This is a genomic window from Pantoea sp. EKM10T, assembly GCF_011800685.1.
Taxonomy (GTDB): Bacteria; Pseudomonadota; Gammaproteobacteria; order Enterobacterales; family Enterobacteriaceae; genus Pantoea; species Pantoea agglomerans.
In genome coordinates this window covers 1-114651 of the sequence record NZ_JAALEU010000003.1, presented here as the reverse complement: position 1 = coordinate 114651, position 114651 = coordinate 1, and the positions used below count along the sequence as shown (strand labels likewise).

The 114651-nt window shown below is 50.8% G+C and carries 113 protein-coding genes and 3 pseudogenes (1 of these 116 only partly in view); 60 read left to right on the top strand and 56 right to left on the bottom strand.

Going from position 1 to position 114651, the window contains the following annotated elements:
- Positions 1-27, bottom strand: partial view of an IclR family transcriptional regulator gene (locus tag HFD95_RS07030; protein ID WP_167430007.1) — the 5' portion only. The gene continues 684 nt to the left of window position 1, outside the view; only the first 27 of its 711 coding nucleotides appear in the window; its start codon is at positions 25-27; the stop codon falls past the left edge of the window.
- Positions 28-199: 172 nt separating this feature from the next.
- On the opposite strand from HFD95_RS07030, the gene HFD95_RS07025 reads away from it, so the two are divergent.
- From HFD95_RS07025 to HFD95_RS07010, 4 genes are all read left to right on the top strand, one after another.
- The gene (locus HFD95_RS07025; protein WP_010247523.1) at positions 200-892 is read left to right on the top strand and encodes an RraA family protein; all 693 of its coding nucleotides are present in this window, start codon (positions 200-202) and stop codon (positions 890-892) included.
- Positions 892-1842, top strand: coding sequence for an NAD(P)-dependent oxidoreductase (locus HFD95_RS07020; RefSeq protein ID WP_167430006.1), 951 nt, complete (start codon positions 892-894; stop codon positions 1840-1842). The genes HFD95_RS07025 and HFD95_RS07020 overlap by 1 nt, the downstream gene beginning before the upstream one ends.
- 376 nt (positions 1843-2218) lie before the next feature.
- Positions 2219-2617, top strand: a complete 399-nt coding sequence (locus tag HFD95_RS07015; protein ID WP_231113934.1) for a TonB family protein — start codon at positions 2219-2221, stop codon at positions 2615-2617.
- 228 nt (positions 2618-2845) lie between these two features.
- Positions 2846-3442 (top strand): glutathione S-transferase family protein, encoded by a 597-nt coding sequence (locus tag HFD95_RS07010; RefSeq protein ID WP_010261183.1) that lies wholly within the window; start codon positions 2846-2848, stop codon positions 3440-3442.
- 137 nt (positions 3443-3579) lie between these two features.
- Here the strand turns inward: HFD95_RS07010 and HFD95_RS07005 are convergent, their stop codons facing one another.
- Entirely contained in the window at positions 3580-4374 is a 795-nt protein-coding gene (locus HFD95_RS07005) for a helix-turn-helix domain-containing protein (protein WP_010259082.1), read from the bottom strand.
- An 87-nt stretch (positions 4375-4461) separates the two neighbouring features.
- Between HFD95_RS07005 and HFD95_RS07000 the strand changes: the two genes are divergently transcribed.
- Entirely contained in the window at positions 4462-5652 is a 1191-nt protein-coding gene (locus HFD95_RS07000) for an MFS transporter (RefSeq protein ID WP_029519302.1), read from the top strand.
- 94 nt (positions 5653-5746) lie between these two features.
- On the opposite strand, the gene HFD95_RS06995 is transcribed toward HFD95_RS07000, so the two are convergent.
- On the bottom strand, positions 5747-6664 hold the full coding sequence (locus tag HFD95_RS06995; protein WP_010259086.1) for a LysR family transcriptional regulator: 918 nt from the start codon (positions 6662-6664) through the stop codon (positions 5747-5749).
- Between the two features lie 130 nt (positions 6665-6794).
- Here HFD95_RS06995 and HFD95_RS06990 point away from each other — a divergent pair, with 130 nt between their 5' ends.
- From HFD95_RS06990 to HFD95_RS06980, 3 genes are read left to right on the top strand one after another with little or no spacing between them, the layout of a single operon-like run.
- Positions 6795-8192, top strand: coding sequence for an amidohydrolase family protein (locus HFD95_RS06990; RefSeq protein WP_010259087.1), 1398 nt, complete (start codon positions 6795-6797; stop codon positions 8190-8192).
- 14 nt (positions 8193-8206) lie between these two features.
- A complete protein-coding gene (locus HFD95_RS06985; RefSeq protein WP_022624469.1) occupies positions 8207-8674 on the top strand; it encodes a DMT family transporter in 468 nt (155 codons plus the stop codon).
- A gap of 57 nt (positions 8675-8731) precedes the next feature.
- A complete protein-coding gene (locus tag HFD95_RS06980; protein ID WP_061703254.1) occupies positions 8732-9592 on the top strand; it encodes an SMP-30/gluconolactonase/LRE family protein in 861 nt (286 codons plus the stop codon).
- Between the two features lie 131 nt (positions 9593-9723).
- Here the strand turns inward: HFD95_RS06980 and HFD95_RS06975 are convergent, their stop codons facing one another.
- Entirely contained in the window at positions 9724-11364 is a 1641-nt protein-coding gene (locus HFD95_RS06975; RefSeq protein WP_033773742.1) for a methyl-accepting chemotaxis protein, read from the bottom strand.
- 699 nt (positions 11365-12063) lie between these two features.
- On the opposite strand from HFD95_RS06975, the gene HFD95_RS06970 reads away from it, so the two are divergent.
- Positions 12064-12669 (top strand): hypothetical protein, encoded by a 606-nt coding sequence (locus HFD95_RS06970; protein WP_010670695.1) that lies wholly within the window; start codon positions 12064-12066, stop codon positions 12667-12669.
- Positions 12670-12810: 141 nt separating this feature from the next.
- Here HFD95_RS06970 and HFD95_RS06965 read toward each other — a convergent pair whose 3' ends face one another.
- Positions 12811-13527, bottom strand: a complete 717-nt coding sequence (locus HFD95_RS06965) for a YafY family protein (protein ID WP_167430005.1) — start codon at positions 13525-13527, stop codon at positions 12811-12813.
- Between the two features lie 57 nt (positions 13528-13584).
- Between HFD95_RS06965 and HFD95_RS06960 the strand changes: the two genes are divergently transcribed.
- Positions 13585-13950, top strand: a complete 366-nt coding sequence (locus tag HFD95_RS06960; RefSeq protein WP_029518932.1) for a VOC family protein — start codon at positions 13585-13587, stop codon at positions 13948-13950.
- A 78-nt stretch (positions 13951-14028) separates the two neighbouring features.
- Here HFD95_RS06960 and HFD95_RS06955 read toward each other — a convergent pair whose 3' ends face one another.
- Positions 14029-14631, bottom strand: a complete 603-nt coding sequence (locus HFD95_RS06955) for a site-specific integrase (RefSeq protein WP_010669698.1) — start codon at positions 14629-14631, stop codon at positions 14029-14031.
- Positions 14632-14806: 175 nt separating this feature from the next.
- On the opposite strand from HFD95_RS06955, the gene HFD95_RS06950 reads away from it, so the two are divergent.
- Positions 14807-15250: an NUDIX hydrolase gene (locus HFD95_RS06950; RefSeq protein ID WP_031292560.1), complete on the top strand. Its 444-nt coding sequence runs from the start codon at positions 14807-14809 to the stop codon at positions 15248-15250.
- Positions 15251-15410: 160 nt separating this feature from the next.
- Here HFD95_RS06950 and HFD95_RS06945 read toward each other — a convergent pair whose 3' ends face one another.
- Positions 15411-15713: a putative quinol monooxygenase gene (locus HFD95_RS06945; RefSeq protein WP_010670690.1), complete on the bottom strand. Its 303-nt coding sequence runs from the start codon at positions 15711-15713 to the stop codon at positions 15411-15413.
- A 63-nt stretch (positions 15714-15776) separates the two neighbouring features.
- Entirely contained in the window at positions 15777-16793 is a 1017-nt protein-coding gene (locus HFD95_RS06940) for an NADP-dependent oxidoreductase (protein ID WP_167430004.1), read from the bottom strand.
- A gap of 89 nt (positions 16794-16882) precedes the next feature.
- Here HFD95_RS06940 and HFD95_RS06935 point away from each other — a divergent pair, with 89 nt between their 5' ends.
- Positions 16883-17794 carry a LysR family transcriptional regulator gene (locus HFD95_RS06935; protein ID WP_167430146.1) on the top strand — a complete coding sequence of 304 codons (912 nt, stop codon included), beginning with the start codon at positions 16883-16885 and terminating at the stop codon, positions 17792-17794.
- Between the two features lie 180 nt (positions 17795-17974).
- Here the strand turns inward: HFD95_RS06935 and HFD95_RS06930 are convergent, their stop codons facing one another.
- A complete protein-coding gene (locus HFD95_RS06930) occupies positions 17975-19315 on the bottom strand; it encodes an MFS transporter (protein WP_167430003.1) in 1341 nt (446 codons plus the stop codon).
- 476 nt (positions 19316-19791) lie between these two features.
- Between HFD95_RS06930 and HFD95_RS06925 the strand changes: the two genes are divergently transcribed.
- On the top strand, positions 19792-20262 hold the full coding sequence (locus HFD95_RS06925) for a DUF1203 domain-containing protein (protein ID WP_167430002.1): 471 nt from the start codon (positions 19792-19794) through the stop codon (positions 20260-20262).
- A 153-nt stretch (positions 20263-20415) separates the two neighbouring features.
- On the opposite strand, the gene HFD95_RS06920 is transcribed toward HFD95_RS06925, so the two are convergent.
- A complete protein-coding gene (locus HFD95_RS06920; protein ID WP_061902266.1) occupies positions 20416-21291 on the bottom strand; it encodes a LysR family transcriptional regulator in 876 nt (291 codons plus the stop codon).
- Positions 21292-21391: 100 nt separating this feature from the next.
- Between HFD95_RS06920 and HFD95_RS06915 the strand changes: the two genes are divergently transcribed.
- Positions 21392-22366: a nitrilase family protein gene (locus HFD95_RS06915; protein WP_167430001.1), complete on the top strand. Its 975-nt coding sequence runs from the start codon at positions 21392-21394 to the stop codon at positions 22364-22366.
- A gap of 490 nt (positions 22367-22856) precedes the next feature.
- On the opposite strand, the gene HFD95_RS06910 is transcribed toward HFD95_RS06915, so the two are convergent.
- On the bottom strand, positions 22857-23330 hold the full coding sequence (locus HFD95_RS06910) for an Lrp/AsnC family transcriptional regulator (protein ID WP_122890074.1): 474 nt from the start codon (positions 23328-23330) through the stop codon (positions 22857-22859).
- Between the two features lie 472 nt (positions 23331-23802).
- Here HFD95_RS06910 and HFD95_RS06905 point away from each other — a divergent pair, with 472 nt between their 5' ends.
- Both HFD95_RS06905 and HFD95_RS06900 read left to right on the top strand, forming a co-directional pair.
- Complete coding sequence (locus HFD95_RS06905) at positions 23803-24429, top strand: LysE family translocator (RefSeq protein ID WP_060678999.1); 627 nt, start codon at positions 23803-23805, stop codon at positions 24427-24429.
- Positions 24430-24862: 433 nt separating this feature from the next.
- Positions 24863-25663, top strand: a complete 801-nt coding sequence (locus tag HFD95_RS06900; protein WP_122890073.1) for an SDR family oxidoreductase — start codon at positions 24863-24865, stop codon at positions 25661-25663.
- 180 nt (positions 25664-25843) lie between these two features.
- Here the strand turns inward: HFD95_RS06900 and HFD95_RS06895 are convergent, their stop codons facing one another.
- Positions 25844-26392 carry a TetR/AcrR family transcriptional regulator gene (locus tag HFD95_RS06895; RefSeq protein ID WP_061902267.1) on the bottom strand — a complete coding sequence of 183 codons (549 nt, stop codon included), beginning with the start codon at positions 26390-26392 and terminating at the stop codon, positions 25844-25846.
- 127 nt (positions 26393-26519) lie between these two features.
- On the opposite strand from HFD95_RS06895, the gene HFD95_RS06890 reads away from it, so the two are divergent.
- From HFD95_RS06890 to HFD95_RS06875, 4 genes are all read left to right on the top strand, one after another.
- The gene (locus tag HFD95_RS06890) at positions 26520-27608 is read left to right on the top strand and encodes an alkene reductase (RefSeq protein ID WP_167430000.1); all 1089 of its coding nucleotides are present in this window, start codon (positions 26520-26522) and stop codon (positions 27606-27608) included.
- A 75-nt stretch (positions 27609-27683) separates the two neighbouring features.
- The gene (locus tag HFD95_RS06885) at positions 27684-28466 is read left to right on the top strand and encodes an SDR family oxidoreductase (RefSeq protein WP_167429999.1); all 783 of its coding nucleotides are present in this window, start codon (positions 27684-27686) and stop codon (positions 28464-28466) included.
- Positions 28467-28667: 201 nt separating this feature from the next.
- A complete protein-coding gene (locus HFD95_RS06880) occupies positions 28668-29690 on the top strand; it encodes an NADP-dependent oxidoreductase (RefSeq protein WP_167429998.1) in 1023 nt (340 codons plus the stop codon).
- A 160-nt stretch (positions 29691-29850) separates the two neighbouring features.
- Complete coding sequence (locus HFD95_RS06875) at positions 29851-30327, top strand: glutathione peroxidase (RefSeq protein WP_033773751.1); 477 nt, start codon at positions 29851-29853, stop codon at positions 30325-30327.
- A 116-nt stretch (positions 30328-30443) separates the two neighbouring features.
- Here the strand turns inward: HFD95_RS06875 and HFD95_RS06870 are convergent, their stop codons facing one another.
- Positions 30444-31631 carry an MFS transporter gene (locus HFD95_RS06870; RefSeq protein WP_167429997.1) on the bottom strand — a complete coding sequence of 396 codons (1188 nt, stop codon included), beginning with the start codon at positions 31629-31631 and terminating at the stop codon, positions 30444-30446.
- Positions 31632-31803: 172 nt separating this feature from the next.
- On the bottom strand, positions 31804-32733 hold the full coding sequence (locus HFD95_RS06865; RefSeq protein WP_167429996.1) for a LysR family transcriptional regulator: 930 nt from the start codon (positions 32731-32733) through the stop codon (positions 31804-31806).
- Between the two features lie 127 nt (positions 32734-32860).
- Between HFD95_RS06865 and HFD95_RS06860 the strand changes: the two genes are divergently transcribed.
- Both HFD95_RS06860 and HFD95_RS06855 read left to right on the top strand, forming a co-directional pair.
- Entirely contained in the window at positions 32861-33427 is a 567-nt protein-coding gene (locus HFD95_RS06860) for an NADPH-dependent FMN reductase (RefSeq protein WP_050679444.1), read from the top strand.
- Positions 33428-33470: 43 nt separating this feature from the next.
- The gene (locus HFD95_RS06855) at positions 33471-33995 is read left to right on the top strand and encodes a VOC family protein (protein ID WP_167429995.1); all 525 of its coding nucleotides are present in this window, start codon (positions 33471-33473) and stop codon (positions 33993-33995) included.
- 257 nt (positions 33996-34252) lie between these two features.
- On the opposite strand, the gene hemH is transcribed toward HFD95_RS06855, so the two are convergent.
- From hemH to HFD95_RS06830, 5 genes and pseudogenes are all read right to left on the bottom strand, one after another.
- Positions 34253-35224, bottom strand: a complete 972-nt coding sequence (gene hemH / locus HFD95_RS06850; protein ID WP_033760042.1) for a ferrochelatase — start codon at positions 35222-35224, stop codon at positions 34253-34255.
- A 630-nt stretch (positions 35225-35854) separates the two neighbouring features.
- On the bottom strand, positions 35855-36145 hold the full coding sequence (locus HFD95_RS06845; RefSeq protein ID WP_010259114.1) for a Bor family protein: 291 nt from the start codon (positions 36143-36145) through the stop codon (positions 35855-35857).
- A gap of 199 nt (positions 36146-36344) precedes the next feature.
- Positions 36345-36479: pseudogene (locus tag HFD95_RS06840) on the bottom strand (molecular chaperone DnaJ); the annotation flags it as partial.
- A gap of 66 nt (positions 36480-36545) precedes the next feature.
- Positions 36546-36998: a GNAT family N-acetyltransferase gene (locus tag HFD95_RS06835; protein WP_022624663.1), complete on the bottom strand. Its 453-nt coding sequence runs from the start codon at positions 36996-36998 to the stop codon at positions 36546-36548.
- Positions 36999-37337: 339 nt separating this feature from the next.
- The gene (locus HFD95_RS06830; RefSeq protein ID WP_010670674.1) at positions 37338-38435 is read right to left on the bottom strand and encodes an alkene reductase; all 1098 of its coding nucleotides are present in this window, start codon (positions 38433-38435) and stop codon (positions 37338-37340) included.
- Positions 38436-38554: 119 nt separating this feature from the next.
- Here HFD95_RS06830 and HFD95_RS06825 point away from each other — a divergent pair, with 119 nt between their 5' ends.
- Positions 38555-39484: a LysR family transcriptional regulator gene (locus tag HFD95_RS06825; RefSeq protein ID WP_022624662.1), complete on the top strand. Its 930-nt coding sequence runs from the start codon at positions 38555-38557 to the stop codon at positions 39482-39484.
- On the opposite strand, the gene HFD95_RS06820 is transcribed toward HFD95_RS06825, so the two are convergent.
- From HFD95_RS06820 to HFD95_RS06810, 3 genes are read right to left on the bottom strand one after another with little or no spacing between them, the layout of a single operon-like run.
- Positions 39467-40438 (bottom strand): nuclear transport factor 2 family protein, encoded by a 972-nt coding sequence (locus HFD95_RS06820; RefSeq protein WP_080571089.1) that lies wholly within the window; start codon positions 40436-40438, stop codon positions 39467-39469. The genes HFD95_RS06825 and HFD95_RS06820 overlap by 18 nt on opposite strands.
- Positions 40439-40452: 14 nt before the next feature.
- Positions 40453-41433, bottom strand: coding sequence for a TIGR03571 family LLM class oxidoreductase (locus HFD95_RS06815; RefSeq protein WP_167429994.1), 981 nt, complete (start codon positions 41431-41433; stop codon positions 40453-40455).
- Positions 41434-41489: 56 nt separating this feature from the next.
- Entirely contained in the window at positions 41490-42419 is a 930-nt protein-coding gene (locus tag HFD95_RS06810) for an alpha/beta hydrolase (RefSeq protein ID WP_010670669.1), read from the bottom strand.
- 121 nt (positions 42420-42540) lie between these two features.
- On the opposite strand from HFD95_RS06810, the gene HFD95_RS06805 reads away from it, so the two are divergent.
- The gene (locus HFD95_RS06805) at positions 42541-43449 is read left to right on the top strand and encodes a LysR family transcriptional regulator (RefSeq protein WP_010670668.1); all 909 of its coding nucleotides are present in this window, start codon (positions 42541-42543) and stop codon (positions 43447-43449) included.
- A 1163-nt stretch (positions 43450-44612) separates the two neighbouring features.
- On the opposite strand, the gene HFD95_RS06800 is transcribed toward HFD95_RS06805, so the two are convergent.
- Positions 44613-45449, bottom strand: a complete 837-nt coding sequence (locus HFD95_RS06800) for a MipA/OmpV family protein (protein ID WP_010259842.1) — start codon at positions 45447-45449, stop codon at positions 44613-44615.
- A gap of 206 nt (positions 45450-45655) precedes the next feature.
- Between HFD95_RS06800 and HFD95_RS06795 the strand changes: the two genes are divergently transcribed.
- The 4 genes from HFD95_RS06795 to HFD95_RS06780 all read left to right on the top strand — a co-directional run bounded on the left by HFD95_RS06795 (position 45656) and on the right by HFD95_RS06780 (position 49257).
- Entirely contained in the window at positions 45656-46333 is a 678-nt protein-coding gene (locus tag HFD95_RS06795; RefSeq protein WP_010259845.1) for a response regulator transcription factor, read from the top strand.
- The gene (locus HFD95_RS06790) at positions 46333-47721 is read left to right on the top strand and encodes a HAMP domain-containing sensor histidine kinase (protein WP_029519286.1); all 1389 of its coding nucleotides are present in this window, start codon (positions 46333-46335) and stop codon (positions 47719-47721) included. Before HFD95_RS06795 ends, HFD95_RS06790 begins: the two co-directional genes overlap by 1 nt.
- 49 nt (positions 47722-47770) lie before the next feature.
- The gene (locus HFD95_RS06785) at positions 47771-48208 is read left to right on the top strand and encodes a hypothetical protein (protein WP_364109860.1); all 438 of its coding nucleotides are present in this window, start codon (positions 47771-47773) and stop codon (positions 48206-48208) included.
- Positions 48209-48525: 317 nt separating this feature from the next.
- Positions 48526-49257, top strand: coding sequence for an aspartate/glutamate racemase family protein (locus HFD95_RS06780; protein WP_022624658.1), 732 nt, complete (start codon positions 48526-48528; stop codon positions 49255-49257).
- 158 nt (positions 49258-49415) lie between these two features.
- On the opposite strand, the gene HFD95_RS06775 is transcribed toward HFD95_RS06780, so the two are convergent.
- Entirely contained in the window at positions 49416-50126 is a 711-nt protein-coding gene (locus tag HFD95_RS06775) for a YnfC family lipoprotein (RefSeq protein ID WP_033773736.1), read from the bottom strand.
- A 717-nt stretch (positions 50127-50843) separates the two neighbouring features.
- On the opposite strand from HFD95_RS06775, the gene HFD95_RS06765 reads away from it, so the two are divergent.
- Positions 50844-51230 (top strand): hypothetical protein, encoded by a 387-nt coding sequence (locus tag HFD95_RS06765; protein ID WP_052271244.1) that lies wholly within the window; start codon positions 50844-50846, stop codon positions 51228-51230.
- 198 nt (positions 51231-51428) lie between these two features.
- On the top strand, positions 51429-51680 hold the full coding sequence (locus tag HFD95_RS06760) for a hypothetical protein (protein ID WP_242640426.1): 252 nt from the start codon (positions 51429-51431) through the stop codon (positions 51678-51680).
- 290 nt (positions 51681-51970) lie between these two features.
- Here HFD95_RS06760 and HFD95_RS06755 read toward each other — a convergent pair whose 3' ends face one another.
- A complete protein-coding gene (locus tag HFD95_RS06755) occupies positions 51971-53218 on the bottom strand; it encodes a sensor domain-containing diguanylate cyclase (RefSeq protein WP_033780070.1) in 1248 nt (415 codons plus the stop codon).
- Between the two features lie 433 nt (positions 53219-53651).
- A complete protein-coding gene (locus tag HFD95_RS06750) occupies positions 53652-54035 on the bottom strand; it encodes a nuclear transport factor 2 family protein (RefSeq protein ID WP_010670660.1) in 384 nt (127 codons plus the stop codon).
- Positions 54036-54268: 233 nt separating this feature from the next.
- Between HFD95_RS06750 and HFD95_RS06745 the strand changes: the two genes are divergently transcribed.
- The 5 genes from HFD95_RS06745 (at position 54269) to HFD95_RS06725 (ending at position 58687) form a co-directional block, all read left to right on the top strand.
- Positions 54269-54910 (top strand): TetR/AcrR family transcriptional regulator, encoded by a 642-nt coding sequence (locus tag HFD95_RS06745; RefSeq protein ID WP_060678978.1) that lies wholly within the window; start codon positions 54269-54271, stop codon positions 54908-54910.
- 60 nt (positions 54911-54970) lie between these two features.
- Entirely contained in the window at positions 54971-55552 is a 582-nt protein-coding gene (locus HFD95_RS06740) for a TetR/AcrR family transcriptional regulator (protein WP_029519282.1), read from the top strand.
- Positions 55553-55605: 53 nt separating this feature from the next.
- Positions 55606-56709, top strand: coding sequence for an alkene reductase (locus HFD95_RS06735; protein WP_167429992.1), 1104 nt, complete (start codon positions 55606-55608; stop codon positions 56707-56709).
- Positions 56710-56763: 54 nt separating this feature from the next.
- Positions 56764-57507, top strand: a complete 744-nt coding sequence (locus HFD95_RS06730; protein ID WP_167429991.1) for an SDR family oxidoreductase — start codon at positions 56764-56766, stop codon at positions 57505-57507.
- Between the two features lie 406 nt (positions 57508-57913).
- Positions 57914-58687, top strand: a complete 774-nt coding sequence (locus HFD95_RS06725; RefSeq protein ID WP_122459900.1) for a hypothetical protein — start codon at positions 57914-57916, stop codon at positions 58685-58687.
- 103 nt (positions 58688-58790) lie between these two features.
- Here the strand turns inward: HFD95_RS06725 and HFD95_RS06720 are convergent, their stop codons facing one another.
- Both HFD95_RS06720 and HFD95_RS06715 read right to left on the bottom strand, forming a co-directional pair.
- Entirely contained in the window at positions 58791-59117 is a 327-nt protein-coding gene (locus HFD95_RS06720) for a hypothetical protein (protein ID WP_010670656.1), read from the bottom strand.
- A 184-nt stretch (positions 59118-59301) separates the two neighbouring features.
- Complete coding sequence (locus HFD95_RS06715) at positions 59302-60372, bottom strand: LacI family DNA-binding transcriptional regulator (protein ID WP_167429990.1); 1071 nt, start codon at positions 60370-60372, stop codon at positions 59302-59304.
- Positions 60373-60637: 265 nt separating this feature from the next.
- Here HFD95_RS06715 and HFD95_RS06710 point away from each other — a divergent pair, with 265 nt between their 5' ends.
- The gene (locus HFD95_RS06710) at positions 60638-61900 is read left to right on the top strand and encodes a maltoporin (RefSeq protein ID WP_022624645.1); all 1263 of its coding nucleotides are present in this window, start codon (positions 60638-60640) and stop codon (positions 61898-61900) included.
- Between the two features lie 83 nt (positions 61901-61983).
- Here the strand turns inward: HFD95_RS06710 and HFD95_RS06705 are convergent, their stop codons facing one another.
- The 6 genes from HFD95_RS06705 to HFD95_RS06680 all read right to left on the bottom strand — a co-directional run bounded on the left by HFD95_RS06705 (position 61984) and on the right by HFD95_RS06680 (position 69395).
- Entirely contained in the window at positions 61984-62307 is a 324-nt protein-coding gene (locus tag HFD95_RS06705) for a glucose PTS transporter subunit EIIB (protein WP_010259145.1), read from the bottom strand.
- A gap of 342 nt (positions 62308-62649) precedes the next feature.
- On the bottom strand, positions 62650-64725 hold the full coding sequence (locus HFD95_RS06700) for a beta-galactosidase (protein ID WP_167429989.1): 2076 nt from the start codon (positions 64723-64725) through the stop codon (positions 62650-62652).
- Positions 64726-64766: 41 nt separating this feature from the next.
- Positions 64767-65960: a glycosyl hydrolase 53 family protein gene (locus HFD95_RS06695; RefSeq protein WP_167429988.1), complete on the bottom strand. Its 1194-nt coding sequence runs from the start codon at positions 65958-65960 to the stop codon at positions 64767-64769.
- Positions 65961-65963: 3 nt separating this feature from the next.
- Entirely contained in the window at positions 65964-66815 is an 852-nt protein-coding gene (locus HFD95_RS06690) for a sugar ABC transporter permease (protein WP_010259151.1), read from the bottom strand.
- Between the two features lie 10 nt (positions 66816-66825).
- Positions 66826-68133 carry a carbohydrate ABC transporter permease gene (locus tag HFD95_RS06685; protein ID WP_029519279.1) on the bottom strand — a complete coding sequence of 436 codons (1308 nt, stop codon included), beginning with the start codon at positions 68131-68133 and terminating at the stop codon, positions 66826-66828.
- Positions 68134-68174: 41 nt separating this feature from the next.
- Complete coding sequence (locus tag HFD95_RS06680; protein WP_010670651.1) at positions 68175-69395, bottom strand: extracellular solute-binding protein; 1221 nt, start codon at positions 69393-69395, stop codon at positions 68175-68177.
- Between the two features lie 313 nt (positions 69396-69708).
- On the opposite strand from HFD95_RS06680, the gene HFD95_RS06675 reads away from it, so the two are divergent.
- Positions 69709-70839, top strand: coding sequence for an ABC transporter ATP-binding protein (locus HFD95_RS06675; RefSeq protein ID WP_371815227.1), 1131 nt, complete (start codon positions 69709-69711; stop codon positions 70837-70839).
- A 244-nt stretch (positions 70840-71083) separates the two neighbouring features.
- On the opposite strand, the gene HFD95_RS06670 is transcribed toward HFD95_RS06675, so the two are convergent.
- Both HFD95_RS06670 and HFD95_RS06665 read right to left on the bottom strand, forming a co-directional pair.
- Complete coding sequence (locus tag HFD95_RS06670) at positions 71084-71683, bottom strand: hypothetical protein (RefSeq protein ID WP_010259156.1); 600 nt, start codon at positions 71681-71683, stop codon at positions 71084-71086.
- A 30-nt stretch (positions 71684-71713) separates the two neighbouring features.
- Positions 71714-72055 (bottom strand): hypothetical protein, encoded by a 342-nt coding sequence (locus HFD95_RS06665; RefSeq protein ID WP_010670649.1) that lies wholly within the window; start codon positions 72053-72055, stop codon positions 71714-71716.
- Between the two features lie 401 nt (positions 72056-72456).
- Between HFD95_RS06665 and HFD95_RS06660 the strand changes: the two genes are divergently transcribed.
- The 4 genes from HFD95_RS06660 (at position 72457) to HFD95_RS06645 (ending at position 77981) form a co-directional block, all read left to right on the top strand.
- Positions 72457-72894: a DUF2628 domain-containing protein gene (locus tag HFD95_RS06660; RefSeq protein WP_010670648.1), complete on the top strand. Its 438-nt coding sequence runs from the start codon at positions 72457-72459 to the stop codon at positions 72892-72894.
- Between the two features lie 358 nt (positions 72895-73252).
- Positions 73253-75130, top strand: a complete 1878-nt coding sequence (locus HFD95_RS06655) for a M48 family metallopeptidase (protein ID WP_132498899.1) — start codon at positions 73253-73255, stop codon at positions 75128-75130.
- 135 nt (positions 75131-75265) lie between these two features.
- Complete coding sequence (locus HFD95_RS06650; protein ID WP_167429986.1) at positions 75266-76234, top strand: YiiG family protein; 969 nt, start codon at positions 75266-75268, stop codon at positions 76232-76234.
- A gap of 229 nt (positions 76235-76463) precedes the next feature.
- Positions 76464-77981 carry a hypothetical protein gene (locus HFD95_RS06645; protein WP_167429985.1) on the top strand — a complete coding sequence of 506 codons (1518 nt, stop codon included), beginning with the start codon at positions 76464-76466 and terminating at the stop codon, positions 77979-77981.
- A 196-nt stretch (positions 77982-78177) separates the two neighbouring features.
- On the opposite strand, the gene HFD95_RS06640 is transcribed toward HFD95_RS06645, so the two are convergent.
- Positions 78178-79068 carry a LysR family transcriptional regulator gene (locus HFD95_RS06640; RefSeq protein ID WP_181955257.1) on the bottom strand — a complete coding sequence of 297 codons (891 nt, stop codon included), beginning with the start codon at positions 79066-79068 and terminating at the stop codon, positions 78178-78180.
- 129 nt (positions 79069-79197) lie between these two features.
- Here HFD95_RS06640 and gstA point away from each other — a divergent pair, with 129 nt between their 5' ends.
- Both gstA and HFD95_RS06630 read left to right on the top strand, forming a co-directional pair.
- The gene (gene gstA / locus HFD95_RS06635; RefSeq protein ID WP_163641467.1) at positions 79198-79803 is read left to right on the top strand and encodes a glutathione transferase GstA; all 606 of its coding nucleotides are present in this window, start codon (positions 79198-79200) and stop codon (positions 79801-79803) included.
- Positions 79804-79974: 171 nt separating this feature from the next.
- Positions 79975-80718: an alpha/beta fold hydrolase gene (locus tag HFD95_RS06630; protein ID WP_167429984.1), complete on the top strand. Its 744-nt coding sequence runs from the start codon at positions 79975-79977 to the stop codon at positions 80716-80718.
- On the opposite strand, the gene HFD95_RS06625 is transcribed toward HFD95_RS06630, so the two are convergent.
- On the bottom strand, positions 80715-81026 hold the full coding sequence (locus HFD95_RS06625) for a cupin (RefSeq protein WP_010259799.1): 312 nt from the start codon (positions 81024-81026) through the stop codon (positions 80715-80717). The two genes, HFD95_RS06630 and HFD95_RS06625, sit on opposite strands and share 4 nt — an antisense overlap.
- 435 nt (positions 81027-81461) lie before the next feature.
- Here HFD95_RS06625 and HFD95_RS06620 point away from each other — a divergent pair, with 435 nt between their 5' ends.
- A complete protein-coding gene (locus HFD95_RS06620) occupies positions 81462-82283 on the top strand; it encodes a DUF4225 domain-containing protein (RefSeq protein WP_167429983.1) in 822 nt (273 codons plus the stop codon).
- Here the strand turns inward: HFD95_RS06620 and HFD95_RS06615 are convergent.
- Entirely contained in the window at positions 82255-82584 is a 330-nt protein-coding gene (locus HFD95_RS06615; protein WP_022624631.1) for a hypothetical protein, read from the bottom strand. The two genes, HFD95_RS06620 and HFD95_RS06615, sit on opposite strands and share 29 nt — an antisense overlap.
- A 631-nt stretch (positions 82585-83215) precedes the next feature.
- On the opposite strand from HFD95_RS06615, the gene HFD95_RS06610 reads away from it, so the two are divergent.
- Positions 83216-83899 carry a hypothetical protein gene (locus HFD95_RS06610; RefSeq protein WP_167429982.1) on the top strand — a complete coding sequence of 228 codons (684 nt, stop codon included), beginning with the start codon at positions 83216-83218 and terminating at the stop codon, positions 83897-83899.
- 328 nt (positions 83900-84227) lie between these two features.
- Positions 84228-84848 (top strand): protein phosphatase CheZ, encoded by a 621-nt coding sequence (locus tag HFD95_RS06605; protein WP_010259809.1) that lies wholly within the window; start codon positions 84228-84230, stop codon positions 84846-84848.
- A 152-nt stretch (positions 84849-85000) separates the two neighbouring features.
- On the opposite strand, the gene HFD95_RS06600 is transcribed toward HFD95_RS06605, so the two are convergent.
- Entirely contained in the window at positions 85001-85441 is a 441-nt protein-coding gene (locus HFD95_RS06600) for a GNAT family N-acetyltransferase (RefSeq protein WP_061902291.1), read from the bottom strand.
- Positions 85442-85649: 208 nt separating this feature from the next.
- Positions 85650-86642 (bottom strand): threonine/serine dehydratase, encoded by a 993-nt coding sequence (locus HFD95_RS06595; protein ID WP_181955256.1) that lies wholly within the window; start codon positions 86640-86642, stop codon positions 85650-85652.
- 51 nt (positions 86643-86693) lie between these two features.
- Here HFD95_RS06595 and HFD95_RS06590 point away from each other — a divergent pair, with 51 nt between their 5' ends.
- Entirely contained in the window at positions 86694-87041 is a 348-nt protein-coding gene (locus tag HFD95_RS06590; RefSeq protein WP_061902292.1) for a helix-turn-helix transcriptional regulator, read from the top strand.
- A 408-nt stretch (positions 87042-87449) separates the two neighbouring features.
- On the opposite strand, the gene HFD95_RS06585 is transcribed toward HFD95_RS06590, so the two are convergent.
- The gene (locus HFD95_RS06585) at positions 87450-88037 is read right to left on the bottom strand and encodes an SDR family NAD(P)-dependent oxidoreductase (RefSeq protein WP_242462813.1); all 588 of its coding nucleotides are present in this window, start codon (positions 88035-88037) and stop codon (positions 87450-87452) included.
- A 406-nt stretch (positions 88038-88443) separates the two neighbouring features.
- Between HFD95_RS06585 and HFD95_RS22055 the strand changes: the two genes are divergently transcribed.
- Together HFD95_RS22055 and HFD95_RS06580 are read left to right on the top strand one after the other, a co-directional pair.
- A complete protein-coding gene (locus tag HFD95_RS22055) occupies positions 88444-88653 on the top strand; it encodes a DUF6434 domain-containing protein (protein ID WP_045139936.1) in 210 nt (69 codons plus the stop codon).
- Between the two features lie 452 nt (positions 88654-89105).
- On the top strand, positions 89106-89714 hold the full coding sequence (locus HFD95_RS06580; RefSeq protein WP_243208622.1) for an arginase family protein: 609 nt from the start codon (positions 89106-89108) through the stop codon (positions 89712-89714).
- Between the two features lie 140 nt (positions 89715-89854).
- Here HFD95_RS06580 and HFD95_RS06575 read toward each other — a convergent pair whose 3' ends face one another.
- On the bottom strand, positions 89855-90451 hold the full coding sequence (locus HFD95_RS06575) for a glutathione S-transferase family protein (protein WP_167429981.1): 597 nt from the start codon (positions 90449-90451) through the stop codon (positions 89855-89857).
- A 178-nt stretch (positions 90452-90629) separates the two neighbouring features.
- Here HFD95_RS06575 and HFD95_RS06570 point away from each other — a divergent pair, with 178 nt between their 5' ends.
- Positions 90630-91088: a GNAT family N-acetyltransferase gene (locus HFD95_RS06570; protein WP_073970613.1), complete on the top strand. Its 459-nt coding sequence runs from the start codon at positions 90630-90632 to the stop codon at positions 91086-91088.
- 81 nt (positions 91089-91169) lie between these two features.
- Here HFD95_RS06570 and HFD95_RS06565 read toward each other — a convergent pair whose 3' ends face one another.
- Positions 91170-91586: a GNAT family N-acetyltransferase gene (locus HFD95_RS06565; RefSeq protein WP_060678931.1), complete on the bottom strand. Its 417-nt coding sequence runs from the start codon at positions 91584-91586 to the stop codon at positions 91170-91172.
- Positions 91587-91813: 227 nt separating this feature from the next.
- Positions 91814-92740: a hypothetical protein gene (locus HFD95_RS06560; RefSeq protein WP_167429980.1), complete on the bottom strand. Its 927-nt coding sequence runs from the start codon at positions 92738-92740 to the stop codon at positions 91814-91816.
- Positions 92741-92993: 253 nt separating this feature from the next.
- Between HFD95_RS06560 and HFD95_RS06555 the strand changes: the two genes are divergently transcribed.
- The 3 genes and pseudogenes from HFD95_RS06555 (at position 92994) to HFD95_RS06545 (ending at position 95198) form a co-directional block, all read left to right on the top strand.
- Positions 92994-93362, top strand: a complete 369-nt coding sequence (locus HFD95_RS06555; protein WP_167429979.1) for a DUF4440 domain-containing protein — start codon at positions 92994-92996, stop codon at positions 93360-93362.
- 31 nt (positions 93363-93393) lie between these two features.
- Positions 93394-93897 carry a GrpB family protein gene (locus HFD95_RS06550; RefSeq protein ID WP_033760036.1) on the top strand — a complete coding sequence of 168 codons (504 nt, stop codon included), beginning with the start codon at positions 93394-93396 and terminating at the stop codon, positions 93895-93897.
- 142 nt (positions 93898-94039) lie between these two features.
- Positions 94040-95198 (top strand): annotated as a pseudogene (locus HFD95_RS06545) (IS30 family transposase).
- Positions 95199-95239: 41 nt separating this feature from the next.
- Here the strand turns inward: HFD95_RS06545 and HFD95_RS06540 are convergent.
- The 6 genes from HFD95_RS06540 to HFD95_RS06515 all read right to left on the bottom strand — a co-directional run bounded on the left by HFD95_RS06540 (position 95240) and on the right by HFD95_RS06515 (position 101704).
- Positions 95240-95842, bottom strand: coding sequence for a LysE family translocator (locus HFD95_RS06540; RefSeq protein ID WP_167429978.1), 603 nt, complete (start codon positions 95840-95842; stop codon positions 95240-95242).
- A gap of 336 nt (positions 95843-96178) precedes the next feature.
- Positions 96179-97153: an ABC transporter ATP-binding protein gene (locus tag HFD95_RS06535; protein WP_167429977.1), complete on the bottom strand. Its 975-nt coding sequence runs from the start codon at positions 97151-97153 to the stop codon at positions 96179-96181.
- Positions 97150-98130, bottom strand: a complete 981-nt coding sequence (locus HFD95_RS06530; protein WP_167429976.1) for an ABC transporter ATP-binding protein — start codon at positions 98128-98130, stop codon at positions 97150-97152. The genes HFD95_RS06535 and HFD95_RS06530 overlap by 4 nt, the downstream gene beginning before the upstream one ends.
- A complete protein-coding gene (opp4C, locus tag HFD95_RS06525; RefSeq protein ID WP_033760940.1) occupies positions 98127-99074 on the bottom strand; it encodes an oligopeptide ABC transporter permease in 948 nt (315 codons plus the stop codon). Before opp4C ends, HFD95_RS06530 begins: the two co-directional genes overlap by 4 nt.
- Positions 99074-100033 carry an ABC transporter permease gene (locus HFD95_RS06520; protein WP_033760938.1) on the bottom strand — a complete coding sequence of 320 codons (960 nt, stop codon included), beginning with the start codon at positions 100031-100033 and terminating at the stop codon, positions 99074-99076. Before HFD95_RS06520 ends, opp4C begins: the two co-directional genes overlap by 1 nt.
- A gap of 45 nt (positions 100034-100078) precedes the next feature.
- The gene (locus HFD95_RS06515) at positions 100079-101704 is read right to left on the bottom strand and encodes an ABC transporter substrate-binding protein (protein ID WP_371815236.1); all 1626 of its coding nucleotides are present in this window, start codon (positions 101702-101704) and stop codon (positions 100079-100081) included.
- 581 nt (positions 101705-102285) lie between these two features.
- On the opposite strand from HFD95_RS06515, the gene HFD95_RS06510 reads away from it, so the two are divergent.
- The 4 genes from HFD95_RS06510 to HFD95_RS06495 all read left to right on the top strand — a co-directional run bounded on the left by HFD95_RS06510 (position 102286) and on the right by HFD95_RS06495 (position 106118).
- Positions 102286-103062 carry an isocitrate lyase/phosphoenolpyruvate mutase family protein gene (locus HFD95_RS06510; RefSeq protein WP_167429974.1) on the top strand — a complete coding sequence of 259 codons (777 nt, stop codon included), beginning with the start codon at positions 102286-102288 and terminating at the stop codon, positions 103060-103062.
- Positions 103046-104092 carry a bifunctional transcriptional activator/DNA repair enzyme AdaA gene (locus HFD95_RS06505; protein WP_167429973.1) on the top strand — a complete coding sequence of 349 codons (1047 nt, stop codon included), beginning with the start codon at positions 103046-103048 and terminating at the stop codon, positions 104090-104092. The genes HFD95_RS06510 and HFD95_RS06505 overlap by 17 nt, the downstream gene beginning before the upstream one ends.
- Before the next feature lie 510 nt (positions 104093-104602).
- Positions 104603-105304 (top strand): glutathione S-transferase family protein, encoded by a 702-nt coding sequence (locus HFD95_RS06500; RefSeq protein WP_031292479.1) that lies wholly within the window; start codon positions 104603-104605, stop codon positions 105302-105304.
- Between the two features lie 250 nt (positions 105305-105554).
- Positions 105555-106118, top strand: coding sequence for a TetR/AcrR family transcriptional regulator (locus HFD95_RS06495; RefSeq protein ID WP_033786788.1), 564 nt, complete (start codon positions 105555-105557; stop codon positions 106116-106118).
- Between the two features lie 348 nt (positions 106119-106466).
- On the opposite strand, the gene HFD95_RS06490 is transcribed toward HFD95_RS06495, so the two are convergent.
- Positions 106467-106559: a hypothetical protein gene (locus HFD95_RS06490; protein ID WP_371742424.1), complete on the bottom strand. Its 93-nt coding sequence runs from the start codon at positions 106557-106559 to the stop codon at positions 106467-106469.
- A gap of 241 nt (positions 106560-106800) precedes the next feature.
- Here HFD95_RS06490 and HFD95_RS06485 point away from each other — a divergent pair, with 241 nt between their 5' ends.
- From HFD95_RS06485 to HFD95_RS06475, 3 genes are all read left to right on the top strand, one after another.
- Positions 106801-109008 carry a DUF4401 domain-containing protein gene (locus tag HFD95_RS06485; protein ID WP_167429972.1) on the top strand — a complete coding sequence of 736 codons (2208 nt, stop codon included), beginning with the start codon at positions 106801-106803 and terminating at the stop codon, positions 109006-109008.
- A complete protein-coding gene (locus HFD95_RS06480) occupies positions 109001-109531 on the top strand; it encodes a GDYXXLXY domain-containing protein (RefSeq protein ID WP_167429971.1) in 531 nt (176 codons plus the stop codon). The genes HFD95_RS06485 and HFD95_RS06480 overlap by 8 nt, the downstream gene beginning before the upstream one ends.
- Before the next feature lie 189 nt (positions 109532-109720).
- Complete coding sequence (locus HFD95_RS06475) at positions 109721-110134, top strand: hypothetical protein (protein ID WP_167429970.1); 414 nt, start codon at positions 109721-109723, stop codon at positions 110132-110134.
- A 219-nt stretch (positions 110135-110353) separates the two neighbouring features.
- Here the strand turns inward: HFD95_RS06475 and HFD95_RS06470 are convergent, their stop codons facing one another.
- The 4 genes and pseudogenes from HFD95_RS06470 to HFD95_RS06455 form a co-directional block, all read right to left on the bottom strand.
- A complete protein-coding gene (locus tag HFD95_RS06470; RefSeq protein WP_167429969.1) occupies positions 110354-111358 on the bottom strand; it encodes a DKNYY domain-containing protein in 1005 nt (334 codons plus the stop codon).
- A 371-nt stretch (positions 111359-111729) separates the two neighbouring features.
- The gene (locus tag HFD95_RS06465; protein WP_124890465.1) at positions 111730-112335 is read right to left on the bottom strand and encodes a hypothetical protein; all 606 of its coding nucleotides are present in this window, start codon (positions 112333-112335) and stop codon (positions 111730-111732) included.
- Positions 112336-112535: 200 nt separating this feature from the next.
- Complete coding sequence (locus tag HFD95_RS06460; RefSeq protein ID WP_033761129.1) at positions 112536-112883, bottom strand: cupin domain-containing protein; 348 nt, start codon at positions 112881-112883, stop codon at positions 112536-112538.
- Positions 112884-113235: 352 nt separating this feature from the next.
- Positions 113236-114651 (bottom strand): annotated as a pseudogene (locus HFD95_RS06455) (Ig-like domain-containing protein); the annotation flags it as partial.

Below are 114651 nucleotides of genomic sequence, written 5' to 3'. Positions count from 1 at the left end.
TACGGCAATTACGCCTTCATTCCCCATCGGTACGTCCTCCTGTTTGCGACGGCAGGCAGTTTACCGCGCAATTTGTGATTCACATCGTATTTACATCACAAATGAATGCTTAACACTGGTGCGAACTCAATTAACATCGATATAGTAGTTTTATATTGTACAACTTAGTTGTGCCTGGTAAAACAAAGAGGATTAATCTATGCCCCATGCAGAGAATACCTTCATCAATCGCGACATTATCCGTATCGCACCAGAGCGCGTAAAACAGGCTGCTCAGTTTCAGGCGGCGATCCTTGCTGATGTTGCCGGACGACGCGGAACGCTGCACGGTCGCGTAAAACCTGTGTCCCCCACAATGAAAGTCGCCGGACCGGCTATCACTGTCGAGGTGAGACCGGGCGACAACCTGGCGATCCACGCCGCGCTGGCGATTGCCCAGCCGGGCGATGTCATTGTGGTCGATGGCAAAGGCGATATCAGCTGTGCATTAATCGGTGAGATAATGTCCACCCAGGCAGAAGCCTCCGGCATCGCCGGAATTATTATTGATGGTGCGGTGCGTGACGCCGATGCACTGAGCGCGAACGGCTTTCCGGTTTTCTCTGCGGGCCTGAATCCCTGCGGCCCGACCAAGTCCATTGCGGGACGGGTCAACTACCCTGTTTCTGTGGCGGGCGCAGCCATTCAGCCAGGCGATCTCGTCATCGGGGATATTGATGGCGTGGTGGTTCTGCCGCGTGAAGACGTTCCTGCGTTGCTCGAACTGGCACAGAAAAAACTCGATTTCGAGACCAGCCGTATTGCAGCCATTCGTGATGGCGACCTTCGCGCGCCGTGGTTAGAAAAAGCCCTGCAAACCGCTGGCATGCTGGACGATGGGGAGACGCTCTGATGACAACCTCTTCTCCCGTAATCCTGGTGACGGGTAATGACCTGGCACCGCAGGCAGTAAACCTGCTTAGTGACTTCAGCATTGTTTATGCCGGCAAACAGCCCAGCGAAGATAGCCTGTTCCAGCTCTGCCAGCAGCATAATCCTGTGGCGATTATCGTCCGATACGGAAAAATCAACGTCCGCATTATGGATGCCGCGCCTGACCTGCGGGTTATTTCCAAACACGGCAGCGGCATTGACGTTATCGACCAAAAGGCGGCGGCTGAACGTCATATCAGTGTTCAGTCAGCCCCGGGGGCCAACGCAGCGGCCGTGGCCGAGCATACCTGGGCGTTAATTTTAGCCTGTGCAAAATCGGTGATACCGCTTGATCAGCGCATGCGCCAGGGACACTGGGACAAATCGACCCATAAGTCGGTGGAGCTGGAGGGCAGAACGCTGGGTCTGGTAGGGCTTGGTGTCATAGGCGGTCGTGTTGCCCGCATTGGCCGTGCTTTTGGCATGAAGGTGCTCGCTTATGATCCTTTTGCCAGAACCTTTCCCGATGAGTGTGAATCCTCCTCACTTGACGACCTGCTGCAACAGGCAGATGTCATTTCGCTGCACTGCCCGTTAACCGAACAGACGCGCCAGATGATTAACGCTGAGAAACTGGCTCTGTTTAAAAAAGGCGCCATCCTGGTGAACACGGCGCGCGGTGGTCTCATTGATGAAGAAGCGCTGTTAGCCGCGCTGGATAATGGCACTGTCGCCTGGGCCGCACTGGACAGTTTTGCCACAGAACCCCTGACTGCGCCGCATATCTGGCAGAGTGTTGGAAATGTGATTCTGTCGCCACACATCGGCGGCGTCAGCGATAACTCCTACGTGAAGATGGGTACCGTCGCGGCCAGTAACATATTAAATATACTGGCAGAACCACTGAAAAACGAAAGTCCGGTAGTCTGAACCGCCCTCTCCAGCCGACCAGACAGGTAACAGCGCTTTCTGGTCGGCTGGTTAATAGGTAAATCTGCTGCATTAGAGCGTAATGCTTAGCTGTCAGGGTTTCCGATACGAATCTTATTCTGTTCTATGCCGTCCTGGCTTACTTGCCTTCGCCCACATTAATAGGTTTATTACCCTTCAATCGTTAACGACTCTTCCCGCGTATTGAATAAGGTGGCTGCCTGCAGCGGTTTCTTTGAAGTGTTCATTGTAGGTCATGTGTTATGAAGGATATGTCCGCTATGAGCGAGGAGCGGATGACTAGTTTGCAGCAAGACGGGAGCAGGATTTATTGGGGTTATATCCACTGTTTTTTTGGATTATAACGCGATATTCGATGATTTCAGCAAATGTCCTTCCGTTGATGTTTAAGTATAATGATAATGTTTATCAACAAAAGGATATTGTTATGTATGGGTTTATGATGATTCTGGCTGTTCTTGTACTCAATGCATGTACTACTTATTCACCTGTTAAAGTTGAACAACCCAAGCCCCTTCGACAAGATCGACCCGTTTACCCATACTATGCGGCTAAGAACCGGATAGAAGGTATGGTTAAGTTTAACTTTGACGTTGATGCAGAAGGCAGGGTAAGTCAGATGAGAATTATCGAGTCTACACCAGACCACTTGTTCGATGATGCTGTAATAACAGCCGTTTCAAAATGGCGTTTTGAAAAGGGCAAACCTGCCAGGAATCTTCCCATGACTGTAAAATTAAAAGTGCAAAAATAGATTTGATTTTAAGGCTGCATAAATGAAAATTAATGACTGTAATTCAGGAGGTTATTATGGCTGAATGTTCTTCTTCTAAATATTAACATAAATTATTATCCGATGTCCGCTTCTGGCACAAAGCGGACTAAATGCAGGCCAAGATTCGGTATGAGCGAGGAGCAGAAATTTTGACATGAGCTACCCACTTGCCTTATAAAATTGTTTTCACAACAAAGGGATATTGAAATGAAGATCTATACTTACCCCAAAAGCCGATCATTAAGAGTACTCTGGGCTCTTGAAGAAATGGGAGTGAATTACGAGTCTATCAGAGTCGATCTTTTGAACCCTGCTTCTGAGGTTAAATCACCCCATCCATTGGGAAAAGTTCCTTTTTTGACCGATGGTGAAGTGTCAATCAGTGAAACCTTAGCGATCTGTATTTACCTGTGTGAACAACATAAAAACATCTCTATTTATCCCGCAACTGCTGAAGAAAAATCCTCCGTTAATTCGTGGTTAAGCTTCACGCTATCCGATCTGGAAGCCCCCGTCTGGAGTCTGCTCAAACATGTTGTCTTCACTCCCGAAAATCAACGTTCCCCAGATTTAATGAATTACCTCAGTAAGGAAGCAGATAAAGTTATCTCTCAGATTAGGTTTAACCCAACTCAAACATGGATTGCGAGTAACAACTTTACACTGGCCGATATTTTTCTTTCTCATACGTTGTTATGGGCAAAACTGTGCGGATTGGAAATCACCGAAGAGCTTGATAGCTACATATCAAGAGCAACGAGTCGCCCCGCTTTCTTAAAGGCTCAGGAAATAAATAATCGCTAATCAGGTTTTGTCATCTCTTAAGGATGCATTGATGTCCGCTTCTGGCACAAAGCGGACTGACGGCAGGCCAGGGTCCGCTATGAGCGAAAAGCGGACGCTGGCGTTCTTTGTAAAAATCCGGTTTGTGTTGGGTTGCATTAGTTTAGGGACGAAAAATATTGTGTCGGCGATTTACCCAGCGCTTTCCTGAACATTGTAATAAACGCGCTGACCGAATCATATCCCAGCGTTCCGGCTACGTGCTGCACGGATTGGCCTTCTGCCAGATGGCTCAGCGCAACCATTAAATGCAGTTGCTGACGCCAGCGACCAAAGCTCATTCCTGTCGCATCTTTTATCAGCCTGGCCAGAGATCGTTCGCTGGTAGCCAGATGCGCAGCCCACTGCTTTAGCGTTCTCCGGTCATCAGGATCATTAAAAAGTGCCTCAGCCATATTCCGGATTTTAGGATGGTCGGATACAGGCAGGTGGAGCGCTTTAACCGGCACATCCGGTATATGTTCCAGCAGCACCGCTGCCAGCCTCGCGGTTTTACTGTCAGGCGAATAAGCATGTTCCTGCTCTGCCAGAAAAAGAACCAGCTCGCGGACCAGAGGAGTAATAGCAAGGGTACAGCAGGTTTCCGGCATCGCTGCCGCGCCGGGCTCAATAAATAAAAAGCAGGTGTCTGCATTCTTCGTGACCCGACAACTGTGGGGGATTTTTCCCGGAACCCAGACAGCATGTCCCGGTGGAACAAGCCACAGCGCATCCTGAACCTTACAGCTCACTGCACCGCGCAAAGAGAGAATAAGTTGTCCCTTACGGTGAGCGTGCGGACTCTGACCTGCATACTCGCCTGACGATGATACATGCAGCGCGATAGCAGCCTGACTGAAAGCATCGGCATTAAACTCATCCGGTGAGGTCACCGGTTTTTTATTAACTGGCATGATTTAGTTATATGTTGTCAGGTTATCTATATTGTGTAACTCATGCGTCCTTTAAAGTCTTTCTTTTTACCAGAGAACGCAAAATTTATGTCCTACACTACGAACAGGTGGTCTTCAATCATACTTGCGACCGGCATCCTTTTTATTGCCATTAACCTGCGAGTTCCATTTACCGCTATCGCACCCGTTTTAGAGTCCGTTCGCCATGATTTTGGGCTAAGTATCACTGCCGTTGGGTTGCTTAACTCACTGCCTTTACTGGCATTTGCCGCATTTTCTCCCCTGAGTGCATCAATTTCCCGGAAGTACGGTCTGGAGCGCACCCTTTTTGGTGCCCTGGCCGTGATTTCGGGGGGTATCCTGCTTCGCTCCACAGGCAGTGTCTGGGCGCTTTATGGCGGAACCATATTGATAGGTATCGGGATTGCTCTGGGCAATGTCCTGCTGCCTGGCCTTATAAAGCGTGACTTTTCTGGCAACGTGGCTTCCGTAACAGGGGCATATTCCATCACCATGGGCGCCGCTGGCGCCATTGGCTCTGCCATTGTCATTCCTCTGACGCAGATCTGGGGCTGGAACATCGCGTTAGCCATGCTGGTTTTAGCACCGCTGCTTGCGTTGCTTTTATGGTTGCCCCAGTTAAAGAAGAAGCATCAGCTGCCAGTAGCGGGTGAGAAAAAAGCGGCGACCGTCGCGGTGTGGCGCTCGCCTCTGGCATGGCAGGTCACCTTGTTTATGGGCCTGAATGCGATGCCGTTTTATGTTGCTGTCGGCTGGCTGCCAGCCATTCTTACGGACAGTGGACTCTCTTCAGCTCAGGCTGGTGAGGTACATGGCATCCTTCAGCTTACCACCGCCATTCCCGGCCTGATTCTGGCAGCCACGCTGCGTCGTCTTAACGATCAGAAATTAGCTGCTGCTGGCGTCAGCCTGTTAACCGGGGTGTCATTTATCGGCATCCTGTATTTGCCGAATCTGGCGATGCTTTGGGCTGCGCTTCTCGGCTTTGGCTCAGGTGCCAGCATGATGCTGGGTCTGACCTTCATCGGGCTGCGTACTAAAAACGCCGGTGATGCTGCCGCGTTGTCAGGCATGGCGCAGAGTGTCGGTTATCTGATGGCGGCGATGGGTCCGCTGTTGCTGGGCAAAGTACAGGAGTTGTCCGGAGGCTGGACGGTACCATTACTGATAACCGCAGCAATCGCAGTCGCAGGTGCCTGCACCGGAATGGCTGCCGGACGAAACGCTCACCTGGAACCTGTACAGCAGCCGGGGTGAATTAGCTGACACAGCAGGGGAAACGATCGGTTTCTCTGCTGAGGATGCTATTAATTGTCGTTCTGAAGCGTTTACCTGTTACCGGAGCCGTCTTTTACCGGGAAGACCGTTTCTCACCTGCTCCTTCGTTGAAAAGTCCGGCAACCCAGTCAGCAAAAGCACGCACGGCAGGAGAGAGAAAACGCTGATGCGGATAGAGCATCGTCACCGGCACGGAGGGTGGCTGCCAGTCCGCCAGAACTTCGATCAGTTTGCCTTGTTGCAGATTCTCCGAAATCACATTCTCAGCAAGCTGTGCCAGCCCAAAACCTTCAAGACACAGTCTGATGTAGAGTCCCGTTTCGTTAACGGCTGCATCCCCCTCAACCTGAACAGAGAAGGGCTCAGTGCCTCGTGTGAAACGCAGTTCATTAGTGCGCCTTACCGAACCGGAAAAGTAATGAATCGCCCGATGCTGCGACAACGCTTCCGGCGTCTCAGGGACACCATACTCCCTGAGATAGTCCGGAGAGGCGCAGGTTACCCAGCGAAACCGGCCAAGCGGACGGGCAACCAGTGTGGAGTCAGTTAATTCCCCGGTTCGGATGACGCAATCCACTCCTTCCTGAACAAGATCGACCTGCCGGTCGCTGACACCAATCATCAGGTAAATATCCGGATAATGCCGGTAAAAGTCTTTCAGATTGGGCATGACGATGAAATGGGCAATTCCACCAGGCATATCAACCCGCAGCCGCCCCTGAGGGCGTCTGATGGATTCAGTCAGGCTGGATTCACTATGTTCAATTAGCGACAGGATCTCCCGGCATTGCGCCAGATACTGCAGGCCTTCAGGAGTAAGGCTGACCCGCCTTGTCGTGCGGTTCAGCAGACGCACCTGCAGGTATTTCTCCAGGTTTTTAATCGTGCTGGTGACGGTGGAAGAAGGCAGCGACAGGGTTTCTGCCGCGCGTACAAAACTCCCGGCTTCAGCAACCCGCGTGAAAACCTGCATAGCCTGAATCCGATCCATCGTCCTGCTCCTGGGTAAAAGTGAGTCTGATTATTCGCTAATTATGAATTATGAAAACGCTTTAAGCATCTTTTTCAGGGTAATTACGTGACGTATCGTTTCCCCATTAATCAGGAAAGAGGCAGGCTTAATGACCGACTACATCAGAAATATTGTTAACAATCAGAATGTCACTTTACAGGCTACGTTGATTCGTGGCGCGACGATACTGAGCATGGACGAGAACGTCGGTAACATTGAGCGTGGCGATATTCTCATCAACGGCTCAACGATTACCGCCGTTGGCCAGAACCTTGATGTACCGGGTGCGCATGTCATTGATGCCACTAACATGATCGCCATGCCGGGAATGGTCGATTCTCATCGTCACGCATGGGAAGGACAGCTCCGCCGCATTAACCCAAACGCTACCTGCCTGGACGACTACAGCAATGCCACACACTTCTCGTTCGCTAAATATTACCGTCCTGCCGATATCTATGTTGGCAACCTGCTGACGGCGCTTGGCGCTATTGACGCGGGCATCACCACGATGATCGATAACTCGCACAACAGCCGAACCGCAGCGCATTCCGATGCCGCCGTCGAGGCCCTGCTTGATACCGGCATTCGTGCCATTCATGCTTCCGGCGCACCGGTAGCTGGCGAATGGGATAAAGCGCACTGGCCGGGAAACTGGCAGCGTCTGCAGGACAAGTATTTCAACGACAACCCTGAAAGCCTGGTCTCTCTCGCCGTCATGGCGCAGCTGGAGCCGGAGTTGTGGGCCGAGGCCCGCAGACTGGGATTGTCGATTGTCACTGAGTTCTTTGGTGCGGAGATGGGAGCTGAACTTAAATCACTGCATCAGCAGGGGCTGCTGGGTCCGGACAATATTTTTAATCACTGCACGGCGCTGCCTGACGAGGGATGGAAAATTCTGCGCGAAGCCGGTGTCCGGGTGAACGTCTGCCCGCGCTCAGATTCGCACTATGGCATCGAAAGCGGAATGTTCGCCATTGAGGCCGCGCAGCGTCATGGCATCAATCCTGGCCTGAGCGTAGACAATGAAACGTCGTACAGCACCGACATGTTTATGGAGATGCGCGTCGCCTTTTACCTGCAGCGCGTGATGGGCATGCATCAGCAGCAGTGCTGCGATTCTGAACATGCGCTGAAAACGCTTCCGGCGGCGCAGCTCCTTAAAGCCGCGACTCTTGATGGCGCGGCCTGTGCAGGGATGCAGGACAAAGTGGGCAGCCTGACGCCAGGCAAACAGGCTGACCTGGTGCTGATTAATACCAGTGATATCAATCTTTACCCGTCCGGCAATGCCTTTGGTACGGTGGTTCATGCCGCCGAGCGCAGCAATATCGACACCGTCATGATCGGCGGACGCATCGTTAAGCAGAACGGTAAGGTGCTGGGCGTGGACAGCACGCGACTGCGGGCGGCGATTGATGAGTCACGTGAGCACCTGTTTGCCGCCTCTGGCTACCAGCCCGACAATTTTGCTGACACCTTCCTGCCGCTGGAGCAGGCAGACTGAAAGGAATGAAAAGCATGATCTATTACGTAATCGCTTTTGCCGCAGGTCTGGGGATCACTCTGCAGACGACCCTGAACAGCCAGCTGGCAAAGGGACTGGGCGGCGACCCGGTCACTGCGGCGCTGTTTTCCTTTACGGCGGGCGCGTTAAGTCTGGGGGTTTACGCGCTGCTGAGGGGAGGATTGATGACATCGCTGGCGGCGATCCCGTCGCAACCCCTCTGGAGTCTGACGGGTGGAATGATAGGCGCATGTGCCCTGTTCAGCTATGTCGTGCTTGCGCCGAAAATCGGGTTTTCAGCTCTGCTCGGGCTGGCGATTGTCGGACAGTTACTTTCCTCGCAGATGATTGACCACTATGGGTTGCTGGGTGCTATGCGGCGACCGGTTTCGTTACTCAGGCTGGGGGGGATGGTTGTCATGCTGATCGGACTTGCCGTCATGCTTTTCGGCGATCGGATCTCTGCACGTTTTCTGCAGTAACTGCGTTATCCACTTTTGCCATCGTGCAGTTCGACCTTTTATATCCGGAGGATTAACATGTTTTCAATTGCAGCTGAAGTCAGGAATACGCTTGGAGAGTGCCCGCTTTGGTGTGAAAGAACCCGCAGACTCTACTGGACTGACATTGAAGCCAGTGAACTGCTCGCCATAGAAGAAGGCAATGATGCAGTGATGCGCTGGTCGCTGCCTGAACGCCTTGGCTCCTTTGCACTGACTGAACAAAGTCACATTCTGCTGATGGGATTCGCGTCAGGGCTGGCTTTCTATGATCTCAACAGCAGTTTAATTACCCCAGTGGCCGCTTCACCGGGAGACATCGGGACCCGCATAGGTGATGGACGATGTGACCGTGCCGGTAATTTTGTCTTCGGGACGATGGATGACGGTTATCCCGTTAAAGTCATCGGTAAGTTTCATCGACTCAACGCGGCAACGCTGACTGTTGAGACGCTTGCACTGCCCGATGTCGCTATACCGAACAGCATCTGTTTCAGCCCCGATGGTGGTACGCTCTATTACTGTGACTCGATGCAGGGTCGGATAATGTGCTGTGATTACCCCTTGCTGCAGAACCAGCGCGTGTTCGCCGAAATCGAAGGCAGCGGCGCGCCTGACGGCTCCTGCGTGGATGACATGGGCTATCTATGGAATGCTGAATGGGGAGGAAACCGTGTTGTCCGTTACCGCCCGGTTGGGACCACAGACGCTATTCTGACGTCACCTGGAATCCAGATCACCTGTCCGACACTCGGCGGTGAGGGTTTTACCCGTCTCTATTGCACCACGGCTACAGTGGGACTCACTGCGCTGTCTGAATATGACGGTGCATTGCTGAAAGCTGAATCTGATGTCAGCCCCGGCTTACCTGAAAATCGCTTTGCGGCACACACAGTTTAACGGTTTTGATTCTGACAGAATTTTGCCAGTTCAGGCTCAAAGAAAATGTCCGCTTCTGGCACAAAGCGGACATTCTTAAGAGTCAATACGGAAAAGGAGAGAGGCTGCGCTCTGCAGGACGCAGCCAGATATCAGAAGGTCGTCCAGTTTCCGTCTGTATCAGCAGGCGCATCTTTCTTCACTACGGCTGGTACAGATACAATTGCATGCCGGGTGGCTGCAGGATGAGAGACTGCAGCAAGCGTGAACACCGACACCGACTGCAGCAGCAGGGATGCCTGTTCGCGCAGGCTCTGCGAGGCTGAAGCTGATTCCTCGACCAGTGACGCATTCTGCTGCGTCACACCATCCATCTCCGTTACGGCGATGCCGACCTGCTCAATACCGCGGGCCTGTTCGGCACTTGCAGCAGTAATTTCCTCAACGGTATCACTTAACTGACCGACCGATGACACTATATCCGCCATCGTGGTCACAGACCGGCTCGCCAGGGTGCTGCCTGCACTTACGCTTGCAGAGTTTGCCTCAATCAGCTGACGGATCTCACCGGCTGCTGTGGCGCTGCGGCTAGCCAGCGTGCGCACCTCACCGGCGACGACGGCAAAACCACGCCCCTGCTCACCCGCACGCGCCGCCTCTACCGCCGCATTAAGGGCCAGTATGTTGGTCTGGAAGGCAATGCTGTCAATCACCGATGTGATGTCCGCAATCCGGCCAGAACTTTCGCCGATAGATTTCATGGTTCCGAAAATGTCGGAAGTCACCTCGCTGCCCTGACGGGCGACCTCTCTCACGTTAACAGCAAGCTGTGCCGCCTGACGGGCATTGTCGGCATTGTTTTTGACTGTGACGCTGAGCTCGCTCATGGTAGCAGCGGTCTGCTCCAGTGCACTGGCCTGCTCCTCGGTGCGCTGAGACAGGTCTGTGTTCCCCTGCGCAATCTGCAGGCTGGCTGCGGCAACGCTCTCGGCATTCCGGCGTACTGTGCTGACCGTCTGCGCCAGCGAGTCCTGCATCTCAGCAACTGCGGTGAGCAGCATACCGGTTTCATCCCGTCCGCTGACAGGGACGGCCTGACTCAGGTCTCCGCGTGCGATGCGTTGTGCGGCGGCAAGCGTTATGCTCAGTGGGCGGGTAATGCTGCGGGTGATGAGCCAGGCTGCGGCGACGGCAAGCAGAATGGCGGCAGCACTCAGCGAAGTCAGCAGAATGGTGGCCGCATGTTGTTCATCTTCAGCAGCACTACGCGCCGTTTGCATCTGTTGTTCCTGAAAAGATACCAGGTCTGCAATAGTTTTCAGATAGTCAACCTGGGTCTGGTAGCGCGGACCAAGAAGAAGTTGTGCGGCCTCGTCCCGCTTGCCTGCCATTCCCAGCGCGACAACGTCATCAGAAAAGGCAAGATACTGACTGCCGGTGCTCCTGATTTGCGCAATCAGCTCCCGGCTTTTGGGTGCCTTCAGCAGGGCATCAACCTGATCAACCGTAGCGGTAATTTTATCATGTACCCTGTCATAATCTTTTTTAAAGACGGCCTTCCGGTCAGGTGCATCCGCCAGGACAACGTTACGGACCAGCCGGCTAAGGTCAGTTGAATAGTAACGCAGATTGGTTGCAGTCGAGGCCTTCTGATAGCGGCTGCCTGCAAGCGTATCCGCCGTCTCTCCCAGAGACTGAATGCGGGTAAATCCGGTAAACGCAACGATAACCAGAAGAAGAAGGATGAAGGCAAACGCAGCGCCAAGCCGCGTGCCGATTCTGATGTTGTTCATAAGGTTCCTAGCTGAAATAACGTTTAATTAATAGAGCTTTACATGTGGATTAATGCTTATCTTATCTTTTATTTTTGTAGGGTCATTCAGAGGCAGTTGGGGGTTATTGCTGTATGCGGCTTGCGCAAAATGTTGGACTACAGGGAATGCATATCGATGCACTTACCTATTCATGCTGTGATGATTTTTTGAAGATTAAACCGGTGTTTCTCCGGCAGGTCTGGTGACAGAAATAAAAAATCCCGGCACAGGGGAAGCAAAGCCGGGAACCACTTCTAAAAGCACAAACGCTGTCAGTGACAGAGGCAATCATACCGACAGGCATAGCTTTTATCGGTTCGCTTATCAGAAACTTTATTTCTTATGAAAGATTACGCCTGAGTGAGTGTATGCATCTCCATTGGGAAAGGATGAGTGCTTCTGCCGGTTCCGTGATACGCAACTCTATTGATGTTCGCTTTGAGCGAAAAGCGGACTACCAAGGGGTATGTCAGGCAGCATGGTGTGGAAAATATAATAAGGATTTGCTTCCAATGAAAATGAGTAATTTTTAGACTTGTGGCCAGCCGATGAGTACAGCACCAGAAACACTGAGTTTAGAATACCTTGTGCAGCAGACCGAGTATCATCTGCACTATGTACACTAAAAAATGGCATTGTTCAGACCCCATATCTGCAGCTGACTAAAGTGAAAATAAAATGAACAAAAGCAGTCTTAAAGCCTTTTCCGTGCTACGTGTTCTGACGTTGACGTGCGTGCCAATACTTTTACTGGGTTGCGCCAGTGCACTTTGCCCTTTTGGCAGCACTGAAGGCACGGTTCCGGACTTTAAAAATAGTTACTGGATATCCACTGAAAAAAAACCGGCTAAGACCAATGAACAAGTTCTGGAGGAATGCACTCATGCTGCCGATGCTGAAGAGCAACGCCTTTCGCAGGCCTATTTGCAGCTGTGTAAAACCGGCCATATAACCGGTGAAAACCAACGCTTTGCACAGAAATTACTGGGCAATCCACTCTTTTCTGTCTCTACAACAGCAAAAGCGGCACCTCAGCATCGGTCAGATGAATCAGCTGAAGCTCAGCTGAGATGGTCGGTGACTTATAGCGATAATCCCCAGAACTTTAAGGAATTTTGTGGCTATTACGTTGAAAAAAACGCAGCGGAACGGTCCGGCACCATGCTGGGTTTACAGGTGGGACGTTACAAAGAGCAAGTTTTTAAACAGTGCATGGCAGAAAACCATATGGCGCTCATTGTTCCAAATACTGAATTCAGTAAGTGCGATGCGATATCGTGGTAAGCAACCGTGTAAGCCGTGAAAGCAAGCGTCCGATTCTGGCACAAAGCGGACTGACGGCAGGCCAGGGTCCGCTATGAGCGAAGAGCGGATATATTTATAGATAAGAACAGACCTGCATTTTCTGGAGCAATCATACCCATTTCAGCTACGCGTGGGAACGATGTTATCCAGACCTGCATTACGCCATATACGGAGTAAGCTATGCCGGGAATGAGGATATCCTTCCTGCAGGTGCTGAAGAGATTTTAATCGCGTTACGTCGAAATGACGAAAGTCGTTACGTTTTTCACACCATGCAGCAAGCACAATAGCGCCGGAGAAGTAACCCAGCGCGAAAGGCCATATCGTTCTTTCACTCATATTACCGAGTCTGTCTGTATAACCTGCACGGATTTTACGTCTCCACCTGATGGCGCTTCGAACAACGCTCAGGTTTTCAAAGTTGTGATGAGCTTCCTGTCTCTTTCCCACCAATAATGACGAGTCATCAAACAGTGTCTGTAACTGTGGCGGAAGACCGTGGCGGACTTTCCCCGTTACCTCTGAAGCCGCTTTAGCAATGCCCTTATCACCATATGTGGCTACCCAGCGTAAACCGAGCGCCAGTGCATCGAGCTGTTCGGGGGTAAACATCACCGGCGGTAAATGATGGCTCCGGGAAAGGATATATACTGTGCCAGCCTCACCCTGAATGTCGGCACCCTGAGCGCGTAGTGCGCCAATATCACGGTAAAGTGTACGAAGACTGATTGAAAGTTCTTCAGCCAGCCTGTGGCCGCTTATCGGATAGCGATGCTGATAAAAAATCTGCAGAAGATTGAGAAGGCGTTCTGCTCGTTTCGGTCCTGATGCTGACATGTTCTGTCAATGCTCCCTGCAATAGTGATGTCTCATTCTTTTTGGCGTGAGAGACTCATGATACCTAACCTGATCATTCTTTATGTTGATAATCCGATTGTCAGCAGTGGTTTTTACCAGAAGCTATTCAATACAGAACCAGACGTGATGCTTCCGACGTGGGTGGCTTTTTCCTTTAATAACGGCCTGAACCTTGGACTATGGTCAACGACAGCGAGTGACTTTATATCCTGCGGTGTAGGTAGCCGAACTGAATTGAGTTTTATGGTGAAAGATATTCAAGAGGTTGATGTGCTTTATCAGCAATGGTCAGAGAGCGGTGTGCAGATAGAACAGGAGCCCAAACATGCTGTTTTTGGCAAGACGTTCGTTGCGCTTGATCCTGACGGGCACCGTATCCGGGTATGTATTCCGGACGAATAAGTTAAAACGCTTACCTACCCATTTTTGAACCTGACGCATCCGCTTCTGGCACAGGGCTGCTGTTGCAGCCCTCACAGGCTAGACTTCAATTGACTCCGATATTTCCAGAGCATCATCTACCTCAATGCCAAGGTAACGTACTGTGCTTTCGAGTTTTTTGTGCCCCAAAAGTAACTGGATTACCCGAAGGTTCTTCGTTTTTTTATAGATAAGATATGGCTTGGTTCTGCGCATTGAGTGCGTACTGTAGAGCGTCTCATCAAGACCCAGCTTCCCAATCCATCCATGAAAAATACGGTTATATTGTCTGGTTGAGATGTGTCTTGAAGAACCAACGCGGGACTGGAAGAGATAGTCGCTATTACTTAGTTGAGCCATTTTGATCCACGCGGCTACAGCCTCTCTGGTTCCCTTAGTCAGTTCAAACTGAACAGGGCTGCCCGTTTTCTGCTGCAGCACTGTCGATCTGCCCGAAACAGAGTGCCCATAGGCTATATCAGAAACTTTTAGCTTAACCAAATCACAGCCCCGAAGTTTACTATCCAGAGCCATGTTAAAAAGAGCCAGATCACGAACTTTTCCTTCCAGCTCAAGACGGATACGAATTCCCCAGATATGAGAGATCTGAAGAGGCCGTTTCTGGCCGATAATGCGGCTTTTGTTCCAGGGGGATGTTGTCATGTTCAATCTCCATTGGGTCAGGAGATGTGATTATGAGTGTCCCGTATGAGCGAGGAGCGGACGTTGTGTAAGATTAAAGCTGTAAGAAAATACAGACCTATAGGCCGATTCAGGCTGCAATTTATGTTTATATAAATATCAAGAATTAGTATTTAAGCTTTTTTAAGGGGGGTACGTGCGCATTCGACCATCATCTCGACTGATCATTGTTTCGCCTGATAATCGCGTCCTGCTCTTTAGGTTCTGTCATAAAGATGGAGCTCTGAGAGGAAAAACATACTGGGCAACACCGGGTGGAGGGCTTGAAAAAAATGAATCTTTTGAGCAGGCCGCTATACGCGAATTATTTGAAGAAACGGGTTTGATAAGGACATTAACAGGACCACAGATAGCGTCCCAAAACTTCACAATGATGCTACCCAGTGGGGAGACTGTACTTGCTGAAGAGCGTTTCTTTATGATTGATGCAAATACAGTTGAGCTCGACCGCTCAGGGTGGAGTAGCAATGAACAGGAAGTCATACGCGATTATCATTGGTGGACAATTGAAGAGCTCATACACACCAATGAGACAATTTTTCCACGCGATTTAATCATTAACATACTTGAAAGGGAGTAAGCCGGACCTTCAACATTAACTGCAACATGATACCCTGAACGTCCGCTTCTGGCACAAAGCGGACCATCGTCCAGGCTTATGCCTGCTATGAGCGAAGAGCGATTACTCACAGATCCGAGGCTTGATAATAAAGCACTCTCGATTTTAATAAGATTTTTATTTACCCATCCATAAGCCCTCTCTCGTTACAGGCGTCATATTTGAAGAGTTCCCCCTTCATTTTTCCCTGCCATCGGTTGATAAACTCTACCGTGTCGGTTTTTATAAGATGGGCATTGAGCGCGTCCTGATCCACCCATCGTTCTGATATAAGCAAACTTCCGGTCTGATAGTCCTCCACGGCAGCTTTATATGAAATGTTTCCATCACGTTGTCGAACGGCATTTGCCAATAAGTTAAGTTCTCCCATAAATTTTTCCAGGACAGAAGGATCAATGTACATATAACCGGAAATGATAAGCATCTTATTTTTCCTTTAACTGACTACTATTCGCCCTCAGAAAATGGCTGATCAGGGATGGGGTAATCAGAAGTTAGTCAGCACAATTTTGCCCTGGATACTTCCTGACGAAGCGCGCTGATGTGCGGCTGATGCCATGGCTAACGGATAGGTGCTGTCAATCACGACGTTGATAATGCCTTTTTCCAGTAAAAGCCCCGCTTCGGATAGCTGCAGACCACTTGAACGCACTTGCGTTGTTGACACAGTAATCCCTTTTTGAGCGGCCTCAGTCTGCCCGGTAAAACTCAAAGGATTCACCAGAAATAGTGCTCCGCCCTGTCTGATGCAGCTTAAAAAGCGCTCTATATGCTTTCCGCCAACAGCATCAATAACCAGATCGACGTCTTTCACTACATTCTCAGCGGCTACTTTGGTGTAGTCGATAAAATCATCTGCGCCCAGTTCGCGCATAAGCACTTCATGACGGGAAGAAGCGACGGCAATGACTCTCGCACCTTTCCACTTCGCGATCTGAACAGCAATGTGCCCTACGCCTCCTCCTGCACCGTTAACCAACACCGTCCGGCCTTCAAGCAGAACCGGTTTATGGTTGAAAGATTGAAACGGATTAGGCGCATCATGGCCGACGTCGACAAGAAATTGCCACGCGGTGAGCAGTGACATCGGGGCACCCGCTGCCTGGATATGGTCTATTCCCTGAGGTTTTAACGCCACCTCTGATGCAGGAACGCTTACATAGTCGGCATAAGCTCCACTACCGGCCATTACCCCATCAGGAAAACGCACCATTGAATAGACTTCATCTCCGGTGCTGAATGCGGAAACATTTTCGCCCACGGCTTCTATAACACCTGAAACATCCGTTCCCAGGATTAAGGGAAAGTGGGGTTCGGGCCGCCACTCAGCCGGAAGCGCCCGATAACCATCACGCAGATACAAGTCTGGTGGGTTCAGACTTGCGGCATGCACGCGCACAACGACTTCGTCAGCCCCGATAGTTGGGCGGCGTGCATCTTCATACCTGAGATTCTCCGGGCCACCAAACGCATGTAGCTGTACTGCTTTCATCATTTCAGTCATGGCAATTTCACTCCAACACAGATTCAGGTGCCAGAATATGACCAATTGTGATGATTGATAATGGGGCTGGATTTCGCTTTAATATTGCCATGAAGGAACAAATAATCTTTGAAAGACTGACAGGTCTGATTGCATTCGCTCGTGCGGGATCGCTCGGCAGCTTTACCGCTGCCGCTCGCTCGCTGGCAGTATCCCCTTCCGCGATAAGTAAAAGTATCCAGAGACTGGAGCAGCGTCTTGGCATCACATTGTTCACCCGAACCACCCGTTCGCTGGTGCTGACTGCTGAGGGTCGTGAACTGCACGAGCGCACGCTGCAGTTATTACTCGATGCTGAGGAGCTTGAGCAGGTCGCCATGCGATCGCGAGAGGAGCCAGCGGGAACATTACGCATTGCGGCATCGTTTCCGATTGGTGTTCATGTGATCGCGCCTCTCCTTCCGCAATTCTGTGCACTTCATCCTAAAGTGACAATCGACTTAAAGCTGAGTGATCGCATAATAAGCATTGTTGACGAGAGTATTGATATAGCCATTCGGATCGGCGACCTCGCAGATTCAAATCTTCTGTCGCGTCGCCTGTCGCCCTATCAGATAGGTTGTTATGCTTCGCCAGATTATTTGACCCGATGCCCGGAACCCGAACACCCCCATGATCTTATCGGGCATAAAACGGTTAATTTGCGATATCAAAATACGGGGCAGATTTTTCGCTGGCCGTTCCGGGTTGGCGAGCGGGAGATTGAAATTGTGCCATCATCTGCTGTCATCGTCGATGCAAGCGAGGCCGTTATCGCGGCTGTGGCGGCCGGTGCCGGAATAGGCATGGTGTCGAGTTTTATGGCTGCTTCCTGGGTTAAGCGCGGGGAGTTAGTGCCCCTTCTCACTGATTTTTCAGTAGAGCGGCATAATATTTCTGCGGTATGGCATGCGAGCCGGCGTTCAAATCCTGCTGTACGCGCCTTTATTGATCTCATGCTTAACAGTTCTGAACGCTCTTAAACTGGGTATTGTCAGTAAATCCCCAAAGGTAAGTTCTTTCCGAATCTGACACATAACAGACATCAACAACCAGCGGACTGATTCAGGTAATGACAGGATGTGGAATGTTTATATGGCAGAGATAAAGCCGGAAGAACCCGCCTGCAGAGGCGCTGCTAAGCGTCTGCAGGCTGGATTACTTTATTTACTGACTGACGAAGCGCTATTTTCAACGTCGATGGTTAACACTTTTTTGCGGCCCATGACCAGCACGGCAATGCCCCCGATACCACAGAGGATAGCCAGTGGCACCATAGCCAGCGTATGGCTGCCGGTCGCCTGATTGATAATGCCATAAACGTTGACCATCACCCCACCGCCGATCAGATTCGCCATCGCACCGATAGCCGCCAGACCCGCGGCAGCGGTAGTCGATGACATCCATCCCGATGCCAGCGCCCAGAAAGGTCCTTTCATTGAGTAGGCTCCGATTAATACCAGCGACAGGATCACCACACTGCCGGTCAGACTATTGGTGATAAAGGCTGACAGCAGGCCACCTGCAATTAAGAACAGCGTTAACGCGGTGTGCCAGCGACGCTCGCCGCTGCGGTCAGAACTTCTCCCCCAGATAATCATCAGAATGGAGGCCAGGCCGTAGGGAATCGCATTGACTAAACCGGTGGTGAAGTTATCCAGTCCAAACGATGTAAGCAGTTGCGGAGACCACACGCTCAGCGTTGAGCCCGCCGCAGACGCGCCTGCATAAATCAGCGCCATCACCCAGATATGTTTGTGACGCAGCAACTGCCACAAAGAGATATGACCTATCGCCTTCTTCTTCGCATTTTCGGCTTCGAGAGTGCTGTTCAGCCACGCTTTTTGTTCCTGATTTAACCAGCTGGCATTCGTGGGACGATTGCTCAGTAAAAAGAAGGCTGCAATTCCCAGAATGACCGCCGGAATACCTTCCAGGATAAATAACCAGTGCCAGCCACGCATACCGTACCAGCCATCCAGTGACAAAATCAGACCAGAAATGGGCGATCCAATAAAGTTCGCCGCAGGAATGGCCACCATAAAGGTAGCAATCACGCGTGCACGGTACTTTCCGGGGATCCAGTAAGTCAGATAAAGAATGACGCCAGGGAAAAATCCGGCCTCAGCGGCACCCAGTAAAAAGCGCAATATATAGAGTGTATTGGCACTTTCAACAAAGGCGGTACAGACAGAGATGATACCCCACGACACCATGATGCGAGAGATCCAAATCTTTGCGCCAATTTTCTGCATGGCCAGATTGCTGGGCACTTCAAACAGGAAGTAACCGACAAAAAACAGACTACTCGCAAAACCAAATACCGCTTTCGACAATCCTAAATCTGCGTTCATCTGCAACGAAGCCATCCCAATGTTGCCGCGATCAATAATGGCAATCAGATAACAAACAATCAGAAAGGGCAAAATGCGCCAGACCACCTTCTTAACGGTCTGCTGCTCAATATCGGCAGAGAAAGTCGGGATGTGCTGTTTTTCAGACATGATGATCCTCACAATTTTGTCATCGCTTTACGTGCAATCCGCAAAGCGCTTTGTTTTACTCTGTAAAACTGCTATGTACTGAGTAAAACCATTATCACGATAAAAATTCTTTCCCGCCGGAAGATGTAATGAGGTTGTGTTATTTGTCACAAAAAAGTATTCATCAACCTTAGTTTATGTGACGAGTATGTCGTTAACGGGTGGAGTTCAGCGATCTTTTTAATGAAGTGACGACAGGAGAACGGGAAAGAGTGAGAGGGAACAGAGTAATTTGAGCGCCGCTGTCGGGAAGTGAGGCCTTAGCACTTGTGTGAAGGTATCAGCCAGCGTCTGAGAGTTTGCAGCTGATGAAGCACTCGCCTGCCACTGTCGGACGGCCACATCATAAAATTCCCTGACCGATAACGGCGAGTTTCTCCTCACAGTATTCGATAACGTCATTATTCGCGGTGTTACGGTGAAAAGAGAGGGATGCTATGAAATACCAAATTACTGGCCTGAAAGCCGGGCAATTTGCTCATCTTTTTGGACAGAGCGATGAATATCTGAGAAAACACCATGCAGTCCGACAAACGGTAGAGTGCTATCCGGGTTATCCCGACAGAATCTCATTGTGCGATATCCCCGTTGGAGAAAGCGCCCTCCTGATTAATCACATCTATCAGCCTGCCGACACGCCCTATTTTGGTACTCATGCAATCTATATATGGGAGGGATGCACCCGGCAAGGCATTTACATCAATGAATTACCTGAAGTCCTGCTAAGCAGAACGCTGTCATTAAGGGCCTATGACGGAAAGCATTTTTTAAAAGAGGCGGATATAGCTGAGGGGAAACTTGCTGAAAAGCTCATCGGCCATTTTTTTGCCGATCCGCAGATTAGTTATATCCAGATACATAATGCGAAACGGGGGTGCTATTCCTGCTGTGCAGAACGTTTTGAATGACGGTTTGTATTGAGAAGCCCTATCCGCAACAGGAAATTATTCGTCTCCAGGGTCGCTTTCGTATCATGACCCTGTTCTGAAGAGGGTACTAAGAATTATGTCAGTAATCCTGCCCTATCCAATATGGCAAAAGGAGTACCTGTTTCTGGAGGGTCAGACGTCATGAAGCGCGATGCCCTTTTTAATACTGGCAATAAAATTATCACGGATTATATCCTCGTGGTTCGCGTTCCAGGCAATGCCAACTTTCCAGCTTATTGACTCACCTGTTAACGGAATAATAACCAGCTCCGGCGGTGCAATATGCATAACACTGTATGGCACAAGGGCAACACCCGTGCCCGCGATGACCAGCGCGACAATAGTTTGTATATCATCACTCAATTGAGTGGATGATATGAAAAGCGCGTTGTCATGAAGAAAGCGATCAATTTGCGCATTTAAACCCCGTCCTCGCTCGGCATGAAGTCGCAACAGAGGGCGTTTCTTCAGCCAGTCATCAGCAGGCAATGACGGTGAACTTGCAGGCGCAATCAAAACCAATCGATCGGTAAACAATGGCAGGTAATCCAGCGCTACGGGAGGCGGAACTCTGACAAAACCGATCTGGAGCTCATCATTTTGCAAAAGTTCGTACTGCTGGAAGGAAGGAAGATCCGTCAATGACATCTCTATCCCCGGACACTCCCGACGAAATTCTGCCATACAGCGTGGTGCAAGATAAAAACTTGAGAGACCGAACCCCACGGCTAAATGCCCTTCAATCCCTTTTGAAACCCGCTCTGCATGATGCATAAATAATCGGGATTGCCTGACCACTTTTTCAGCCTCTGGCAGCAGACGCCTGCCACCGCCCGTGAGTGTGGCTCCATGACGCCCCCGCGTAAAAAGTGACGTTTCCACCAGGGACTCAAGGAGATTAATCTGCTTGGTCAATGCAGGTTGCGAAATAAACAACGCCCGTGCCGCGTCGGCATAATTTCTTTTTTCAGCCAGCATCAAAAAGGCCTTAAGCAAGCGGATGTTCATTTTTACATTCCAAAAGGTTATCGAAACCGGAAATTTTTTGATTATACAGTTATCAGCAATGGTTATGTAATTCAGTTTCGATTACTACCGGAGAAGTACTATGAGCAACCATCCATCCTTAAAAGCTGCCACCGTGCAATTTCAGCATCAGGCAAATAACAAAAATTATAATCTGCTGATAATGGAGAAATTTATTGAACAGGCAGCGATTGAGCAGGTAAACATCCTCACTTTCCCGGAAATGTGTATTACTGGCTACTGGCATGTACCCAAACTCAACTCGGCTGAGGTAGCTGCTCTCGCCGAGCCGATCGAGGGGAGTCCTTCCCTTACATTGATTCGTTCCCTGGCGATGAAACATCAAATGCTGATTGGCGCCGGGCTTATCGAAAGAGCCGATGATGGCCGCCTCTATAATGCGTATGTTGCCTGTATGCCCGACGGCTCAATGCACACTCATCGCAAACTCCACGCTTTTGAACATGCGTCAATCAGCAGCGGTGACCGCTTTACCGTTTTTGAAACGCCCTGGGGAGTAAAAGTAGGTATCCTCATTTGCTGGGACAATAATCTGGTAGAAAATGTGCGTGCAACGGCATTGCTGGGTGCAGATATTCTTCTCGCGCCACATCAGACAGGCGGTACCGATTCCCGCAGTCCTTATGCGATGAAACCCATTCCGATGACGCTCTGGGCGGAGCGGGAAACGCGAAGGGAGGAAATTACTGCTGCATTCAAAGGGGCAAATGGTCGGGAATGGCTGATGAGATGGCTTCCCGCTCGTGCGCATGACAACGGATTATTTATTCTCTTCAGTAACGGCGTAGGTGCAGATGATGATGAGGTGCGCACAGGTAATGCAATGATCCTGGATCCTTATGGAAGAATCATTAATGAAACCTGGTCAGCGGAAGATTTTATGGTGAGCGCTGACCTTGATTTGAGTCTGCTTGCAATGAGTACCGGACGTCGCTGGATCCATGGTCGCCGTCCTGATTTATACCATATTCTGACACAACCGCAGGGCTACGAACGTGATGCGATTAGCGCCCGATTTTCTGATGAGACGCCTTAAATAGGCTCGGCGACTGAAATCATCCAGTCGCGAGAAAGAATGTCAGGGCGCGGCATCGTGAAAACCCCGCCCTGACATTAAAGCTTAAACTACGCCGGCAAATCCCGGTACAACGGTTATCGTCACGGTAAAGCATGGACTTTATGGCTGGAGGAAGATTGATGGCATAATTTCATGTAAATAAGCGTCTCTTTTAAGCTGACAGAGCCTGAAGATAAGCTATGAATTAAAGTTTAAGCTGCTGGCTGCTCCGGTTTGAAAGGCACTATTGGTCGTTATCAACAATCAAGTCATCACAAATACTCGTGTTGTTAAAGCAGAAAAATGAGGAGAGTCAGCACGCTCGCTAACGCTATGCCACTATTAACTTGTGTAAGATCATGCCGGATATCAGTTTTGTGCTCTGAATAACGCAGGTAGCATTCCTGATCATTAAATCCGCTCTATGCGGAATTGATAATCAGTCACTGGGCATCACGGCAGCGATAAACTACTCAGAGATTTTCTTAATAGGATAACTAACGAGTGGTTTGATCTCTTTAAGCACAAACATACTCTGCATTTCTTTAATTCCTGGCAATCTGCGTACCACTGACATTGCAAAATCAGCATAGGAGTCCAGATCTGAAGCCACAACCTGTAGCAGAAAGTCAGCATCCCCACCGATGCTATAACAGGCAACCACATCCTCCAGGGCAGTCACTTCCTCTTCAAATTTTCTGGCCTCCGCTTCGCTATGGCTGTCAATGACGACCCGAATGAAAACCATTACTCCCAGCCCAATTTTCTTGCGGTCAATAACAGCACGATAGCCCTGAATCACTTTATCTTCCTCGAGCTTACGAACTTTGCGCCAGCAGGGAGATGCTGAAATATTTATCTTCTCCGCCAGTACCTGGTTAGTTACCCGGGCATCGTCCTGTAAAATTTCGAGAATTTTCATATCTGTCGAGCTAAGCGCCATAAGGGGAAATTCCTTTCTTTGTGGAAGCAGTTTAAGGTTACTTTTACCTAAAAACAGGCATTAAGTAAATAATACAGGTAACAATTTTCCGCTTTCCTGCTGCATAATATATTTACTTTTCCAGGTTGTTATTACAAACAATATAAGGGAAAACTGAACCCTGACTTAATGCATATGATTCAATTTAATTTAAAGAATACAGGGAGCTGATCATCTCTTGAAGAGAGGATCGGATAGAGCACTGCGCGCACATGAAAATTAAACTTGTCATCTGCGTAGTTAAATTAATGCAGCAATATCCGCTTTGGAATAATCTAACCTCCACTTTCAACGTTAAACCAACTGATAAAAAGGATGCATATCTTTAACCCTTAATTAAGATTTTTATATGACAACCATCGCTCAGAACCAGGCATTTTTGAACAACTAACTCTGTTCCCTTTTACCGAAGTGCATTTCAACAGGAATAACTATGTCAGGAACTACTGAAATACTATCTTATATTGCTGCACTCGGTTTAGCTGCTGCAATTCCGGGTCCGGGGATGACTGCATTAGTCGCTCGCAGCGTGAGTGGGGGCGCAATAACAGGCTTTACGATGCTGGCCGGTCTCATTCTCGGAGATTTGATTTATTTATCTGTGGCGGTATTTGGTCTGGCGGTGATCGCTCATACCTTTACCTCTCTCTTTACGCTGATTAACTGGGCTGCCTCACTCTTTTTATGCCTGCTGGCATGGCAGTTCTGGTGCCACCAGCCTCAGGCAATAAATATCGATCAAAAAGCGACAAAACGAGAACTGGCATCAGCCTGGTTTTCAGGACTGACCATAACGCTGGGAAACCCTAAAACCATCGCTTTCTATCTGGCTATACTGCCTCTGGTTATCTCTCTCGATAATGTATCTTTTCAGATGTGGGGAGGACTGCTGGTTCCGCTTACCGTGTTAGTCCTTTTAAGTGTGGGAGCCGTTTTTATTTTTGCAGCCCTCAGGATACGCCACCTCCTGACCAGTGCTAAAGCGCAACGACTCCTTTTCCGTTCAGCCGGTACCATCATGATGCTGGCCGCGGCTGGAATGGTGGTAAAGACTCTTTAGCGTTCATTACCACCTCCTCTGCCTCAGGAAAAGGGGGCCGGTCTCGTGGTCTTGATAGAAAATGATCAAGCTCTGGCCTGTTTATCAGGCAATAAGCAATAAATAGTAAAAGTGATTCCAGCCAGAAAAGCCTGAGCGCCAAAAGCAGCTATCTTCTGATAGCTGCTTTTTTGCCTTTCAGATATCCCATTTTTTACTGCTTATGTTCCTGCTTCAACGTTTCCTGACTATCCACCAGGACCGCATTAGCGGCTAACCCTGTACTTCACATCTATAATTCAGTGACTCAGGCCCATGCGCCCGATCCGGCTAGCCGATTAATCAGTTTGGGGGTGGCTGGACATCGTAGTGTCAGCGATACATCGATATTCACTCCCCTGATGATGCCGGCCGGGTTTAAGACGCTCATCATTTACAGAAATAAGGATGCCTTATGATCTTTTCTCTCAAAAATCAGGTTGCGCTGGTTACCGGTGCCAGCTCGGGTCTCGGCTATGCCTGCGCAGAAGCACTCGCTAAAGAAGGTGCCTGTGTAGTGATTAACTACCATAGCCAGGCGGAACCGGCCGGGGAGCTGGCTGAGAAAATCCGCGCCGATGGAGGCCGTGCAATTGCTGTCAAAGGTGACGTGTCTAAAGAGGCGGATGTAGAGAATCTTTTTGACCAGACAATCAGGGAATTTGGCAGGCTGGATATCCTGGTGGCGAACTCAGGACTGCAGAAAGATGCCCCGTCCATTGAGATGACGCTAGAGGACTGGAATACCGTTCTGGACGTGAACCTGACTGGCCAGTTCCTCTGCGCGCGTGCTGCGCTGCGTCAGTTCAAGCGTCAGGAGCATCGCAAGGACATCAGCAAAGCTGTTGGTAAGATTATTCATATGAGCTCGGTTCATCAGCTCATTCCCTGGGCCGGACACGTCAACTATGCCGCATCAAAAGGCGGCGTTGACATGCTGATGAAAAGTCTGGCTCAGGAAGTGGGTGAAGAACGTATTCGTGTCAATGCAGTGGCACCCGGCGCTATCGCTACCGCCATCAACGAGGAAAGTACCCAGGGTGAAGCTGGCAAAGCGCTGTTAAAGCTCATCCCTTACGGGCGTATCGGTGCGGCTGAAGATGTGGCGAATGCCGTCGTCTGGCTTGCCAGTGATCTCTCTGATTACGTTCATGGCACCACGCTTTTTATCGATGGTGGAATGAGCCTTTATCCCGGATTCCGCGACAACGGCTGAGTGATGCGTCACTGTCCCAGGTGGATGGCCGACTGATCGATAGCCCGTTGATGGGAATAGTATCCGGAACGGGAAGTCCGGATTACGCATTCCCGCCGTTCATAACAAAACGCCAGCGGGCTGGTGCGTTCAGTCCAGGCCGCAACGATTTTAGTAAGGTTGAACGGGAAGAGCTTCGATTCAATCTTTACAGGCATCCGGGCTGATCAGACGCGTACGGCAGACCTCCAGAATTTCATCAGCAAGCCCGGAATTATCCGGGCAGGCACGCGAAAGCATCAGTGCACCCACAAGATGCGCGAGCGTATTGATCAGATCCGCACGCGTGACCTGTTCCGTTTCTAAAACGGCAAGCTGTCGTTCAATTCCGGCCGCAAAGGTCTCGCGGATGGATTCAGACTGGCGCGCTGCATCGGTGCCCAAAGCCGACATGACACACCCCTTTGCCATATCATCGCGATGCTGCCGGGAAAGGTAATATTCAACGAACTTTTCCCGACTCACACCCTGAGTTTTTTCCGCCGATTGCGCGAAGCCGCAGCTCATCGCTTCGGCTAACAAATCGGCTTTCGACCCAAAGTGCTTATAGAACCCGCCATGCGTTAACCCTGCGGCTGACATCAGTTCAGCGACGCCTACCCCATCGTAACCCCGCTCACGGAAAAGTTCTGACGCCGTTTCAACGATTCGGTTCCTGTTTTCGCGAACCTGCTCTTTTGACACTTTCATCTTTTCCTCCTGAAACTGAGCTTAAGTATACATTGATGATGATCATAATCAAACCAGTTGACTTTAATGATTACGATCATCATCATTAAATCAGTTTACTGACCCGCTAATCCGCAAAGGAATAACCATGACGAATCAATCCTTATTTCAGCCCTATGAACTGGGATCTGTCACGCTTGCGAATCGCATCGTGATGGCCCCGCTGACGCGTAACCGGGCAGGCGCAGGCCTGGTGCCAGGTGAACTGGCAGCGACTTACTACGCTCAGCGTGCCACAGCAGGGTTACTGATTACCGAAGCTACGCAGATTTCAGCAGAGGCGCAGGGCTATCAGGATACGCCGGGGATCTACACGCAGGCCCAGATTGAGGGCTGGCGTAAAGTCACAGATGCGGTACATGACAAAGGCGGACGGATATTTGTGCAGTTGTGGCACACAGGTCGAATTTCACATGTCGATTTACAGCCAGAAGGAGCCGCACCAGGCGCGCCGTCAGCTATCCGTGCTGAAACCAAAACCTTCGTGAACAACCATTTTGTTGATGTTTCAGAACCCAGAGCGCTTGAGCTGAAGGAAATAAAAGGCATTGTTGCCGATTTCAGAAAGGCATCAGCCAATGCCATTACCGCAGGCTTTGATGGCGTAGAGATACACGGTGCGAATGGCTATCTGCTTGAGCAGTTCCTGAAAGATGGTGCCAATCAGCGCACCGATGAATATGGCGGTTCAGTAGAGAATCGTGCGCGCCTACTACTAGAGGTCGTGGAGGCCGTGAAAGATGAGATCGGCGCAGCGCGGACGGGCGTTCGCATCTCACCGGTCTCACCTGCTAATGCGATTTCATGCAGCGATCCGCAGCCACAATATGACTACCTGGCAGAGCAACTTGATGCTTCAGGTATCGTTTATCTGCATGTCGTTGAAGGCGCGACGGGAGGTCCCCGTGATGTCTCACCGTTCGATTACGCTTCACTGCGTCGCCGCTTTAAAAACACCTACATCGGTAACAATGGCTATGACCTGGCGCTGGCGTCTGACCATCTTGCACAGGACAAAGCCGATTTGTTCGCGTTCGGTCGCCCCTTCATTTCTAACCCCGATTTTGTCGAAAGACTTAAGTCGGGAGCACCTCTGGCCCCGCTTAATCCTGAAACACTGTATGGCGGTGGTGCGGAGGGCTACACAGACTATCCATCGCTTAGCGGTAACAGTTAATCACTCTTCAGGTATCACGGTTAACCCTATATCGCTAACGGCGATTTTTATCAAACAAATGAAGAAGATAAAACTATGACTCGTACTTCAGTCCTCATTACAGGCGCATCAACGGGTATTGGTGCTGTTTACGCTGAGCGCTTTGCACGTCGTGGACATGACCTGGTTCTGGTTGCTCGCGACAAATTGAAATTAGAGGCGCTTGCTGAACGGCTGCGTCAGGAAAATCATATTTCCGTCGATGTGCTGCCTGCCGACCTCATGCTGGCGAGTGATTTAGCTGCTGTTGAAGCACGCCTCCGGGAAGACACGCGGATAGGTATTCTTATCAATAACGCAGGTATCGCTCAGTCCGGCACGTTTACCGAGCAGACGCCTGATTCCATTGAGCGCCTTATCGCGCTTAACGTCACTGCCCTGACGAGACTGGCCACTGCTGCAGCACGCCGGTTCGCAGAAGCCGGAGAAGGTTCGATCGTCAATATCAGTTCCGTAGTCGGACTCGCCCCGGAATTTGCAATGACGGTTTACGGCGCAACAAAAGCCTTTGTTCTTTTCCTCTCTCAGGGAATGAACGTTGAGCTCTCTTCAAAAGGCATTTATATCCAGGCGGTGCTCCCTGCAGGTACGTACACCGAAATCTGGGATCGTGCCGGTATCGACATTAGTAACGCCTCAAAAATGATGGAAGTGGGCGAACTGGTTGACGCCGCTCTAGCGGGTTTTGACCGCCGCGAACACGTGACGATTCCGCCATTACACAAAGCTGAGCGCTGGGATGTTCTTGATGCCTCCCGTCAGGGTCTGCTCTCGGACATCCGACAGGAAGAGGCCGCAGAGCGATACAAAACCCTTTAGCTAAGCCCTGCTCAGCAGAACCTTTTACAGGGTTCTGCTGAACGGTAAATCGACCATGAATCTCTTAATGGTGGCATAAGCATATTAACCGGCAAAACCTTATTCCATTATTTATTACGTTGCTCGCGGAGCCGTTTTTTCGCTCAGCAACAGAGGCACCTGAAAGTACGTCAGTGCTAAACATCAGAGGATAAACACCAAATGAAAACCAGGACGATGCGAGCCTTTAGGTTTAAGCGCTACGGGAAATCACCTGAGCTGGGATTTGAAAATGTAGATTACCCTTCCCCCGCTGCCGATGAAATCCTGGTAAAAGTCTATGCCGTTGGTCTGAATCCCATTGATCACATTATCCCCGTCGGAATTTTCAAACCGATTCTGCATTTTAAACTTCCGGCGACGCTGGGCAGTGATTTGTCAGGCGTGGTGATTGCAACAGGAAGTCGGGTGACACGTTTCAAGCCGGGCGATGAAGTCTTCGCCAGCATTTTCGACACGGGAACAGGTTCACTCGCCGATTTTGCATGCGTTCCTGAAAGTCTCGCGGCTTTTAAGCCTGAAAATATGGATTTCATTGAGGCTGCTTCACTGCCGATGGTTAGCCTCACCGCCTGGCAGGCGTTTACAGAGAGAGCACATCTGCGGCCTGGCCAAAAAGTGTTTATTCCGGCAGGTTCGGGAGGGATTGGCACTATTGCGATTCAGCTGGCAAAGCATCTTGGCGCCCGGGTAGCGACGACGACCAGTTCAGCCAACGTAGAGTGGGTGAGTCGGCTGGGCGCAGAAGAAGTGGTCGACTATAAAAAGCAGGAATTTGAAACCGTGCTGAGTGGCTACGATCTCGTACTCGGCACGCTGCGGGGGGATTCCATTGAAAAATCCATGCAGATTCTTAAACCTGGTGGAAAGATTGTTTCTCTGGTTGGTCCATTAGACGTTAATTTCGCGCGAGCCCGGCAGCTGAATATCTTGCTGCGGATGATTTTTGCCCTGATGAGTCGCAAAATTATGCGCCTTTCAAAAAAGCGCGGTCTGGATTATTCATTTCTCTTTGTGCGTCCTGATGGCGATCAACTCACCCAAATCGGCAAACTTATAGAAGCAAAACACATCAAACCGGTAATCGACAGGGTGTTCCCATTTGCAGACACAAAAGATGCCCTGGCTTACCTTGAACAGGGACATGCAAAGGGTAAAGTCGTGGTTAAAATTCATCAGGAATAACAACCAAATCTGACGTGGGAAATAGTCATTAACTCAGGTGGTAGCACCTGAAGCCAGGATGCTGGCCTGCTAACTAAGCATCTGCTTCCCAGACCCCGCTCTCGTTATGCACTCTGTGGTAATGTTAACGTCACACGGTTTTTGCTCTGAGGATTGCGACATGTCTCCCTTTTATCAACTCACTGCCACCAGTCTGAATGGCCAGCTCATCCCGATGGCCGACTACGCTGACAAGGTGGTTCTGGTGGTTAATACCGCCAGCCATTGTGGATTCACGCCACAATACGCAGGTCTTGAATCGCTCTATAAAAAGTACGCCGCGCAGGGGCTGGTGGTGCTGGGTTTTCCCTGCAACCAGTTCGGAAAGCAGGAACCCGGCGGTGCCGAAGAAATCGCGCAGACATGCCACATCAACTATGGTGTGAGTTTTCCGATGTTCGGGAAAGTTGAGGTCAATGGCACCTCAACGCACCCGATTTTCCGTTACCTGAAAGATGAATTACCCGGCGTGCTGGGTGGTCGTATTAAGTGGAACTTCACTAAGTTCCTGATCGGCCGCGACGGCAAACCGATCAAACGCTTTGCCCCGACCACCACCCCGGAGAAAATGGAATCCGCCATTCTTGCTGCTCTTTAAGTGAGGTGTTTTACCATCTCACTGTCAATGACGGGATTACCAGTAAACTGTTTCTTTCCGCTCCACCTGGCAGCGCCTGTAACTCATCGACGTCTGTTCAGTGCCAGAAGCGGACGTTACTCACTGTGAGAAGCTGAACGCATAGCAGCGCTATGCCCGGTTTTGTCAGTCAGTCCGGATATAACTGCCAGAATCAGCGCTATAACCGAGAGTATCGCGCCTGCCCAGTCAGGCGACTGAAGACCAAAGCCGGCCGCTATAACTGCCCCTCCCAGCCATGCACCCAGGGCATTACCGAGATTGAAGAGGCCTATGTTAACGGCTGCAGCCAGCGTCGGAGCCCCTGCCGCCCGCGCTTTGTCCATCACCAGTTTCTGGATGGGGGACACGGTCGCAAACCCAAACGCAGCCATCAGAAAAATACAGACCGCTGACATGACCTGGTTGTGGGCAGTAAAGTTAAATACCAGCAGGACTACGGCCTGAGCGGCCAGGGTGACGTAAAGCATCGGCATAAGCGCGCGATCGGCATATCTGCCGCCCAACTGATTACCGACAAATAGCCCCAGACCGAACAGCAGCATCAGCCATGCCAGGCTGCTTTCGCTGTATCCGGCCAGCCCGATCATCATGGGTGCGATATAGGTAATGGAGGTAAAAAATGCACCCGGCCCAAAGACCGTTATGCCCATCGCCAGCAGAACATTGACGTTGCGGAAGGCATAAAACTCGTGTGCGAAATTATGGTTCTCCGGACGGGGCTGATGCGGGATAAGCATGCCGACGCTGATAACCGTAACAACTCCAATTGCGGCAATAACCATAAAAGCATCTCGCCAGGAAAGATGCTGCCCGATCCAGGTACCGACGGGAACACCAATAAGATTTGCTACGGTCAGTCCCATGAACATGAATGCAATCGCCCTTACCCGCTTAGACGGCGCAACCATATCGGCAGCAATGATCGAACCAATACCAAAGAAGGCGCCGTGAGTCAGAGACGTGATGATCCTGCCCAGAATGGCAATGCCCAGCGTGGGCGCAAAGGCCGTAACGAGGTTACCCGCCACAAACAGCAGCATCAGGAAAACCAGCATGGCTTTTCGGGGCACTTTTGAGCCCAGAATAATCAGGGCCGGCGCGCCGACAAAAACACCCAGCGCATAAGCCGTTGCCAGATTTGCGGCCACGGGAATAGTAACGTTGAAATCAGCGGCAATAACGGGAAGCAGGCCGGCAATGATGAATTCAGTCGTACCGATACCGAATGCACCAATCGCCAGCGCCCAGAGAGCAAGTGGCATAACAAATATCCTGTCAGTTAACCTATTTTTTTGTCTGAGCTGCGCATAACACGTGCCGGCTTTCGTTTAAAGAACCGGCACATGACACGGTGATGGCAGCAGGACAGACAGGATATAAGCTTGCTTAGAGTTGATAAACAGCCCTGAAATCGCCTGAGTGGTGACAAAAATTCTACTTAAGCGTGCCAAAGTATCCTTTTTCGGCCTTACTCAGCAGTTCATCGACAATAAGCCTGACCCTGGGGATCAGATGCCTTGTCCGGGGCCAGACAACGTTCAGCCCGACGGGTACGGGCATATGATCGGGCATAACAGCAACAAGCCTGCCCTCATCAATATGGCTGTTCACCATCGATTCCGGAAACTGGGCAATACCTGCTCCTGCCAGGCAGGCCTGAAGCATGGCGTCTCCGTCGCTTATCTGGTGTGCCGAGGCCGAGATAAACTTTATTTCCCGCTCCCCGGCTGGCCGCAGCCGCCAGGCAAGCGGTGCCCCCCGTCGGTACCCCATAATGCAGCAGTGTTTTTTTAGCGCTTCGACATCAAAGGGCTGACTATGCCGCTCAACATAAGCGGGAGATGCGCAGAGCATGAGGCGCTGTCGGCTCAGACGACGCGCAATCAGCTCATCGGTACTCTGCAGTTCGCCCAGGCGCAGTACCAGGTCAACGCCCTCCTCAACCGGATCAATCAGACGATCGTTAAAGGTCAACACCAGACGCAGGGCTGGATAACGATTCATCACTTCAAGCAGCACCGGCATCATCAGATTGCGTCCGAATGATGCTGGCATGTCTATACGCACCGTTCCGGCAGGATTGTCCTGCCGCCGGCTGAGCGTATTTTCAGCCGAGTCCAGAATTTCCAGCGCAGAGAGGCAACTGGTGAGATAGGCCTCTCCGTCACTGGTCAGACTTAGCTTACGGGTTGAGCGGTGAAACAGCCGCGTTCCCAGCCTCTCCTCAAGCCGCGCCACGCTTTTTCCGACGGCAGATTTTGTAATGCCCAATTGCTCAGCAGCTTCAGTAAAGCTGCTGGACCTGGCCGTTGTGACAAAAGTCGTGATTCCTCGCAAGGATTCGGCTGTAAACCCGGTAGACATAAAGTTGACTCTCTGGCGACTCATAGCGTGTTTATCGATGTGTAATTCTATACCAGGCTTAAGTCAGTTCGAAAACAAAGTGCCGGCACCTGTCGGCGTATCCATCTTAAAAACACAGGGAGCAGTCATGTCACAGACAAGACCTTTGAAATTTGTCTCACTGCTGGGCAGTCTTCGCGCGGAATCTTTTAACGCCGTCGTAGCCCGCAATCTTAGCCTGCTGGCGCCGGCAGGCGTGGATGTCAGCGCGCTCAGCTCTGTCGGAGAAATACCGCATTACGACGCTGACCTGCAGGCTCAGGGGTTTCCTGAATCGGTTGTTGAAATGGGACAAGCGATAGCGGCAGCAGACGGCCTGATCATTGTTACACCTGAATATAACTATTCTGTGCCGGGTGCCCTGAAAAATGCGCTGGACTGGCTTTCACGTCTTCCGGATACCCCTGTCGCCGGTAAGCCCGTCGCCATAATCACTGCGTCACCCGGTGCCATAGGTGGTGCAAGGGCGCAGTATCACCTGCGTCAGATTCTGGTCTTTCTTGACGGCAGAGTGCTTAACAAGCCAGAGGTCATGATTGGACAGGCCTCATCCCGGCTTGATCCGAAATCCGGCCGCATAACGGATGCGGACACCCGTGACCATATTTCGGCTCAGCTTAGTGCGCTCGCGACAATGGCGGCCCGCCAGGGCTGATTAATAACATTACTCACATCTGAACAACCACAGGGAGAAAACTATGTCTACCAACGTTATTCGCGGTATGGACCACGTCGGCATTACCGTTGCTGATATTGATGAGGCTACCCGCTTCTTTTCTGACGCCTTTGGTGCAGAAGTTATTTATGACTCCGTCTCGCCTTCAGACGATGACGTAAAAGGCGAAGAAACGGAAAATATTCTGAACCTGTTCCCGGGAACGAAAATTACCACGGTCAGAATGATGAAGCTGAAGCACGGCCCGGGACTGGAACTTTTTGAAATGAAGGGGCCAGAGCAAAGTCAGCCCGTGCGACCCAGCGATTATGGCCTGCAGCATTTTGCTGTTTACGCTGATGACATCAACGAGGCTATCAGCCTGTTCGAGCAGGCTGGCGGGAAAATGTTTACTTCTCCTCAGCCCCTGATGTTTCCAACTGAGGTGGGAGAGAATAACTTTTTCTGTTACGGCCGCACGCCGTGGGGTAGCGTCATTGAACTGATTTCTTTACCTTCAAAGCTGCCGTATGAAGACCATACCTCTCTGCGCCGCTGGAAGCCCTGAGTGTAACCGGGTGCGCCAGCGCAGGCGTACCCGTAAATACTAAACGTCCGCTCCTCGCTCATAGCTGACTTGCCCACGAATAATCTCCGACTCATACCCACGTACAAGGCAGTTGCTTGCAGCTGGAGTGGCTGGTTTTCCAGGCGGCCCCTATAACGCCGCCCCGGAACGTATCACATACATGTCCGGGAGGGCCCACTTCTGGTTTCACTATGAATGTTGACACCTGCAACATCCTGCTCCCAAGAGTGTGAAAATCATCCCTGAAACCGATTAAGGTTCACAAGTTGTCGCAGCATCTCGATATGAATCGGTTTATCATTAAGCGCCGGTATGTAAGTAAACGATGTACCACCCGCATGCATAAAAATCTCCCTGTTCTGCTCATCAAGCTCCTCAAGCGTTTCTAAACAGTCTGATGCAAACCCCGGGCTGATTACCTGCAGGCTTTTTATTCCTTCATTCGGTAGATTTTTAATTGTCTCATCAGTAAAAGGCGTTAACCATGGCTCTCTGCCGAATCTTGACTGGAACGTCATCAATATTTTCAGTGACGGCATATTGATTGCTTCAATGAGTAATTTTGTCGTTAACTCACATCTTTCCTGGTATCGGTCCCCCTCTTTGACAAACCTTACCGGTATACCATGATATGAAATTAACAATGCATCTGGAACGCCGTTAGCTTCGAAAGATGCCTGAACGGATGCTCTTAACGCTTCAATGTAGGCAGGGTGATCGGCATAGTCATTGATGAAATTTATGGAGGGTGTATACCGGTTCTTCATTATCTGCAGGTGACGGCTCACGCTATCCCAAACAGAAGAAACGGTCGAAGATGAAAACTGGGGATACAAAGGAATGACGATAATTTTATCGACGCCTTTTTCAAGTAGCCTGTCAATTGCACCACCTATACTCGGCTCGCCATAACTCATCCCCAGCTCGACGGGCATACCTGTCACTTCTTCAAGCGCACGGGCTTGCCTGACGCTGTAAACCATGAGAGGGGAACCTTCCTCCATCCAAATCGAAGAATATAATTTCGCCACTCGCCTTGCACGTAATGGGATAATCACGCCATGTAGAATGGGGCACCAGATGATTCTCGGTAAGTCGACCACTCTGTAGTCATGCAGAAATTTAGATAAAAATTTCTTTACAGCAACAGGCGTTGGTTCTTTTGGTGTTCCAAGGTTAACAATCAAAACACCCTGTTTATTCGTCATCAGGTCGGTCCCTCAAGGCCATTGTCACTAACTCACTCATGCCAGTCACTCCGTAGCAGCTTGTCTTAAAGGCCTCAATTTGACCTCATTTTGTAGAAATAATTGAAATGCAGATTGACTGTTTCACGGCTTATGATGCTATGAATCTGATTGCAGCCATCGTTTTTACTCAATGATCATGATTTTAGGACATATCATCAGTGAAAACATTACTTTCTCTATCGTCAGATTTAACCAGTGCGGGGCTACGCGACGTCATCATTGAAGTCGGGGTGTGGAGGAGTTAGCTGGAGGAGGTGAGAAAAACCGGATCTGGATGCCCGCGCAGATGCATGCTTTAGGCTTGATCTTTTTATGCGTATAAGTGATGAAGGCGACTGACCTGCTCCCTGTTAATCCTTACAGCACGCTTTTTGCAATGTCTGTTACTCGCTCAAAGCGGACTGACACGCATCAACAGCTTACCACTGCTTTTACCAGGCTGGACGACGTTGCCTGAACTCGTTTCGGATATCGTCGTCAGCAGGCGAGCCGCGCAGCGGTGCGAGAGCAGAATTTAATAGTTACAATATACTAATGCGATTTAATAACAGGCGCAGGATTAGGCCGGCGAACCGGCCTGAGGCATTATCAGATGGCGCAATAAACGCGCGCTTCACGTGGCGTGTAGATACCAAACGTCACCACGCTCAGTAAGCCATTAACAAACGTCTGCTGCACTTCAACCCGGTTAACTTTTTCCTGGCCGCCGCACACCTGCGCCGCATCAATGCTCTTACGCTGACCGATACCTGAAACAAAGAACGGCTGGCTGGTGGTTTTCGTCGCCGCGCCAACTTGATTCTGTTTCATTACGAAAGTCTGCTGCGCACAGCCGGTTAAACTCAGAGCCAACAACGCCGCAACACAAAGCTTGTTCATAAATATCCTTATCGCCTGAAATGAAAAAAATGCTGAGTGAAATCATCACTCAACCAGCAATCAGGTTATCGACAACGAAAGCGGAAACATGAGAAAAATTTTTAAGTACCCCCTAACGGATACGTTTTGCTGAATAGTACAGCAATAAAAAAAGCCCCTGCACAGCAGGAGCTTTTTATGTTTACCGCAGCGTTTCCGCTTAGCGAGTCAAATCGTCGAAGAACTTTTTGACGCCATCGAGAAAGCTTTTTGAATGCGGACTATTCTTCTCGCCCGCCGCACCACCAAAGCTCTATTCCGGCTTACGCAGCAGCGACTTATGCTTCTCGCTCATAGTGGACCCTGGGCTGCCGTCAGTCCGCTTAGTGCCAGAAGCGGACATCAGTTCCAATTAATATAGTCAGCGTAATGCCTTTGAGAAACAGACAGCTTCTGCCCTGCCTATATATGGGCCGTAATTCTCGATAGGGACATAACCATTTTTCATGTAGAAATTTACAGCACGATAGTTGATGTGTCGGGTTTCCAGCCTAATTTCGATATATCCCATCTCTTTTGCAGATTTTTCAAGAAAAGTGAGTAAAGCAACGCCAATCCCTGACGCACTTCGGTCTGAAAACATCCTTTTAATCTCGGCTATATTTTTAGTTAATGGCCGTATAGCACCACATCCCAAAGCTTTGCCTTGAGAATTCTTTGCTAATGCCCATAAAGCATTGTCATCACTCATTGCTTCGACGGTGAAATTGCTTTTGCCGTTATCACCAGTAATAGCGGCAAGTTCTGCTGATAGAACTTCGACTAAGCGATGGGACTCTGACGAAAATGGATCTGATTTTTCTACTGTTATCATGGTTATATCCTGCAGGATAAATGTGACCAACTTAAAGCATCCTGTTAAGGAAAGCATCAGCCTAAAACGAGTGATGGGACAACACTTATTCAAACCATCCTTGGGATGTCATGTCCGCTCCTCGATCATAGCTGGCCTGACACCAGCCTCCGTTTCGTGCCAAAAACGGACACTGGATTTGAAGGCCCATGATGTAAAACCACGCTAACGAAGTAATTATTTGAAATTTATTTATTTGGAATTTTAACTATTAATTGAATAGCTCCTCTCCCAATCGCGTGAAAACCGGAGCTGTTTTAGGATCGGAGGCATTTCGGATACATTCCAGCTTATGGGAACTTAATCCACGTGATACGTGGGATAATCTATATAACCTGTATCTCGCCCGGTATAGAACGTATCTTTATCAGGAATAGCTATCGGCCACCCATTTTTCATGCGATTAACGAGATCAGGATTGGCTATGAAAGGACGCCCAAATGCGATTAAGTCGGCATATCCTTCTCTGAGTGCCAGTTCTGCATGCTCCTGTGTATAGCTGCCCGCGACAATAAGAGTTCCCTCGTAGGCCTCACGAAACTTTGTCAGGAAGCCAGCTGGAATGGCCTGAGCTCCGAGTGATTCCTGATCGCTCAAATGCACATATGCGAGATGTCGACGACGCAGTTCGATAGCCAAAGATAACCAGGTATCCTGCTCATCATCAAAAGCATGCATATCCTGCAGACGGCCATAGGGCGCAATACGGATACCTGTCAGATGACTCCCGATGGCTGCAGAGACGGCATCCACAGTTTCCAGCGTAAACCGCAGACGATTGGCAATATTACCGCCATAACGATCTGTTCTGTCGTTAAGTCCACCATTGATAAATTGCTCGAAGATGTAGCCGTTAGCCGCGTGGATCTCCACACCGTCAAACCCCGCCTCGATAGCATTTTTAGCCGCCCGAACGAAATCCTGCGTTATTCGCGGGACTTCATCCGTTGCTAATGCGCGGGGCTGGCTGTGAAATACGCGTACAGACTGACAGTTATCACCGGGAATGTGAGTGGTGCAGCCTTCTGCAACGCGTGATACGGAGCTGACCGGTGCCTGCCCATCAGGCTGGTGAGCAATGTGAGAGGAACGTCCTACGTGCCATAGCTGGATGAATATTTTCCCACCCTGCGCATGTACTGCCTCAGTAACTTTTTTCCAGCCCACTATCTGTTCGTCAGTGTAAATTCCCGGCGTGTAAGCCTGTCCACGGCCTTCCATTGAAACAGGTGAACCTTCGGAAACAATTAAACCTGCTGTTGCGCGCTGGCGATAGTAGGTGACCATACTGTCAGTGGGAACAAGGTTATAGGCCCGCGATCGTGTCATTGGTGCCATAACGACACGATTGCTAAGCTTTATTCCATTCATTGTAAAGATATTCAGCAACTCGCTCATTCTGTCTCCTGAAGCCATTTCATGGTAAAAATCTGTTAGCAACGATCTTATCCTTATTTGAAGGCCATGATTACCTGGGCAAAAAGCCCCTCAGTGTTGAGATAAAGGAACCAATATTTGTGACGGCACAACTCAATGGCGTACAGGAATTTACTGAAGTCGTCAGAAAAGGCAGTTTCGTTGCTGCAGCTGAGGGTTTAGGCGTGACGCGTTCTGCACTCAGCAAAAGCATCAAGCGTCTTGAAATTCGGCTGGGGGTTCGTTTACTCAACCGCAGTACGCGAAGCCTGTCGCTGACACCGGAAGGTGAGATCTATTTCAATCGCTGCACTGCTGCTCTGGATATGATTTCAGATGCCGAAAGCAGAATAGAGGCGGGAATAGTCGAGCCATCTGGACTGATGCGGCTGACGGTTCCCGTGGCCTTTGGGCACCTTTTCATTATGCCCTTACTCAATATCATGGCTTTAAAATACCGGGCCCTGAATATCGAAGTTGATTTCAGTGATCGGGTTCGCGACCCGGCGACAGACGGCTTTGACCTGGCGCTGAGGCTTGGCCCCCTGCCTGACTCAGGTGATTTGGTTGCCACCCGCCTGGGCGAGCAAAGGCTTACCATTTGCGCCTCTGAGGGCTATCTTGAACGAGCAGGCACCCCCATTGATCTTCGTGAGCTTTCATCACACAGATGCATTTCAGGGTTACCGTCAGACGGGCAAACTTACTGGCTAATCCGGGGTAAAGAGGGACACGTTGTAAGGCATGTTGTTTCCTCAGCCTACCGTTTTAATAATGGTCAAGCCATGCTGGAAGCGGCTATTGCCGGATGTGGGGTGACGCAACTTCCGGACTGGTTATGCGGTGATGCCATCAAAAAGGGGCAGCTTCGTGCAATTCTACCCACATTTCAGGCACCGCCCACCCCCATTTCTGCAATTTGGCCCAGGACTCACACGGTCCTTCCTAAAGTGAGAGCCTTGATTGAAGAACTGAAAAAAGAGTTGCCGGCACGCTTGCCGAGCGCGCAGCGTTCATCTGTTACGCGGTAATGCGGTATCAATACCGGATACATCGTCTGTTGAAAGCCAGCCTGGATTATATTCGCTCCAGCATATTGACCAACGATTGTGAGAATCCTTTTCCATTCCAACCCGGTAATGCGCGCCGTAGATTTCGCGCTCCCCTGAGTCGTGTGTTTTCTCCGCGATAATACGGCCTATTATCAGGATGGCCGACTGACGATCGGACTGGATACATACTTTCAGCGGTTCACCATAATGCTGCATCCAGGGCCACGGAAGCCGGAAGGCTTTCATTGCGGCAATAATATTCCGCCTCCCTGATATGTAGCCCAGGGGGGTAAAATTACCCGCAGCATTTTCACTAAAGCATGTGCTGAAAAGTTTGAAATCTGCCTGGTCCAGCGCCCACGCATAGCGATACCAGGTATCGATGACTCCCTGTTCTTCACTCGTATCACGGTGGTTTTCTGGCACAATATGCCAGGGGGCGTCAAGTTCACTGATGATGGCGACTTGCGGAAATCCCTGATGCCAGCCGGATTCTTCAGCCGGTAGCAGCCATCCCGATAACAACTGCCTTGCACCTGAAGTCCAGGTTATTTGCAGGTGAAGAGTATGGATAACAGGTTGGGACTCATCTGTGCCTGCCCTCATCACGACCGTCCCCCCAAACCGCACCTGGTTATGACGTCCGGAACCTTTGCGCGAAGCCTGCCCGTGCAGGTATGCACTGGCGACGTAATCTTTATCGTTCCGGCGCTCAACGGTGTTTGTCAGCGTAACGGATACGTTATCCAGGTCAGCAAAGTCATTTTGCAAAAGGGCGGTGACATTTTCACGGCCGGAAACTGTTCCACGATGACTGCTGACTAATCTGACCGAGGGGTCCAGCCATTGGCTATTGTCTGAGCAAGCATTTCCTGACCAGGTTTCACAAAAACTAATCAGGCTCTGCACCGAAGAATGAAATGAACTGTTCATTTATTGTCCTGCGTTTATTCAGAAGGAAACTCGGGTAACACGAATTCTGCCATTTCAGCCATCACCTCGGCTGCGGGCCGTGTCAGCGGTTTCAGATTTAACGCAACGTGGTTTACCCCCTGGCGTTCCTGCTCCTTCCATAGCTTTATCAGCGCATTGCGGCCGACAGTGATGCCATTCATCAATCTGCGAAGCGGGGCGTCAGGGTTAGCATCGAGGTCAAAAAAGGTGGCATAGCCATAAGGTCTGAAACGATTGTCATCGTAATCGCCACGCCAGAATTCAAGCAATTCCGGGAGCGTTGAGAAGTCACTCAGATGCCATATCCATCCGTCGCTTTCTTCAGCTATCCAGCTCAGGTCCTGCCGCGCCCGCCCTACCACAATCATCGGAATGCGGGATTTAAAAGGTTTAGGAATAAGATCAAGGTTGCCTGAAAGCCTTCCGTAAAACGCCGTTTCAGCCACCGGGAAGGACGTCTCACTGACGGTTTTAATCAGACCAAACGCCTCCCGATAGCGTTCGGCACGGTTATCATAATCGGCTCCAAACGCAGGATATTCTACAGCGCGATCCCCACTGGACAATCCCAGCAGAAGGCGCCCACCACTTAGCTGGTCCACAGAGGCTGCCTGCTTGGCCAATATAATCGGGTCCCGCAGAGGTAACACCATACCGGTAGTACCCAGGGTTATGCGTTTAGTTTGGGAGGCAAGAAATCCAAGGTAGACCATAGGATCCAGCATTTGTCCGGTGTCACCAAACCACGGGTCATAAAAGGGTACATCTCTCATCCAGAGAGCGGAAAAACCGGCGTCATCAGCAAATTTTGCCAGCGCCTGATGATCCTCCAGAGTTGGGAAAGGTGAATCCGGATAACCTTCAAGTGGCATAATAAAGCCGAAGGTCAGTCGGCCCGGGCTGAATACGCGCTTATATGCGCTATGTGAGGCAAGATCCGGCGGATAAGTGAGTTGTGTCTGTAAAGGGGGCATTTTCACTCCTGACGGGCGCAATCAGTTGCGCCCGTTATTTAGTTCATCACTGATGATTACTTCGCTGCATCCTGCAGGGCCTGCTTCATAAACACGACGGAGCTTTCCAGTGCCTGCACCGCTTCTGGCTGCAGCGTGGAGAAGAAATGCCATGCGTGGAACATACCCGGCCAGACTTCCAGATTTACGCGAACCCGGTGATCGCCCAGATGAGTTGCGAGCCGCATAGCGTCGCTCAGCATCAGTTCGTTTTCGCCAATCTGAACCAGCACCGGCGGCAGACCTGTCACATCGGCAAACACCGGTGATGCCATTGGGTGATTAGGCAACGCATCGCCCAGGAAGGTGCGTGCCAGGAAATCCAGACCTGCCTTGGTGTTCAGAGGATCAAGGCCTTCCCGGTTGGTCATGGAGACGCCCGTGTGCTCAAGGTTGGCCCATGGGGAAATGGAAACACCGCCAGCAGGAAGCGGCAGGCCTTTATTACGTGCAGCTACCATAACGGTAACCACCATCGCTCCGCCCGCAGACTCGCCCGCCAGTACGATTTTGCTGGCGTCAAAGCCCTGCTCAATCAACCACTCATACGCACGAACAGTGTCGGTAACAGGCGTAGGGAAGGGATACTCCGGTGCCAGACGGTAATCCGGCATGTAAACCCGTGCGCCCAGCATGCTGGCGTAGTTACCACCAATGCCGTGATAGCCCGCCGGTTCACCGACAATGTAAGCACCGCCGTGGATGTACATAACGATGGCATCAGTTTCAAGGTTGTCGGGGGTTACCAGCGTTCCCGGCACGCCTCCCATGTCTACCTCAGCAAAACTGACACCGGAAGGTGCAGGATTTTTGGCCAGCATACGGGTGTAGGCGTCACGCACCTCACTCATAGGCGTTACGGTATCCTCACCGGTAAGGATTGGACCCAGGCCGGCCAGGCTTTCTGACCATTCTTTTACGGCTTGTTTGGTTTGTTGATTCAGCATTTTTATTCCTGTTTGTATTTGCGTTAAAAAATAACAGGAATCTATAATATATAAACATTTGGGGAATGTGCTTCCCGTATGGGGGTACGTTAACGCCCGTATTAAAGAGGATATATAAAGCATGGAGATCAACAGCATTGGTGATATCGCCGCGTTCGTCGCGGCGGTAAAAGCCGGGAGTTACACCCACGCAGCGGGCTCCCTCGGGCTCACACGTTCTGCCATTGGTAAGAGTATTGTCAGGCTCGAAACGCGCATGGGGGTTCGCCTTCTGAACCGTACCACCCGGAGTCTGAGTCTGACCGATGAAGGGAGGATCATGTTCGAGCGTTGCCGACAGATACTGGATGACCTGGAAGAGGTTGATGCCGCGATGGCCATGCGCAGAGGTAAGCCAACGGGGACTCTCCGGCTGAGTGCGCCGCTTTCTTTTGGTCAGCACCATATCCTTCCCATTCTTGATGTTTATCTGAAAAAGTGGCCGGAGCTTCGTGCGGAGGTGTCCTTTAGCGACAGGTTTGTCGACCTGATTGAAGAAGGCTTTGATATTGCCATTCGCATCGGTGAACCTCGCGATGATTCGCGCATTCTTACCCGAACGATTGCTTCGCAGCACATTGTCACTTGTGCATCTCCCGAATATTTGTCCTCACGGGGCATTCCAGAAACGCCCTCAGACTTAACCAGGCATGACACTATTTTTCTTCTGAGTGCAGAAAAGAGACGCAGCTGGCGGTTTGCGACTCCGGAAGGCACTTTTGTGTATGAAGGACCCGGGCGGCTAAACCTCGACAGTTCGGAAGCCATGCGGGCATCGGCAATTTCCGGATTTGGTATAGTCCACTTACCAACCTATTTGCTTGGAGAAGATTTGCGTAGCGGTAAATTAATACCCGTGCTTGAGGACTATCCCTTCCCCCCTGAACCTGTTCGGATCATTTACCCCAGTAAACGACATTTATCCCCGCGCATTCGCGCCTTTATCGACCTGCTGGTTGAAAGCTGGGAGCAAGGCTTACCCTGGGAATAAGGGAAATGTCCGTACAGGACTTCCAAACGCAGTTATGTGGCATTCATTTACAGGTTCCACGTCCGCTGTTCGCTCATGACCGTCCCTTAGCCTCACTTGAACTATATAAACTTCCCCAGACATTAACTTTTTTGCCAGTAAGTCTCTCAATAGCCTCAATTGCGTCTGGATCACCATGGCGAGCCATGCAATATAAACAATCGCCGCCACAGTCAAAATTCATAGTTTCTGGTGTTTTGCTCACCGGTTGGCCGCAGGTCTGGCAAGTGTTTACATTCACTGGAATGACATCCTGTTTAGATTTTCACTAATATGTTGCTTAACATAACATCCCAAGATCGATCTGCTCCCTGATAATTCTCATAAAATGCTTCTGGCAATGTCCGCTATTCGCTCTTAGCGGACCCAGCACCTGATGAGACTGGCCGCTTGGTGCCATAAGCTGACATTACTGACATCAAGATGTACTCATATGCAGGGAGCAATCTACAGCCATATCATTTTCTGAGTGGGTATAGTTAAGCTTATGTCCGAGACTGTTCTCAAAAAGTAAGTAGTCGGCATTATCCTTGTGACCGTCTTTACTCCGAGTCTTAATCCATCACCGTGGCGGAGGCAGGCAACTCGCTCTATCGCATGCTCGCTTCATTGTAGGTACGACACTGGGCTTATTCTTATTAATACGGTACATCCCGCTTTTTTTACGTCGCCTGGTTGCCCGATAGATTCCCTCAATCGCGGTGCATGTTCACCAGCACCTGTCGGGACGTTCAGGCGCAGATGTGCCATCGGGGAATAGGGATTGCCGCCATGCTGCCAGGGACTCATGGCGACGCCATCGCCGGATTGCAGAGTATTCAAATGCCGCCGAGGGATGTCACTATTATCTCCGGCATATCGATCGCTGCGGTCCATACTGGATATCGCCGATGCATTGCTGGCGAATTCCGCAACACCAGCAAGGTAGGCATGTTCTTCGGCGCGCGCGCTTTTGCTGTTGCGCCAGCGGAGGTGAACAGATGTTATACATGTTCGGGGCTGAAGCTTTAGGTTTTGCAATCTGTTGCGTACTGCCCCGTTAGCTGAAAAGAGGGTGGATTAGAAAGCGTGTTTATTGGCAGAGAAGAGCCATAAGCTGGCGGGAAACACACATTGAATAACGATCAGAAGTGGTATGTCACCAGCAGGCTTCCTGTGGGTGATATTTCTCGTTGCACAATCGGGCTATTGCGCGCATCTCCCGTTAACTGCGTAACGCCTGCTGCGGCAATCACGCTCCAGTCCTCATTGAACTTGTGTGTCCAGTCAAGATTCATCGACCAGGCATAAATTCCCGATCCGGCATCATATCGGATAAACCTTGATGCAGCCGATTGAGATGCACTGACTCCGTAGTAAGTCTGCATGTATTTGTCCGTCCCCCAGCTGCCGGTCAGCGCCAGCGTTACTGTATTATTCGGTGAGGTATAGAGCGGGCTATTAATGCCAAAATGCAATGCCGTGCCATTGTTTTGCTCAGAAAATGGCACTTCAGCCTGCAATTGCAAATTAAGCCAGTCGGTCACCCCGTATCCCAAGCCAAATACACCGAGAGCCGAGCCTTTGACATCCCCCATACCTCGCAAATAGTCGCTGCCATCGCTTAGGGAGTCACTGTCCACGTCACGATCCTTACGGCCTGCGCGATAGCTCACCGCAGCGTTGTAATCGAATTTGCCGATGTTATTGCCATAACCGATGCCCCGCGTGGAGCTGACGAAGAAACCATTTTCCATGGTGTAATCAAGCACCAGGGAAGTCGTGACGCGGCTTTTGTCCGAACCAGAATAACGTGGCGTCACGTTCGCGCCGCCTCCCACCGTCAACGCGTTGCCCTGATTCTGTGCTGCCGCCAGTATCGGGGTGGTCAGTAACGCCAGGACTGCGCCCGACAACATTTTTTTCAGGCTGTACCCCGTGAGTGAAAGGGGGAACTTATGACGCAGTGTGTTATTTCTCATTAAAGAAGTCCTTATGCATTCAAATGATTACGATGCAAGCGGGTTGTAAACGCCAGAACGTTCATTTTGAATGCGCCCGCTAAAGTTCTCATGAGCCAAAAATGAAGAAAGGGTGAAGCAACCACAGATGCTGCAAAGCTGATAGATTTCCTGATACCGTTTTTTTCTTCAGACGTTCTTCATTCACTGCTGATACCGTAACCATTGTGAAAATACTCCTGATTGAAGACGACCTGGATCTCGGTAACGGCATACGTATTGCCCTTGCAGATCAAGGATTTGATGTTATATGGGTTCGCCGCAAAGAGGATGCGCTGCATCAGCTTGATGTCTGCGTGCCTGAACTTGTGTTGCTCGACCTCGGATTACCCGACGGCGATGGCATGAGTCTGATGGTGGGCCTGCGTCAGCAGCACAAGGGCATTCCCGTGATCATCCTGACGGCGCGAGGCACACTGCACGATCGCCTTTCCGGGCTGGACGCGGGTGCAGACGACTATCTCGTCAAACCGTTTGTTCTCGCCGAGTTGCTGGCGAGGGTGAGAGCGCTTGCGCGCCGCAGTTATGGTTTTCAGAACGAGGCGATAGAACTTCGGGGATTATCACTTTTTGTGCCCACACGACGCGTGACCGTGAATGCACGGCATATTGAGTTGACGGCAAGTGAATACGCGCTGCTTGAAACGTTGATGTTACGCACTGACCGCGTGCTTACTCGCAGTTTTCTGGAAGAAAGGATCTTCGGCGCAAAAGAAAATATGAGTAATGCGCTTGATGTGCATATGGGGAATTTGCGTCGCAAAATCGGCGAAGGCTATGTACGAACGGTGAGGGGCGTTGGGTATGTCATTGATACCGTACCCATTCAGAAGGGAGCAGGTTGATGCGAAATGTCTGGCGCCATCTGAGAACCCCAACGTTCGTGCGGCGAATTATGGTAGCGCAGATGCTATTGCTCACTCTGCTCTGGTGTCTTTTTCTGACTTACGTTTTGTGGGAGGACTTACGTAGTCCGGCGATATTAACGGGCAGCAAGACGTACGAAACCATTTTTACTGTGGTTAAGAGTATGGACGATCGCCCGCAGGAGCGAACGCATGTGCTGGCTGCATTAAGTAAGGCAGTACGGGAAAATTATGGCGGCGGTGAAGATCCAGCACTCTCAATCAGCCTTATCGTACGCGAGAATAAAGAGATAATTTATGCCTCTGATGGTGCGCCAGTCGGAGTGATAAACAGCCGTTATGGAAAAATTGAGCGCGTGGAGAGTGATGGTCGCGCCTGGAACAGCCGTACCTTAAAGTCCGGGAACGCCGACACAGAGGTCACGCTTATCACCCCTGCTGGAGGCTGGAATTTCTTTATCTATCTGAACTCGCGTGGCTACTACGTGATGCCGCTGCTGGTATGCATTCCTTTTCTTTTGTTCCCTGCCTGGCTGTCGATCCGCATTGCAATGCGCCCATGGAATAAAGTGGTAAATGAAGTGTCCTTACGCACGCCGGACGATCTCTCGCCCTTAAAAGCAGTGCCAAAGCACAGGGAGCTTCGCCAGATGGTTGACGCAGTTAATGGATTTCTTGCCAGGGTGCGGGAAAGCACTGAACGGGAACGCGTTTTCATTGCCGATGCCGCTCACGAGTTGCGTACCCCCCTGGCGGCGATGCGAATCAATGTTGAGGCGCTGGAATCTTATGTGAGCAGTGACAGCCAAAAAGAGTTGCTTGCGGGCATTGTTCGCAGCAACAGCCGTGCGGCTCGTCTGGTCAATCAGTTGCTGCTGCTGATGCACAGCGAAGCGCGCATTGACATGGTTATGGAGCCTTTGCCGCTGACAACGCTCATACAAGAACGTATGGCCGGGCTGGCACCGCTCGCGGCGGAACGCAGGATTGAACTTGAATTTTACGCCGAAGAGGAAATCTGGGTGACTGGCGTCAGGGAACGGTTAATGTCGCTTATCGATAACGTAGTCGAAAATGCCGTGAAGTATAGCCCCTGGGGCGGGAGGATTGAGGTGGAATTACGATCCTTAAATCAATCCACGCAGTTACGTGTTTCAGATGCAGGGCCTGGCATTCCCGTTGAATTGAGGGAGCGCGTGTTTGACAGATTTTTTCGTGATCCTAACCAGCTGCAAAGCGGGAGTGGGCTGGGGCTTGCCATCGTTAAAGCCGTTGCGCAGCAACACAACAGCAGCGTAAGCCTCAGTACGTCGGCAGAAGGTGGGCTGATGGTTTCGGTTGATTTCCCAAATCACAAGTCCGCCTGAAAGCAAGGACAACGTTGATCCGCCCCGGCGAATGGCCGTTACCTGAATGATGGAGTTAAACGTGAAATACGTTGTTCTTGCAAGCCTGTTAATTTCGCTCTCACTAAGCGGGTGCGCTATTACGGTCAGTGAACTAAAAAGCAGCCAATCCTCTTTTGACGGCAGTTTCGTGAGCAAGGCAGGCTCATCTGATACTTATCGAACCCTAAGGTACATGGCAAGACAGTGCCTCGAATATGAGGCATATTCAGGAAATCCGGTCATCGTACTGAGCGAATTTGATGGTGAACGCAAAGCAGGGGAGATTAATCAAAAGTTCCTTTCACAGGGATTGTTGATAAATAACACGCTAATTGAGATCGAAAGTCGGCATGGTGACAACGCACAGGTCTCCCTTTATACAACCAAGAACGTCTTGAGCACGGGAATCCGGTCACCAAAGATAATTGATATCAAGCGCTGGGCTGACGGCGATAAAACGTGCTAGCGCGACACCGCGAAGCATTCCAGTTATATGACTTGCGCCACATTGATTAACACCGCAATTCTAAGTAATACCTTCATCAGAGGTGAGAGCCACTTCAAACTTCCGCTATTCGCTCATAGCGGACCTTCCGGAGCGTAGGTCCGCTTTGTGCCTGAAGCCTGCTCTCTCCGCATCATGATGTGTTGATCAATTGCGGCAGTTCACCTGCACCTTTCTGAGTGACCTCCGGCATGTTCATTCCGTTCGTCTGTAATTTTGCAGGCAACTTATCGATAATTTGTTAAGCGGAAAGAAGATCTTAAAAGGAGGCACTGACAATGACTTTTTCTATAGGTGTGCTTGCAGGAATGGGACCCCGCTCCACAGCCCCCTTCGTTGATATGCTGGTAACAGACTGTTACATCGGGTACGGAGCGAAATATGATATGGATTTTCCTAAAATGCATATTATCTCGTTGCCGACACCTTTCTGGCCTGGCAAGAAAGTTGATGATAATGCGATGATCGCAACCCTGCAGCAGGGTATTACCGAACTCGTCAGGGCCAAAGTGAGTCTGATAGCTGTTCCCTGTAATCTTGCGCACTGCTACTTTGCCGAAATGAAGGCGGTGAGCTCCGGTATCCCACTTCTGCATATCGCAGACATTGCACTTGAGTCACTGCCTGCAGAGGCAACCAGGATTGCTGTACTGGCTACGGAACCTACACTGGAAGCGGGTTTTTATCAGGCGCGGATAGAAGCTTCTGGCAAAGAGATTATTGATCCACCTCTGCTTCGTGAGATGACCACATCGCTAATTGGACGGATTAAAACGAAAGGTTTTCATGACTCCGGTGTACAGGCAGAGTGGATGAATTTAATGTCTGTAGTGGCAAATCTTAATGTGGAGGCTCTTCTTATTGCCTGTACAGATCTTAGTCCCCTGATAACTGAAAACACTTTCAGCTTTGTCATCGTAGATACGGCAGCAAGCCTTTCCAGTGCGACCATTAAAAACTACAGACGTATGTCCGGGAAAATTACAGGCGGCACCCATAATACCGGCTAACCTGATGTCCGCTCCTCGCTCATAGCGGCCTCTAGCTCAGTTAGCTTGTCCGCTTCGTGCTAGGAGCGGACATTGATAATATTTCAATGGCATTAAAAATTAGGAAGCAGGACAATCTCTCGGGAGAGGTTGCGTTGGCTTTGATATTTTTAATAGATTCAGAAATATTCCGTTTCGTGATTAGAGATCCATATCAAGATTGAGCTACGATAGTCGTCTTTAGTGGAGGCGATCAGCGAGCATTTATCTGCATTACCATCAGCGGTGTAAGCACAGCTTTGCTTCAGTCGGACAATTAAGTCCCCTGTTTTTGATACGCTCTCTGAGTCAACAAATTGCGCACTTCCGGATGGATAAAAGATACGCGTGTCCTTCCGATCTTTATAGTTTCTTATACGCACAGGAAATTGGCTATTGTGATATTCATATCGCTTTACAACTTCGCCCGTGTCTTTGTCCGCGATTGTTTCAAGCAATCCGCGCACATTATAGCTGAGTACATAATTGCCTTTTTCATTCTCAAGCTCAGTGATTTCGCAGCGTTCATTGATTTTTCCGGTAATACTCTGACCTTTAAAAGAGGTCAGTACACCATCTTTGTTTACCAAATGGAATTCATGGCCATTTGCCTTATCAACCATGTTGATATTAGTAAAGCACCCGTTACGATCGTATCTAACTTCTGTCATCGCCTGAAGTTTACCGTAAATATCTCGGATCCACTGGAGGCTATGTTTTACGTTCCCGGTAGTTGCATCATGCTCGAACAAAAGAGCAGCATTTAAGACTGCTGGTTTGAATTGAGTAAATGCAGCGACATTAAATGACATTGCCAAAAGTAATAGACTTAAAAGCAACCTTGCTTTCATTATTTATTCCTTTATTAGTAGGATCGCACTCTAAGGTGGTGGGGCAACTCAAGTTATCAAATTCTATGCGTAAAGACACGAATAATCGAGATGCTTCCATGTCACAATTTAAGCGACCGCTTTTCGCTCAAAGCAGCCAGTCGATGCGCTAACATCACGTTTTCAATCAGTCACCGTTTATTGCACTGGCGAACGTGTGCGGAACTTCCGCGATGTCTGTTCCTCTGGGCTTCCTTTCTTCCCATAATCTGCCGATTGGCATGCAGTTCTGCGCAGGATTTAATCAGGAGAACTTATTGCTGGCACTGGCGGGTCAGCTTGAAAGCGCCTATCCGTGGCAGACAAGAAAACCGGAAGTGTGGGCTGGTCGCTTAAGACCCTTTCAGAAGCATCGCCTGATGCTTTTTTCCAGAACGTGTAAGCGACGACCTCCTCTCTGCTATTTTTTGTCTCGAAAATAGCGTGGAGAGGCGACCGGCTCATAAAGTCACCTGGAAAACTTTAGCTCACTGCTCACGGTTGACATGACTCTCCGTAACAGGCATACCACTTTGTCAGTTTTGCCGTTAGCGAACAGGTGAACAACCGGGAACTTCCGCTATCGACCAACCTGATGTTGTGAGTATTTGCGCTCGTCGTCAGAAGCGGAATAATATCGATATCGGTGGTTTAGACTGTTGAAGTAACAACTCAGGGCTGAAAGAGCAGGAGATTAATATGCAATCAGTTCACCTCATGGGTGACGGATACGAACCTCATGTGACACAGGAGGAAGGTAAACTGACCTACTCATTGCCTGTCGATTCTGGTTTTATCAGCTATGAATTTGCCTTTGAGATTAGCCGGCACGATCTGGATATTCTGCTTTCCGATGATTACAGACGTGCCGTGCTCGAAATTACTGCGCATACCTTGCTCCAGCGTTCGACGCTAAAAGGGTATGACCGCTTTATCCAGAAAGACTTCGATAAACTGGTCACAAATACCCTTCACTCCACACCCGATTTCCTGCAAACATTCATTTCTCAGATAAGCCATGAACATCACATTGTTATAGAGCATTACGTGAAAGAAATCATGGACCGGCGTTCTGCCTCACAATGAATACAATGAGTACTAAAGAACACATTTAAACTTTATGAAGTGAAAGCGACTGTCCCTTCAGGTGGGATATAAAGTGCAAAACAGTGTCCTGCGATAGCTCTACACCTGAACATTCAGATAAAAGGGAGGTTTTACAGAGTGACTTGTGAGTTCTGTCAGGATCTATGTGTTAAATACGTTATACGGGAACCTCGTCAGTTGCGCCTGGCAATACGTATTGCACAGAACGCAGTTAAAGAAGAGATCATTTCCGAAGTTTCAACCATCAATAACTGGAATCAGTACACCTTTTCTGAATGTGCTGAACAGATGATTTGGGGCGATATCGTTGATTACCATTTTGCATGTAATCATTGCGGAACCTCGTTCGTGCTGGGAGCTGAAACCTATCATGGCAGTGGGGGTTACTGGTCTCCCGAAAGTGAAAAACCAACAGAAATAATAAACTGACGCAATGAATTGCCGTACGCGGAGTTCCGCGAAGTCACTCAGGCCAGTTCATCACAGACGTTTGAGGGAATTCAGTAGCCTGTCTCGCACATAGATGTTGGTCACCAGCCCCAGACTTCGCTGTGCCTGAAACAGAAATTCTTTCTGCCGTGGCACGCGGTTTCAGAATATAAGGCGGGTTAATCAGGCGTTCAGGAAATGTGTCCTTGCGGGAACAGGCGGCAAAGCGTTAAACGTAAGATCTATTACCGTTAAATCCGGAAGGTCATACCAGCAATCATATGCATCGACTAAGGCTCTTCTGACTCAAAAAACTGATACGACCCATCACGTCGGGCTTTGGCCTGGTACATCGCTTTATCCGCGTTTTCGAATAATATTTTGGCCGATGCCGTCCCGAAGCGGGCAAGGCTGATACCGATAGCCGCGCCAATGCGCACGTCCATATTATCAATGGCGAATGGCGCGTGCAGACTTTCAATAATACGCAGGGCAATGGCAGCGGCTGTATCGCGATTTCTGCACTTTGCCGCCACAACAAATTCATCTCCGCCCAGTCGCGCCAGTGAGTCGCCCGGACGCATACAGCGTTGCAGCCGTTCACTGACCTGCTGCAGCAAGGCATCCCCTGTCGCGTGGCCCATCAAATCGTTCACCGCCTTAAAGCCATTCAGATCGATAAACATCACCGTCGTATAGGCCTCATCATCCACCTTCGCCAGCATGCGCCCGACCTGGTCGTTGATCCAGGTACGATTATGCAGCCCGGTCAGCGTATCCAGCGTTGCCAGCTTCTCCAGATTGCGCATCCTCTCTTTGTCTCGCGTAATGTCGCGCGACACCAGAACTGCACCGATATTTTTGCCGGTAGAGGGATTGATGACGCCACAGGCTTTGGTGCCCAGAATGATGTAGTGGCCGTCACGATGGAGCTTGCGCACCTCAACGACGTCCGGCAGTACTCCCCCGTTGAAGATGCAGGCCAGAGCTTCAGAGGCGGGGCCGCGGTCATCGGGATGCAGGAAATCCACCACCAGCTGACCGACAACTTCTTCAGCTGTCCAGCCAATCATTTCGCTATAAGAGGGCGAGATTGAAACATACCGACCATCCGCGTCGCAATGGGCAATCAGATCGGTGCTGTTTTCAATTAACAGACGATATTCTGCCGCCGTGCGCAGCGCATCTTCCAGCGCTTTACGCTGTCCGGTCACATCCAGAATGAAGCCGTTATACTGCAGACGGGACGTGCCAGGCTGGCGATCCGGCAGGCCAGATACAATGACCCGACGCGTCTTGCCATCCAGACAGTTGATCGGCACTTCAATATGAAAAGGCGTCAGGAAATCAAGCGCGGCGGTCAGTTGCAGCGCGATCTTTGCATCGTCGTCGGCCTGTGCCAGTCTCAGCCATGAACTCAGCGTCACACCCTTCAGTTCAGGCATCAGACCAGCAGGGCTTTCCTGACTGGCGACGCAGATACCCTGGGCGTCTGTAGACCAGACAGCGGTAAAAGAGGGTTTGATCATTGTATTCATGGCGGCCGACTCCGACGTGGCTGACGATATTAAACAGGCTCAATACTCGTCGCTACAGACCTGATTATAACCGTTAATGTCCGCCTGTAGCTGAAGGAGGATCCGGAGACAGGTTCATCATCGCGAGAATACCCGCCATTGACGGCGGCTGACGCAGCGCTTATCCGTCTGCAGCTGCTGAGGTGCCGCCCTGCCCGCACAAAAGTGAGCGAGCCCGGGATTCAGTGTCAGAAGTATGAGCCAGTGTTTATCGGCCGATCGGCCCAGAATCTTTAATGATGCCACCTCTGCCAAAAGCGCTGGGGTATGATTATGTTGATTAATAGCAACCGGATAATCAGGCGTAAAATCACCTTACTGTTTTAGTCGTCTCAATACCTTTTTGCAGCCCGCAGCAAACGCAGGCTGCAACGGTCAGCTGACCAGACCTGGATCAGTCTGCCGTATGTGTGTGATAGATCTTGCTGACCACGGTCCAGCGATCGTTCACTTTCAGCAGGTTAAAAAAATCAGTGAAACGGAAACCAGAAATGTCGTCAGTGTCGATGCGGGCACTGGCGGCAGACCCAACAATATCTACGCGCACGATAGCCGCTTTTGCTTCGGGTGAAGGACGGAATGCGGTGTCGATGGTGTCAAACAATCCCTGAATTGGACCGCCGCTGAGGTTGCCGTCACTGTCGAGACCAAAAATGGTCGCCCTGTCGCTGAAAGCGGGCTTCATGAGCTCACTTTTCGCCTGCTTTCCTCCCTCGTTATACTGATTGAGCACTGCCACGATGGCGTTATAGTCCTGCACATAGGTCGTGTTATTCATCTGTTTTCTCTCCGTTCTGATTAACAAGGTATCCCTTCAGACACCCCGCTTTTGGGTGATATTTTCTGACACAGACATGTACCGACTCAGCGCGACAGCAGCCTGCCGGGGGAGCGCAGGCGGGATAAAAGGCGAGCCACTATGTCGATTTAATTCTGTAGTGAGCACTACGTAATAGTATTATTGTATAGTGATCACTATGTAATATGTCAAGAGAATGATTGAGGCCGTCTATGAAAATACCTGACCAGCCTGCTGCCACTGAAAAGCCGAAAGGCCGGCCACGAAGCTTTGACCGTGATAAAGCGTTGCTGAAGGCGCTGGATCTGTTCTGGCGCAAAGGTTTTGAGCCGGCATCGGTTGCCGAACTTTGCGCCGCCATGGAAATCAACCCACCCAGCCTCTATTCCGCCTTTGGCAACAAGGCAAAACTTTTTCTGGAGGCCGTGAACTACTACGAAACGAAGTACTGGAAAGCGACCTGGCTGCGGCTTGAGGAGACGCAGGATATTGGTGAAGCGATTGACGGTTTCTTTAGCGAAGCAGCCGATATTCTGCTCTCCCCTTCAGCGCCCTGCGGCTGCATGGTGGTGCTGGCAGCCATCAATGTTTCAGCAGAATCGACGGATGTTGTCAGGGCGGTTAGCGTTCTCAGGCAGGAAGGAAAAGATCTGTTTGAAAAAAGGCTGGTCAGAGCGGTTCAGGAGAAGCAACTGCCCGCAGATACCAACACCGTCGCGCTGGCTACCGTTCTGAATACGCTGCTGGAAGGCATGTCGATAGAGGCGAAAGACGGTGCGACGCTTCAGAGCCTGAAATTGATCGGCCAGCACGCCACCCGACTGCTTCACCCGCTCACAATCAGAAACAGATAGCATGAAACAGGTTAAAAGTTACTAGACGACCGGTCAGTTTTTCACTAGAGTGTGCACATTATGAAAAGAAACGTGACAGATATGCGGCAGCACATCATTGATGTGGCCAGGGCGATCATTACTCATAAGGGCTACAGCGCCGTCGGGATTTCCGAGATTGTAAAAGCGGCGGATATCCCAAAAGGCTCGTTCTATTACTACTTTCCGTCGAAGGAAGCGTTTGCAGAGGCGCTGCTGGAGCACTACTTCAGCCACTATTTGCTGGAAGTAGAGCATCAGCTAGGCGGAACAGGAACGGCGAGAGAGCGACTGCTGCGCTATTTTACCTTCTGGAAAACCACCCAGGGCGCAGACCTGCCTGAAAGTAAATGTCTCGTGGTCAAGCTGGGGGCGGAAGTCTGCGACCAGTACGATAACATGCGGCATGTGCTGGCAACGGGCACCCATGAAATTGTGCTCAAAATTGCCGCCTGCCTCCGGCTCGGTCAGGAAGATGGCTCCCTGCCCGCCGTAACGGATGCCACTGAACTGGCAGAAGAACTCTATCAGCTCTGGCTGGGGGCTTCCCTGATGGCGAAAATCCACGATCCTGACAAAGCGTTCAGTCAGGCAATGAACGCAACAACACGGCTACTTGGGTAGCCGGTTTTTTTTATCCATTTACTAGACGACCGGTCAACTATTAAGAGGTTTATATGACTGACAACAGTACCCGTACCGATTTATTCTCACCTGTTTCGATGGGCAGCCTTCAGCTGTCAAACCGCATTGTCATGGCACCGGTCACGCGTAGCCGTTACGGTGAAAAGGGTGTGCCTGATGAACTCCATGCTACCTACTATGCACAGCGTGCCGGGGCTGGCCTGATTATTTCTGAAGCCACCAACATCTCTCCGCAGGGACGCGGCTATGCCGCTACGCCGGGGATATGGAGCGAAGAGCAGGTGGCTGGATGGAAAAAAGTCACTGATGCGGTTCACGCTAAAGGCGGCAAAATCGTCTGCCAGTTATGGCACGTGGGCCGTTTTTCAAGCGTGGAACTGCAGCCTGAGAGCCAGCGTCCGGTTGCACCTTCTGCTATTAAAGCTGATGGACAGACTTACACCGTAAACGGTTTTGTGCCGGTATCGACGCCGCGGGCGCTGGAAACAGAAGAAATCCCCGGCATTATTGAGCAATATAAACGTGCAGCTGAAAATGCCCTGCGTGCCGGTTTTGACGGCGTTGAGGTGCACTCCGCCAACAGTTACCTGCTCGATCAGTTCCTGCGTGATTCCACCAATCACCGTACTGACGCCTACGGTGGCTCTATTGAAAACCGCGCCCGCCTGACGCTGGAAGTGACAGAAGCCATCATCAACATCTGGGGCAATGACAAAGTCGGTATCCGCCTCTCTCCGGTCACGCCTGATGCCGGTAACACCCCGCCAGACAGCAATGTTATGGCGATGTACGGCTACCTCATTCAGCAACTTAACCGGTTCAACCTGGCTTATCTGCACTTCGTTGAAGGCGCGACGGCCACCTCTCGTGATGTGCCTGCCGATGTGGACATGGACGCGCTGAGCGCCCAGTTCAACGGTCCGTTTATTGGCAATAACAACTATGACCTTGAGATGGCCATCAGCCGCCGCAACGCCGGAATTATTGATGCGGTTGCCTTTGGACGCCTGTTCATCTCCAACCCGGATCTGGTTAAGCGTCTGCGTTACGGTGCCGCGCTGACCATCGCGCCGAAAGAAGCCTATTACGGCGGTGGTGCAGAGGGTTATACCGACTGGCCGGAAGCCAGCTACTGATAACGGTTTATGGCGGGTGACTACCCGCCCCTTTCACCAGAAGGAGAATTAAAAATGAATTACCTGCAACAGAAAACAGCCATTATTACGGGTGCATCCTCCGGGATTGGTGCGGCTACCGCGCGGGAACTTGCGCGTCATGGCGTGAATATTGTGGCGGCAGCACTGGACCAGAATGGCCTCGATACGCTGGTACGCCAGATAGAAGCTGAAGGGGGACGCGCTGTCGGCCTGGTAACCGATGTAACGCGTCTGGAAGAAACCCAGGCGCTGGTGAAGTTCGCCAGTGACACCTTAGGCTCGGCAGACATACTGATTAACAATGCGGGCCTGATGCTTTTCTCAAGCTGGAGTGACGTTGCCTGGGAAGAGTGGAACAAAATGGTCGACGTCAATATCAAAGGCTATCTGAACGCCATTGCCTCTGTGTTACCCGTTATGCTGAAGAAAAATGAGGGACAGATCCTGAATATGGCATCGGTTGCAGGTCATCAGGTTGATGCGGGTGCAGGGGTTTACAGTGCAACAAAATTCTTCGTCCATGCCATGACAGAATCGATGCGCAAAGACTTAGGGGTTAATAACGGGATACGCGTCAATACCATCAGCCCTGGCGTAATCAATACCGGCTGGGCCGATAAAGTCGGCGATCCTCAGGGCCGTAAAGTGGCTCAGGAACTCAATAAATTAGCCATCAGCCCACAGGATGTGGCTAATGCGGTGGTATATGCACTTAATCAGCCGCAGAACGTTACCGTCAACGACCTGATCGTTTCTCCCACCAGACAAAACTGGTGATATCCGGATAAGAGCGTCGGGGTTGCTATGCCATCCACCCTGCCCCGATGCTGATTATCAGGGCAATACTACCCCGGCATGGCTCGCACGCCCTGATGCTACTTTTTCTGCAATTTTTACCTGATTAACCCGCCGGGCTATCACTCGTTGCATCGCCTGAAAATTAAGAAGAAAACAGAGTAACTCAGAATTAATTCTTATAGGTTAACAGGGGAAACATCCCAAACACTGCACTCCGACAGGGCAAATATTACATTAAATCATAGGGTAAATGCCGGTTTAGCGAGTGACAAGCTGTGATCAAAATTCCTGTCATAGTTTTCTTTAGCTTAACCTTTTCTTAAGATTAATCTTATAACATCGTCTCTGTATTAGCCCATGTTGGGCTGTTCCGGAGCATCACCCTATGCAAAATAACAACACAGCTTCTCACTCTCTCAGTAAAGTTCCGGCCGTTACCGCGGCTTTCTGGTTAACCAAAATCGCTGCGACTACCCTGGGTGAAACCGGCGGCGATGCGGTGACCATGTCGATGAATCTCGGTTACCTGACCGGGACATTGATTTTCGCCATCATCTTTCTGGTCGCGGTGGTGGTGCAGATAAATCGCCACAGTTTCAACAAATGGATTTACTGGTTCACCGTGGTGGCCACAACCACCGTTGGCACGACGATGGCAGACTTTGCCGATCGCTCACTGGGCATAGGGTATTTAGGGGGCACCGTGCTGCTGAGCACCCTGCTTATCCTCTCGCTTTTCCTGTGGAAAATCACCTGCGGTACAGTCGCGGTCAGTTCAGTGAGCAACGGCGTCACAGAGAGTTTTTACTGGGTCACTATTATGTTTTCACAAACCCTGGGCACGGCCTTAGGTGACTGGACGGCAGACACTGAAGGGCTGGGCTACGATGGCGGGATCCTGCTGTTTGTTGGCGCGCTGGCAATCATCTGGGCGGCCAGTCGCTTCACATCACTTTCGCGTACGGGGCTCTTCTGGGCGGCCTTTATCCTGACCCGACCACTGGGTGCCGTGGTCGGCGACTTTCTGGACAAACCCCTTGCCTCAGGCGGACTCGCGCTAAGCCGCTACGGTGCCTCACTGACGCTGGCGCTAATCATCATCGCTCTTCTGGTGATACTGCCCCAGCGTCCGGCAATGAAGACCGCCACGGCGAGTTAAAAGACGTTACTGGCAGATTTACAGATAACGCATCGACTTAAACGTAATCAGGGCCGCCAGCGATGGCGGCTTTTTTTTATTATCTGATGCGTAACAGGCTACATCAGACAGAGCGCTCAAAGGAGACGATTTGACCATCGGGTGCAGCAGCGAGTACCGGCAGACTCTCTGCAGGCTCCTGCATTTTCACCCGAAACGCCGTGTTGCTGGCATCAAGGAAAACGGTTCTCAGATGACGGTTACAGATGAACCATATTTCATCGCGGTCATTTGAAAGAATGTAGTAAGCATCTGATGTTTCAGAGGGGTTAAAACAGCCCAGCGCGCGATAAGCCGTCTGCGGGGTAAAACCGCTGGAAAGCGGCAGTGGCCTGGGGCCATGCGCTAACTCTTCAATCCTGAGGTAAAGCCCCTGTTCAAGCCACAACATAATGTCACTCCCTGAGAGTAGAGAAACCGGGCTGAACGTGTCGGCTGCATTACCGCGAAGCAGAATGCCCGTTCACTGACCGATTTAGTGATCGGATAATTTTCCGACGTGCAGAATCGTTATCCTGATCTGAGCATAGCAGCGGCGCGTTCTTATGCTTTTTTTATCTGCTTGCGGTGCTCTGCTACTCAAGACGACTGGCGAGCAGCCGCAGCTGCTCAGCAATCTGCTTCAGATCACGCTGCTGCTGACCGGCGATACCCGTCGAGCTGCGTACCACCAGTTTTGCCGGAAGGATTGAAGAGGAACGCTGCTCATCCTGCTCACTGGCTAACAACAGACGCGCGACCGCCTCTTTGCCCTGTAAATCAAGATCGAGCGACACCGTGGTCAGCGCCGGATGGAAGAAGGCACTTTCATAGGCGTCATCGTAGCCAATCACCGAAATCTGCCCCGGCACCGCTACCCCGCGCTGATGCAGCGCGCTCAGCACACCCAGTGCCATCTGATCATTTCCCACCAGCAGCGCGCTGAACTCCGGCGCTTCACGCAGCAGTTGCAGCACGCCGTTGTAACCACTTTGCGCATCCCAGTTACCGTGGCTGACGCTGACCGGCTTCAGACGATAGCTCTCCAGCGTATCCAGCCAGCTCTTTAACCGCAGATTGGCAGAAACGGACTCCTCTGGCCCGGCCAGCAGAGCAAATTCCCGATGCCCCTGCTCATAGAGATATTTGACACTGGCACGGGTGCCGTCAGCCGGGTTAAAAGAAACGTTAAACACCGCACTGTAGGGATCAACATCAAGAAACAGACACAGGATATCGTCGTTCTCCTGCACGATCCGCTCCGCATCACTGCTCTCCAGCGGGACGTTGATAATCACCTTATCCACGCGCTGCGACTTCAGCTCATTGATACAATTCTGCAGACTTTGATTGACGTTCTCATCAATCATGGCGATCAGCACCTGATAGTCAGCGGCATTGGCATATCGTTTAACCGCAGCGGCCACCTGCGAAGGAGCATGCAACGCCAGCGATGTGGTCACCAGACCCAGCGTTGTGCTCTGCTTACCCACCAGCTGTTGCGCAAGTCTGTTTGGCACGTAGCGCAGGGTTTCAATAGAGTTCTCCACCTTGCGTCGCGTTGATTCTGAGACGTTTGCCGACTTATTCAAAACCCGCGAAACCGTCTGATAAGAGACGCCAGCATGGCGGGCGACATCCTCTAAGGTGGCATTTTTTGATTTCATAATTCGCATCCCTGATTACCGATGGCGGAATGGTATCACAGCAGCCGAATAAGCCAGGTTACCGCAGTCACATTGCGCAAATAAAAAGTAAAAGTCATACCTTCACATCACGAGATTTGGTGATCTGATTCACTAATCGTTACAAATACCGCCACTTTATTTGCACTGCATCACACATTATCGCGATTTTGTTTGTCACTCATCTGACAAAAAGCGTTAACTGCCGCTGTCATGTGAACGTATTACAAATAAAATTGAGGATAACATGGAAACAAGGTTACGTACTGCTGCTGTGGCGCTCGCTGCGGCCCTGACCTCCCCGACGCTCTATGCTGCTATCGACAACATTGATTTCCATGGCTATCTGCGTGGTGGCGTTGGCGTATCGCAGGATGGCGGTATTGAAGAGTATCAAAAGAACAAGATTGGCCGTCTCGGCAATGAAGCCGACACCTACGGCGAGGTTGAGCTGGGCAGCGAAGTCTACAAAAAGGATGACGTCAGTTTTTACGTCGACACCATGGTCAGCATGTTCTCCGACGGTTCTAACGATAACGAAACCACCTTCGGTGACGATGCGCAGTTTGGTTTGCGCCAGCTCAATCTGCAGATTAAAGGGCTGGTGCCGGGTGACAAGAATGCGGTGATCTGGGGCGGTAAACGTTACTACCAGCGTCACGATTTGCACATCATTGATACCAAATACTGGAATATCTCCGGCTCCGGTGCGGGTATCGAAAATTACACTCTGGGCCCGGGCGCGATCTCCTTTGCCTGGATCCGTGGCGATGCCAATGACGTCGATTACCGGGTCGATGGCGATAACGACGTCAACATTAACTACCTGGATCTTCGGTATGCTGGCTGGAAACCGTGGAGCGGCGCCTGGACCGAGTTTGGTATTGATTACGCCATGCCGAATACGACTAAAAAGCAGGAAGAGTATGGTGGCCTGTATGATGCGGAAAACGGCGTTATGCTCACCAGTGAAATCAGTCAGGATATGTGGGGCGGCTATCAGAAACTGGTGTTCCAGTACGCTAACAAAGGCCTGGCACAAAATATGATTTCACAGGGCGGTGGCTGGTATGACATGTGGAACGATACCCGCGATGCCACCGGATACCGCGTAATCAATACCGGCCTGCTGCCGATCACCGACAAGTTCTCCCTGAATCAGGTCTTTACCTGGGGTTCAGCGGATGACGTCACCGCGCAGACCAGCAAAAGCACCCTGCTGTCGCTGGTGGGTCGAGGTCAGTATCAGTTCACGCAGTATGTCCGCGGCATCGGCGAAGTGGGTAGTTTCTGGCAGAAAGATGAGAACAAAGTGGGCAGCGACTACAAACAGGCGGGTCAGAAATATACGCTGGCGCTGGGTCTTGCAGCCGGTCCCGAATTTATGTCACGCCCGGAACTGCGTCTGTTTGCCTCTTATCTGAATGACTCAGAAGACGGACACAGTTTCCAGGACAACACCAGTAACAACACCTGGAACTTCGGCGTACAGGTCGAAGCCTGGTGGTAACCAAGCAGTCTCCTCATTGTGATCATTGTTAAGCTCTTATGCAGGGGCTTATTTGGATAACCGGCGACGGTTATCCATTTTTTTTACTCCGGCTGAAGCGGCTTAAAGAATCGGGCTTCCAGCAACTGACGCAGCTGATCGGATTGCGTACCAAAGATGGCATGAACTTCCTGCCCCAGAATCACCACGCCAATCGCCCCCGCCTTCTGTAATCCTGCCGTATCTACCGCCCTCAGCGATGTCACTTTCACCCGCAGCCGGGTTAAACAGGCGTCCACCTGCTGAATATTTTCACGCCCGCCAAAGCACTCTACAAGACGCTCCAGCAGCGCACTGTCAATCTCAACCTCTTCCGCCGTCAGCGGCTGCCGACTGAAATATTGCTTAAACGATTTCAGACTCACCATGTTGTTCTCCTCCAGATAATAAAAAGGCGGGCTGCTGCCCGCCACTCACGACTGATAAACGAAAACGAGGGGGAATGGCTTCAGGGCACTCACAGAAAATACACTCTTCCTGCCCTCAAACCCTATTCCTCCGCCACAAAGTCCGCAATTAAAGCCGGTCCAAAACTTCCAACAGACAACTCCCATGCGCAAAGCGATGGGGGCCAGTACCTGTAGCAAAGCATCACGGGCCATGGATGGCCCGTGTTGAGCTGGCAGGGATGCCATCTTTTGCGTCTTTGCGGAAGGTACTGGCCCCCTGAGCCGATGCTAAACCTGCCAGCAAACGGCATTAAACTAACGTCAAAGGCTTGCGCCTTCAGTTAGCGGCACACTCAGAACGCGACATCCCCACGGCGCCAGCACCAGCGATTCCCCCACAACCGAGCCATCGATCAAATCGCTGAGCCCAGCAGGCAACGACAGCTGCTGCACCTGACAGGTAAAATTCTGCACAAAAAGAAACGCCTGTTCGCCATCAGTGCGCCGCTGAACAACCACGCCCGGTGGCAGATCAATCGCCAGCGCGCGTGGCAACGCCAGCTGCTTAATCAACGCACCATAAAAATCCCGCTGGAACGACAGATCATTACGCGACGCGATATACCAGGCTTTGCCCTGACCCACGCGATTCACCGTCACCGCCGGGGTACCGGCATAAAAATCGCTCTCATAGCTGGCCAGCGCCGTTGCCCCTTCCAGATGAATATGCTCGCAAAGCTCTCGCGCCTGATAAGGCCCACTCAGACCCAGCTCATTGCCGCGCACCCCGCGTACACCATTAAACTCCTCATCAGTCAGACTATCGATCTCTTCTGACCAGATGCCGAGCAACGGCCGCAACGGCCCCGGGAAGCCACCGGGATAACACAGATCGCTCTCATTCACGATGCCGCTCCAGTAGCTGGCAACGAAATGCCCGCCCTGCTCAAGATGCTGTTCCACCCGCGCCGCAAAACCATCCCGCACCATATACAGCATCGGCGCAATCACCAGATCGTAACCGCTGAGATCGCAGTCGCCGTTAATCACATCCACCGCCACGCCCTGCTCCCAGAAAGCACGGTAGTGCTCGTTCACTGTGCGCTCATAATGCAGGCCGAGATTGCGCGGCCCCTGCGCATTATCCATCGCCCAGCGACTCTCCCAGTCGAAAATAATCGCCACCCGCGCCTCAACCCGGCTGCCCATCACCGGCGTCATCGCGGCCAGCATCCGGCCCAGCTCACTCACCTCACGACCGGTGCGCGTATCAAGATGACCCACATGATCGACCACCGCGCCATGAAACTTCTCGACCGAACCCCGGCTCTTGCGCCACTGAAAATATTGCACCGCGTCCGCACCATGGGCCACCGCCTGCAGTGACGACAGAATATGCATCCCCGGCTTCTTCAGCTTGCTGGTCGGCTGCCAGTTGGTGGCGCTCGGCGTCGACTCCATCAACACGAAAGGCTTGCCCTGCTTCAGGGTGCGCATCAAATCGTGGTACATCGCGGTATAACAGGCGAGCGTGGTCTCATCCTTCTCGTTATGCCACATCGGGTAGCTATCCCATGAGATAAAATCGAGCACCGGTGCCAGCTTCCAGTAATCGTAGTCGTAGAAATATTCCATAAAATTGGTGGTCGCAGGCAGCTCGGGATTGGCCTGCTTCAGCGGTTTAATCTCCTCACGACAGAAGTCAGTAACCTGATCGGTCATAAACCGCCGCCAGTCCAGATTCAGACCGTGAATCGACATCTCACCCTGTGGCGCTGGCGACACAATCTGTGACCAGTCGCTGTAGGTATGGCTCCAGAAATCACTCCACCAGGCGAGATTCAGGTTCTCCAGCGTCTCATAACGGCGCTGCAACCAGCTGCGAAACGCCTGCTGACAGCGATCGCAATGACATTCTCCGCCATATTCATTGGAAATATGCCAGCCGAGCACCGCCGGATGATGCGCATAGCGCGCCGCCAGCCGGCTGTTCATCGCCTGCACTTTCTGGCGATACACCGGCGAGGTCATGCAGTGGTTATGACGACCACCATGCAGAGCCGGCACGCGATCGCGCCCCACACGTAATACCTCCGGGTAAGCCTGCGACATCCAGGCTGGCCTGGCCCCACTTGGGGTAGCAAGAAACACAGAAATCCCCTGCAGCCAGAGCGTATCAATCACCTCATCCAGCCAGCCAAATTCATAGCGCCCCTCCTCCGGCTCCAGCTTCGCCCAGCTGAAAATACCCACCGACATAACGTTGCAGTTCGCCTGCTTCATCATCATTACATCGTCATCAATAATGCCCGGCTGGTGCGCCCACTGTTCCGGATTGTAGTCAGCACCATGCAGCAGCCGGTTAACCCGGGCGCTGAGCGGGGGAAATTTATTCATACCTGTTCCTCAGAGGTAGACATCAGCATTTGCGCTAATGGTTAATGAAAAACCTGCAGCGAAGGCAGCGCCTTGCCGTGACAGTCAAACAGCGCCTGGTTTTCGCGGGCGTTACCCTGTTTCCATTCGTCGTGGATATATTTCATGCCAGCGGGCGTCGCCCAGGTATTGCCGGGCGCAGGGATCCACGCCGGTTCCCAGTAGACGACACCCTTGCCGCGATGGTCCGGCACCGCCAGCACCGCTTTAATCAGATCGTGCAGATAAGCCGCCTGGCCTGCTACGCTGCCGGGATAGCCGCCCGCCTGCTCCTCTTTGGCCTGGAAACTGTTCTCCGCGCTATCGCAGTTTTCCAGCGTGTAGCCGTAGGCCGCTTCCACCACCATCACGTCTTTGTCATAGCGCCGGGAGATATCATCCATGTTGGCTTTCAGGGCGCTGATGGGGCCGTTCCAGTAGGTGTACATCGACAGGCCAATCACATCGAATGGCACATCACGCTTAACGATCTCGTCAAACCACCAGCGAAACGTGTCGTTCTTTGTGCCCTCAGCCAGGTGCAGCATGATCTTCACCTGATTCGGGTCGCTGAGATTCTCACGCACCCCGCTGATCCCGGCTTTCAGCAGACCGGCCAGCCGATCGAACTCACCGCCGTTCTGGCCCCAGCTTTTGCCTTCCGGCCAGAGCATGCCACCGTTGAGTTCATTGCCAATCTGCACGATATCCGGCATCACACCTTCCGCTTTGAAACGGGCGATGGTGTCGCGGGTGTAGTCATGAACCTGGGTTTCCAGCTGCGGAAAAGGCAGCGACTGCCAGGCTTTGGGCTTGAACTGCTTGCCTGGGTCTGTCCAGAAGTCGCTGTAGTGGATATCCAGCAGTAGCTTCAGGCCCGCCGCTTTAACGCGCTTCGCCAGCGCCAGCGTGGTCGTCAGATCGTTGCCACCACCACCGTAGGTCTGACCGCTGCCGTCGCGGGGATCCACCCACAGCCGCAGCCGTATGGTATTGATGCCGCTGGCTTTCAGGATGGCGATGGCATCCTGCTGCTGGTTATCTGCGTTGTAGAATTTCGCACCCTGCTTCTCCAGTTCAGCCAGCGATGAGATATCCGCACCTTTGATAAAATCGGCTGGCCACGGCCCGGCAGAGCCGATGACAGGCTGATCGGCGGCGAGCAGCGGTGTCGCCCAGGCCAGCGCCAGGGCGAGAATCAATGTTTTTGGCGTCATGATTTATCCTTTAGTACTGCCTGAGGCCAGGCCAGAAACGAAGTATTTCTGCAGGGCCAGATAGAACACCGCCACCGGCACGGCGATCAGCACGGCACCGGCGGCATAGGTGGTGTAGCTGGCGCCCATTTTTTGCGACACCAGGTTATAGAGGCCAATCGGCAGCGTGAACTGCTCTGGCGTTCGCAGAATGGTGCTGGAGAGGATGAAATCACCCAGCGGCCCGGTGAATGAGAACAGCGCCACTACCGCCAGAATCGGCTTCGACAGCGGCATAATGATCTCAACAAAGATGCGGAAGTTGCCCGCACCGTCCATGCGCGCCGACTCATCCAGATCTTTGGGAATCGAGTCGAGATAACCCTTCATCAGCCAGGTGTTCATCGGGATCATCCCACCAACGTAGATCAGCACCAGCGCCAGATGGCTGTTGATCAACCCCAGCAGCTGCGACAGCACGAAAATCGCGATCAGCGCCGAAAACTGCGGGATCATCTGTAACAACAGAAACAGCATCAGTCCGTTCTGCCGCCCCTTGAACCGAAAACGGGAAAAAGCGTAGGCGGTACAGCTGACGCTGATTAACGTCAGCACCATGGTCAGGAAACTGATTTTCATCGAATTCCAGTACCACGTCAGGTAAGGCACCGTGCCATTGAACAGGTCGCGGTAATGCTGCAGCGACGCATTCTCCGGAATGATCGAACTGCTGAGCAGGCTGTTACCTGCATTCAGGGATGCTCCTACTGTCCAGACCAGCGGATAGATAATGATGGCCGAGACAGCCAGCACCACCAGCCAGGTCAGCGACAGGCGTATCCACCTTTCGCGTTTAATACTGCCGGACTTCGCCATAACTGCTTCCTTACGCCATCTCATCTTGTTTAAACGACCGGGTCGCGCGGAACTGCCACAGCGCCAGACCTACCACGAAAATCGACAGCAAAATGGTGATAGTGGCGGCGATAGCATATTGCGACGACGACATGGTGAGCTTGTAGATCCACGACACCAGGATATCGGTTCCTCCGGCATTCGACCCCGCCACCGCCGGACCGCCGTTGTTAAACAGATAGATGATGTTGAAATTATTAAAGTTGAAGGTGTATTGCGTGATGATGATCGGCGCAATGGCGTAGAGCACCAGCGGCAGCGTGATGGTTTTCAGCCGCGTCCAGGCGCTGGCACCGTCCATGATCGCCGCCTCATAGAGATCGTCAGGGATCGCCTGCAGGACGCCGGTAGTCATCGCAAACACAAACGGGAAACCGAGCCAGGTCTGCATCATAATCAGCGCGGTTTTGGTCCAGAATGGATCGGTCATCCACGCTTTAGGTGCAATGCCAAAGAAGTCGAGAATAGCGTTGTTGATCACCCCAAAGCTGTCGTTGAACATTCCGGCGAAGACCAGAATGGTGACGAAGCCCGGCACCGCCCACGGCAGGATAAAGATGGTGCGGATCAGCGGCTTAAAGCGCAGGTCCTTCTGATTGACCAGAATCGCCAGCATGACGCCCACGGTGCACTGCAGCGTGGTAGCGAGCAGTGTCCAGACCACCGTCCATTGCAGCACATCAAAGAAGGTGGAGCGCCAGATCGACAGAGTAAAAATGTTGATGAAGTTTTTGAACCCCACCCAGTCCACCAGCTTCGCCGGAGGCGTGTGATAGAGGTTGTAGTTGGTGAAGGCGATGGCGAAACCGAACAGAATCGGAAACACCACTACAAACACCAGCAGAATAAAGCCTGGCGAAATCATCAGATAGGGGAAGCCATCGCGCAGCAGTAACTGATACTGCTGGCGCACGCTGTTCAGCTTCTGGCCCTTGTCGCGCCTGACGCCATTGACCCAGGCGTCGCGCATTGACACTCCCCAGACCGCCACGCCGAAGGCGGCAATCAGTACGCTGATAATGCCCTCTGCCAGCAGAAAAATGGAGTTATCACGCGGCACCGATTCGCCCAGCGTATAGAGCCCCCAGAATCCCTCACGCAGAAAATCGTGGAACACGCCGGTAAAACTGCTGAGCAAAATCAGAAAACAGAGCCCTTTAGCCCACTGGCGGTGGTAAAACTGGCCGAAGCCAGGCAGCAGTGCCAACAGCGCACCGGTGGTCGCATGACGACGCGGACGCTTAGCCGTCACCAGATTTTCATCGGAAGATATAGCCACACCCTGATCCTTATCCTGTACGGTTATCCCGTGAACCTGCATTACTGGTTACTGGCCTGCATCGCTTCAATCTGCATGGTGATCTGCTTCACTGCATTATCCAGTGCCGCTTTTGGCTCCTGCTTGCCGGATACGCTCAGCTCCAGGGCAGCATTGGCTGGCCCCCACACTTCCTGCATTTCCGGCACGCCAGGCATCGCTGACGCACGCGCCGCCTGCACCGCGACCGCGTTGGCCTTCTCATCGTCTTTGATAATCGGATCGTTCATCAGCGCGGTGACCGGTGGGATCTCCTGGGTTTTCTGATAACGCTCTTTCACGTACTGCGGCTGGTTGATGAAGGTGAGGAACTTCTGCGCCAGCGCCTGATCTTTACTCCAGGTAGAGACCACATAGCCTTTGACGCCCAGGAAGGAGCTCATCGGCTTGCCGTTAGGCAGCAGCGGCAGCGGTGCCACGCCATAGTTGATTCCGGCAGCCTGATAAGGCTGGAATGCCCACGGCCCATTGATCACCGCCGCCGCTTTTTTCTCGGTAAACAGCGAGTCGATGGCGTTGAGGCCGTTGTCGCCCATGATGCCACCTGGCAGCAATCCTTCACTGAAGAAGCGCTTGAGATAAGTCACCGCTTCCACGCTGCCTGGGGTGTTCAGACCAATATCCTGAGTGTTAATGGCGCCTTTGGCGTCTTTGCCAAAGATGTAAGAGCCCATCGGAGCCATCACACCCCAGCTGTAATAAATCTGGTCAAACTTAGCGAGCAGGCCATACTGCTTCGCCTCACGCTGCTTCTGAGAGAAGGCACGGTATTCCTCCAGCGTTTTCAGTGGCGACGGCAGCAGATCTTTGTTGTAGATCAGCACCAGCGTTTCCACCGCTTTGGGTACGCCGTAGACCACACTGTTCTGTGTGAAAGCCGCCATTGCTGAGGGGGTGTAAGCACTCTGCTCTGCCGCATCAATTTTTAGCGGTGCCAGTAATCCCTGTACGACCGCGCTACCGAGCTGGTCATTAGGGATCACCAGGACATCCGGGCCAATACCCGCCGGGCCATCAAGACGAAGCTTCTCAATCTGCTGTGCAAACGGCATCTCCTGAACTTTCACTTCAACGCCGAACTGTTTCTGAAAATCGGCGATCGCCGTTTTGATGCCGTCTGATTTTTTAATGTCTTCCCAGACGGTAAGTTGCTGAGCGGCCCAGGCGGATTGATTAAGCATCAATGCGGAAAGAAGTAGCGTAACGCTAATTTTGATTTTCATTACTGGCCTCGTGTGAAGGTATGACATTTTAAGCTGTCATTTGCTGATGTTCTTTTTTCAGGCACATGCTGAACAAGGAATTATTGAGCATATGAAGTGTGGATAACGTATCGCATTTGAGCCATAAGCTACGCGGAATGCGTACCGCGCTCCAGCCCGTTCGCATCAATGTGTGATCGCTATTACAGAAATCAAAATCAGCGGTAGGGCGCACTCTGGCGGAACGATATAGTCAGCGCAGGCACCATCAGGGCTGACGTGTAAAAAGACAAACTGTTATACGTCGTACATTTTAGCCGCCAAACCCCTTGCCATGAGGATCAGCATGTCCAGCATCAGATTGAGAAACGTCACCAAACGCTTTGGTAAAACAGAAACGCTGAAAAATATCGCGCTTGATATTGAGGCCGGTGAGTTTGCGGTCTTCGTCGGTCCGTCAGGCTGCGGTAAATCCACACTGCTGCGGCTGATCGCCGGGCTTGAAGAGATCAGTGACGGTGAGATTTTGATTGGTGATGAGGTCATGAATGATGTCGCACCCTCGCACCGCGGAGTGGCAATGGTGTTTCAGTCTTATGCGCTTTACCCGCATATGACGGTGGCGGAAAATATCGGTTACGGACTGAAGGTGAACGGCCTGCCGAAAGCGCAGATTCAGCATCAGGTAGAGATGGTGGCGAAGACACTACAGCTTGCGCATCTGCTGGATCGTAAACCAAAGCAGCTTTCCGGCGGTCAGCGTCAGCGTGTCGCCATTGGTCGCGCAATTGTGCGAAATCCCCGGGTGTTTATGTTTGATGAGCCCTTATCGAACCTGGATGCGGAGCTGCGTGTCGATATGCGGCTGCACATTGCGAAGCTGCACCAGGAGCTGAAAACCACCATGGTCTATGTGACGCACGATCAGACGGAAGCAATGACGCTGGCCGATAAGATTGTGGTCATGAACTACGGCAAGGTTGAACAGGTGGGTTCACCGATGGCGCTCTATTACAACCCGATTAACCGCTTTGTCGCCGGTTTTATCGGCTCACCTAAGATGAACTTCCTGCCTGCGCGCGTGGAGCAGTGCGGCCCTGCTGGCCTGGTCGTCCTGATCAATGACGGCGAACATCGGCTGCAGCTCCCCTCGCCCATCCGCCAGTTGCAGCCTGGTGATGAGATCACGCTGGGTATCCGGCCGGAGCAGTTGCAGATCAACGGCGATGCGCCACTGAATATCAATTTCCACTGCGAAGTGGTCGAGCGACTTGGCAACAACACCTATCTGTTTGGTCAGAGCCACGGCCACGACGGCTTCAAGATGCTGCTGCCCGGCGATGTGCATTTCCGTCCTTATCAGACGCTGCGCCCCACCTTCCATCCGCACCATTGCATGGTATTTGATGCTGAAGGTGCTCGTATCAGCGCGGATATAGCGATGCCGCAGGTTCGCGCAGCCTGAAGTAGATGTTTGCATAAAGTTAACGAGAGGCCGGAGACGGCCTTTTCTGTTTTCAGGCCTGGCATAACGCCTGAAGAAAGAGGTCAGGAAAGGGGTTTGCGGGCAAGCCGTGATGACGCGCAGACGCGTCAGCCTGAGCATTGTTCAGACAAGGCATTGCAGGTGAGTTCTGAGTAAACTCATGAACCCCACCGGCAACCCCTTATCCGGGTCGATCAGCTAACCGGGCTTATCGACTGAGGCCTTACTTACCGAGGATATTGTTTACTGCTTTCAGGTGCCCAGCCTTGTCTTTGTGGTTTGAAATCACCTGAATAACGGTGAATTTCTTGTTGGCGACCGCCAGCAGCGTCGCCTGTTGCACATCGTTGCCACCCATTTTGTCGGTGGCTTCAATATGATAGACCGGCAAACCGTTGGTATTTTCAGTTTTCTCACTGATCACCGTATAAGAAGGTGAAGCCTGCTTCTGCTTGTCTTTGATAGACTTCCCGCCTTCAAGAAAATCAGCGTCACTGCCACCGCGCGCAATCAATGGGATCTCTTCTTCGCCAATGATCAATACGCGTTTTTCCTGCTTGTTCACATACATGGTGCCTGGTCCGCCGCCCGGCACAGGCTGCTTTTCATAGCCCTGCAGTTTGAACGTCTGTTTGCCATCCAGCAAAGAGATCGTCTGAGTCTGCGTGTTTGCAGCTGGTGCTGTCTCAGCGGCTGATGCCATCAGAGAAGTAGCCCCGATGGCAGTTGCCAGGCAGATCGCACCCATAATGTTTAATGATTTTCTTAATTTCACCATGAACTCCTTCGTATTGATGATATTTCCATTTCGCTGATACAGCATCAGTATGGCCTGTATCAGTGATGTGAAGTGTTATCGGGTCAGGTCGTAAATACAGATCCCTGAGCCGAGCAGAAACAGAATAATCGGCCAGTAGAGAACGGGAATAAAAAAGAAGTTGTGGGTTTTTTCGGGGGCCATCATTGGCTGGCTTTTCGTTGCTTGTGCAAGGGAGTCCAGCCATTTTTCCTGCCGAAGCACCCAGACAAAGGCCGCACAAAAAAGGGCAGAAACGATCAGCGTAGCCCCTGTCGCCCATAGATGGGAGACAAAGAAACCGTCGTAGTAATAAATATCTAACAGCCATTTACAAAGGAGGTAGGCGGCAGAAATTAATACTGCGACGAAAAAACCCACTCCGCTCCATGCGATCATCTTTATATCCTTCTAAGGTGTGAGGAACGAGGAATATTTTTTTTGAAAATTAACATATTTTTATCATTGTGGCGATATTTTCTTTGGTGCTAATATCAATTACATCCAGCACAGGAGATGTCCGGCCTGTGCAATTTTCACATTACTGATTCTGATGGATTTATTTTCAAATATTGTTGTTTAACCTGAATTCGGCACCCGTGCAGCTAATAGCGCACCCAGGGTGTAGCATGGCTATTTGTACCGTACCGATATTATTTTGGTGCGAATTAACGCGGCTTCCCTGTTTTTAAAATTCTTATGCGCTGTTCTGGCGGTCGATGAGCACCATTCATGCGGCTGTCATCCGTCTGAAACAGTGTCGGTCTCTGTAGTTTTCTGCGCAGGATATTGAGGCAACCATGAATCAACCTATTGAAAATCATAATAAAGTAAACGCAACTAAAGAGTACAGTGCGAAATGGCAGACCCGATTTGATTTTTTCGACCTTCATGGTGCTCCCAGTACACCAGGCTTCAGACAGGCATTGAAACAACTGCCTTTCAGGCAAAAATTAAAAGTGAACATGAATTTAATTGCCTTCCTTTTCGGCCCGATTTATCTGTTCGTACTCGGCCTGTGGAAGAAGAACATCATGCTGATTTTAATTATGGTAGTTGTTTATACTATTTTGATCATCGCCTTAGCGATAGCGGGCATGGAATTTCCACGGTATCTTCAGGTTGGCCTGGGCTATGGCTTTAATGCCCTGTACGGCATGAGCACCAATTACAGTTATTACCTGAAAGAGAAAAAAGGCGATAACGGCTGGAATCCCTTCAAAGGGATGCGCTGGTAATTTTTTCGCACCGCTCTGATGGTAAAATATAGGAGTATGGTGTATCTGATGCAGACAGATGGCGGGGATTAGCCATCGGTCAGGAGATCGGACAGAATAAGTGATGAGCACTAACTCAAATTAGTGCTGTCGTGGCAGAACCACCGGAAGCCGCCAGAAAAATAACCTGACGGAAAAGGAAAAAATCGCCGAAAATATCCGTCTATACCTTTTCAAAACGGGTTCAGGCTGGCTTATAATCGCTCTGCAATAATTATAATATCGTGAAGCTCGCATAAATGTTTCCGCACCGTTTAACCGGGGCCAGGATATTCTTTTCGGAATTTCCTGATAGCAGCAGCTTCTCCCTTTCATAGACATGCAGGAAGTTACTATTTTGAATACATTAACGGAATTGAAAAAGGGTTATCTAAAGGTATTTTTCTGGCTGCTGTTCACACTGTTTCTCGTCCCTGTCATTACCCTGTTTTTTGCTGAATATGGCAACAAACAACTTGATCAGCAATACACGCAGTTCTTCATGGACGATGCGCGGGAACAACATCAGGATACGGACAAACTACAGGCGTTTCTGCAGCAGAACCCGCCTTCCAGTGTCTGCGGCCCGGTAGATGAAAATCTGCAGGATTACAAAAACGCCGTCTGCGAACCGCAATCCGAACTGTGGCAGTTCTACATGATGGATAAAGTGGCATTCTGGACACTGATCGGCAGCGGCGCTGTCCTGCTGATGGTGCTGTTGTTCAGTGCGCTGGCCTTTAAAAGCCGCCAGGGACAGGTTATCAGCCTGGCGCTGGCCCGCAAGTTCCTGATGCTGGCCTGTTCGCTGGAAGTCATGGTACAGGGCGGCATGCTGGTATGGCTCTCATTCTGGGGCACCGCCTTCTTCACACAAACCTACTATCCAAAACTGGTGATGGCAGTAGGACTGCTGGTGCTGGCCGGTATGTATTACATGATTAAAGGCATCTTCAAAAAACTCCCACCGGAAGAGAGTATTGAAGGCGAAGTCGTGACCCGCGAAGCGGCACCGGCACTCTGGTCACAGATTGATATGCTCGCCGCCAGAGTGGGCACCACGCCACCCGATCATATTGTTGCGGGTATCGACACCAACTTCTACGTGACCGAAGCTCCGCTGAACGTGAATGGGAATCCGCTCACCGGCCGTAAGCTCTATGTCAGTATTCCGCTCCTGCGTCAGCTCACCGTTGCGCAGGCTGATGGCGTGATGGTCCATGAACTGACCCACCTGCATGAAGGCGACACCGCCTCCGGCGCATTACTGGGACCGAAACTGCATCGGTTTGATCTCTATATGCAGCTGATGGGTCAGAATGTGGCCACGCTGATCGTCTTCTATCCGCTCTATCTTTATCGCATGCTGTTTGAACTGGCGTGGCAGCGTAACAGCCGTGAACGTGAGTTTGTCGCGGATCGCAATGCATCAACGCTGGTCTCCCCTGCCGCGATTATCGAATCACTGATCAAAGTATCTGCGTATGCCAGCTACCGGAATGAAGTTGAACGAAACTTCTTTAATAATCAGACGCTGCACGAAAATGAACTGGGGATCAGTAAAGCTATTGCTGCCGGTCTGCCAGAACATGTCGCCTCTCCGAACTTTATCAGCGTCATCCGTGAGCAGAATGTGCCGCACCCGTTTGATTCACACCCGCCTCTGGCGGAAAGGATGCGTAACGTAGGGTATGAGATTAACGAAGCTGACTATGCAGCCATCGCCGCCGATTTCCCGGCCCAGAGCTGGGTCGATCTGATGCCGGTTGCCAACGAGATTGAACAGCAGTTGTGGCAGAAATATGAGCGCGACTTCTCTTCTGTGCATGAAGAGAGCCTGGCCTGGCGCTATCAGCCTGACGGTGAAATGGAAACCGCGCTGGTGCTGAAGCATTTCCCCAATGTTCCTTATACCCTGAAAGATGGCTCGCAGATCGTCATCACCTGGGAGGGCATCGTGTCGCCGAAAACCGGCGAAGTGCTGGAGTGGGATAACGTTAAAAACATCAACGTCATTCGTAGCTTCGGCCGGGATAAGCTCTACGTGCAACATGTGCAGCCAAACTCGCAGGGAAAAAAACGCAGTGAGATCCCTCTGCCGGGCCTGAAAAAGGAGATTGAAGCCTTTAAAAACACCCTCGGCTATTACTGGCATCGTCATCAGACAGTCAGGGCGTTGCTGAAAGAAGAAACGGCGGCAGCGACGCAAAGCGCATAACCCGTTTGTCATCGGCTCCCTCCTCGCAGCTGAAAAGGGAGCCAATGCGAACATTTATTTTCATTCTCTATTTCTGACCACATAAATAAAGGAACGATTGTGTTTAAAAGAGCAAGCAGGGCCATGATACCCGGGATGCTGGTGACTGCCCTTGTGCTGCCGCTGGCAGCATGTGACAACAGTGACAAAGCGGATGCAAAACCCGCCCCGCAGAGTCAACCCCAGGCTGTTGCGGAGGATAGCGCTGCGCAACTCACCACAAAATTAAACGCCTATGTGGGTTGCTTTAACACTACGGATGGATCGGTTCGCGACAGTGCCCTGCGCTATGTGAGCTGGATGGCGAATGCTGAAAAGGGGCCAACCGGCAAAGAGCGCAGCGTTAACGTACTGGGCGAGGTCACGCCTTATGAACTGGAGAGCTGCACTAAAGCCATCAATCAGGCATCAAAGGCTAAACCGACGTTACCGGCGCTGGATGCTGCAGCAACACAGTATCTGGCGGATTTAACGACATTGCAGCCGCTGGTTTCGCAGGCTCATCTTTACTACAGTCAGGAAGATTATAAGGATGATGGCTTCGCGAAAGGCAAGCAAATGCATCCGCCACTCATGAAGGCGTTTAACAGCTTTATGAAATCCAGCGACCAGTTCGGTGATGAAGTTGAAAAAGAGAACAATGAGGTCGTTGCTGCGCAACTCGTTGAAATTGAAAAGTCTGAGGGCCGTCATAGTCGTTACTACCGCCTGGCATTAGTCACACAGGCCAAACCGCTGGCGACCCTGTTTACCTCTTCCGCTCCCGACGTGGCAGAAATGACAAAAGCGATTGATGCTTACAGTACGCTGCTGAGTGAGGCAGAAAAGGCAACGGCCAGCGAAGCGGGCAAGCCATTAACCTGGTCTATCTTCCAGGATAATGCCGGAACCTTCCTTAAAGACTGCAAGGATCGCATGCGTCGGATTCGCGATAAAACACCTTACAGCACGGGTGAGCAGAGTCTGCTGAAAGGAAGCGGCAATTCAGGCTGGATGGTATCGGGTTCACCGATGCGTGTTTTAAAATCCTATAACGAACTGGTTGAGGCCGGTAACCGCCTGTAAGCTGAATACCTGCCCCGCATGCCTCCGGGCAGGCTTCGTCAGTCGGGCTGCTGCGTGCAACCCGACTGACGCTGTCACCTGCCGCGAAAAAAAATAAAAATGTTCACGCGCCAGCATTTCGTTAAAACGTTATGCCAGGCTAGTGTGCTGGATGGATCTAAGATCCGTGGCAAAGCGCACCCCTGAGCAGGATGCGCGCTATATCAGATTTCGACTGAGAGGAGCGAGAGTGCAAGCAAAGGTCGGCGATATCTACAGCGTGTATTCCCCGCAGTTGCAGCAGTACGTCGCCTGTCAGGTGACACACCTCCAGCAGCCTGCTAATGCCAGAGGCAAAGTCCTTGCAGCCATACTCCAGCTCGACTGGGCAGGTGATCATTTGCCTGACAGGGCGGAAGCCAGCCGTATGCAGCCTTTGCGCTGTAGCTACTATTTTGTCAAAGACAGCTTCGATCACGGTTATGTCTCCGCCAATGTCCCACCGGGACATGTATTAATTACCAACCTGCCGCCGCTGGCAGATCAGGAAGTAAACGCCTACAAGTTCGGCTGGGACGTGGGAGACAGTCTTGTTCGTCAGCGAAACTGGGAGAAGATCGACCCGGCCAGCCGTGCGCGGTTCAAGGCTGCTTCAGGCGCGCACAACGTGGTTATCGGCGGCCAGACACTTCGCCAGGACACCACCCGTATCAATGACCACCTCCTGCAAACCCTGACCGATCTCTCTGAACTGGATCGCCTGCCCTGCCTGATGACCATCGAAACCCGCCATGGCACCCCGGAACTGATGGCCTATATACAGCAGCATGACTTCATTAATGAGTTGCACTGGCAATCCGCTGTCGTCAGCGAAATCGATGTCGGGGCGACTCGTTTGTCGCGTTTTATTCTGCACCCTGAAGGCGTCAGCTGCGTGCATCTGAATCCTGATCTCTCCCTGCTGTCACTCACCGCAACGCCTTCTTCAGGCTTTCAGGTAGAGGCTGATCAGGAGGGACGCAATCTGTGCCTGCAATGTTCGCAGACTTTGCCTGTGCTGCAGGGTATTGACCGGCTCAGGGCATTGTCATTGACAGGCGTTAAAGAGATTGACCTGGCACCAGTCGTTGAGCGCTTTACCTGTTTGACTGAGCTGCGCATCTGGGGAAATCCCGGCGTAGCCAGCAATATGCATCGTATTGCCGCACTGCCACAGTTGCAGATGCTGACTTTCTTCGACCTGTTTGGCTTCAGCGCGGCTGACTTTCCCTCACCAGAAGCGTTGCCCAATCTCTCATGCCTGTGGATGACCAGCGTCCCGCTTGACGTAATCAGCTCTGTCAGAACCGCTTATAAAAAGGCGACAACTCAGGGGTTGGATCTCTCGCTGAGTAAAGCGCGCAAGCCGGAATGGCTGGCTGAGAATCTGCACAATCCTTTCCGGGACTGGGATGGACGCGAACATATTTCGGCCACTTATGCCAAAAAAGCGTCGCTGGCTTACAAAAACCTGCGGGCTGCCACGATCAACATCGATAGCAGCATGGATGTGGCGAGCCTGTTAACCGCCGCTGTAACCGCCTACACCGAAGCCTTTAATCTCATCGACCGGCGTTCAAAGGCGATTGAGACGGTCGAGCGTGAGGAGATCTACAGTGTGCTGTGCGATGTTCTGAATCCGCTGGAGCAGAAACTGGGCGAGCAAGGCGCCACGCTTGTGGATCAGCCGCGGTTGTATCAGCTGTTCGACCAGTTACGCGAATTCTGAGCCATCCCGATGATTCAGGCGTGTTCCGCCACGCCATAAAACCGTTATTCGCCCCGATCACCTTATGCGGCAAAGCGTTAAGACGCGAGTTGAGAAAGGATCGCGGTCGGGAGAGTCTGCCGATCTCTCTTTCCCGGCCAGCCATTCTGCTGTTTATGATCGGGTAACGGCGGATAAAGTCAGCGGTGCAGTGGGATTATCCGGAGATATTACCCTGCCCTTTACGCAGTCCGTTCAGGAGTGCCTGCGTCGCGCCAGAAGCTTTTCCGGAAGGCGAACAGACCAGCCCGAATTCACGGTACAGAGGCGGGATGACCGGCATCACTGACAGGCCGCGCCGTTCCGCTGGCAGGGCTGATTCCGGCACCAGCGCGACACCCATGCCTTCACGTACCAGCATGCAGGCGCTGATCCAGTCGCGGACTTTTACGCGCACGTCAGAGAGGTGGGATCCTGACTGTTCCATCAGGCTTTTGCCATTAACGACGCATCCGCCTGTTGCAAGCACAAAGGGCTGGTCTGCCAGTTCCTGCAGGGTTATACCGTTCGCGCCTGACTGACCGATGTGCGGAGCGCTGGCTGGCATGACGGCGACCCATGCGTCCTGTCCCAGTATCACATCAGCACGTCCGGGTGTGGGGTTCATTACCACCCCCAGTTCAACGGTGTCCGCTGCAAGCCACTCCTCAACTTCTTCATCCGTCCCTTCCAGCACCACCACCTCCATGCCCGGATGCAGACGCCGGAAGTTACGCAACAGCCCAGGCAGGAGTGTGGACGTCACAGAGGGAAAGCTGGCAAGCCGAATGCGTCCGCCTTTTAAACCCCGGCTCTCATCAGCCAGCACGCGGATCGTGCTGAACTGCGACAGCATAATTCTGGCATGTTCAATGACCTGCTCTCCCAGCGCGGTAACACCGATGTGCCGGCGCTCACGCACGAATACCGGGAACCCGAGTGATGACTCTAACTGGGCGATAGCCTGGCTGGCACCGGACTGTGTCATGCCTGTCGTTTCAGCAGCACGCGAAATATTGCTGGCATCGGCCACCGCCACCAGCAAGCGCCAGTGCAGAAGATTCATCATGGTTATCAGTAGCTCAGCTAATAGTTAACTTTTGAAGCATTAATTTTACAGAATTCTCTGCGTTAAGCACAGTCTGTTCCGTAACGACAAAGAGAATCTCACATCGCTTTCAATGTTAACGGAGAAGACATGAAACTTTATTACGCCCCGGATACCTGTTCGCTGTCACCCCATATCGTGCTGCGTGAACTCGCACTGGAGTTTGAGCTGGTTAAAGTGGATAACAGGAGCAAGCTCACCTCTGACGGACGCGACTTTCGCCTTATCAACCCCAAGGGCTATGTTGCTGCACTGGAACTGGACGACGGGCAGATACTGACTGAAGGGCCGGCGATTGTGCAGTACCTCGCCGACCTGAGGCCGGAAAGCGGGCTGGCACCGCCAGCAGGCAGCTGGGCGCGTGTTCGACTGCAGGAGTGGCTGAACTTCATTACCAGTGAAATCCACGCGGGTTCCGCTCTGTTGTTTAACCAGGCACTGCCCGACGCTGTCCTGTCACTGTTTCGTGAAAAGCTCTTCCGGCGGTTCGACTTTCTGCAGGATACGCTCGCCGAAAAAGCGTTTCTGATGGGGCCATCATTCAGCGTTGCTGACGCCTACCTTTTCACTGTACTGGGCTGGTGTAAGTTCTTCAGCATTGAACTGGATCGCTGGCCTGCGCTGTTGGCGTACAGAGCAAATATCAATGCGCGCCCTGCTGTACAGGCGGCATTATGGGCAGAGGCGACGCAGTAAGCGCGGACAGATTGGTGGCCTGACGCCAGAGTATGAATAACCGGTCCGCTTTGATTTGCTGCTTACACCTTGCATAACAGTAGTCTGGAGCCAGAAGCGGACGGAAATTTATCGTTTCACCGGGAACAGGTTAGTATCTCCAGACTGACCTTTTAGCGGGGAGTCGGCTTTATGATTAACAACACCAGGGCGGAAATCTCTGTCATCAGGCATGCCGACAGGAATTTTGACGTCACGTTATTGAAGGTGAATGAGGCCAGCCACTGCATCCTTTTTGCAGCAGGTGCTGGCGGAAGTCCACTGCGTCATCTTGAGCTTCTGCAGACCTTTAGCCGCAATGGTATTTCAGTGGTAGCGCCCCATTTCGAACGGTTAACCTCTTCCACGCCCTCAAAGGCTGACTTACTGGAACGCAGCCAAAGGCTGGTCCTCGCCCGCGATGCGTTTTGTCAACATTATGCCTCGATTACCGGCATCGGGCACTCACTCGGCACCGTGATTCTGTTGATGCACGCCGGTGCGACGGCCTGGACTCGCACCGGAGAGAAGGTGACATATGCAGGCATACAGGATTTGAATCAACTGGTGCTGTTAGCGCCACCTGCGGATTTTTTCAGAGCACCCTCGGCACTCGCCTCCGTGAAAGTGCCGGTCAGGATCTGGACTGGCGAGAAAGACACCCTGACACCGCCATCGCAAGCGCTGTTCATCAAAGAAGAATTAGATAATCGAACTGAGACAAAACTTTGCGTGGTTAAAGATGCCGGGCATTTTACCTTCATGAACATCCTGCCGCCGCATATCACTGACACCCACCCATCACGCGACGCCTTTCTTCTCAATCTGGGAGAAGAGATCGCCCGTTTTGTCACTGGCTTGTTGGCTCAGCCAGATAATGAATCACAACTTAATTAAACCGATCCCTCTTTTTCAATCACCAGCACGCGGGCGACGCCCTGTGGACGCGCGATATGTTCTGTCCCTTCACTGGCATAAAAAATATCACCGGCGTTGAGTACCCGGCTTTTAACTTCGCCCTGCTCTTTATATTGCATTTCAACACACCCATCCATGACAGCAAAAACCTCCTGACCATCGTTGATGTGCCACTTATAAGGCTGATCGGTCCAGTGAAGTTTCACGCTGACATTATCGAAGCTGGCAATATGCTGTGAGTCCCAGGCCTTCGAACCGGTAAATTCCTTACTGCAATAAAAATTCATTTTAGCTCTCTCAACAGAAGTGATTTAACGCCATCGACATCATCAATATCAGAGAGAGTTGATCGATTCTATACGTCAGGCATCTGTTGTCCTGATCTGTCCTCTGGTTGTCCGTTTAGGGGCAGAGCGGGGTTGTGACAATCAGTATGACCTGCCCTCTTTTACTGACTTAGCCAGACAGGCGCGACATGCTGATAAAGCGTAACGCGGCCGATGCGCTGGCGATCTCAATTGCATGAGTTTCGCTTTGGGTCGGTTTTCGCTGTCATGCGAATGGCCTCTGTATAAGTGTGAGAGCCACGATCATTTGAAATAAATCCTGATAGTTCATCCTCTAACGTGTTATCCGAAGCAACATATTTTCAACTGTAACGACGGTTTACACCTGTAAATAATGGGGTATTATCGGCGATATTATGTACAGGGAGAAGATAAATGGATGTAGCATTGATCGAAATGATGCGCTCAGGCAGAAGTAAAAACTGGGCTGAAACAATGATTAACCTTGAGGCCAGAAAGCTGATTAATACAGCTAATCATGTGTCCTCAGTCCATCTTTCGAATGGCATGACTCAGGTGAAGTTTGTTCAGGAGATCAGAGATCTGGTTGAGCAGCAGTTTGCGTCTGCCCGACGTGCAAAATCAGAAGAAGAATGCATAGCCTGTATTAAAAATCTGAGGGAAGAAACGGAAAACCTTGAGAAGCAGGACAGAATGCTGCGCATGAAAACGGCGAAACTCTATGCCAAAGTGGAGTTCGTCAGGGAAAATAATAAAATTGTCGGGTATGTCATTTCGGCTGTAAATGTAGTTTTGTCGGGGGCTGAAATAGCTGCTGGCCTGACCCTTATAGGAACTATGACACCATTGGGCGTTCTGGCCGGTGCAGTTTTATTTACTGATGGTGCGAACGGCATAAGCAAAGAAATTGCGCACTATGTAATGGATAACAAACAGTCTGAAGGATTGGTTGCTGATGCCGCTATGTCCACTGCTGCATTCATGGGGTTCAGCCCTGATAGCGGGCTGGGAATCTATAAATCAATCTCGCTTGTTGCAAATGCCTATAGCGTATTCGGTCTGTTCAGACGCCCTGGAACCTGGCGTCTGTTCAGATATTTGCCCGCGGATTATTTCAGGAAAGTCAGCACTATGAGCCGTCCAAAACTCACAATGAATATAGTCGGTTATGGTGTTAAAGCTAAGGTCATATTTGACCTTATGTCTGTCACTGATGCTGCTCTGAATGAGCCGTGATTCTGCGATAGCGCCATGACTTGTATGCAAGCTTTGCTGGGGCTAAATACCATATAAAAGGCAATACAATCGCAAGTGTGGCCGCCAGCGTGATGCTGGTATCTACGGATGCCAGCATCAGCGTAAGAGCAAGTATGATAAAGGCAATAATAGTAATCCACTTCGAGGCGTTAAAGCGGTTAGCAAGATCATGGATCATGGAATCCAGTGAGCCACCATAATTAGCCATATTGTTTTTCAGTTTTAGTAGATCTGCATGACTAAAGCCGGATTCCAGTAGTGCTTTTTCACTCACTTTCATAGATTTTCATCCTTAAAAATTACCTGAATAGCTTAAGCAAGTTTACCTGAAAACGGCACTAAAAAACCCGTGAAGCGCAGGCTTTCTGTCGCGTGATACTTGTAAACGTCCATTATCCACAGAGCGGGTGGTTAGCTGGGATCAGCATGATGTACCAGTGCGCTTTTCCTGATCTATCAGATAGTGCCCCTTGTGGATGTAATCCTGACCGCGAAACAGCTGCGGCTAATCGGGATTTCCAGATACTGTTGGCATTTACTGAGGGATTGCCAACTCATCAGCCAGCCCTGACCCGTCATCCTGACCGTGAATAACCATGTAATACAATCGTTTAAATCTGGTCGCTAACTGGTCATCAGTGGCCACTGTACGGGTAGACTGCGTTCGCCATCTCCTGTGAACTGGACGAATCGACGCAACGCTATCCTTAAAGATGTGCGAGACGTTGAACATATGGTGATATGTTTGCGGTCAGCAAAGGGGATATGCCTGATAAGTTATGGGCAGTAATAACAACTCACTTCTCAAATCCTTATTATCCCTTAAAAATTAATCGAATAGCCTAAAATACCAGACAGAAATACTATTAATGACGAATCGCCTCTGTTCATACCAATGCCAAAGGTCTGTAATGAAATCGATAAATCTGGAAAGCTTGTATCGCTCTGCCAACGAGAACACCCTCTCCATCTGGTCGGAAAATGCAGGAGTTGGGGCTGTTAAAGAGGGGAACTACTACGATCCTGTAAGGCTGGCTCTTGCAGCGGGCATTCAGCCGCCGGTGACCTTTGATGTCTCACGTCTTATTTGTGAATTACAGCAGCTCACAAAGGATGATCCCCTTGCCGATATTCTGCCCACACAGGGTTTCCATTTTACCTTCCTGCCCCTGACTCTGCCGCTCTATAACGAAAACGAGCCATTGCCCGAAAAAATCGATGAATTGACGAATATCTGGAGCGGATTTGATGCGATAAAAATTGTTATCAGAGATCTGCGGTTAGTTGCATTGCCCAGTCAGTTATTGCTTGCGGGGATCCCTGATAGTTCGGCAATAGCCATGCGCCACTCATTCTGCGAAAAAGTTCTGGATTCGCACTGGAAAAATGAGTTGCTGATGCGTCATACCGGCAGCCCATTACCGGCACCCTTCTGGCACAGCACGATTCTGCGCTACGGCGCTGATTTTTTACCTGCATCCGTACGTGAGTTTATTTTTGAACGTCAGACCATTAATTTTGGGGATGTAGATGGAGAATTAAAACTGGCGAGGGTTAACTACAACTGGACAAAATGTTATTCGTTGGCGGATTAATTAAGACGAAGAAATTACATGATAAATAAGATACTGCCTGCCCTCGCGTAAACGTTTCAGAAGTGGGTAATACGCCCCTTTTTTCGCTCATAACAGTCATTAACCCGCACACATTCCGCTCTATACCTGACACCCCCCTCCGGCTGAAAAAACAGGGCCTGCGCGCAACACTTTCTGCCTATTACAACCCTGATGTCGTTAGCTCTAGGGTGTCTCATTCACATCATGTCACTTTTTACACGAGTAAAAACCTCAGGAAATTTAAAAAACCGCCGCGAGCTGCCGATAACCTCAGGTATCGAAACTCTGTACGCAGGAAACAACATCCATGTCACCATCCGACACCCATAGTAAGCATCAGGAAATTGGCGAAATTACGGCGCGTGCTGGCTTCATCCTGCGGCAGCTTCGCGACAGTCTGCAACAGCTGGGGCTTGATAAAACCATCGCCGATGTGGCGGGAAGCATCCCAAACGCCCGTGAAAGGCTGGGTTATGTCGTCACAATGACCCGCGAAGCAGCAGAGGGCGTAATCAACAGCGTGGAAATCACGCAGCCTCTGCAAACCGATCTGGGAGAAAAAGCTGAGAAACTCTCGCAACGCTGGGATGCCACTTCCGGTACGCTGTCAGACAAAGAACAGACCCAGGCATTAGCGGCAGATACCGTTGCCTTGCTGAATGATGTCCCCCGCGTCACGGGTCTGACGCAACAGCAGTTACACGCGATTATGATGTCACAGGGCTTCCAGGACCTCACAGGACAGATTGTGCAGGCTATGATGGCCGTGCTGAATCAGGCTGAGCAGCAGCTGATACAGGTCATCCGCGATAATACCGGCTCACACAGCACCGCCGAGCGCACTGCGCCGTCTAAACCTTCCTCCGCACCAGAGACTCCTGCCAGTCAGGATGATGTGGACGACCTGCTGGCCAGTCTGGGAATGTAAGCCGACGTAATAAAATCGCTCTGAGAACGGACGATTAATGATTAAAGCGTTTTCGCCAGGCCACCCAATCGGTCTTGCTGACAGCAAAGATGTTATTTTGGCTAAACGTCCGCTTTGTGCCAGAGGCAGACGTTTATGAAAATGGCAGTGGATTACGCGCTGCGATGTTTCTCCAGTTTGATATCGGTATCGTTAATCTCTTTTTTATTACCCCAGCCGAGCTGCATGTAAAATTTCGCCGCGCGACTATTTTTATCAGTTTCCAGCCAGGCAATCTCATGATGTTTGAATAATTCCTGCTCGGCGAGAAAAACCAGCCTGCGACCTATACCCTGGCCTTCATATTCCGGGAGAACAAAGGCCGCAAAAAGACAGCCTTCATCCGGTAAAATCATTGAAAAGCCGACTATTTTTTCGCTTTCAGCCGCAACCCAGGCGCATAAATTCTTTTCAATCATATCGGCCACGACGCTTTCGGTGATCCCCAGCTGACGCATTTCTTCTCGACTCAAATAATTCTCGAGTACTGAGGTTCTGACTTCGAAAATACTATCAACATCAGAAGCCCGGGCTGTTCTTATATTTATATTCATTAGTCTTACTCCTTGTATGACAAAAATATTTTTTGATGATGATGCCTGACATTCCCTTAAACGAACCATAGAATTTTAAGCGAAAAGGCTGTTAAACGGCAGGCCGTCAAAGGCGGCACTACCTCAAAGCCTGCGTAATGAATGAAGCCGTTATGATAAGAACGTTGTGCAATAAGAGATCAGCCGACCTTAACTCCGCTCTGTTTCTTCATAGTGAAGCCTCATTAACTAATTTGAGATAGCGGGAGCCCGATATGTTTCTACCGCTCACCACGCAGACAACTTTACGCCCGCTCAGTTCTTTTGCATAACGGATGGCTGCCGCAACTGCGGGGACGCCTGAAGGCTCTACAACATGGCTGTGCAGATTAAGCATTAACAGCATCGCTGCTTTAATTTCGGCTTCTGAAACCAGAAGAACACGATCGACGCGATCGCGTATGAGTGGCCAGGTCATCGCTTCAGGCTCTATATAGCCACTTATGCCTTCGGCGATTGACGACGATATTTCCACTGGGATCGCCTCACCAGCTTCTTTCCAGCACGCAAACGTCGGGCTTGCTTCACTCTGCACTGCCCACACTTCGGCTGCAGGGTTTATGCCCTTGATGGCTGTTGCGATACCGGAGGCCAGCCCGCCGCCGCCAATGTTCACGAGAATAACGTCAGCGTCTGGCCAGTCTTCCATGATTTCCAGACCGACGGTGCCGCCTCCGGCAATCATCTGCTGATTATTATAGGCTGAGACGAACGTTGCGCCGGACTGTTGCGCTGCGACAATGGCTTCCTGCCTTGCGTCTTCAATGTCGTCAAAAAACGTAACCTGCGCACCATAACTCTTCATTGCAGAAACCTTAATCGGGTCTGCTGAAAACGGTAAGAATATGGATACGGGTATGCCTGCCGCATGTCCCGCACAGGCAAGCCCTAAACCATGATTCCCTGCCGTCGGGGCGATGACGCCGGCACGTCGCTGGTCTGCATTAAGACTGGCAAGAACGTTTGCAGCACCTCTCAGCTTAAAGCTACCCGTATGCTGAAGATTTTCCATCTTAAGCCTGACCTCCGTCCCGACAAGAGCAGACAGCGAGTGGGAAGGCTCCAGTGGAGTTTTGCATACTGTTGATTTAATTCGCCCGGAAGCGGCATAAATATCTTTCAGCGTGACACTGTCTGTTAGCCTTTGTCTGTGGTTTGTCATAGTATGCCCCTAAAGTTATATAAGAAAATGACTATATAGGCGATTGGCTATATGCACAACTCAAAGACATTAATGGCCGATATTTTTCGTGCCCTTGGTAATGAGCATCGGCTCGTGATTGTTGAATGGCTGTCCGATCCAGAGTCACATTTTCCGGTGCAGCAGGACGGCGATCTGGTTAAGGATGGTGTGTGTGTCGGATTTATCACCGAAAAAATTGGACTGAGTCAGCCCACCGTGACAGGCCATCTGCAAATTCTTGCTAAGGCCAGAATTGTGACATCGAAACGTATCAAGAACTGGGTGTTCTATAAACTTGATAGACAACGGATGGATGAAGCTACGGCAATGTTGTCTGGATATGGGAAGCTGGCGCCTGGTTCACATGAACAGCCATAATTGGGCAGTATGTGTATTTACAGGGCAGTAAATCCAGTGTGTGTGTGTATCTCGCCCCTGGCGTGCCCGCCTTTCAGATAAATTTATTCGGTCATCGTTATCTGTTGTCATCTTCTGTAAAACTGCCGTTTAACTTCAGAAACTACCTCGGCTGATGACCAGCCTGTAGGTCTGGGTCCACTTTTCATTCAAAGCGGACCTTATGACCTAACTTTCTGTACGAGCCGTGCCTGAGGCGGCCATTAATTACATTCAGATGCGCTAAGAAACATTGAGCCGCTTATTTTCCTTCAGGATGATTCGGACATATTTGAGAACCGACTGCGCACGACACGCCAGGCATTCTGCCGCAACCCGTCAACCAGCCTGCCCCATCCAGGCAGGTGGAATGCTTTTATTAGACGAGATTCACCAGGGTGCACGCTCTCCATCCAAAAAGAATCCTGCGGTGATTGTCTGGGATACTTCAGCAGCGAGCCAGACGATCCCCCTGGCCGCCTGGGATACAGTTCGATAACCGGTATGTCCGTTAAAATCGGTGGCCGTATATCCCGGGTCAACTGCGTTTACGCTGATGCCATACTCAGACAGTGAATTGGCAAATGCCACCGTAACGCCATTTAATGCCGTTTTTGAACTGGTATAGCCCAGTGCCGCTACCTGAGAGTAGGGATGCGCTTTGTCAGATACCCATTCCAGCGATCCCAGCCCGCTGCTGACCATGATAATCCGGGGTTCCTCACCCAGTTTGAGCAGCGGCAGAAAAGCCTGCGTTACTCTGATGACGCCGAAAACGTTGGTGTTATACACCGTCATAATATCGCTGATGCTCTGCGACTCAGGCGCGATGGGCCAGGTTCCGGGAATACCCGCATTGTTGATCAGCACATCTAGTTTTCCATCTTCTGACTTTATCTGCCCGACGGCCGCATCAACACTTTTCTGGTCTTTCACGTCAATGATAGCCAGCCGCACTTTAATGCCTTCCGACAGCAACCGGCTGTCGCCGTCTTTGAAAACTGGCTGCAGCCCTGCTTTACGACGGGTGAACTGCAGCCTGTGCTTCCGGAGTGGTGGCCCGAATTTGAAGGTCCCTGGCTCTACTTTCCCAGCCGCTTTATGTCAGCACCTCTGCGCGCTTTTGTAGATTTTCTGAAAGAGGTACAGTCAATGCCTGAACCGCTCGATTGACTGCAGTAGCAGGCTCACCAATCGATATTGAGCTCGGCTAACAAGCGCACCTCTGTTTTGACGGGTTGTGACAGGTTAAAACGCACTGGAGGCATGGGGCCGCGTTTCAGACCGCTTTTTTCCCGGAGCAGACCTTGAGAAATTTCAGCTTCCCTGACTAAAGTGGAGTACTAATTTTTATTTAAAACCACTCATTACGGGAACTGGAAAAATGGAAACTGATTGGCATAGCTCCTCACTAACACGTTCGACCATCATTGATAAAAATTACAAAAACACACAAAACGTTCGCCGTTTTATGATCAAAGAGTGTGGAGAGAATTTCCGATTCAATCGTGAATTTATGATCTGGATAAGTAATGCTACCCCTAAGAATTTGGGTGATGTCGTAGATGAGTGGAAACGGCGATATAAACGTTAAAATATGGATGTCAGCCTCTCACTTATAGCGAACCTTGTGCGTTCTGGCACAGGTTAACACCTCGAATTTTATCTCGGCGACAAAGCTGTTTCGTAAGAAAGCTTAGTTTCTGTGGTACTCAACCCAGTTAAAATCAGGTTTTTTATGGAAAAAATAATTCTTGTCCCGTCTGGTCTTGGTCTCAACCCTCTTTATGAAGGGCACATACCGGGCACATTCCGTGCGCCAGCAGTTCTCATGCACCACGGACTCGATAAAATGTTTCCCTCTTGTAACTTTGTTACTGTTCCCTGCCCTGAATACAGTCCTGAATGTGAGCCAGGTACTGATATCCTGAACGGTCACAAGCTCAGACAACTTAATCTACGATTGGCTGATGAAGTAGAGGCGGCGCATCATCGCAACTTAAACCCGTTGTTATCGGAGGCGACTGCGCCATCCTGCCCGGAGCCTTGCTGGGCAGCAGGCGTCAGTTAGGGCAACTTGCACTTGTGCATATTGACGGCCACAGCGATTTCCGTCATCCCGGCAACTGGAAGCGAGAACCAGGAGCACGACCAGGCGCTGCGGCCGGAATGGATTTGGCACTCGTTACCGGTCGGGGAGAGCCATTACTGACTGCATGGCCCGGTATCGAAGGATCCCTGGTTCAGGATGACGCAGTGATTCAGCTGGGAGAGCGTGAGTCGCTCCTTGAAGATTATGAATGGCCTGACATTGTTGGCACTGATATCCGGCGTATAACTATTTTTGACGCGCTTAAGTTGCCTGATCATGATCTCATCAATGTGATATTCGAGCGGCTCAACCTTTTTCCTGAAATGCCCTACTGGATTCATCTTGATATGGATGTCCTGGACAGTTCTGAAATGTCTGCAGTTGATTGTCCCGGCAATCCCGGTTTGTCTTCTGAAACACTTGTAAATCTCTGTCGCGAACTTTTCAGAAATATGCGCTGCTGTGGCATCACAGTGACCATTTATGATCCTGATTTAGATCATGAAGGGACAGCAGCAAAGCTCATTTTGGACATGCTCAGTAGCATAACTAACGGTATCTGACCCAATTACAATCAATGCGATTACTACGTCCGTTTCTCGCTAATAGCGGACATTGCCTGATGCAGATGTCCGCTTTGTCCAAGAAGCGGACGTTGCGCTTTTTACTGCCGTGAATGCATCTCAATGATATTACAAACTTGTTAGAGATTATTCATTTCCTGAGCTTTCACGAATGCTGGTCGGCTCATGGCTCTGGCTATGTAGCTGTCAGTTTCTTTGCCAATTTCTAATCCGCATAGTTTTGCCCACAGCAACGAATGAGAGAGGAAAATGTCGGCCAGAGTAAAATTGTCCCCGGCGATCCACGTATGGGACGGATTGAAGCGGATCCGGGAGATGACCTCGGTTGCTTCGTCTCTAAGGGAATTCATTAAGCCAGTGGATCGTTGGTTTTCTGGAATGAATACATTTTGTTTCAGTAAACTCCAGACCGGCGCTTCTAAGTCGGTGAGACTAAAGCTCAACCACGCATTAACGGAGGCTTTTTCTTCAGGATTTGCGGGGTAAAGAGTACCATTTTGATGTTTTTCACACAGGTAAATACATATTGCTAAGGTTTCACTGATTGATATTTTTCCGTCAACCAAAAAAGGGATTTTTCCAAAAGGATGGGGTGATTTCACGTCAGAAGTTGGATTAAAAAGCTCTACTCTGATGTTATCGTAAGTTGCCCCAATTTCTTCAAGCGCCCACAGCACCCTAAGGGATCTGCTTTTTGGGTAGGTATAGATTTTCAACTCAAAACTCCTTTTTTTATGAGCAGTCCTTATAGAATAAGTGTTGAGTTAATGTCAAAAAGTCCGCTTTGAGCCAGAAGCGGAAGTTGCACATGCACTCTTATGTTAAATACTGAAAGCCGTCATAGATAGAACATTATGTTAGATTCAGTAGTTAAAACTGAATCGAGGATAGCGAATGTTCAGCATTTCAGAAGTAGATAAAAGTGATTCTGGCCTGCAGTGGCTGGTAAGCGAACTCGATGCCTTTCAGAACGTACTATATCCTGCAGAAAGTAATCACTGCCTGGATCTTCCAAAAGTTAATGATGAGCTGCTCCGGTGCATTATCGTACGTGATGAAGGTGGCTTACCTGCAGGTTGTGGTGCTTTGCTATTTCATGAAAATGGCTCAGCTGAGATTAAGCGGGTTTATATTCGACCGGAATATCGGCGTAGGAAGCTAGGAGAACAGATAGTCAGCGCAATCGAGACGATTGCTTCAGAAAAGAATTTGAGCCTATTGCAGCTTGAAACAGGGATTCACCAGCAAGCGGCTATAGCACTTTATCGTAGATGCGGTTATGAGATATGCAATTCATTCCCACCTTATGCAACAGATCCGTTGAGTGTTTTTATGTGCAAAAAACTTCCTTAACTTCATGTTTTTATGTTTCTAAAGGGTGTAGATGCAAAGTTATAATGTCCGCAGCCCCACCTATGAACAGGCTATCTGGTTTTATCGGAGAGGCTTTTTCATTGAAGGTGATGTGTGTGCCACAAAACCATTCCGTTCATAAAAGGGTATCGCCTGCTGTCGGGCATCAAGGAACACGAAGTTCATATCTCTGCTTTCTGATTCAGTAGTGGCAAAATCCAGCAATTTTTTCCCTATCCCTTTGCTTCTTAAAGCCTCATCTACGATCAAATCATCAATATAGAGATGTGATCCTCTGGCCAGAGTATGAACGGGACGGAAACCCATCAAGCCAAGCATTTTCTCATTGCCAAATGCGCCAACAAGTTCATAACCGTTCAACGTCTGAATTCTGACGCTTTCGATAAATTTTTCTTTGGAAATGTTCCGTAGCTGTGAAATCAGACTGTAAGCATGATCCCATTCTAGCGGCAGTAACTTTCTGATTGAAATGTTCATAGTGCCTTCATTTCCATATAGGTTTCTGATTTTATAAGCTTATTAGCAATAATTCGCAACAGTGAAGTTATGTTCAACCTATTGGAAACCTTCGGCTGTCAAAAGTGAAACGTCTGCTCTTTACTTAAAGCAGAACAAATTTTGATAATTTGATGCTGATCTTCCTCAAGAAAGGTGACCGGTTCACCTTTCTCTGTAGAAGACGTGAATAACCATATGATAATTATCTACGCTTCTATCCGCCGTTCCGCGAGTGCATGCCTTGCTGCGTTTGATGCCCATCCATCGGACTGGTCATGATTTTCAATCTCTGCCTCTGCTATCGGCGTTACACGGATCAGCGGAACTGAACCGAAAGGCAAATCTTCAATCTGACGAGCATCACGGCTGAGAATGATGCGGGACATAGGTTTATAGTCGTCGGTAAGAGAGCAAAACAGTATGGCTCTATATTTTTCAACATCGGCAGCGACCTGATAGCCGTCGGCAACGAGATCCCCCAAGCTAATTAACAAATGAGCCCAATCATCAATCTGCTGGCTGGTATTATCTGAAGCATCCAGCTCCATGAAAAGTTCGCATTTTACGCCGTTTTCCGGGTCTGAAATGCCGGCCCAGGGCGTCGAGAGACCATCGGTAGCCAGCGTTAATTTGGTGCTGCTTTTGGTACTGAGTACCCGTCGATGGGGCCCGAACCACTTCGTCTGGTTGTGTACGTTTGCGTCATTTCGTTCAGCAATAAAGCTATCTGACACGTCGCCATACCTTTTCCAGAAAGCTCGCCTTGCGACAGCGGCAGCCTCATACATCGGACTCAGAGGACCGCGCGGCACTATTGTCTCATCGAAAATTGTGTCAACCGTAACGCGCCCGCGCATGAACGGTATTTTAGACTTAGTCCAGCGAACAATAACCTTATTAAAGGACTGTATCTGTAATGCTTCGAGTTTATCGACAACGTTGCAGACCCTCTGAAAAACATGGTCACCAGCAGTAACGTGACTCCCATCAGCATGCATGTAACCTCCATATTGCGAGGAAACACCAGCCTGTTCCGTAATAAAGAACCATTCACCGTTCACAGCGCCAATGGGTGCCTTGTCTAATGCCGGGCGTAAGTCCCTTGCCGCATCAGAGTTTGAATATGCAGTCATGCCTGTCCCTTATCTTCATTCCTTATGTATCTTGCTTGTTTTACGCTTTTCCACACCTGAGCGTTGCTAAACTTACGGCCCGATAAGTTTAAAAATGATAAAGCGATTGTAGGGCGTTAGTCTAAAAAAGTTAAGAAGGCTCTTAGATAATTACCCCTTCAGTCAAGAAGGCAAAACCGCCAGAAGTGGAAGTAGCGCATGAACTGTTATGGTAAATTTGAACGTCCGGCTTAATCACTTGAGGATAAGCAGAATGCTTCTGGAGAAGCTCAGATTGCTTGAGTGCAGCCTTCACGGCGACAGGCGCAATGATCCGGAGTGGCTGGAACTGATTCTTCATCCTGAATTCCGTGAAATCACCCGGTCAGGTGTGACGGTCGACCGGTCAGAGACCATTGCGTCGCTGCTAAGTGAAAAGGCTGCACCTTATATTCTCAGCAGCGATTTCCGTCTTACGGAGATGGGCTGCGGTTACGCTCTGCTTCACTATCGGACGTTTTACGCTGATGGTAGCCATCATGCATTACGTTCCTCTTGCTGGATTTGTTCGGATGAGGGCCAGTGGACTCTGTTATTTCACCAGGGAACGCCGGCTGCAGGCAATGCCGGGGTTCAGGGTTGAGTTGCACACTTAGGACAGAGAGAATGTGTTTATGCGGAAGATTATTGTTGTGCCATACGTTGATAGATGGCCTGAGATGTTTGAAGCTGAAAGTTTACTGATAAAAACATTGCTCGGTGGAATGGCTAAGGATGTCCATCATATTGGAAGCACGTCAGTTCCTGGTCTCTCAGCAAAGCCTGTAATTGATATGCTACTTGAAGTTTCCGACATCAATGAACTGGATAAGTACCATTCAGCAATGGCCCACGCCGGGTATGTTGCTCGCGGTGAGAACGGGATTGCGGGGCGCAGATATTTCATTAAAGGTGGTGATCAGCGTAGTCATCAAGTCCATGCGTTTGCAGTCGGAGATATGCAGGTATTGAGACATCTTGCTTTCCGTGATTATCTTCGAAGAAACAAAGACATTGCAGAAGAGTATGCTGAGATAAAACACGCAGCTGTATTAGTCAGCAGGAACGATGCTCATCGCTATAGCGCCCTCAAAGCGAAATTTATAGAGCGTCATCAACAACTAGCGCTAGCTGTCTGAGAACGATTGAGATTGAGTTCGTTGCCGGGAGGGTATGTTCAATAACGATGAATTCACTGAGTAGTCATCAGTCAACGTCTGCTGTTCGCTGTGAGTTCAACGGGTCGATGCAACGCTATCCTTAATCAAGGGGGGCGTTTCCATGAAACGAAGAACTCGGATTAACTACACGCCAGAGCAGAAGGCGATTATCTGGGACAGATATAAGCAAGGTGATTCCCTGCATGATATCGCCAGAATGTTCGACAGATATCATTCTTCTATTATGCCCACTATCCACCAGACTGGTGGATACCGCCCCCCTGTCCGAAAGCGGCATCCGTTAGCGCTTTCACTTGATGAAAGAGAGGAAATATCCAGAGCGCTGGTAGCAAAATCAGCATCAGGGCGATCGCAAACAAACTATCGAGAGCCCCCTCAACGATTAGCCGGGAGATAAAGAGGCACGGTGGTGCAAATCAATACCGTGCATCAAAAGCGGATACTGCTGCGTGGGAAAATGCTCTGAGACCAAAACCTTGCAAGCTAATTGAAAGACCCACACTGTGTAAAATCATCGCAGAGAAGATGCATCAGGACTGGTCGCCGGAACAAATCGCCGGTTGGCTGAAACGCTGTTATCCGGATAATCAGGAAATGCATGTGTCACACGAAACGATATATAAACGCTTTTTATACAAACCCGGGGTGCATTAAAAAAAGAACTGCAGCAATGCCTCAGAAGCGGAAGAGTCGTGCGTAGATCCAGAACATCATCGCTTAAAGGGAAAGGATTAGGGTCAATCCGGGATACGATCTCTATCAGCGAAAGACCACCTGAAGCCGCTGACAGAGCCATACCCGGTCACTGGGAAGGTGACCTGATCCAGGGCTCTAAAAACTCCTATATCGTCACCCTCGTAGAACGTCATTGCCGTTTTGTTATGCTGGCCAGGATCAGGGACAACAAGACCATAACGGTTATATCTGCACTCATCAGACAAGCCCGGGAATTACCTGCTGAGCATTATAAAACATTAACATGGGACCGGGGCGCTGAAATGACCAGCCACACCCGGTTTACTGTAGCCACAGATATCCAGGTTTACTTCTGCGATCCTCAATCCCCCTGGCAACGCGGCTCCAATGAAAATACAAACAGATTGCTTAGGCAGTATTTTCCAAAAGGAACTGACTTATCGGTTCACAGCCAGCAAAGACTAGACAGTGTTGCCAGGCAGCTCAACGAGAGGCCAAGAAAAACGCTAGACTATGAATCACCCGCAGAGCGTTTTAACCAATGTGTTGCATCTATCAGTTGAACTCACAGCCAGAAGCGGACATTTTTGCTAAAGGTGATGAGTTACTGGGTCAGGCTGTGCAGAGTAAAAGCAATGAGCAACACCCCGCCGGCAATGTTGACGTATTTTTTGAGCATTAATGGATTTGTTTTTTTTACTGAAAATATAAGTGTTTGACTGACAGCGAAAAGCCAAACGCTCATGACCACGACATGTACTGTTGCCAATGTCAGATAGTTGTAGACGCCTCCCTTTATCCCTGCGAACTGCGAAACGACTGTCAGATAAAAAATGATGGCTTTAGGATTCAAAATATTAGCTATCCAGGCCTCTCTTAAAGTCACCGAATGTTTCGTAACAGCAAGCCCGCTGGCATTTGACCTTATCCCGCTGCGGATGAGCATTGCTCCTAACCAGAGCAGATAGGCGGTTCCGAAAACTTTCAACACCGCAAAAGTTGCTGGAGACGAGATGATCACAGCGGTTATACCTAGCCCTATGAGAACCGCATGTGTGTATATACCCAAGGCTGTTCCGGCAAGCGTTCTGAATAGTCCTTTGTAACCGCCAGCCAGAGCTCCATTCATAACAAGAGTGAAGCTTGCTCCGGGGGACAGTGCAACAGGGAGTAGTGCTGGCATAAAGCCATAAAGGTTTATTTCCATAGGTTTTGGATATTAATTGATGCTCTACTTGATTTCCATTAAGGCGCTTCGCCAGAAAGTGATATTTAAAGCAATTGGAATATATAAATCTTTGCCAAAAAAGGTCCGCTCTTCGCTCATAGCGGTCATCCGCCCTTTTCAGCAGGCAGTTTTGTACCAGAAGCGGAACTTGCTTACATTGCTATGTCAGTTTGCTGGGAGCAGGTCAGATAGGTTTTTATGACCTTTTCAGACAGGGTCGCATCAGGATTAATTTCTGATACTGACAGGCGTGGTTTTTTACATCATTGAACGTCAGACTCCATCAACCAGGGAGGATGAATCCTCTCTTTTTTATTACGTCAACTGCACCCAGTGGCACGCCACCTGATGGCCGGGGCGCATTTCGCGCAGTTCCGGAATTTCTGTGCGGCAGCGTACTGTTGCCTGCGGGCAGCGAGAAGAGAAGCGACAGCCAGAGGGCGGGCGCGAAGGATCAGGAATTTCCCCCTGCACCACCGGCACGGATAAGCTTCCAGGGGCAAGCGTCGGCACCGCCGCTAGCAGCGCCTGGGTGTAGGGGTGAAGCGGCTGGCTGAACAGCGCATCGCGGCTGGCAGTTTCCACCAGTTTCCCCAGATACATAACTGCCACGTCATCACACAAATGCTCCACGACACCGAGATCGTGAGAGATGAACAGGAAGGTGACGCCATGGTCATCACGCAAATCGGAAAACAGGTTAATGATTTGCGCCTGAATAGAGACATCCAGCGCCGAGATGGGTTCGTCGGCAATAATAAAATCCGGGTTGAGAATCAGCGCTCTGGCGATGCCGATACGCTGGCGCTGGCCGCCGGAAAACTCATGGGGAAAGCGATTGTAATGCTGCGGCGCCAGTCCACAGATTTTCATTACCTCCAGCACTTTGTCGCGCAGTTCTTCTTTGCTGCACAGCGTGTGTTCCAGCATTGCTTCCCCAATTGCATCACCTATTCGAATGCGTGGATTCAGTGAGCTGTAAGGATCCTGAAATACCAACTGGATTTTCGGGCGCAGCGCGCGCATCTGTTTCGGCGTCAGATCCTGCAACTCCTGACCACGATACTTCACGCTACCTGCCGTTTTGTCATAAAGCCCCAGCAGCGTGCGTCCTACGGTGGTTTTACCGCTACCGGATTCGCCCACCAGGCCAAAAATAGTGCCAGGTCGAATGTTAAAACTGACGCCGTGCACAGCGCGTAGCTGTCCTGTTTCCTGACCAAAAAGCCCGTCGCGTAGCGAGAAATGCTTTTTCAACTCGTCCACTTCAATAACATATTGCTGGCTCATGCGATCGGCTCCGCTAACTCACTGTGAATACATGCGGCTTGCCGCGTATGCCCGATCAGCGGCGGAATGACCGCGTGGCACTGCGCGGTTCTGCGTTCGCAGCGATCATAGAACGCGCAGTACGGCGGCAGTTCGGCCAGGTCAGGCACCTGTCCGGGAATGGAGTAGAGGCGGCGTCGGCGCTCGCCCGGAACAGGGCGCGATGCGATAAGCCCTTTGGTATAAGGGTGCAGTGGGTTGTGTAGCACATCACCAGTCGGGCCTTGCTCAACGATGCGCCCGGCGTACATCACCACGACATGTTCCGCCATCTGCGCGATAACCCCCAAATCGTGAGTGATCAGCATCAGCGCCATCTGCTGCGCCCGTGCCTGGTCGCGCAGTAAGCGCAGGATTTGCGCCTGCACGGTGACATCCAGCGCCGTGGTTGGCTCGTCGGCAATCAGCAGCTTCGGCTGGCAGCTTAACGCCATGGCAATCATGATGCGCTGCAACATGCCGCCGGAAAGCTGATGCGGATAGCAACCCATCAGACTCTCCGCACGCCCGAGTCCGACATCGGTGATCATTTGCGTGGCGTGCGTCCAGGCCGCTTTTGGTGTTTCGCCGCGATGGCGTATCAGCGGTTCACAAAGCTGCTCGCCAATGGTCAGCACCGGATTGAGCGCTGTCATCGGCTCCTGAAAGATCATCGCTAATTGATTACCACGCAGATCGGCCATTTTCGACGGCTTCAGAGCAAGCAGATCGGTGCCCTCAAAGCGGATTTCTCCGCCGTCGATACGCGCAACCTGCGGCGGTAACAGTCCCATCAGCGACATGGCGGTAACGCTTTTGCCGCAGCCAGATTCACCAACAACGCCAATGGTTTGCCCTGCCTGAATGGTAAAGGAGACATCCTGTACAGCGCGCACACGCCCCTGCTCGCTGGCGAAGGAGATGGATAAGTTATTAAAGGTAATTAGCGGCTCGCTCATTTCAGGCTCCGTTTCATCTTCGGATCCAGCGCATCGCGCAGGCCATCGCCCAGCACATTAATGGCGATGACGGTCAGAAAAATGGCAATGCCCGGCGGCATCCACAGCCATGGGCGACGCTGAAAGTCGATCAGGCTGTTGGCCGCGTCCATCATATTGCCCCATGAGGGCGTTGGCGGTACGACGCCAAGGCCGAGGTAGCTAAGCGCGGATTCCATCAGGATGGCGTTGGCCACCGCCATGGTCGCCATCACCACCAGAATGGGTATGGTGTTCGGCAACAGATGACCGAACAGGCGGCGGCGCGAAGAGAGGCCCAGGACCTGCGTCGCCAGCATAAAATCACGTTCGCGCAGTGACAGGATTTGCCCGCGCACCAGCCGCGCCAGCTTCGGCCACTCCAGCAAGCTAAGCATCACTACTACCATGTAGATGCGCGAATCAGACGAAAAATCCAGCTCAGACAACATCGCTCCGGCAACAATCAGCAGCGGCAGGCTGGGGATCGTCATCACCAGATCCGCCATGCGCATAATCAGTTTGTCCGTCCAGCCGCCGGCATAGCCGGATACCGCACCCAGCAGGTAGCCCAGAGCCACCGAAAGTAGCATGGTCATCAGGCCAATAATCAGCGAGATACGACCGGCAAGCAGCAGACGGGTATAAATATCGCGGCCAAGAAAATCGGTGCCCAGCCAGTGTTCTGCGCCAGGCGGTTTGTTGATCATCAGCGCATCGGTGGCGTCATCTTTCCACGGCGACCACACCGGGCCCAGCACGCACCAGATGGTCATGATTACCAGCAGAACCAGGCACAGCATCGACAGATGATTGTGGCGCAGCGCTTTCCACGCCTGGTGCCACGGAGAAGGTGTGGCCTGCGCCATCGCCGGAATTTCCGCCTTGCGTAAGCGGCGATTCGTAGAGAAAAGGGAACCGAACATCACGACCTCACGCGAATGCGCGGGTCGGCCCACGCGTACAATATATCGGCAATCAGGTTGCCCACAATGGTCAATACCGCAAGAAACAGGGTGAACCCCATCAGCACCGGATAATCGCGGGCGGCCAGAGAATCAATATGAATATGCCCTGCGCCCGGCCAGTTAAACACCTTTTCGGTGATGATCGCGCCGGAAAACAACCCCGGCAGCTCAAAACCTAACAGGGTGATGATTGGCAGCAACGCATTGCGCAGCGCGTGTTTAAGGATCACTGTACGTTCGCGCAACCCTTTAGCACGCGCGGTGCGGATAAAATCCATCTTGACTACGTCAAGCATGCTGGCACGGAAATAGCGCGTCAGGCTGCCCGCCTGCAACATCACCAGCGCCATGACCGGTAACACCAGATGCGCCGCAACCTGCATCACCCACACCCAGCCGTTATCGTCGCTGCCGGTGTTGGTCATGCCGCCCACTGGCAACCAGTGAAGATCGACTGCGAACCACTTAATAAGCAACAGGCAGAGAAAGAAGGTTGGGAAAGACATGGCGGCGAACACCGACACGCTCACCAGATGATCGAACAGCGAATTGGGTTTCAGCGCCGAGGCAATGCCCACCGCAAGCCCGATGCTCCAGTAAAACACCAGCGCAACGCTTGCCAGCAGGAACGAGTTCCAGATGTACTGGTTAAGTAGCTGACTCACCGGAATTTGGTATTGCAGCGAGAACCCCAAATCGCCGCGTAGCAACTGGCCGAGCCAATGCAGATAGCGGGTAAGGATCGGTTGATCGAGTCCATAAATAGCTTTCAGTTCGGCGGCGCGGGCAGCGGTGAGGGTAATGTTACCGTCGATAAAGTCGCCTGGCGTTTTCGCGAAAAGCATAAAAATAATCAGTGATGCGAGCAGCAGCATTGGCAGGGTTTGCAACAGTCGCCTGAGGATAAAATTTCGCATAGCTTTCTCATGACAACTGCCGGGAGACCCCGGCAGTTGTTAGTGTTATTTAATGATTTTCACATCCGGCAGGCTACCGGTCAGCCCGTTGTAGATATCTGGTTTAAAGCCGGTGACGCGGGCACTACTGGCCGATAAAATCTCGCGGTTACCCAGCAGAATCACCGGCGGATCGTCCGCCAGCACTTTATACAGCTGGTGATAAATCGGTTTGCGTTTTTCCACATCCAGCACCGCATTACCTTCGTTGATCAGCTTATCAACCTGCGGATTGTTATAGCCGGACTCTTTCGCCTCCGTGCTGTAGTAATCCCACACGCCATCATGTGGATCGTTGAGTGTGCTGGTGCTGAAAGAGGCCAGGTCATAGTTACCGGCTTTACGCTGTGCCATGAGGGCGTTGAAATCCACCACCTGCGGCTTCAACAGCACGCCAATCTGCTGCCAGTTCTCTTTGGCGATGGGGATCAGCGCATCATTCAGCACTTTCTTGCTCACCAGCAGCGTCAACTCCAGACGTTTACCGTCCTTCACGCGGATTCCATCAGGCCCCGGTTTCCAGCCCGCTTCATCAAGAAGTTTCTTCGCCTGTGCCGGGTCAAATTTGTATGGATTCACGCCATCTGTGTTATACGCCCATGAAATCGGGGCAATAGGTTCAATTGCCACTTTTCCATAGCCCTGATAAACCACATCAATCAACTTCTGGCGGTCGAGACCATAAATCAGCGCCTGTCGCACTTTCACGTCCTGCAACGCCGGGCGACGTACGTTGAATTCCACTTTGCTGTAGTCACTGGAGCCAAACAGGTTGATATTGGCGAAGCCCAGCATTTTCAGTTGTTCGATATCATCAGGGCGAGAAGTAAACGAGTCGTAATCGGTTTCGCCGGTCTGGAACAACTGGAAGTTAGTGGACGGGTTGGTTACGCGGTAGATAAAGCGCAGCGTCGGTGGTGTGCCACGGTAAAAATGGGTATTGGCGTGGAAACGAATCTCCTGGCCCGGAATATATTTGTCATAGACATACGGTCCATTGCCCAGCGGTTTACCGTGCAACATGCGCAGATAGTCGAGATTGCCGCGCTGATACCCTTTCCCATAATACGCTTTCGACAACACCGGGCCGCCAATTTTCGCCAGCGTTGTCGCGCCAGGCTGCCCGGTGGTGACCTGTAATGTCAGCGGGTCGATCACTTTCAGGCCACTGAAGCTATCAGCTTTTCCGGCTTTATACTCCGCGCCGCCCACAATGTTGGCGAGGGTGATGTCAGTATCGCCATCATATTTCGGGTCATGCAGCACGGTCAGGGTAAACGCCACATCTTCGGCGGTGAGGGGCGAGCCGTCGCTGAAAGTCAGGTGTGGGCGCAGCTTAATGGTATAGACATTGTTATCCTGACTAACGCTCCAGCTTTCGGCCAGGCCTGGCACCAGCTTACCGTGGCTATCCCAGTCAATCAGACGTGAGAAAATCACGTTGGTGACGTTTTCGTCCCAGCCGTTAACAAAGAAATAAGGGTTAAAAATACCCTGCGGTTCAGAGATACCAGCCACCACAGTGTCTTTACGCAGCTTAGCCACTGCCGGAATCTGGCTGGCATCGGTGGCTGGTGTAATGCCCTCTTTTAAGGGTACATCGGCGAAAGAGGCTGAAGAGAAAGCCACCATACTGCTGAGTAACGCGATTTTAAGCGCCAGAGTAAAACGCGTGGGTTTTGTTTTTATGCTTTTCAGTAGGATGGACAAAATGGCTCCCTCATCAAATGTTTGTATGGAATTTACAAATCATGACGAAAGATAAAAGCCGCACCGCACCCTGTCTAACAACGAAACAATCTGGCTTATAGCAAATTATCATTAGTAGATTTATGAGAAAGCAATGCTTAATTTCATCTAAAGAAGATGAGACATTACGCGGGGCAGTCGAAGAGTTCTGATATCGTAAGGGGTTTGACAATCAATAATGTGAAAAACCACGCCAGTCAGTATCAGAAATTAATTCTGACAAGACCTTTTCTCAAAATGACCATACAAACCTATCTGCTTTGCTCCCCGTTGATACTTATATCCGGCGGTTAGGAATGTTCGCTTTTTGCCAGAGGCAGACCCTGAAACACTACGACCGTATCACTCTGCATATCAGACTGACCCGATAAAATTTTGCTAAAAAAATGGTCGTCTGATTTTCGGTTGTGCCGTTTTTGCTGAATGCTTAGATTCATTTTCAATCTAATTGAGAGGATATGGATATGAACTTCGCAGTACTCCACAACCAGTATGAGCCCCTTCTTATCGCTAACGTCTGGGATGTCGTCAGTACTGTCGCAGCGCAAAAAGCTGGCTATCAGGCTCTGGGAACGTCCAGCGCAGCAATAGCGGCCACATTGGGATATGAAGACGGCCAGGGCATGCCGTTTGATGAATTATTTTTTATTGTCACTCGTATCCGGGCAGTTAGCAGCCTGCCATTAAGTGTTGATATGGAAGCAGGATATGGTGATTCAGCCGAAGAGATAATAGTCAATCTCAAGCGCCTTGCTCAGATAGGTGTATCAGGCGTTAACCTTGAAGACAGCAGAGTCATTAATCGGGTTCGACAGCTTGATGATGTGTCTGAATTTTCGCGTAATCTGAGAGCAGTATGCGATGCGCTGAGAAGTGATGGTTATAACCTGTTTCTGAACGTCCGGACTGATGCTTACCTGCTCGGGCATGAAAGAGCGTTAGAGGAGACATTATTACGGGGTCAATATTATAGAGCTGCAGGTGCTGACGGCCTGTTTGTTCCCTGTCTGACCTCAGAGAAAGATATCAGCCTTATTGCAAATGCTATTGATCTGCCTCTGAATGTCATGTGTATGCCCGATCTTCCCTCGTTCGATAGACTGAAACTGGCCGGGGCAAGCCGCATTTCTATGGGTAATTTTGTTCATTCGGCCATTCAGTCAAAGCTGACTGATTTAATGCATGCGATCCGGTTGCATCAGACATTTGAAGGACTTTTTGTTAATGAAGGTTATCGATAAGAATCTTTGTGACGTCTGGTATCAGGCATTACTTGAACGCGCTTCAGAATATACGGGTGTGTTTTTTGCTGGCGTCAGAACGACTGGCGTATTCTGCATTTCGATATGCCGGGCGCGAAAGCCCAAACGTGAAAATGTAGAGTTTTATAAAGATGCCAAATCTGCCCTGGCGGCCGGCTTTCGCCCCTGTAAAGTCTGCAGACCTGCTGAAAACGCGCACAGCGCGCCATTATTTGTCGAACAGGCGCTTGCGCTTGTCAGGCACGATATTAAATCCCGTGTATCCGACGCGGATCTTCGTCAGCATGGAATCAGCCCGGAGCGAGTGCGGCGATGGTTCCTGCAACATCACGGCATCACTTTTCAGGCCTTCCAGCGAATGCAGCGGGTAAATATTGCCCTGCAGGAGCTGAAAAGCGGACGTGCGGCGACTGACGTAGCACTGGACAATGGCTACGAATCCCTGAGCGGCTTTGGTTACATCTACAAGCGGCTCACTGGCGCAGCTCCGACTCGAACCACTCAGGTAATAGTCATTCACCGGTTTACTACTGCGCTGGGACCTATGTTTGTCTGCGCCACAGAGCAGGGAGTCTGCCTGCTGGAGTTTACCGATCGCCGGATGTTAGAAACTGAATTTCGCGACATTCAGCGTTTACTTAACGCCAGGATTGTCACAGGAGAAAACAGTCATACCCGGCAGACAGTAAAAGAAATCAGCGAATATTTTGCCGGAACACGTCGTCACTTTGATCTCTTACTGGACGCCCCGGGCAGTAATTTTCAAAAGTCCGTCTGGGATGCACTACGTACTGTTCCTTATGGGGAGACCTCACACTGTCAGGATATTTCGCTGCGACTGAATAAAACTGACGCTGTACGAGCAGTTGCCGCTGCGAATGGTGCCAACCGGATTGCGATTGTGATTCCGTGCCACAGAATTATCGGTAAAAATAGCCAAATGACCGGATATGGTGGAGTCATATCGCGTAAAGAGTGGCTTATCGAACATGAAAGAAATCAGAGTTAAGTGAGTCAATACAGAATGCTTGCTGTATGAAACAGTCTATTTCCGATCCTGTTACTTTTTACATGCAGTTTTAAGGTATTTGAAATCCCCACGTCCGCTCCTCGCTCACAGCGGCCGCTCATTTTTGTGACCAGTAATGATGCCGATACCAGTCGGCTTCATGGGCTGATCTAACCGCTACTACCTCACCCCGTGGCCCTTGCGCTTCCGGACTATCAGCCGGCTCTTCCTGTTGGCCAGCAACCAGTCGGCAGCAATTGCCAGTATGTAACTCACCTGAAAACCCGTTTGAATCGAGCCTCTCCACTCATTTGCATTTTTCAACCTTCCGGCGTCATTTTCTCCCTCCTTCAGCTATGCCTCCGCTGAAATATTGTATCAAGCATGAAGGTCACCAAAAAATTAACCTAACAAGTGTTAGACAGATGTTGACGTGTGTTGATTTGCCCGCTAATGTTTGTCTACCTAACGTTAGTTAGATATCCCAACCATCAACCTGTAGGATCGACCATGACTGCTAAACTTCAGCTTTTCACATCACCTTCGGCCTTTCCTAATCCACAGCGCCTGCGGCTTTTCATGCATGAAAAGGGCATCGCTGACCAGTTTGCCGAGACCATCTATGACATGTCCCCTGGAGGAGAGCAGCGTGGCTGGCGACATTTGAATATGAATCCGTGGGGCGAAACACCTACCCTTGAACTGGCTGACGGGAGTTATATTTCTGAAACGGCTGCCATCGTTCGCTATCTTGATCAGGAGTATCCGGGCCGCAAGATTATGGGAGAAACAGCACTGGAACAGGGGCTGGATAATATGTGGGATAACCGGGTGTGGGTGCATATCCTGTACCGCATCGTTACAGCGTTCCACGTGTTGCACACCGGCCTCGGCTTCAGGCTGGAATTGACCAAAAATGAGGCCTGGGGAGAACACTGCCGTAAAGAAGCTTTGGCTCACGCCGCGCTGGTTAATCGCCATCTGTCAGACGGCCGCGAATGGCTGCTCGGCGGCGATGCCCCGACCTTCTCGGATATTACTCTGGCAACCGCGATCGCCTTCTCGAAATTCCCGGTCAATGCCACTCCACTGGACGAGCGTTTTGAGTTCTTAGATGCCTACTGGCAGCGCTGGACAAAACGTCCTGCCTTCCAGGCGGCCTACGCCGATCGCAACAGCGGCATTCCTGAGCTGGATTCGCCAGCCCGGTAATAGCACCACTCGGTGTAAACTCCGGTACGCCGGGTTCGTTATCTACTGACTTTCCCGGTGACCAGAGTGCTTATGATAGCGTCGGCTGTCGATGTTACTTGCTAAACCATGATGCAATGACGTCTGCCTGAGCACCCTGGATGCATTGAACTTACTGTTTTCCATGGCAATCACCCTGTCACCCGGTAAGCGTTTGCTGTAAATTAGCATTCTCTATTTAAGAGATCATCCCAATACCAAAGGCATCAAGATGAGCGTCAACACCAGGGAAGCCATTTTGCAGGCGGCCAGGAAAATTGCCCAATCTCAGGGCTATAACGGTTTGAATTTCCGCGACCTCGCGCAGGATGTGGGTATCAAAGCGGCGAGTATTTACTACTATTTTCCAGGCAAAGCCGAGTTGGGTATTGCCGTTGCCAGACGATACTGGGAGGACGGTGCGCTCGCACTCGAGATGATCGAATCAGAAAGCCCATCACCCATTGACGCGCTGCGTCGCTTTCCTGAAATCTTCCGAAGATCACTTGAGGCCGAAAATCGTCTCTGCCTGGGCAGTTTCATGGGCGCTGAAAAAGATACCTTACCTCCTGAAATGAATGCAGAAATACAGAAGTTTGCTGATGTGAACATTGCATGGCTGAACAAACTGCTGGTGGCTGCGAAGGTGTGCGATTCAGGTGAGAGTGAATCCAGAGCACGTGCAATTTTCACGGCCATTGCTGGTGCCCAGCTTATCGCCAGAAGTCGCTCAGATATCTCGCTTTTTGATTCACTGGTGGATTCATACCGCGCCTTTGGACCTCTGCCAGCATAGCAACTGCCCGCAATCCGATTCAGCGAATGGGCGGTTTTCTGCACGCTCGCCCAATACGGCGCGGCGTCCGGTAGCGTATGCGCTTTTCCACTCAGGAACTCACCCCTTTGAATCAATGCGCGACGGGCCAGGGTAAAAGTATTACGCCGTGTCTCATCATCACCTGCAATAAAGGAGTGAAACCTTGGTTCAGGAAAGCGTTTATTTCAGCGGTTCAGGCAGCTAACAATCCACAATTTGCTGTCCGGCTGCGGTTTCTTTAGCGGCTTCAGGCCAACAGTCGTGGCAACCGGCTTATCATCAACCGTAAGCGTCCCCTGCTCGGTCACCCGATAATCTTTACGCTTCTTACCTTTCAGCAATGCGGGTGATGCGGTACCTCTGAGAGTACAGCAGTAAAGCCTGCCTGCGGGGATCGCGTTCGTCGGGGGCGGATGTCATGTTCACGCAGCCCAAATACGGCCGCGACACCATTTGATCACAATAATGCGGCAGATTGCGCAGAGTTCCCCCCTCGCCTTTGATTTACGCTGTTATATCCTGGAAAAGATGTTTACATTTGTTCAGCAAAATTATCGGCCGCTCAGCAGAGCGTCACTGACCGACACGCGGATTGATCGCAGGGAAGAACAGCCGTTAATTTCATCATCAAAGTCATACCGCAAACAGAGGCAGGGAAAGAATGAGGGAGCTTGCACCCGATGGCATCACCGGGATGCCGTCACGGACGGCAGAGTATCTTTGTCGCCAGATCGCACGCCTGCTAAAAGGAGGAAGCCTGACCCCGGAGACCTGCCAGCGTATCTTTGCTTTCTGTGGAATCAGACCTTCAGATGCTCAGTGGCGTCAGTTTCTTATCCCGGTTCTTTCCTGTCTGGGATTACTGTCTCTGGTTGCCGGAGCGGTGTTCTTTATTGCCTGGAACTGGGCCTGGCTGCCGAAAATGGCGAAATTTGCCCTGGCCGAGCTGTTGATCGTCGCGCTGGCGGTGATTGTCTGGTGGCGCTGGTACAGCACGCTGGCACGCAACGCATTACTGGCGACAGGGTTAAGCTTCGGTGCCCTTTTTGCGCTGTATGGACAGATTTATCAGACCGGTGCTGACAGCTGGGAGCTATTCCGGGCCTGGTTATACGTTCTTCTGCCGCTGGCGCTGATTGCACGGCAAAACAGCCTTTGGTTTTGCAGCTGGCTGGTCGCTAATCTGGCGTTCCAGCTCTATTACAACACCCTGCCGTCGTCACTGCTGGATCTGGCCGCGTCTGACAGTTTAACCAGGCTCCCGACCGCTGTGCTCTACGGATATCTGGCGTTGCTGGCAGCCTGCCTGATTGTCAGGGAAGCGCTGGCGTGGCGCGCGATAACGCATCATCCCGAGAGCTGGCTGGCAAGCCGCTGGTTCTCGCGAGTCATGGCGGGATTTTTACTGCTTCAGCTGACCGCCATTGTGGCCGGGAACCTCTCTGACTGGGGTGGCGGTGACCACCTTCCTAATATCACCGGCGGTTGGGTGATCACCCTGCTGGCAGGTTATTACCTGTACCGTTACCGCTATCCGGATCTCTGCATGCTGACGCTGGGCATCGCCAGCCTGACCGTGGTTGGCTGTGCGCTAATCATGCAGTTATTTCTTTTAGCCTACGATACGGGTGATCTGTTTTTGACCGGCATCCTGATGGCGTTCTGGGTGGCGGTAAATGGTTCAATTCTGCTGAAGTGGCAACACAAACTGGTTGAAAAGGGGCCAATCGATCTGGTTCCGGCCAGGCTGACCTTACTGACAGACACTTTGCGTCAGCAGGGTTTGCTGAGCGCCTCGCAGGTTGAGGAAATTAAGCAGCGCGGTCACGCATCCGACCTGCCCTGGTATCTGAGGCTGGCGCTAAGCGTTGGGGGCTGGGTGGCAGCGATCATCATTCTGTTACTGATGATACTGATGCTCTATGCCACTGATCTGCTGGAAGACCCGAATGCTGCCACCCTTATTATTCCTTCGCTGCTGCTTGCCGCCATTGCGCGTGGCCTGTTAAGCAGTCAGCGTGACGGTAAACATCACCTCGGGCTGGCATGGGCGATTGCGGCAACGTGCGGGCTGATAACCGGTGTTCTGCTGCAAATTCAGAGCAATGATGCCAGCTTTATTATGCTGAGTTCACTGACTGCCTTGCCGATCCTGGCCGCAATGGCGATGGCGATGCCCGACCGCACTTATCGGTTTATGGCCATCACTGCCCTGACCTTTTTCCTGGTGCTGGCGGGCTACTCTCTGGCCCGGATCTGCCTGTCTCCGATGGCTGCACGACTTGCTGTGTCCGTACTGGTGGCGGCGGTTATATTTTTGTGGATGTGGACTGTCAGTCATCAGTTGAGGTTACAGGCAGGGCCGTATGCTGACGCGGTACATCCTCTGCAGCATGGCATCCCGTGTGGTCTGATGTTGCTGAGTTTCCTTGGGATAAACGCGGCTTATCTCACGGATTTCCTCTGGTCAGCATCGCAATTTTCCACGCTTCAGTCTGGGACAGGCACAGGGATCGCGGCTGGCTTAGTGCTGAGTGCACTCAGTCAGAAAAGACACAGCAAGCCGCTGTTTTCGATTATCACGCTGCCCGCTGCACTTATCTGCGGGGCTGCCGCCCTCTATGCACCGGGTATAGGGCTGGGATTGTGGTTAATTCTGATGGCACGTTATCAGGGAAGTCTGGGGTTGCTGGTGGCCAGTGGCGGTTTCATGGTGCTGTATGTCATTGGCTGGTATTACTTCCTGGAGGTAATTCTGCTGCAGAAATCCCTGCTGCTGCTGGTCAGCGGTCTGGTTTTACTGGGGCTGGCATGGGGAGTCAAAAAAGTATTACCCGCACAAATCGGAGGTGCCAGTGAGAATGCATAAACAGGGCCGATGGCTGGCTGGCGCTGTGATAGCGCTGGCGCTGATAGCCGTCAATATCAGTATCTGGCAAAAAGAGCAGTTGCTGAAGCAAGGCGCGGTCATGATTTTACCTCTTGCCCCGGTTGACCCGCGATCCCTGATGCAGGGTGATTATATGGCGCTGAACTATGCCCTCACCCGCCCACTGGAACTGACGTTGTATCAACAGGCTGAGTCCTGTAGCGCGACCCTGTCAGCGCCATGCCTGCCCACCAGCGGAACCCTGATTGTTGACCTCGATGCGCAGCGTCACGCGACTCAGGCCCGTTTTGATCAGGGTGAACCTCTGCAGCCGAATCAGCTACGGGTAAAATACCATCAACATTATGGCTCGCTGACCGTCGGTACTAACGCTTATTTCTTTCAGGAAGGTCATGCCGACAGATTCGCGCAGGCACGTTATGGGGCATTTCGGGTGGGAAGCGATGGAACGGCTCTCCTGACGGATCTGCTTGATGAGCAGGGTAAAGCGATTCAGCCTTAAGGATGCGAGACGCTCACTGGCCTGGCGCTAAATACCCTGACAGGCGGCCTTAATGTCCTTATTGCCGGATGCCCGTCACAGGTCAGCAAAAGGATGCTGTGCCGGAAGCCTGTTTTGCGATCAAGCCTCGTGCCGAAAATTTAAGCGAGTAAGCTGCATCAATATAGCTGCTCAGACATAGAGAAAATTATGCCAAACATTATTGACGACAACTGGATTAGGATATCTGTGATATCAGCAATATTTAGTAGTGTCGTGGGTTCATTACTGGTTTTAACCTATCTTTCCTTGGGAAAAAGCAGTACACCCGTAATGGGTTTAATTTTTGCTTATTTTTTCATTGTTACGGTGAGTATTATTGGCACCACGATGGGCTCAATGATAATCGGCATGCCATTAGCGATGATTTCAAAGCGATTTTATCCTGACGCTGCCCTGAAGGGGAGCTTTTTTATCGTCTGCTCTGCGCTCTTCATGTGGCTGGTTGTACTGGCATGGCCTGTTATCAGGATATGTGAAACGCCTTATTCGGATATTTTACTTTTAAGCCCCTATGCCTTCTGTTCAGCTGCCGCACTTGCTTATCTGGTTTACTGGGATTGATGCGTATCATATCAATCAGAATCGGGGCAGTAGGACCGTTAATGAAAAGAGCTAATGGTATCACTTTTCAGCCAGACATATAGAAACAGGTGAGTCCATGGTGTCGGAATTCGGATGTTTTCCACCCCCCTGAGAGCAGTTTCAATTACAGACTCATCTGGATATTAATTAGATAATGTTTACGTGACAGCACGTGATCACATTTTGCCTGCCAGATAATCATGGATTCTGCTCGAAATACTGTTTATCCATCTCGACAAGTTTCTTTTGTAATCCTGTCTCACCTTCAACCACTTCGTAAAATTTACTGTAACTATAAAGATAAATACGCTCGGATGACGCAAACATAAACATGTCTGGTGAAGCCATATTTGAGAAGCGACTTATCACTTCGGGCTGTAAAAAGATGACATCATTCCCGATGTGACCAATCACTCCGCGCCCCCAGTTTCCCGCACGAAAAAAGGTATCTGGATTGCTATATCCCGTGCATCTGGTGAGCCCATGCTCCGGACAGGAGACAACAGAAAGAAGATGAAATTTACTCAGATCTAAATCACCAACATTATAGCCACCGACATAGGTTGAGCCATTACTTTTGAAGACATTGTAAATACGCCATTTATCATCCTTTCCAAATGGAAAAATAACCTGGAAATCTTCCGGGTTAACCTCTTTTATCTTCTCGCTCCGGAAATATACAGACGATTCATCTTGCGCGTAGCTCGCTAATTGTTCCGATTGCCAGTATGGCCGGGTAGTCTTAACGTAATTAACCGGTCGAAACGTAGAGGAGTATTTAGCCACTAAATAAAGATCGCGCTTTTCTATTTTATTGACCTGCATGGGCTTTGCTGTTAAGCAACCCCAGGAAGTGATGTTATAAATTAAACCTGAAGTATCGCCCGTCCCAGTAATGCAGGGAGAGTGTTCGTAATTAATTTTACTCACCCAGTAAATATTGTTCTTAATGGATACATAGTTACTGAAAACAGGCCGTATATCATTTGAACATTGCTGACTTACCTGAAATAAGTTATCTCTCTCACCATTCTGGTTAAATTTACCATGAACAGATTCGCTACAGACATTAAGGACAGGCCTGCCACGCACATCGCTTTGCATTGGCCGACTTGCATCGAAAATATATTTTAAGAAAATAAAAATCAGAAACACTCCAATAATTAACCCTATCCTGACAAAGATACTATGGTTTGACTTCATGTGTTATTCCCTTTAACCGCTATCCTGGTATCACATCAGATAGTGCAGACCGAAGGTAAACGGCAAGCGCGCCGCCTGGCATGAACGCTATTCAACATAATTAATGCTTTTCCGGGATCATGCATTCTGCAGCATAGCCCGCATTTAATTTTATATCTGCCCACATAACACTGTTTCTTTGGGGTACGGAGCGTAAATCTTCAGTGTAATCATTTTCTCATCTTCCCATGCTTACTTGTCTGGTGGCGCAGGTTTAAAAACCCCGGTGTGCTGGGCACGGCTAATGAACCCGGTTTACAGACATAAATAGATGATGAGTTTTAGCGGACACATTATATTTTGCCTGGTATAGAGGTCAGGCCTGTGGTTGCTTACCACCCTATCGACTTGCACTGACTGAATTCAGTTTTTGGAACAATGAGCGCCATATGGTTTTCTGCCATGCACTGTTTAAAAACCTGCTCTTTGTAACGGCCCGCCTGTAAACCCAGCATGGTGCTGGACCGTTCCGCTGCGTTATTTTCAATGTAAGAGCCACAATTTTCTTTGAACTCCTGAGGATTATCGCTATAAGACATCGACCATTTCAGCTGAGCTTCAACTGAATCATCTGATTGATGCTGGGGGACGGCTTTTACTGGTTCCAGGCCAGAATAGAGTGGATTGCCGAGTAATTTCTGTGCAAATTGTTGATTTTCTGCGGTTAAACGTCCGGTTTTACACATCTGCAGATAGATCTGCGAAAGCCGTTGCTCCTCAGCATCGGCAGCATGGGTGCATTCCTCCAGGACTTGTTCATTAGTCTTAGCCGGTTTTTTATCTGTGGATCTCCAGTAACTATTTTTAAAGTCCGGTACCGTGCCTTCAGTGGTGCCAAAAGGGCAAAGTGCACTGGCGCAACCCAGTAAAAACATGGGCACACACGTCAACGTCAGAACACGTAACAGGGAAAACGCTTTAAGACTGCTTTTGTTCATTTTATTTTCACTTTAGTCAGCTGCGGAAATGGGGTCTGAGCAATGTCATTATTTTTAATGTTCCGCTTTTCGCTCATAGCGGACCTACCGAAACGCAGGTCAGGTTTGTGCCTGAAGCAGGCGTTGCAAATACTCAGTTAAGTTAACACCTGGCGCGCAGTCCTTACCTTAAGACAAGCCATTGCGGTGTTCATAATTCGTCAGCAGGATGAAGGAAGGTCAGAACGATCTCCTCGCGTCGTTGGGTGCGAAATTACAATAAACTCTACAGGAAACTCAGTGTCGTTTCTGGCTTGATGTTTTGACCCCGGTGGAATTTCTAGCCCCTGCAGGGCTTTAATATTATGCATCTTACCCTCCAGTTCCATTGAAAGAACACCATCGAGAACAAAGAAAAATTGTCTGGAAACGGAGTGAAAGTGTCGCTTTTCAGAAGTGCCGGCAGGCATTTTCTCATGAATAACCAGCATATCCTGACGGTTTACCAGATACCAACCATCGCAATTGTCGCCCCAGAAATAATGCTCTGCATTTTCCTTTGAAATCATCATCCTTCTCCTGTTTACACGCGCCCATCTATCAACATCTTAAGAAAGTGATACCGAGATGTAGTATCGATTCTCAACAGGTTATGCTTTTGATTATTTACCTAAAGATCTGAACTGCATCGTTCAATATATCTGGTAGTTATCAATGTATTGGGAAAGCAGAATTTTATCTGCCTATAATGTCCGCTTTTCGCTCATAGCGGAAATTAGCCTGACGTCAGTCTTCCCTATACCGGCAGCGTAGGTTCGCACGCCATTAGAGAATAGCTACGCTGGGCACTCGTATGCGCTTCACTGGCAATCTTAATTGCGGAAAATGGCCAGGGAAGAAAATCCGCCCCGGCCATCTGATTTAAGCCAGTTGTAAGTGAAGATTATGTTGCATCAGGATATCAGCCAGCGAACCTTCATGGCTGGCAGAGGCATTGTGATACAGGTCGTACTGCTGACCGTTACTAATACGCTGCCCATCCTCGCTCCAGACGCCGCCTTCAATGTTACTTAGCGTAACCACATTGCCGTCCGCGTCTTTTATCGTCGGCGCCTCACTCGCATTGTCGTTCATTGGCAACGGCTCTTTTTGCCCCAGATTGACGCTATTACTGCTGAAAGCGCCCAGATTAATGACCTCAGCGTTGCCTGATCTCAGCCCAAGCGTGGCAAAATCAAACGCCTCATGCGCACCATTCAGCTGAAACGAATCGTCATCGGCAGCACCGTTCAGGCTGGTGTGCAGATTTGAATATAAAAGCGAGAGCGTTTCACTGTTTACTGTTCCAGAGAGATGGAGATTGTCAGCCATATCAGGATGAAGAGACGCGTGCTCCAGTGTGATAGCACTATGGCTTTCCGAATTGCTGCCATCTTCTGTGTTGCTGCTGATCACAGTTGTGGCATTGATCAGGTTGTCCTGCGCTGCGGTTGCAATACTCAGCTTCGGCTGCGGCTCGGCCATATAAAGCTCGACGTTTTGCGAAACGTGGTTAACGTTTCCGGCAGCATCACGAATAGTTGCGGTAATCCTGTGCTCGCCCGGTTCAGGCGTGAGTGCGTCCAGCGTTTCAAGCTGCACGGCCCACGTGCCTTTGCTGGTCACACTGGTTTGCCACTGGTGGTCGCCAAGCCTGACAGTAACAATATCACCGGCTTCACCCGTACCTGATACATGCTGATCATGGCTGGAGGCAAGGTTGATTTGCTGCCCCTCTGTGAGGTGAGTAAAAGCGATTTTGGGTGCGCAGACATCCACCTGATAGCTGGTCGTTATCGTAGCCGTATGGCCAGCCGCGTCGCTAGCAGTCACGACAATGTCATGCTGCCCCTTGCCGAAACCTGTTTTCATCGTCCCCGGCGCCAGTGGCAGGCTCCAGTGACCATCGTCGCTTACTGCCGCATTGTGATGTTTACCACCAATAATCACCGATACCGTCTGACCGCTGCCGGTGACGCCCGTTGTGCCGGTCAGCATCGAGCCCTCTTTTTTCTCCGCACGGTTCAGCCAGCCGTCACCAAATGGCGTATCAATTTCAGGTGCAGGCTGACCTGGAATATCGACCACTGGCGTAGTATTGCTTCCATCGGTGGGATTATCGGGGGTGACCGGTGGCAACGGATCGCCGCTGTTATCACTGACCGGAGAAGTCAGATCCGCTGTGACGTAACCACTCTGTTCAAACCAGTTTCCGGCACCATCCAGCACGCCAAACGACAGGAAGTTGCCGCCCTGGGAAAGCTCCGACGCGCTGATTTCCGCGCGCCAGCTGCCATC

Bases quoted from the DNA above. Each gene is read 5' to 3' on its own strand.
- HFD95_RS07025 (WP_010247523.1), top strand. From the start codon at position 200: ATGCCCCATGCAGAGAATACCTTCATCAATCGCGACATTATCCGTATC.
- HFD95_RS07020 (WP_167430006.1), top strand. From the start codon at position 892: ATGACAACCTCTTCTCCCGTAATCCTGGTGACGGGTAATGACCTGGCA.
- HFD95_RS07015 (WP_231113934.1), top strand. From the start codon at position 2,219: ATGATTTCAGCAAATGTCCTTCCGTTGATGTTTAAGTATAATGATAAT.
- HFD95_RS07010 (WP_010261183.1), top strand. From the start codon at position 2,846: ATGAAGATCTATACTTACCCCAAAAGCCGATCATTAAGAGTACTCTGG.
- HFD95_RS07005 (WP_010259082.1), bottom strand. From the start codon at position 4,374: ATGCCAGTTAATAAAAAACCGGTGACCTCACCGGATGAGTTTAATGCC.
- HFD95_RS07000 (WP_029519302.1), top strand. From the start codon at position 4,462: ATGTCCTACACTACGAACAGGTGGTCTTCAATCATACTTGCGACCGGC.
- HFD95_RS06995 (WP_010259086.1), bottom strand. From the start codon at position 6,664: ATGGATCGGATTCAGGCTATGCAGGTTTTCACGCGGGTTGCTGAAGCC.
- HFD95_RS06990 (WP_010259087.1), top strand. From the start codon at position 6,795: ATGACCGACTACATCAGAAATATTGTTAACAATCAGAATGTCACTTTA.
- HFD95_RS06985 (WP_022624469.1), top strand. From the start codon at position 8,207: ATGATCTATTACGTAATCGCTTTTGCCGCAGGTCTGGGGATCACTCTG.
- HFD95_RS06980 (WP_061703254.1), top strand. From the start codon at position 8,732: ATGTTTTCAATTGCAGCTGAAGTCAGGAATACGCTTGGAGAGTGCCCG.
- HFD95_RS06975 (WP_033773742.1), bottom strand. From the start codon at position 11,364: ATGAACAACATCAGAATCGGCACGCGGCTTGGCGCTGCGTTTGCCTTC.
- HFD95_RS06970 (WP_010670695.1), top strand. From the start codon at position 12,064: ATGAACAAAAGCAGTCTTAAAGCCTTTTCCGTGCTACGTGTTCTGACG.
- HFD95_RS06965 (WP_167430005.1), bottom strand. From the start codon at position 13,527: ATGTCAGCATCAGGACCGAAACGAGCAGAACGCCTTCTCAATCTTCTG.
- HFD95_RS06960 (WP_029518932.1), top strand. From the start codon at position 13,585: ATGATACCTAACCTGATCATTCTTTATGTTGATAATCCGATTGTCAGC.
- HFD95_RS06955 (WP_010669698.1), bottom strand. From the start codon at position 14,631: ATGACAACATCCCCCTGGAACAAAAGCCGCATTATCGGCCAGAAACGG.
- HFD95_RS06945 (WP_010670690.1), bottom strand. From the start codon at position 15,713: ATGCTTATCATTTCCGGTTATATGTACATTGATCCTTCTGTCCTGGAA.
- HFD95_RS06940 (WP_167430004.1), bottom strand. From the start codon at position 16,793: ATGACTGAAATGATGAAAGCAGTACAGCTACATGCGTTTGGTGGCCCG.
- HFD95_RS06935 (WP_167430146.1), top strand. From the start codon at position 16,883: ATGAAGGAACAAATAATCTTTGAAAGACTGACAGGTCTGATTGCATTC.
- HFD95_RS06930 (WP_167430003.1), bottom strand. From the start codon at position 19,315: ATGTCTGAAAAACAGCACATCCCGACTTTCTCTGCCGATATTGAGCAG.
- HFD95_RS06925 (WP_167430002.1), top strand. From the start codon at position 19,792: ATGAAATACCAAATTACTGGCCTGAAAGCCGGGCAATTTGCTCATCTT.
- HFD95_RS06920 (WP_061902266.1), bottom strand. From the start codon at position 21,291: ATGAACATCCGCTTGCTTAAGGCCTTTTTGATGCTGGCTGAAAAAAGA.
- HFD95_RS06915 (WP_167430001.1), top strand. From the start codon at position 21,392: ATGAGCAACCATCCATCCTTAAAAGCTGCCACCGTGCAATTTCAGCAT.
- HFD95_RS06910 (WP_122890074.1), bottom strand. From the start codon at position 23,330: ATGGCGCTTAGCTCGACAGATATGAAAATTCTCGAAATTTTACAGGAC.
- HFD95_RS06905 (WP_060678999.1), top strand. From the start codon at position 23,803: ATGTCAGGAACTACTGAAATACTATCTTATATTGCTGCACTCGGTTTA.
- HFD95_RS06900 (WP_122890073.1), top strand. From the start codon at position 24,863: ATGATCTTTTCTCTCAAAAATCAGGTTGCGCTGGTTACCGGTGCCAGC.
- HFD95_RS06895 (WP_061902267.1), bottom strand. From the start codon at position 26,392: ATGAAAGTGTCAAAAGAGCAGGTTCGCGAAAACAGGAACCGAATCGTT.
- HFD95_RS06890 (WP_167430000.1), top strand. From the start codon at position 26,520: ATGACGAATCAATCCTTATTTCAGCCCTATGAACTGGGATCTGTCACG.
- HFD95_RS06885 (WP_167429999.1), top strand. From the start codon at position 27,684: ATGACTCGTACTTCAGTCCTCATTACAGGCGCATCAACGGGTATTGGT.
- HFD95_RS06880 (WP_167429998.1), top strand. From the start codon at position 28,668: ATGAAAACCAGGACGATGCGAGCCTTTAGGTTTAAGCGCTACGGGAAA.
- HFD95_RS06875 (WP_033773751.1), top strand. From the start codon at position 29,851: ATGTCTCCCTTTTATCAACTCACTGCCACCAGTCTGAATGGCCAGCTC.
- HFD95_RS06870 (WP_167429997.1), bottom strand. From the start codon at position 31,631: ATGCCACTTGCTCTCTGGGCGCTGGCGATTGGTGCATTCGGTATCGGT.
- HFD95_RS06865 (WP_167429996.1), bottom strand. From the start codon at position 32,733: ATGTCTACCGGGTTTACAGCCGAATCCTTGCGAGGAATCACGACTTTT.
- HFD95_RS06860 (WP_050679444.1), top strand. From the start codon at position 32,861: ATGTCACAGACAAGACCTTTGAAATTTGTCTCACTGCTGGGCAGTCTT.
- HFD95_RS06855 (WP_167429995.1), top strand. From the start codon at position 33,471: ATGTCTACCAACGTTATTCGCGGTATGGACCACGTCGGCATTACCGTT.
- hemH (WP_033760042.1), bottom strand. From the start codon at position 35,224: ATGACGAATAAACAGGGTGTTTTGATTGTTAACCTTGGAACACCAAAA.
- HFD95_RS06845 (WP_010259114.1), bottom strand. From the start codon at position 36,145: ATGAACAAGCTTTGTGTTGCGGCGTTGTTGGCTCTGAGTTTAACCGGC.
- HFD95_RS06835 (WP_022624663.1), bottom strand. From the start codon at position 36,998: ATGATAACAGTAGAAAAATCAGATCCATTTTCGTCAGAGTCCCATCGC.
- HFD95_RS06830 (WP_010670674.1), bottom strand. From the start codon at position 38,435: ATGAGCGAGTTGCTGAATATCTTTACAATGAATGGAATAAAGCTTAGC.
- HFD95_RS06820 (WP_080571089.1), bottom strand. From the start codon at position 40,438: ATGAACAGTTCATTTCATTCTTCGGTGCAGAGCCTGATTAGTTTTTGT.
- HFD95_RS06815 (WP_167429994.1), bottom strand. From the start codon at position 41,433: ATGCCCCCTTTACAGACACAACTCACTTATCCGCCGGATCTTGCCTCA.
- HFD95_RS06810 (WP_010670669.1), bottom strand. From the start codon at position 42,419: ATGCTGAATCAACAAACCAAACAAGCCGTAAAAGAATGGTCAGAAAGC.
- HFD95_RS06805 (WP_010670668.1), top strand. From the start codon at position 42,541: ATGGAGATCAACAGCATTGGTGATATCGCCGCGTTCGTCGCGGCGGTA.
- HFD95_RS06800 (WP_010259842.1), bottom strand. From the start codon at position 45,449: ATGAGAAATAACACACTGCGTCATAAGTTCCCCCTTTCACTCACGGGG.
- HFD95_RS06790 (WP_029519286.1), top strand. From the start codon at position 46,333: ATGCGAAATGTCTGGCGCCATCTGAGAACCCCAACGTTCGTGCGGCGA.
- HFD95_RS06785 (WP_364109860.1), top strand. From the start codon at position 47,771: ATGGAGTTAAACGTGAAATACGTTGTTCTTGCAAGCCTGTTAATTTCG.
- HFD95_RS06780 (WP_022624658.1), top strand. From the start codon at position 48,526: ATGACTTTTTCTATAGGTGTGCTTGCAGGAATGGGACCCCGCTCCACA.
- HFD95_RS06775 (WP_033773736.1), bottom strand. From the start codon at position 50,126: ATGAAAGCAAGGTTGCTTTTAAGTCTATTACTTTTGGCAATGTCATTT.
- HFD95_RS06765 (WP_052271244.1), top strand. From the start codon at position 50,844: ATGCAATCAGTTCACCTCATGGGTGACGGATACGAACCTCATGTGACA.
- HFD95_RS06755 (WP_033780070.1), bottom strand. From the start codon at position 53,218: ATGAATACAATGATCAAACCCTCTTTTACCGCTGTCTGGTCTACAGAC.
- HFD95_RS06750 (WP_010670660.1), bottom strand. From the start codon at position 54,035: ATGAATAACACGACCTATGTGCAGGACTATAACGCCATCGTGGCAGTG.
- HFD95_RS06745 (WP_060678978.1), top strand. From the start codon at position 54,269: ATGAAAATACCTGACCAGCCTGCTGCCACTGAAAAGCCGAAAGGCCGG.
- HFD95_RS06740 (WP_029519282.1), top strand. From the start codon at position 54,971: ATGAAAAGAAACGTGACAGATATGCGGCAGCACATCATTGATGTGGCC.
- HFD95_RS06735 (WP_167429992.1), top strand. From the start codon at position 55,606: ATGACTGACAACAGTACCCGTACCGATTTATTCTCACCTGTTTCGATG.
- HFD95_RS06730 (WP_167429991.1), top strand. From the start codon at position 56,764: ATGAATTACCTGCAACAGAAAACAGCCATTATTACGGGTGCATCCTCC.
- HFD95_RS06725 (WP_122459900.1), top strand. From the start codon at position 57,914: ATGCAAAATAACAACACAGCTTCTCACTCTCTCAGTAAAGTTCCGGCC.
- HFD95_RS06720 (WP_010670656.1), bottom strand. From the start codon at position 59,117: ATGTTGTGGCTTGAACAGGGGCTTTACCTCAGGATTGAAGAGTTAGCG.
- HFD95_RS06715 (WP_167429990.1), bottom strand. From the start codon at position 60,372: ATGAAATCAAAAAATGCCACCTTAGAGGATGTCGCCCGCCATGCTGGC.
- HFD95_RS06710 (WP_022624645.1), top strand. From the start codon at position 60,638: ATGGAAACAAGGTTACGTACTGCTGCTGTGGCGCTCGCTGCGGCCCTG.
- HFD95_RS06705 (WP_010259145.1), bottom strand. From the start codon at position 62,307: ATGGTGAGTCTGAAATCGTTTAAGCAATATTTCAGTCGGCAGCCGCTG.
- HFD95_RS06700 (WP_167429989.1), bottom strand. From the start codon at position 64,725: ATGAATAAATTTCCCCCGCTCAGCGCCCGGGTTAACCGGCTGCTGCAT.
- HFD95_RS06695 (WP_167429988.1), bottom strand. From the start codon at position 65,960: ATGACGCCAAAAACATTGATTCTCGCCCTGGCGCTGGCCTGGGCGACA.
- HFD95_RS06690 (WP_010259151.1), bottom strand. From the start codon at position 66,815: ATGGCGAAGTCCGGCAGTATTAAACGCGAAAGGTGGATACGCCTGTCG.
- HFD95_RS06680 (WP_010670651.1), bottom strand. From the start codon at position 69,395: ATGAAAATCAAAATTAGCGTTACGCTACTTCTTTCCGCATTGATGCTT.
- HFD95_RS06675 (WP_371815227.1), top strand. From the start codon at position 69,709: ATGAGGATCAGCATGTCCAGCATCAGATTGAGAAACGTCACCAAACGC.
- HFD95_RS06670 (WP_010259156.1), bottom strand. From the start codon at position 71,683: ATGCTGTATCAGCGAAATGGAAATATCATCAATACGAAGGAGTTCATG.
- HFD95_RS06665 (WP_010670649.1), bottom strand. From the start codon at position 72,055: ATGATCGCATGGAGCGGAGTGGGTTTTTTCGTCGCAGTATTAATTTCT.
- HFD95_RS06660 (WP_010670648.1), top strand. From the start codon at position 72,457: ATGAATCAACCTATTGAAAATCATAATAAAGTAAACGCAACTAAAGAG.
- HFD95_RS06655 (WP_132498899.1), top strand. From the start codon at position 73,253: ATGCAGGAAGTTACTATTTTGAATACATTAACGGAATTGAAAAAGGGT.
- HFD95_RS06650 (WP_167429986.1), top strand. From the start codon at position 75,266: ATGCTGGTGACTGCCCTTGTGCTGCCGCTGGCAGCATGTGACAACAGT.
- HFD95_RS06640 (WP_181955257.1), bottom strand. From the start codon at position 79,068: ATGATGAATCTTCTGCACTGGCGCTTGCTGGTGGCGGTGGCCGATGCC.
- gstA (WP_163641467.1), top strand. From the start codon at position 79,198: ATGAAACTTTATTACGCCCCGGATACCTGTTCGCTGTCACCCCATATC.
- HFD95_RS06630 (WP_167429984.1), top strand. From the start codon at position 79,975: ATGATTAACAACACCAGGGCGGAAATCTCTGTCATCAGGCATGCCGAC.
- HFD95_RS06625 (WP_010259799.1), bottom strand. From the start codon at position 81,026: ATGAATTTTTATTGCAGTAAGGAATTTACCGGTTCGAAGGCCTGGGAC.
- HFD95_RS06620 (WP_167429983.1), top strand. From the start codon at position 81,462: ATGGATGTAGCATTGATCGAAATGATGCGCTCAGGCAGAAGTAAAAAC.
- HFD95_RS06615 (WP_022624631.1), bottom strand. From the start codon at position 82,584: ATGAAAGTGAGTGAAAAAGCACTACTGGAATCCGGCTTTAGTCATGCA.
- HFD95_RS06610 (WP_167429982.1), top strand. From the start codon at position 83,216: ATGAAATCGATAAATCTGGAAAGCTTGTATCGCTCTGCCAACGAGAAC.
- HFD95_RS06605 (WP_010259809.1), top strand. From the start codon at position 84,228: ATGTCACCATCCGACACCCATAGTAAGCATCAGGAAATTGGCGAAATT.
- HFD95_RS06600 (WP_061902291.1), bottom strand. From the start codon at position 85,441: ATGAATATAAATATAAGAACAGCCCGGGCTTCTGATGTTGATAGTATT.
- HFD95_RS06595 (WP_181955256.1), bottom strand. From the start codon at position 86,642: ATGACAAACCACAGACAAAGGCTAACAGACAGTGTCACGCTGAAAGAT.
- HFD95_RS06590 (WP_061902292.1), top strand. From the start codon at position 86,694: ATGCACAACTCAAAGACATTAATGGCCGATATTTTTCGTGCCCTTGGT.
- HFD95_RS22055 (WP_045139936.1), top strand. From the start codon at position 88,444: ATGGAAACTGATTGGCATAGCTCCTCACTAACACGTTCGACCATCATT.
- HFD95_RS06570 (WP_073970613.1), top strand. From the start codon at position 90,630: ATGTTCAGCATTTCAGAAGTAGATAAAAGTGATTCTGGCCTGCAGTGG.
- HFD95_RS06565 (WP_060678931.1), bottom strand. From the start codon at position 91,586: ATGAACATTTCAATCAGAAAGTTACTGCCGCTAGAATGGGATCATGCT.
- HFD95_RS06560 (WP_167429980.1), bottom strand. From the start codon at position 92,740: ATGACTGCATATTCAAACTCTGATGCGGCAAGGGACTTACGCCCGGCA.
- HFD95_RS06555 (WP_167429979.1), top strand. From the start codon at position 92,994: ATGCTTCTGGAGAAGCTCAGATTGCTTGAGTGCAGCCTTCACGGCGAC.
- HFD95_RS06550 (WP_033760036.1), top strand. From the start codon at position 93,394: ATGCGGAAGATTATTGTTGTGCCATACGTTGATAGATGGCCTGAGATG.
- HFD95_RS06540 (WP_167429978.1), bottom strand. From the start codon at position 95,842: ATGGAAATAAACCTTTATGGCTTTATGCCAGCACTACTCCCTGTTGCA.
- HFD95_RS06535 (WP_167429977.1), bottom strand. From the start codon at position 97,153: ATGAGCCAGCAATATGTTATTGAAGTGGACGAGTTGAAAAAGCATTTC.
- HFD95_RS06530 (WP_167429976.1), bottom strand. From the start codon at position 98,130: ATGAGCGAGCCGCTAATTACCTTTAATAACTTATCCATCTCCTTCGCC.
- opp4C (WP_033760940.1), bottom strand. From the start codon at position 99,074: ATGTTCGGTTCCCTTTTCTCTACGAATCGCCGCTTACGCAAGGCGGAA.
- HFD95_RS06520 (WP_033760938.1), bottom strand. From the start codon at position 100,033: ATGCGAAATTTTATCCTCAGGCGACTGTTGCAAACCCTGCCAATGCTG.
- HFD95_RS06515 (WP_371815236.1), bottom strand. From the start codon at position 101,704: ATGGTGGCTTTCTCTTCAGCCTCTTTCGCCGATGTACCCTTAAAAGAG.
- HFD95_RS06510 (WP_167429974.1), top strand. From the start codon at position 102,286: ATGAACTTCGCAGTACTCCACAACCAGTATGAGCCCCTTCTTATCGCT.
- HFD95_RS06505 (WP_167429973.1), top strand. From the start codon at position 103,046: ATGAAGGTTATCGATAAGAATCTTTGTGACGTCTGGTATCAGGCATTA.
- HFD95_RS06500 (WP_031292479.1), top strand. From the start codon at position 104,603: ATGACTGCTAAACTTCAGCTTTTCACATCACCTTCGGCCTTTCCTAAT.
- HFD95_RS06495 (WP_033786788.1), top strand. From the start codon at position 105,555: ATGAGCGTCAACACCAGGGAAGCCATTTTGCAGGCGGCCAGGAAAATT.
- HFD95_RS06490 (WP_371742424.1), bottom strand. From the start codon at position 106,559: ATGACATCCGCCCCCGACGAACGCGATCCCCGCAGGCAGGCTTTACTG.
- HFD95_RS06485 (WP_167429972.1), top strand. From the start codon at position 106,801: ATGAGGGAGCTTGCACCCGATGGCATCACCGGGATGCCGTCACGGACG.
- HFD95_RS06480 (WP_167429971.1), top strand. From the start codon at position 109,001: ATGCATAAACAGGGCCGATGGCTGGCTGGCGCTGTGATAGCGCTGGCG.
- HFD95_RS06475 (WP_167429970.1), top strand. From the start codon at position 109,721: ATGCCAAACATTATTGACGACAACTGGATTAGGATATCTGTGATATCA.
- HFD95_RS06470 (WP_167429969.1), bottom strand. From the start codon at position 111,358: ATGAAGTCAAACCATAGTATCTTTGTCAGGATAGGGTTAATTATTGGA.
- HFD95_RS06465 (WP_124890465.1), bottom strand. From the start codon at position 112,335: ATGAACAAAAGCAGTCTTAAAGCGTTTTCCCTGTTACGTGTTCTGACG.
- HFD95_RS06460 (WP_033761129.1), bottom strand. From the start codon at position 112,883: ATGATTTCAAAGGAAAATGCAGAGCATTATTTCTGGGGCGACAATTGC.